The 113097-nt window shown below is 72.4% G+C and carries 111 protein-coding genes and 1 pseudogene (2 of these 112 only partly in view); 62 read left to right on the top strand and 50 right to left on the bottom strand.

Features of this window, described 5'->3' with window-relative positions; all coding sequences use genetic code 11:
• Positions 1 to 524: the 5' portion of an inositol monophosphatase family protein gene (locus tag QP090_RS18775; protein ID WP_285940278.1), read on the bottom strand. 322 nt of this gene lie to the left of the window's left edge; the window shows 524 of its 846 coding nt (coding positions 1-524); it begins with the start codon at positions 522 to 524; its stop codon lies off the left edge, out of view.
• A gap of 169 nt (positions 525 to 693) precedes the next feature.
• Complete coding sequence (locus QP090_RS18770; RefSeq protein ID WP_285940277.1) at positions 694 to 1590, bottom strand: helix-turn-helix transcriptional regulator; 897 nt, start codon at positions 1588 to 1590, stop codon at positions 694 to 696.
• 786 nt (positions 1591 to 2376) lie between these two features.
• On the opposite strand from QP090_RS18770, the gene QP090_RS18765 reads away from it, so the two are divergent.
• Both QP090_RS18765 and QP090_RS18760 read left to right on the top strand, forming a co-directional pair.
• The gene (locus QP090_RS18765; protein WP_285940276.1) at positions 2377 to 2922 is read left to right on the top strand and encodes a helix-turn-helix transcriptional regulator; all 546 of its coding nucleotides are present in this window, start codon (positions 2377 to 2379) and stop codon (positions 2920 to 2922) included.
• 435 nt (positions 2923 to 3357) lie between these two features.
• Positions 3358 to 4086, top strand: coding sequence for an aspartate/glutamate racemase family protein (locus QP090_RS18760; protein ID WP_285940275.1), 729 nt, complete (start codon positions 3358 to 3360; stop codon positions 4084 to 4086).
• A gap of 533 nt (positions 4087 to 4619) precedes the next feature.
• Here the strand turns inward: QP090_RS18760 and QP090_RS18755 are convergent.
• Positions 4620 to 5252, bottom strand: a complete 633-nt coding sequence (locus QP090_RS18755) for a TetR/AcrR family transcriptional regulator (protein WP_285940274.1) — start codon at positions 5250 to 5252, stop codon at positions 4620 to 4622.
• Positions 5253 to 5535: 283 nt separating this feature from the next.
• Between QP090_RS18755 and QP090_RS18750 the strand changes: the two genes are divergently transcribed.
• Together QP090_RS18750 and QP090_RS18745 are read left to right on the top strand one after the other, a co-directional pair.
• Positions 5536 to 6933 (top strand): MFS transporter, encoded by a 1398-nt coding sequence (locus QP090_RS18750; RefSeq protein ID WP_285940273.1) that lies wholly within the window; start codon positions 5536 to 5538, stop codon positions 6931 to 6933.
• A complete protein-coding gene (locus QP090_RS18745; RefSeq protein WP_285940272.1) occupies positions 6930 to 8147 on the top strand; it encodes an FAD-dependent monooxygenase in 1218 nt (405 codons plus the stop codon). The genes QP090_RS18750 and QP090_RS18745 overlap by 4 nt, the downstream gene beginning before the upstream one ends.
• A gap of 190 nt (positions 8148 to 8337) precedes the next feature.
• Here the strand turns inward: QP090_RS18745 and QP090_RS18740 are convergent, their stop codons facing one another.
• The 7 genes from QP090_RS18740 to QP090_RS18710 all read right to left on the bottom strand — a co-directional run bounded on the left by QP090_RS18740 (position 8338) and on the right by QP090_RS18710 (position 15776).
• Positions 8338 to 8757 carry a cell division protein SepF gene (locus QP090_RS18740; RefSeq protein WP_285940271.1) on the bottom strand — a complete coding sequence of 140 codons (420 nt, stop codon included), beginning with the start codon at positions 8755 to 8757 and terminating at the stop codon, positions 8338 to 8340.
• Between the two features lie 1288 nt (positions 8758 to 10045).
• Entirely contained in the window at positions 10046 to 11326 is a 1281-nt protein-coding gene (locus QP090_RS18735) for a cytochrome P450 family protein (protein ID WP_285940270.1), read from the bottom strand.
• A 65-nt stretch (positions 11327 to 11391) separates the two neighbouring features.
• Positions 11392 to 12729, bottom strand: a complete 1338-nt coding sequence (locus tag QP090_RS18730) for a cytochrome P450 family protein (RefSeq protein ID WP_285940269.1) — start codon at positions 12727 to 12729, stop codon at positions 11392 to 11394.
• A complete protein-coding gene (locus tag QP090_RS18725; protein WP_285940268.1) occupies positions 12726 to 13400 on the bottom strand; it encodes a GTP-binding protein in 675 nt (224 codons plus the stop codon). Before QP090_RS18725 ends, QP090_RS18730 begins: the two co-directional genes overlap by 4 nt.
• Complete coding sequence (locus QP090_RS18720) at positions 13381 to 13746, bottom strand: DUF742 domain-containing protein (protein WP_285940267.1); 366 nt, start codon at positions 13744 to 13746, stop codon at positions 13381 to 13383. The genes QP090_RS18725 and QP090_RS18720 overlap by 20 nt, the downstream gene beginning before the upstream one ends.
• Positions 13747 to 14184: a roadblock/LC7 domain-containing protein gene (locus tag QP090_RS18715; protein WP_285940266.1), complete on the bottom strand. Its 438-nt coding sequence runs from the start codon at positions 14182 to 14184 to the stop codon at positions 13747 to 13749. It lies immediately after the preceding gene.
• Entirely contained in the window at positions 14181 to 15776 is a 1596-nt protein-coding gene (locus tag QP090_RS18710) for a sensor histidine kinase (RefSeq protein ID WP_285940265.1), read from the bottom strand. Before QP090_RS18710 ends, QP090_RS18715 begins: the two co-directional genes overlap by 4 nt.
• A 199-nt stretch (positions 15777 to 15975) precedes the next feature.
• Here QP090_RS18710 and QP090_RS37545 point away from each other — a divergent pair, with 199 nt between their 5' ends.
• Both QP090_RS37545 and QP090_RS18705 read left to right on the top strand, forming a co-directional pair.
• Positions 15976 to 16383, top strand: coding sequence for a short-chain fatty acyl-CoA regulator family protein (locus QP090_RS37545; RefSeq protein WP_349666501.1), 408 nt, complete (start codon positions 15976 to 15978; stop codon positions 16381 to 16383).
• Positions 16364 to 17320 carry an alpha/beta hydrolase gene (locus QP090_RS18705; protein ID WP_285940264.1) on the top strand — a complete coding sequence of 319 codons (957 nt, stop codon included), beginning with the start codon at positions 16364 to 16366 and terminating at the stop codon, positions 17318 to 17320. The genes QP090_RS37545 and QP090_RS18705 overlap by 20 nt, the downstream gene beginning before the upstream one ends.
• Before the next feature lie 75 nt (positions 17321 to 17395).
• Here QP090_RS18705 and QP090_RS18700 read toward each other — a convergent pair whose 3' ends face one another.
• From QP090_RS18700 to QP090_RS18580, 25 genes are all read right to left on the bottom strand, one after another.
• Positions 17396 to 17839: a hypothetical protein gene (locus QP090_RS18700; RefSeq protein ID WP_285940263.1), complete on the bottom strand. Its 444-nt coding sequence runs from the start codon at positions 17837 to 17839 to the stop codon at positions 17396 to 17398.
• 40 nt (positions 17840 to 17879) lie between these two features.
• Positions 17880 to 18317, bottom strand: coding sequence for a COG4315 family predicted lipoprotein (locus tag QP090_RS18695; protein ID WP_285940262.1), 438 nt, complete (start codon positions 18315 to 18317; stop codon positions 17880 to 17882).
• A gap of 34 nt (positions 18318 to 18351) precedes the next feature.
• Positions 18352 to 18855 (bottom strand): COG4315 family predicted lipoprotein, encoded by a 504-nt coding sequence (locus QP090_RS18690; protein WP_285940261.1) that lies wholly within the window; start codon positions 18853 to 18855, stop codon positions 18352 to 18354.
• 372 nt (positions 18856 to 19227) lie between these two features.
• Positions 19228 to 20118, bottom strand: coding sequence for a TIGR03621 family F420-dependent LLM class oxidoreductase (locus QP090_RS18685; RefSeq protein WP_285940260.1), 891 nt, complete (start codon positions 20116 to 20118; stop codon positions 19228 to 19230).
• A gap of 137 nt (positions 20119 to 20255) precedes the next feature.
• Positions 20256 to 20600, bottom strand: coding sequence for a hypothetical protein (locus QP090_RS18680; RefSeq protein WP_285940259.1), 345 nt, complete (start codon positions 20598 to 20600; stop codon positions 20256 to 20258).
• The gene (locus QP090_RS18675) at positions 20597 to 21838 is read right to left on the bottom strand and encodes a metal-dependent hydrolase family protein (RefSeq protein ID WP_285940258.1); all 1242 of its coding nucleotides are present in this window, start codon (positions 21836 to 21838) and stop codon (positions 20597 to 20599) included. Before QP090_RS18675 ends, QP090_RS18680 begins: the two co-directional genes overlap by 4 nt.
• A gap of 31 nt (positions 21839 to 21869) precedes the next feature.
• Entirely contained in the window at positions 21870 to 23144 is a 1275-nt protein-coding gene (locus QP090_RS18670) for an MFS transporter (protein ID WP_285940257.1), read from the bottom strand.
• A gap of 62 nt (positions 23145 to 23206) precedes the next feature.
• Entirely contained in the window at positions 23207 to 24493 is a 1287-nt protein-coding gene (locus tag QP090_RS18665) for an ATP-grasp domain-containing protein (protein ID WP_285940256.1), read from the bottom strand.
• 217 nt (positions 24494 to 24710) lie between these two features.
• Positions 24711 to 26516 (bottom strand): ABC transporter substrate-binding protein, encoded by a 1806-nt coding sequence (locus tag QP090_RS18660; RefSeq protein WP_285940255.1) that lies wholly within the window; start codon positions 26514 to 26516, stop codon positions 24711 to 24713.
• The gene (locus tag QP090_RS18655; protein WP_285940254.1) at positions 26513 to 26848 is read right to left on the bottom strand and encodes an avidin-fold protein; all 336 of its coding nucleotides are present in this window, start codon (positions 26846 to 26848) and stop codon (positions 26513 to 26515) included. The genes QP090_RS18660 and QP090_RS18655 overlap by 4 nt, the downstream gene beginning before the upstream one ends.
• Positions 26845 to 27768: a dimethylargininase gene (gene ddaH / locus QP090_RS18650; RefSeq protein ID WP_349666500.1), complete on the bottom strand. Its 924-nt coding sequence runs from the start codon at positions 27766 to 27768 to the stop codon at positions 26845 to 26847. The genes QP090_RS18655 and ddaH overlap by 4 nt, the downstream gene beginning before the upstream one ends.
• 21 nt (positions 27769 to 27789) lie before the next feature.
• On the bottom strand, positions 27790 to 29034 hold the full coding sequence (locus tag QP090_RS18645; RefSeq protein WP_285940253.1) for an ATP-grasp domain-containing protein: 1245 nt from the start codon (positions 29032 to 29034) through the stop codon (positions 27790 to 27792).
• Positions 29035 to 29044: 10 nt separating this feature from the next.
• Positions 29045 to 30673 (bottom strand): class I tRNA ligase family protein, encoded by a 1629-nt coding sequence (locus QP090_RS18640; protein WP_285940252.1) that lies wholly within the window; start codon positions 30671 to 30673, stop codon positions 29045 to 29047.
• Positions 30670 to 31035 (bottom strand): cupin domain-containing protein, encoded by a 366-nt coding sequence (locus QP090_RS18635; RefSeq protein WP_285940251.1) that lies wholly within the window; start codon positions 31033 to 31035, stop codon positions 30670 to 30672. Before QP090_RS18635 ends, QP090_RS18640 begins: the two co-directional genes overlap by 4 nt.
• Positions 31036 to 31052: 17 nt before the next feature.
• Positions 31053 to 32363, bottom strand: coding sequence for a lysine N(6)-hydroxylase/L-ornithine N(5)-oxygenase family protein (locus QP090_RS18630; protein ID WP_285940250.1), 1311 nt, complete (start codon positions 32361 to 32363; stop codon positions 31053 to 31055).
• A 62-nt stretch (positions 32364 to 32425) separates the two neighbouring features.
• Complete coding sequence (locus QP090_RS18625; RefSeq protein WP_285940249.1) at positions 32426 to 32674, bottom strand: acyl carrier protein; 249 nt, start codon at positions 32672 to 32674, stop codon at positions 32426 to 32428.
• Positions 32675 to 34534, bottom strand: a complete 1860-nt coding sequence (locus QP090_RS18620) for an HAD-IIIC family phosphatase (RefSeq protein ID WP_285940248.1) — start codon at positions 34532 to 34534, stop codon at positions 32675 to 32677.
• Positions 34535 to 34566: 32 nt separating this feature from the next.
• Positions 34567 to 35505, bottom strand: coding sequence for a 3-oxoacyl-[acyl-carrier-protein] synthase III C-terminal domain-containing protein (locus QP090_RS18615; RefSeq protein WP_285940247.1), 939 nt, complete (start codon positions 35503 to 35505; stop codon positions 34567 to 34569).
• Between the two features lie 285 nt (positions 35506 to 35790).
• Positions 35791 to 36837, bottom strand: a complete 1047-nt coding sequence (locus tag QP090_RS18610; RefSeq protein ID WP_285940246.1) for an FAD-dependent oxidoreductase — start codon at positions 36835 to 36837, stop codon at positions 35791 to 35793.
• A gap of 15 nt (positions 36838 to 36852) precedes the next feature.
• Positions 36853 to 39342: an aminopeptidase N gene (pepN, locus tag QP090_RS18605; protein ID WP_285940245.1), complete on the bottom strand. Its 2490-nt coding sequence runs from the start codon at positions 39340 to 39342 to the stop codon at positions 36853 to 36855.
• Between the two features lie 150 nt (positions 39343 to 39492).
• Complete coding sequence (locus tag QP090_RS18600) at positions 39493 to 40482, bottom strand: ParB/RepB/Spo0J family partition protein (protein WP_285940244.1); 990 nt, start codon at positions 40480 to 40482, stop codon at positions 39493 to 39495.
• Positions 40483 to 40918: 436 nt separating this feature from the next.
• Positions 40919 to 42526 (bottom strand): amidase, encoded by a 1608-nt coding sequence (locus QP090_RS18595; RefSeq protein ID WP_285940243.1) that lies wholly within the window; start codon positions 42524 to 42526, stop codon positions 40919 to 40921.
• 58 nt (positions 42527 to 42584) lie between these two features.
• Positions 42585 to 42716, bottom strand: a complete 132-nt coding sequence (locus QP090_RS18590; protein WP_285940242.1) for a hypothetical protein — start codon at positions 42714 to 42716, stop codon at positions 42585 to 42587.
• On the bottom strand, positions 42703 to 43140 hold the full coding sequence (locus tag QP090_RS18585; protein ID WP_285940241.1) for a VOC family protein: 438 nt from the start codon (positions 43138 to 43140) through the stop codon (positions 42703 to 42705). Before QP090_RS18585 ends, QP090_RS18590 begins: the two co-directional genes overlap by 14 nt.
• Positions 43137 to 44456, bottom strand: coding sequence for an APC family permease (locus QP090_RS18580; RefSeq protein ID WP_285940240.1), 1320 nt, complete (start codon positions 44454 to 44456; stop codon positions 43137 to 43139). The genes QP090_RS18585 and QP090_RS18580 overlap by 4 nt, the downstream gene beginning before the upstream one ends.
• A 71-nt stretch (positions 44457 to 44527) precedes the next feature.
• Between QP090_RS18580 and QP090_RS18575 the strand changes: the two genes are divergently transcribed.
• Entirely contained in the window at positions 44528 to 45508 is a 981-nt protein-coding gene (locus tag QP090_RS18575) for a GlxA family transcriptional regulator (protein ID WP_285940239.1), read from the top strand.
• Positions 45509 to 45636: 128 nt separating this feature from the next.
• Here the strand turns inward: QP090_RS18575 and QP090_RS18570 are convergent.
• Positions 45637 to 46398, bottom strand: a pseudogene (locus QP090_RS18570) (amidohydrolase family protein); the annotation flags it as partial.
• Positions 46399 to 46631: 233 nt separating this feature from the next.
• On the opposite strand from QP090_RS18570, the gene QP090_RS18565 reads away from it, so the two are divergent.
• The 18 genes from QP090_RS18565 to QP090_RS18480 all read left to right on the top strand — a co-directional run bounded on the left by QP090_RS18565 (position 46632) and on the right by QP090_RS18480 (position 64586).
• Complete coding sequence (locus QP090_RS18565) at positions 46632 to 47699, top strand: class I SAM-dependent methyltransferase (protein ID WP_285940238.1); 1068 nt, start codon at positions 46632 to 46634, stop codon at positions 47697 to 47699.
• The gene (locus QP090_RS18560) at positions 47696 to 48136 is read left to right on the top strand and encodes a hypothetical protein (RefSeq protein WP_285940237.1); all 441 of its coding nucleotides are present in this window, start codon (positions 47696 to 47698) and stop codon (positions 48134 to 48136) included. The genes QP090_RS18565 and QP090_RS18560 overlap by 4 nt, the downstream gene beginning before the upstream one ends.
• Complete coding sequence (locus QP090_RS18555; protein WP_285940236.1) at positions 48133 to 48852, top strand: maleate cis-trans isomerase family protein; 720 nt, start codon at positions 48133 to 48135, stop codon at positions 48850 to 48852. The genes QP090_RS18560 and QP090_RS18555 overlap by 4 nt, the downstream gene beginning before the upstream one ends.
• Entirely contained in the window at positions 48849 to 50063 is a 1215-nt protein-coding gene (locus QP090_RS18550) for an FAD-dependent oxidoreductase (RefSeq protein ID WP_285940235.1), read from the top strand. The genes QP090_RS18555 and QP090_RS18550 overlap by 4 nt, the downstream gene beginning before the upstream one ends.
• A complete protein-coding gene (locus QP090_RS18545) occupies positions 50060 to 51481 on the top strand; it encodes an aldehyde dehydrogenase family protein (RefSeq protein ID WP_285940234.1) in 1422 nt (473 codons plus the stop codon). The genes QP090_RS18550 and QP090_RS18545 overlap by 4 nt, the downstream gene beginning before the upstream one ends.
• Before the next feature lies 1 nt (position 51482).
• Positions 51483 to 52964 carry an aldehyde dehydrogenase family protein gene (locus QP090_RS18540; protein WP_285940233.1) on the top strand — a complete coding sequence of 494 codons (1482 nt, stop codon included), beginning with the start codon at positions 51483 to 51485 and terminating at the stop codon, positions 52962 to 52964.
• Between the two features lie 4 nt (positions 52965 to 52968).
• Positions 52969 to 53796, top strand: a complete 828-nt coding sequence (locus QP090_RS18535; protein ID WP_285940232.1) for an IclR family transcriptional regulator — start codon at positions 52969 to 52971, stop codon at positions 53794 to 53796.
• Positions 53793 to 54581: a VOC family protein gene (locus QP090_RS18530; RefSeq protein WP_285940231.1), complete on the top strand. Its 789-nt coding sequence runs from the start codon at positions 53793 to 53795 to the stop codon at positions 54579 to 54581. The genes QP090_RS18535 and QP090_RS18530 overlap by 4 nt, the downstream gene beginning before the upstream one ends.
• A gap of 200 nt (positions 54582 to 54781) precedes the next feature.
• Positions 54782 to 56302, top strand: a complete 1521-nt coding sequence (locus QP090_RS18525; protein ID WP_285940230.1) for an ABC transporter substrate-binding protein — start codon at positions 54782 to 54784, stop codon at positions 56300 to 56302.
• Complete coding sequence (locus QP090_RS18520; RefSeq protein ID WP_285940229.1) at positions 56299 to 57306, top strand: ABC transporter permease; 1008 nt, start codon at positions 56299 to 56301, stop codon at positions 57304 to 57306. Before QP090_RS18525 ends, QP090_RS18520 begins: the two co-directional genes overlap by 4 nt.
• Positions 57303 to 58190, top strand: coding sequence for an ABC transporter permease (locus QP090_RS18515; protein ID WP_285940228.1), 888 nt, complete (start codon positions 57303 to 57305; stop codon positions 58188 to 58190). Before QP090_RS18520 ends, QP090_RS18515 begins: the two co-directional genes overlap by 4 nt.
• A 32-nt stretch (positions 58191 to 58222) precedes the next feature.
• Positions 58223 to 59173 (top strand): ABC transporter ATP-binding protein, encoded by a 951-nt coding sequence (locus QP090_RS18510; protein ID WP_285940227.1) that lies wholly within the window; start codon positions 58223 to 58225, stop codon positions 59171 to 59173.
• Complete coding sequence (locus QP090_RS18505) at positions 59166 to 60152, top strand: ABC transporter ATP-binding protein (protein ID WP_285940226.1); 987 nt, start codon at positions 59166 to 59168, stop codon at positions 60150 to 60152. The genes QP090_RS18510 and QP090_RS18505 overlap by 8 nt, the downstream gene beginning before the upstream one ends.
• Positions 60149 to 61156: a class I SAM-dependent methyltransferase gene (locus tag QP090_RS18500; protein ID WP_285940225.1), complete on the top strand. Its 1008-nt coding sequence runs from the start codon at positions 60149 to 60151 to the stop codon at positions 61154 to 61156. Before QP090_RS18505 ends, QP090_RS18500 begins: the two co-directional genes overlap by 4 nt.
• Entirely contained in the window at positions 61149 to 61526 is a 378-nt protein-coding gene (locus QP090_RS18495; protein WP_285940224.1) for a hypothetical protein, read from the top strand. Before QP090_RS18500 ends, QP090_RS18495 begins: the two co-directional genes overlap by 8 nt.
• 2 nt (positions 61527 to 61528) lie before the next feature.
• On the top strand, positions 61529 to 62377 hold the full coding sequence (locus QP090_RS18490) for a cupin domain-containing protein (RefSeq protein WP_285940223.1): 849 nt from the start codon (positions 61529 to 61531) through the stop codon (positions 62375 to 62377).
• Entirely contained in the window at positions 62377 to 63171 is a 795-nt protein-coding gene (locus QP090_RS18485) for an alpha/beta fold hydrolase (protein ID WP_285940222.1), read from the top strand. Before QP090_RS18490 ends, QP090_RS18485 begins: the two co-directional genes overlap by 1 nt.
• Positions 63168 to 64586, top strand: a complete 1419-nt coding sequence (locus tag QP090_RS18480; RefSeq protein ID WP_285940221.1) for an FAD-dependent oxidoreductase — start codon at positions 63168 to 63170, stop codon at positions 64584 to 64586. Before QP090_RS18485 ends, QP090_RS18480 begins: the two co-directional genes overlap by 4 nt.
• 100 nt (positions 64587 to 64686) lie before the next feature.
• Here the strand turns inward: QP090_RS18480 and QP090_RS18475 are convergent, their stop codons facing one another.
• Both QP090_RS18475 and QP090_RS18470 read right to left on the bottom strand, forming a co-directional pair.
• Positions 64687 to 65310, bottom strand: a complete 624-nt coding sequence (locus QP090_RS18475) for a 2'-5' RNA ligase family protein (protein WP_285940220.1) — start codon at positions 65308 to 65310, stop codon at positions 64687 to 64689.
• Complete coding sequence (locus tag QP090_RS18470) at positions 65307 to 65504, bottom strand: hypothetical protein (protein ID WP_285940219.1); 198 nt, start codon at positions 65502 to 65504, stop codon at positions 65307 to 65309. The genes QP090_RS18475 and QP090_RS18470 overlap by 4 nt, the downstream gene beginning before the upstream one ends.
• 37 nt (positions 65505 to 65541) lie before the next feature.
• Here QP090_RS18470 and QP090_RS18465 point away from each other — a divergent pair, with 37 nt between their 5' ends.
• The gene (locus QP090_RS18465; RefSeq protein ID WP_285940218.1) at positions 65542 to 66042 is read left to right on the top strand and encodes a MarR family winged helix-turn-helix transcriptional regulator; all 501 of its coding nucleotides are present in this window, start codon (positions 65542 to 65544) and stop codon (positions 66040 to 66042) included.
• A 25-nt stretch (positions 66043 to 66067) separates the two neighbouring features.
• Here QP090_RS18465 and QP090_RS18460 read toward each other — a convergent pair whose 3' ends face one another.
• Entirely contained in the window at positions 66068 to 66331 is a 264-nt protein-coding gene (locus QP090_RS18460; RefSeq protein ID WP_285940217.1) for a DUF6059 family protein, read from the bottom strand.
• A 176-nt stretch (positions 66332 to 66507) separates the two neighbouring features.
• Between QP090_RS18460 and QP090_RS18455 the strand changes: the two genes are divergently transcribed.
• Genes QP090_RS18455 through QP090_RS18440 form a run of 4 tightly spaced genes read left to right on the top strand, consistent with a single transcriptional unit; the run spans position 66508 to position 71763 of the window.
• Positions 66508 to 68205 (top strand): acetyl-CoA carboxylase carboxyltransferase subunit alpha, encoded by a 1698-nt coding sequence (locus tag QP090_RS18455; RefSeq protein WP_285940216.1) that lies wholly within the window; start codon positions 66508 to 66510, stop codon positions 68203 to 68205.
• On the top strand, positions 68198 to 68695 hold the full coding sequence (gene accB, locus QP090_RS18450) for an acetyl-CoA carboxylase biotin carboxyl carrier protein (protein ID WP_285940215.1): 498 nt from the start codon (positions 68198 to 68200) through the stop codon (positions 68693 to 68695). Before QP090_RS18455 ends, accB begins: the two co-directional genes overlap by 8 nt.
• 57 nt (positions 68696 to 68752) lie before the next feature.
• Positions 68753 to 70111, top strand: a complete 1359-nt coding sequence (locus QP090_RS18445; protein ID WP_285940214.1) for an acetyl-CoA carboxylase biotin carboxylase subunit — start codon at positions 68753 to 68755, stop codon at positions 70109 to 70111.
• Entirely contained in the window at positions 70108 to 71763 is a 1656-nt protein-coding gene (locus QP090_RS18440; protein WP_285940213.1) for an FAD-dependent monooxygenase, read from the top strand. The genes QP090_RS18445 and QP090_RS18440 overlap by 4 nt, the downstream gene beginning before the upstream one ends.
• 75 nt (positions 71764 to 71838) lie before the next feature.
• Here the strand turns inward: QP090_RS18440 and QP090_RS18435 are convergent, their stop codons facing one another.
• Together QP090_RS18435 and QP090_RS18430 are read right to left on the bottom strand one after the other, a co-directional pair.
• The gene (locus tag QP090_RS18435) at positions 71839 to 72204 is read right to left on the bottom strand and encodes an antibiotic biosynthesis monooxygenase family protein (RefSeq protein ID WP_285940212.1); all 366 of its coding nucleotides are present in this window, start codon (positions 72202 to 72204) and stop codon (positions 71839 to 71841) included.
• Between the two features lie 66 nt (positions 72205 to 72270).
• Positions 72271 to 72981, bottom strand: coding sequence for an N-acyl homoserine lactonase family protein (locus QP090_RS18430; protein ID WP_285940211.1), 711 nt, complete (start codon positions 72979 to 72981; stop codon positions 72271 to 72273).
• 691 nt (positions 72982 to 73672) lie between these two features.
• On the opposite strand from QP090_RS18430, the gene QP090_RS18425 reads away from it, so the two are divergent.
• The 3 genes from QP090_RS18425 to QP090_RS18415 all read left to right on the top strand — a co-directional run bounded on the left by QP090_RS18425 (position 73673) and on the right by QP090_RS18415 (position 76351).
• Positions 73673 to 75679, top strand: coding sequence for an AfsR/SARP family transcriptional regulator (locus QP090_RS18425; RefSeq protein WP_285940210.1), 2007 nt, complete (start codon positions 73673 to 73675; stop codon positions 75677 to 75679).
• Positions 75680 to 75771: 92 nt separating this feature from the next.
• Entirely contained in the window at positions 75772 to 76026 is a 255-nt protein-coding gene (locus QP090_RS18420) for an acyl carrier protein (RefSeq protein ID WP_285940209.1), read from the top strand.
• The gene (locus QP090_RS18415) at positions 75998 to 76351 is read left to right on the top strand and encodes an antibiotic biosynthesis monooxygenase family protein (protein WP_285940208.1); all 354 of its coding nucleotides are present in this window, start codon (positions 75998 to 76000) and stop codon (positions 76349 to 76351) included. Before QP090_RS18420 ends, QP090_RS18415 begins: the two co-directional genes overlap by 29 nt.
• Here QP090_RS18415 and QP090_RS18410 read toward each other — a convergent pair.
• Positions 76335 to 77372 (bottom strand): dTDP-glucose 4,6-dehydratase, encoded by a 1038-nt coding sequence (locus tag QP090_RS18410; protein WP_285940207.1) that lies wholly within the window; start codon positions 77370 to 77372, stop codon positions 76335 to 76337. The genes QP090_RS18415 and QP090_RS18410 overlap by 17 nt on opposite strands.
• A gap of 148 nt (positions 77373 to 77520) precedes the next feature.
• Here QP090_RS18410 and QP090_RS18405 point away from each other — a divergent pair, with 148 nt between their 5' ends.
• The 3 genes from QP090_RS18405 to QP090_RS18390 all read left to right on the top strand — a co-directional run bounded on the left by QP090_RS18405 (position 77521) and on the right by QP090_RS18390 (position 80680).
• The gene (locus QP090_RS18405) at positions 77521 to 78960 is read left to right on the top strand and encodes a multicopper oxidase family protein (RefSeq protein WP_285940206.1); all 1440 of its coding nucleotides are present in this window, start codon (positions 77521 to 77523) and stop codon (positions 78958 to 78960) included.
• A 168-nt stretch (positions 78961 to 79128) separates the two neighbouring features.
• A complete protein-coding gene (locus tag QP090_RS37670; protein WP_432763056.1) occupies positions 79129 to 80322 on the top strand; it encodes an SDR family oxidoreductase in 1194 nt (397 codons plus the stop codon).
• A gap of 1 nt (position 80323) precedes the next feature.
• On the top strand, positions 80324 to 80680 hold the full coding sequence (locus QP090_RS18390) for an antibiotic biosynthesis monooxygenase family protein (RefSeq protein ID WP_285940205.1): 357 nt from the start codon (positions 80324 to 80326) through the stop codon (positions 80678 to 80680).
• Here the strand turns inward: QP090_RS18390 and QP090_RS18385 are convergent.
• The gene (locus QP090_RS18385; protein WP_285940204.1) at positions 80677 to 81576 is read right to left on the bottom strand and encodes an NAD-dependent epimerase/dehydratase family protein; all 900 of its coding nucleotides are present in this window, start codon (positions 81574 to 81576) and stop codon (positions 80677 to 80679) included. The two genes, QP090_RS18390 and QP090_RS18385, sit on opposite strands and share 4 nt — an antisense overlap.
• 119 nt (positions 81577 to 81695) lie before the next feature.
• On the opposite strand from QP090_RS18385, the gene QP090_RS18380 reads away from it, so the two are divergent.
• Positions 81696 to 82754 carry an NAD-dependent epimerase/dehydratase family protein gene (locus QP090_RS18380; protein WP_285940203.1) on the top strand — a complete coding sequence of 353 codons (1059 nt, stop codon included), beginning with the start codon at positions 81696 to 81698 and terminating at the stop codon, positions 82752 to 82754.
• Between the two features lie 83 nt (positions 82755 to 82837).
• On the opposite strand, the gene QP090_RS18375 is transcribed toward QP090_RS18380, so the two are convergent.
• Positions 82838 to 83584: a class I SAM-dependent methyltransferase gene (locus QP090_RS18375; RefSeq protein WP_285940202.1), complete on the bottom strand. Its 747-nt coding sequence runs from the start codon at positions 83582 to 83584 to the stop codon at positions 82838 to 82840.
• Positions 83585 to 83817: 233 nt separating this feature from the next.
• Here QP090_RS18375 and QP090_RS18370 point away from each other — a divergent pair, with 233 nt between their 5' ends.
• Positions 83818 to 84336, top strand: coding sequence for a hypothetical protein (locus tag QP090_RS18370; protein WP_285940201.1), 519 nt, complete (start codon positions 83818 to 83820; stop codon positions 84334 to 84336).
• Here QP090_RS18370 and QP090_RS18365 read toward each other — a convergent pair.
• Entirely contained in the window at positions 84303 to 85157 is an 855-nt protein-coding gene (locus QP090_RS18365; RefSeq protein WP_285940200.1) for an SDR family NAD(P)-dependent oxidoreductase, read from the bottom strand. The two genes, QP090_RS18370 and QP090_RS18365, sit on opposite strands and share 34 nt — an antisense overlap.
• Positions 85158 to 85170: 13 nt before the next feature.
• Positions 85171 to 86379, bottom strand: a complete 1209-nt coding sequence (locus tag QP090_RS18360; RefSeq protein WP_285940199.1) for a cytochrome P450 — start codon at positions 86377 to 86379, stop codon at positions 85171 to 85173.
• 177 nt (positions 86380 to 86556) lie between these two features.
• Here QP090_RS18360 and QP090_RS18355 point away from each other — a divergent pair, with 177 nt between their 5' ends.
• From QP090_RS18355 to QP090_RS18340, 4 genes are read left to right on the top strand one after another with little or no spacing between them, the layout of a single operon-like run.
• Positions 86557 to 87012 carry an anthrone oxygenase family protein gene (locus tag QP090_RS18355; protein WP_285940198.1) on the top strand — a complete coding sequence of 152 codons (456 nt, stop codon included), beginning with the start codon at positions 86557 to 86559 and terminating at the stop codon, positions 87010 to 87012.
• 9 nt (positions 87013 to 87021) lie between these two features.
• Positions 87022 to 87759 carry an SDR family NAD(P)-dependent oxidoreductase gene (locus QP090_RS18350; protein ID WP_285940197.1) on the top strand — a complete coding sequence of 246 codons (738 nt, stop codon included), beginning with the start codon at positions 87022 to 87024 and terminating at the stop codon, positions 87757 to 87759.
• Positions 87760 to 87781: 22 nt separating this feature from the next.
• Positions 87782 to 88675 carry an NAD(P)-dependent oxidoreductase gene (locus QP090_RS18345; protein WP_285940196.1) on the top strand — a complete coding sequence of 298 codons (894 nt, stop codon included), beginning with the start codon at positions 87782 to 87784 and terminating at the stop codon, positions 88673 to 88675.
• 3 nt (positions 88676 to 88678) lie between these two features.
• Positions 88679 to 89797 (top strand): methyltransferase, encoded by a 1119-nt coding sequence (locus tag QP090_RS18340; protein ID WP_285940195.1) that lies wholly within the window; start codon positions 88679 to 88681, stop codon positions 89795 to 89797.
• Here QP090_RS18340 and QP090_RS18335 read toward each other — a convergent pair.
• The 3 genes from QP090_RS18335 to QP090_RS18325 form a co-directional block, all read right to left on the bottom strand.
• On the bottom strand, positions 89784 to 90956 hold the full coding sequence (locus QP090_RS18335) for a nucleotide disphospho-sugar-binding domain-containing protein (RefSeq protein WP_285940194.1): 1173 nt from the start codon (positions 90954 to 90956) through the stop codon (positions 89784 to 89786). The two genes, QP090_RS18340 and QP090_RS18335, sit on opposite strands and share 14 nt — an antisense overlap.
• A gap of 61 nt (positions 90957 to 91017) precedes the next feature.
• A complete protein-coding gene (locus QP090_RS18330; protein WP_285940193.1) occupies positions 91018 to 92592 on the bottom strand; it encodes an FAD-dependent monooxygenase in 1575 nt (524 codons plus the stop codon).
• Positions 92582 to 94009 carry a sialidase family protein gene (locus tag QP090_RS18325; protein ID WP_285940192.1) on the bottom strand — a complete coding sequence of 476 codons (1428 nt, stop codon included), beginning with the start codon at positions 94007 to 94009 and terminating at the stop codon, positions 92582 to 92584. Before QP090_RS18325 ends, QP090_RS18330 begins: the two co-directional genes overlap by 11 nt.
• 249 nt (positions 94010 to 94258) lie before the next feature.
• On the opposite strand from QP090_RS18325, the gene QP090_RS18320 reads away from it, so the two are divergent.
• The 16 genes from QP090_RS18320 to QP090_RS18245 all read left to right on the top strand — a co-directional run bounded on the left by QP090_RS18320 (position 94259) and on the right by QP090_RS18245 (position 108805).
• Complete coding sequence (locus QP090_RS18320) at positions 94259 to 95779, top strand: FAD-dependent monooxygenase (RefSeq protein WP_285940191.1); 1521 nt, start codon at positions 94259 to 94261, stop codon at positions 95777 to 95779.
• 8 nt (positions 95780 to 95787) lie between these two features.
• Positions 95788 to 96711, top strand: coding sequence for a hypothetical protein (locus tag QP090_RS18315; protein WP_285940190.1), 924 nt, complete (start codon positions 95788 to 95790; stop codon positions 96709 to 96711).
• Positions 96712 to 96801: 90 nt separating this feature from the next.
• Positions 96802 to 97830, top strand: coding sequence for a methyltransferase (locus tag QP090_RS18310; RefSeq protein ID WP_285940189.1), 1029 nt, complete (start codon positions 96802 to 96804; stop codon positions 97828 to 97830).
• Positions 97831 to 97963: 133 nt separating this feature from the next.
• The gene (locus tag QP090_RS18305) at positions 97964 to 98326 is read left to right on the top strand and encodes a hypothetical protein (protein ID WP_285940188.1); all 363 of its coding nucleotides are present in this window, start codon (positions 97964 to 97966) and stop codon (positions 98324 to 98326) included.
• Between the two features lie 166 nt (positions 98327 to 98492).
• Positions 98493 to 99557, top strand: a complete 1065-nt coding sequence (locus QP090_RS18300; RefSeq protein WP_285940187.1) for a glucose-1-phosphate thymidylyltransferase — start codon at positions 98493 to 98495, stop codon at positions 99555 to 99557.
• Positions 99558 to 99643: 86 nt separating this feature from the next.
• Positions 99644 to 100024, top strand: a complete 381-nt coding sequence (locus QP090_RS18295; RefSeq protein ID WP_285940186.1) for a SchA/CurD-like domain-containing protein — start codon at positions 99644 to 99646, stop codon at positions 100022 to 100024.
• A gap of 28 nt (positions 100025 to 100052) precedes the next feature.
• Complete coding sequence (locus QP090_RS18290; RefSeq protein ID WP_285940185.1) at positions 100053 to 100916, top strand: AfsR/SARP family transcriptional regulator; 864 nt, start codon at positions 100053 to 100055, stop codon at positions 100914 to 100916.
• A gap of 112 nt (positions 100917 to 101028) precedes the next feature.
• Complete coding sequence (locus QP090_RS18285) at positions 101029 to 101769, top strand: SDR family NAD(P)-dependent oxidoreductase (RefSeq protein WP_285940184.1); 741 nt, start codon at positions 101029 to 101031, stop codon at positions 101767 to 101769.
• Between the two features lie 3 nt (positions 101770 to 101772).
• Positions 101773 to 102072, top strand: a complete 300-nt coding sequence (locus QP090_RS18280) for an antibiotic biosynthesis monooxygenase family protein (protein ID WP_285940183.1) — start codon at positions 101773 to 101775, stop codon at positions 102070 to 102072.
• Between the two features lie 31 nt (positions 102073 to 102103).
• The gene (locus QP090_RS18275; RefSeq protein ID WP_285940182.1) at positions 102104 to 102412 is read left to right on the top strand and encodes an antibiotic biosynthesis monooxygenase family protein; all 309 of its coding nucleotides are present in this window, start codon (positions 102104 to 102106) and stop codon (positions 102410 to 102412) included.
• A gap of 5 nt (positions 102413 to 102417) precedes the next feature.
• Positions 102418 to 103602, top strand: coding sequence for an FAD-dependent oxidoreductase (locus QP090_RS18270; RefSeq protein ID WP_285940181.1), 1185 nt, complete (start codon positions 102418 to 102420; stop codon positions 103600 to 103602).
• Positions 103602 to 104072 carry an anthrone oxygenase family protein gene (locus QP090_RS18265; protein ID WP_285940180.1) on the top strand — a complete coding sequence of 157 codons (471 nt, stop codon included), beginning with the start codon at positions 103602 to 103604 and terminating at the stop codon, positions 104070 to 104072. The genes QP090_RS18270 and QP090_RS18265 overlap by 1 nt, the downstream gene beginning before the upstream one ends.
• Positions 104073 to 104221: 149 nt before the next feature.
• The gene (locus QP090_RS18260) at positions 104222 to 106318 is read left to right on the top strand and encodes an MMPL family transporter (RefSeq protein ID WP_285940179.1); all 2097 of its coding nucleotides are present in this window, start codon (positions 104222 to 104224) and stop codon (positions 106316 to 106318) included.
• Between the two features lie 5 nt (positions 106319 to 106323).
• Positions 106324 to 107172: a methyltransferase domain-containing protein gene (locus tag QP090_RS18255; RefSeq protein ID WP_285940178.1), complete on the top strand. Its 849-nt coding sequence runs from the start codon at positions 106324 to 106326 to the stop codon at positions 107170 to 107172.
• Positions 107173 to 107174: 2 nt separating this feature from the next.
• Positions 107175 to 108167 (top strand): hypothetical protein, encoded by a 993-nt coding sequence (locus QP090_RS18250; protein WP_285940177.1) that lies wholly within the window; start codon positions 107175 to 107177, stop codon positions 108165 to 108167.
• Entirely contained in the window at positions 108167 to 108805 is a 639-nt protein-coding gene (locus QP090_RS18245; protein ID WP_285940176.1) for a hemerythrin domain-containing protein, read from the top strand. Before QP090_RS18250 ends, QP090_RS18245 begins: the two co-directional genes overlap by 1 nt.
• 25 nt (positions 108806 to 108830) lie before the next feature.
• Here QP090_RS18245 and QP090_RS18240 read toward each other — a convergent pair whose 3' ends face one another.
• Positions 108831 to 109286 carry an ester cyclase gene (locus QP090_RS18240; protein ID WP_285940175.1) on the bottom strand — a complete coding sequence of 152 codons (456 nt, stop codon included), beginning with the start codon at positions 109284 to 109286 and terminating at the stop codon, positions 108831 to 108833.
• 180 nt (positions 109287 to 109466) lie between these two features.
• On the opposite strand from QP090_RS18240, the gene QP090_RS18235 reads away from it, so the two are divergent.
• The 4 genes from QP090_RS18235 to QP090_RS18220 all read left to right on the top strand — a co-directional run.
• Positions 109467 to 110417 (top strand): oxidoreductase, encoded by a 951-nt coding sequence (locus QP090_RS18235; RefSeq protein ID WP_285940174.1) that lies wholly within the window; start codon positions 109467 to 109469, stop codon positions 110415 to 110417.
• Between the two features lie 2 nt (positions 110418 to 110419).
• Positions 110420 to 111214 carry an SDR family NAD(P)-dependent oxidoreductase gene (locus tag QP090_RS18230; RefSeq protein ID WP_285940173.1) on the top strand — a complete coding sequence of 265 codons (795 nt, stop codon included), beginning with the start codon at positions 110420 to 110422 and terminating at the stop codon, positions 111212 to 111214.
• 16 nt (positions 111215 to 111230) lie between these two features.
• On the top strand, positions 111231 to 112904 hold the full coding sequence (locus tag QP090_RS18225) for an NAD(P)/FAD-dependent oxidoreductase (RefSeq protein WP_285940172.1): 1674 nt from the start codon (positions 111231 to 111233) through the stop codon (positions 112902 to 112904).
• 72 nt (positions 112905 to 112976) lie between these two features.
• Positions 112977 to 113097 carry the 5' portion of a cupin domain-containing protein gene (locus tag QP090_RS18220; RefSeq protein WP_285940171.1) on the top strand. 416 nt of this gene lie beyond the right edge of the window, so only the first 121 of its 537 coding nucleotides appear in the window; it begins with the start codon at positions 112977 to 112979; the stop codon falls past the right edge of the window.

The raw sequence follows: 113097 nt of genomic DNA, 5'->3' as shown, positions 1-113097 counted from the left end.
GCATTGGGGATGTCGGTGAGCACCATGGGCACGGGCCGGGCGGGAGGTGCGGGCGCCGGCACGCCGTTGAGTCGTACCCCCCGGCCGTCGGTGGTGTAGAGCTCATCGTGGATGGGGTCGTACACGCAGCCGCCGACGGGCTCGCCCCGCACGGTCATGCCGATCGAGCAGCAGAACAGAGGAATGCCGCGCGAGAAGTTGTGGGTGCCGTCGATCGGGTCCACGTACCAGCGGATCTCCCCGGTGCCGCTGGCCCCCTCCTCCTCGCCGACGATCACTGACGCGGGAAAGGCGGCGGTCAGTTCCTGCCGGATGAGGGCCTCGGCGTGGCCGTCCGCAGCCGTCACGACGTCGTGCTCATGCACGCCCGTTTTCTGGCGCGCGGCGATTCCTCGATGGAACTGGTCGGCGAGATAGCGTCCGGCCCGGATGGCGGAACGCGCGGCGACCTCGACCAGTTCGACGTTGTCGATGCCCCCGGTCTCCTCGGTAGCGTCGCCACCACGAGTTCGAGAAGTCTCCACGACTTGTCACCGGCCTCTCGGTGTCTTTGAGGTGATTCAGATCTGATCGCGCTGGTCATGGCCTGACCGCGGACCGCGCGCCGTGATCGGCAACAGGAGAGCTCCTGGTGGGCAAGGCTCGTGACGCCCGGCCACCAGGAGCTCCGATGCCGTTCTCCTGCGCTGCTGATCAGGCCATCTGGGATTCCCGGAGGTGATCGATGAGGCCGACCCTGATGGCGGTCACCACCGCCGCCGTGCGGTTCGGTGCGCCCAGCTTGAGCAGCACGCTGGTCACCAGGCGCTTCACGCCGTGGTCCGAGATCGCCAGCCGGCGGGCGATCTGCTTGTTGCTCAGCCCCTCGGCCAGCAGCGTCAGCGTCTCCTTCTCACGCGCGGTGAGCCTGACCAGACGCGGCAGCTCGGCGTGCACCGGGGAGTCGGCGCGGGCGAGCAGGTCCCTCGTCAGCCTGGCGGGCATGGGGATCTCTCCCTTGACCATGCGCGCGAGAGCGTCGCCCAAGGCGTCCACGGTGAGGTCCTGCTGGATGAGAAAGCCGTCCGCGGGCAGGGTGGCCGCCGAGGACCTGCCGACCTCGGTCTCGTCAAGTAACACGAGAGCCTTCGGGCAATGGCCGCCGGCCGGGTGCGGGATGTCGCGCAGCCAGGCCGCTCTGGCGCTGGTGGTGATGAGCACGTCCGCGCCCTCCGCGTGGAGTGGCGGACCAGCCTGCGACCCGCCATCGCAGCGGCGGACATCGCCGATCCCCGTGATCTGCCCGAGCGCGTCCCGCAGTCCCCGTGCGAGCACCTCGTTCCCGACGTCCAAGGCCACTTTCAGGTCCTTGATTCCCACCCGCCCTTCGATCCCCATCGGCCCTTCGATCCCCGTCGGCCCTGATGACGACATGCTCATCTTCGGTACCCCCGTTGACTTGCACTCTCTGACAGAGATCATCACATAGGCGAGAGAGCCCACCGGCAAGACGGATGTCGCTTTTTCGACATCGGTATTGTCGACGAGGTGATCTACCTCTGCAATTTCTGTTGGAAAGGTATGGATATCGCTGTGTTTGAATTGTTCCAACTTGGCCGATATTGGCCATTCTGGGCGTGCCCGCTTTTGGTCGACGTAAGATCACGATCACGGATGCCGCCCATCCGTGAGGGGAATCCAAGGCGCATGCTCACGGCAACGTCGCCGCAGAGGGCATGGGTGGACGTGCGCGCGCGGCTTTGGCCGGCACCTGTCACCACGGATCCCGGCAGCCTGCGCCATACGCCGGTCCCGGACCCGCAGCGTCCGCGAGTGCCTGCAGTGCGACCTTTACGACGGCGTTGAAGGAGTTTCGCCGTCCTCCCCGGGATTCCACCCCCACAGTTGCAACGGCACGTGAGCACGACCCATGAACATCCTGGGCACCCGCAGCTGCCTCGGTGAGGCCCGTACGGGACCCGACCTGATCGACGGGTGACTCCGCGACGCCGGGCAGTCGCCCGACCTCGGGGTGTCCCAGCGGATCGATGACATGGGCATGCCGGTCTGCTCGGGCCCATGCACAAGTGAGCCGATGGATCGCCGGTCAATTACCCTGCGACACCGGCATTGATCGCAGAGCGACTTATTCGCGCTGGGTCCTTGTGTCATTCTTGCTGATGACATTCCGGGGAGAGTGCCTCGCCCGGGATGCCGGCCGGCGACGAACGCATCGATTAGCAATCGATAGCAATCGATAAAAATCTTTGCGAGACTCGCCATATGGATCATTGTGAGACTCACCATATGGCTCACCCCAGAGGCGTCGTCGAGCTGCCCTCGCCTGACCGGCCAGGTGCCGATGAGCCTTGTGCGCCCGACCACCGCCTTCTGGCCGTGGCCGTCGCCGCCATCGCGCGCGAAGAGCTTCTCATCCTGCTTCCGCCGGGCATTGGCGACTGGGCTGGGACGGGAGCGGCGATCAGGCCAGGCGCACGGCGCGGGTTGCGGATGGTCGTCAGTAGCATCGAGCAGGCACGCACCGCAACGAGCACCCTTCCTCCAGCTTGTAGCGGAGAAGTCCGCATCCACCCTGAACTCAGAACTTATCTGCTGCTGGCCGACCGGGAGATGGCCGTTCTCATCGGCGAGCGGAATTCTTTTAAGGTATTGGAAGCCCGTCCGCAGGTAAGAAGGCTCGTGGCCATGTTCGAGCGATACTGGGGGCATGGTCGGTCAGTGGACGGCGCCTCCGACGCTGTCCACGTTCTGCAGAAGGAGATCCTCGGCAGGCTGGCGGCGGGCTTGACCGACCAGGCCGTCGCCAAGGAGCTGGGGATTTCGCCGCGCACGGTCCAGCGTCACGTGAAGAAGGCCATGGAGGAGCTCGGCGCCCGGAGCCGCTTCGAACTTGGGGTGCGGCTCGCTTTGGCGAACCGGTGAAGCGTGTGGGCATCTCGTCCCACCGCTGCTCACCGCTCACCAGGACGCGGCGCCCTGCCATCCTGGTGCCGTTCGGGTGGCGTCCGTCCGCTCGCGATGACCTACGGCCCCTTGCAGGGCTCGCCCCCGGAGAAGAGACCGAGCGCTACCTCCCGATCGGCCGGCGGTGGGTCCGACCGGTGTGCGGCAGCCGAGTCGACGCCGTCGCCGAGCCTGCGGGCCCGCTCGAAGATCTGGTCCGATTCCATCCGTACGGGGTGTGCGAACTGACCAGCCTTCCTTACTTCGGGTCATCCGCACAGACATGCCCGCATTTGCCCGCCTGTGCGGCTAGCGTGGTCTGTCTCATGATCTGGTCCGGGCCCCATTGGGCCGTTAAAGAATGCGGCAGCGAAAGGCGGCGCGATGACGCGGCGGATTCTGCATGTTCTGCCCGTGGCGGTTCCGGCGGAAGGACTGGCCGCGTTCGCCGACCAGCTCCCGGAGGAGGTCATCGACCCGGGGGTGGAGGTGGAGTTCGCCGCTCCGACCCAAGGAGCGGCGAACATGATCGACAGCGCCTATGAGCGCACGATCTGCGACGTTGCGGTGCTGGCGGTCGGTGCCCGCGCCGCCGACCGCGGCTTCGCGGCCGTGGTGGTCAATTCAATGTCCGACAGCGGCCTGTCCGCGCTGCGCTCGCGCTTGACCATCCCTGTCGTCGGGGCCTGCCAGGCGTCCATGGCGGTCGCGGGCCTGCTCGGTCACCGGATCGGGGTCGTGACCATGTGGCCGCAGTGGCATGCCCTGTACCCGGCCGGGGCCGCCGCCAGCGGTCTCGCTGACCGGCTGGTGAGCATCCGCGATATCGGAACCCGCCCCGACGCCGAAGCGCTGCTGACCGGACGCGAAGACACTCTCTTCCCGCAACTGCTCGCCGCGTGCCGCGCCGCGATCGACCAGGACGGCGCTCAGGTCCTGATCCTTGGTTCCACCACCATGCACGAGTCGCACCGCTACCTCAGTGCTCGACTGGAGGTGCCGCTCATCAACCCGGGCGTCGTCGCGCACCAGACCGCACAGCAACTCCTGCGCGCGGGCCTCACCCACTCGCGGCCTGCCTACCCGTCACCCGCACGTCCCGCCGACGACCTCCTGGACGCGTTCATCAAGCGGATCGAGTGATTCTCAGCCCCGAACTGGCCGGTTCGTACACTAATGCCTTATGTGTACGAGGATGGTGCTCCGAGCCGCTGCGCCTCGGGCACTGGGACGAAGTGGTTGCGGCGAAACCACCCGATCTGCCTCTCCGCCCCGCCCTTCTGACCGGGGGAGCCCTTTTCCGCCCCGTCCTCCCGCCGAAGCGAGAGGACGGGGCGTCCGTGCCGGACGGGCTTCCCCACCCGCCGAGCCGAGCGCGAGCAACACGGGTACGCGGCGGTCACCGGCGTCACCGAGACCACTACGGCCATCGCGCTGGTGTTCTCGTCCAGGACGATCCCGGCGGTGGTGGCCGGCCACATCAGCGCACTGCCGACGCGCGAGACGTGGGTCCGGATCAGGCTCGTCACGTGTCCTTCACCCGGACCTCCGGGTGGGAGCGGGCCGGGAGCAGTCCCTGCGCGGGCTCGACGTGCTCACCGGTGCTGCCCTGCGCACGCGCGAAGGGGAAAGAAGCGTGGGCTGACGGCGCACTGTTCTTTCGTGCTGCCCCAGCCCTACGTGGTTCGGTAGGCCCGGAGAAAGGTCCGCACTCCCTCGACGACGAGTGGCCGGACGCGGGTGTCCTCCGCGGCATTCGCGGAACCGAGCCTGTCCAGCGCGACGCCGAAGGTCAGCGCGAGGAACTGGTCGGCCGCGAGTCGGGCGTCGGGGACCTCGAGCAGCCCGGCCGCGGCGAAGGCGGCGAATCGCTCGGCGAGTGCCTCGTCGGGGGTGTCGGCCATGGAGTTGTAGCCCCGGTGCGGCAGGTGGCCGGATTCCGCCCGGACCAGTCGTTGCAGCGTTGCGTACTCCGCCGAGCCGAGCATGTCGGTCGCGATGCGCATCGAGAACGTGACCAGGGCGTCCTCGAGGTCGGCGTCCTCGGTGAGGTCGGTGAGGGTGTCGTCGAGGGTGTGCCGGATCGTGGTGATCAGTGACTGGCCGACGGCGTCGACGACTGCCTGCAGCAGTGTCTGCTTGTCGCCGAAGTAGTCGTAGACCGTCCGCTTGGACACCTCGGCCCGGGCGGCGACCGCGTCGACGCTGGACCGGTCGAAGCCGTCGGCGAGGAACAACTCCCGGGCCGCCGAGAGGATGGCGGCCCGCTTCCGCGTGGACCCCTGACGCAGTGTCTTCGTGGTCGGCATGGGCACATCCTAGCCGTTCTACACTGTACGGTGTAGTGTAATATCGTCCTCGGCGCGTGCCGCACTCGTTCACACGTTCCGCCCGGCCGAGCCGTGCATGCGCCACCTCGGGCCCCGCTTCCGCGGGTTCACCCCGCCGGACGACCTCGGACCTGTCCACAAAACACCCTGCACACTGCGCCCCACGTGAATGGCCGCTATGTCCACGCCGGGCCCGGCAAGGCGGCAGCGCTACGCGTACGGCCGACCCCTTGCTCGCCCGGCAATGACGGAAAGGACGTCCATGACCGCAACTCTGGCTCCCCCGGTCCACATCGGGAAGCCCGCTGTCGGGGCCCTCGGCATGCTGGCAGTCGCCACCGGCGCCTTGGAGTCGGTGGTGACGCCGACGCTCCCGCTCCTGCAACGCGAGCTGGATATGAGTCCGGCCGAAGGGGCGCTACTCAGCATCATGCTCCTCATCACCGGCGCGCTCGTCACACCGGTCGCAGGCAAGTTCGGCGACCGCTACGGCGGAAAAAGAGTCCTGATCCGGCTGATGGCGGTGGTCTCGGCAGGCGGCCTGGTGTCCGCGCTGGCGCCGAACCTGCCCGTGCTGCTGCTCGGCCAGGTACTGCAGGGGGCGATGGTGGGCGCGCTGCCCCTGTCGTTCATCCTGGTGCGCGAACACCTCCCCGCGGGAGAGGCGAAGGTGGCCATCGGGGTGGTCAGCGGGTTGTTCGTGGGAGGCGGGATGGCGGGAACGCTGTCGGCCGGGCCCGTGGCGGAAGGGCTGTCCCGGCACTGGATGTTCGCGCTGCCGACGATCGCGGTCATCGGGGCCACCATGCTCGTGAACAGGCTGATGCCGCATGATCCGCCGGGTCGGTCCGACGACGCCGCGGTCGACTGGCCCGGCCTGGTTCTTCTGAGCGGGACGCTGGTCACGCTCATGCTCGTGCTCGCGCTGGCGCCCGACATCGGCTCGCAGCCACTCGTGCTCGGCGCCCTCATCGTGGTTCTGGCCGCCTTCGTGGCCGGATGGATGGCCGTCGAGCGCCGTGCGGCCTCGCCAATGGTCGATCTGCGCATGCTGGCACGGCCTGCGGTGTGGAAGTCGTGTGTGCTGACGTTCGTGATCTGCGTCGGTACCTCGGTGGCGGTCTATCTCGTCCCGCAGCTGTTCGCGGTGTCCGCCGGCGAGTACGGCTTCGGGGCCAGCGCCACCGAGATCGGCTTCTTCCTGCTGCCCGGCGCCGTGGCCGCGTCGCTGGCCGGGCCGATCAGCGGGATCGGGGCGCGGCGTTTCGGCTCGCGTGCCGTGGTCACCGCCGGCGTCGTCATCATGGCCGCCGCCCTGATCACCCTGGCGGCCGTGCACACCGAGGTCTGGCACCTCGTCATCGGCAAGATGATGATCGCGCTTGCCAACGGCCTGTGCGTTACGGCGATGGTGACCAGCACCGCCACATCCGTCGATCACAGTGACACCGGCATCGCCACCAGCCTGGTCCTGGTGACCCGCGTGATCGGCTTCGCCGTGGGTGTGCAGGTCAGTGGTGCGATCCTCACCGCCGGAACCCCTTCCGGGTCGGATGTCCCGGCCGAATCGGCCTTTGTCACCGGCTTCGTCATAGCCGGCGCCGTCACGGCGCTGTCCCTGCTTGTCGCCCGCACCATGAGCAAAGGAGTCCAGGAATGACCCGGACTGATCTGAGGGGTATCCGTACGACGCCGAGGCGCAAGGTCCTGATATCCGGGGCCAGCGTCGCAGGGCCCGCCCTCGCGTTCTGGCTGAACCGCTACGGATTCGCGGTCACGGTGGTCGAGAAGGCGGCCGCACTGCGTGGCGGTGGTTACCCCATCGACGTGCGCGGCACCGCACTCGAGGTCGTCCGGAGGATGGGAATCCTGCCGCGACTGCAGGACGCGCACATCGACCTGCGCCGGCTGACCTTCCTCGACGGGGACGGCAGCGAGGTGGCCTCGGTCGACCCGCACACCGTCACCGGCGGTGTCGCGGGACGGGACCTGGAGGTGCGGCGCGGAGATCTGACCGGCGCTCTCTACACGGCCGTCCGTGACGACGTGGAGTTCTTGTTCAACGACTCCATCGACAGCCTCGACCAGTCAGGCCACGGGGTCGACGTCACCTTCCGCGGGGGCGGCAGGCGTACGTTCGACATGGTGTTCGGTGCGGACGGTCTGCACTCATGTACCCGCGAGTTCCTGTTCGGCCCCGAAGAGCAGTTCCACCGGTACCTCGGCTACTGCTTCGCCGGGTTCACCATGCGCAACACCTTCGGGCTCTTCCGCGAGACCACGATGTGGAACACCCCGGGCAGGGCCGCGGCACTCTACGCCGTGGGGGACAACGACGACGTGCACGCCTTCCTGAACTTCGCCTGCCCGGAACCGCCGTTCGACGCGTTCCGGAACCCGGAAGCCCAACGGGACCTGGTCGCCGCGGTCTTCGCCGACGCGGGATGGGAGGTCCCGGGCATGCTTGCCGCCATGCGCGACGCGGATGACCTGTTCTTCGACGGTGTCAGCCAGATCCGCATGCCCCGCTGGTCCAGCGGCAGGGTCGCGCTGGTGGGCGACGCCGCGTACGCGCCCTCGTTCCTTACCGGACAGGGCTCCAGCCTCGCGCTCGTCGGCGCGTACATGCTCGCCGGTTCCCTGGCCGACCGGGACCACGCCGCGGGCTTCGCCGACTACGAACACAACACCCGTGCGTTCGTGACCGTGAACCAGGATCAGGTCGGCGAGGGCGATGCCACACTCTTCCCGACCACCGCTCGAGCGCTGGAGCAGCGCAACGACATGCTGCGCGATCTCAGCGCCATGCCCTCCGCGGAGGGACGGCCGGCCCATTCGGCCCTCACCCTGCCCGAGTTCATGCCCATGACGTGATTGAGGGGCCCTGTGTTTCCGGACAGCGTCCTGATGGGTGACCTACGCGGTCTGCTGCCGACTCAGGTACTCGGTGTGGACCTCCAGAGGGCTCCGGTAGCGCCGGATCAGGACATGCCAAGGGCCCCGGAGTCCATCTGTCCATTCCGGGCGGTGGACGGCTGGGCGGGTGTTGCCCGGCCCCGGACCGTCACTCCTGGTTGAAGAATCCTTCGTCGGAGATGCTGCTCTGCGCCGTCAGGATGGTCGTGTCGTCGGGCAGTATCAGAAAGACGCGGCGCGACAGGCGTTCGATGTCGCCGCGTCGGCCCAGAATGAGTCCGGATGCGAAATCCACGATCCGCCGCGCCGCGGCATCGTCCATGTCGTCCAGATTGAAGATGACGGGAATGTTCTGCCGGTAGTACTTGCCGATGGTCGCGGCGTCCCGGAAGTTCCGGGGGCGAACCATGGCGATCTGGAATCCTTCGCCCATGGCGACCTGACCGTTGGGATTGTCCACGTCGTCAGGCCCCACGTCCACATCATCGGGGATGTGCTGCTCGCTGATCGGTGTCTCATCCTCATGTTCGACGAGGCCGAGCCAGGTGGCCGCCTTGCGGATTGCCATGCAGACCTCCGTCGAGGGGGGTGAGCCCTGTGTCGACCGCCGCGGGACACGGAAGGCCGAGACGGTGACGAAACGATGGTATGAGATTGTTGGACAATGCTAGGACTCGATTGATCATCTCCGACCTCCGACACGCCGGGCTCGGGACGGAACCTGGCCACCTCCCGCCATGACGCGGCCTCGGGTGGCCGGCCTTCGCTCCGCCGGTGCCCAGCTCAAGGGCTGGTGGGGGCGTGCCGGCGCCCGGTCTGGCGCGCGTTCTGGGGCCTCGTTCGGCCAGGACGGGGGCGTCCAGAATTCCGGCCGACGGCGGTCGTCCTGCCTTTCGATATTCTCGCGCGCTGTGCGACACTCGGTTCATCGCCATTCAAACTCCTTGTTGAAGTCGCACTTTCTGGCGAGCATTTCTGAACTTCCTGCACTTCTTGCGGTCTTCGGTGTCATGGCCGGACGTTTCCGTGCACGAGTCCGGAGACCGGCGTGAGAGGGGACCGGAGGACCGGATTTGATCATTCCAAACCTGGTTGACCCACGGTCGTACGCGGCCCACGACATGACGGCCGTCTGGGAGTGGAGCCGTCGGCCTGATCACGACGGTTACCGACGACATCACGCCGACGCAGCGGCCCGGGGCGTGCGTGAGATCGCAGTTCTGCCCGATCGGCCAGACCGTCCCCCCTCGGCTACGGGGGCAAGGCCGAGATCGTGCTCGGCCGTGAGGCGCGCCCCGGCGAGCGGTTCCGGGTGCTTGACCCGATCAACGCGCCCGGCGAGCCGCCGCACTGCGTGAAGTACGCGGGGAGGACCGCCGACCAGGTTCGAACCCCCATCCACGTTCCGCGGCTTCCCGGTCGCGGGACGGCGGGGCCGTGCCAGAACTCGGAGAACCCGCATGAAACACCGCGTCCTTCTCCCCGGTCAACCGCTGTCCCTAGCGGCTGCGGCGGCTCGTCCGGCAAGGACGACGGGATCGCCAGCTTGGGCGGGCCGAGCGCGTCGAAGCCCCCCGGGCGGCCGGCGGCACCGGCGGCACGGCGCCCGGCTCAGACGGGTGCGTGCCTGCGGGAACACGGCGTGAACATGCCCGACCCCGGCGCGTCCGAGCTGCTCTACGCGGGGCGTCCGCGTCCCGAACGCCGCGAACGCGCCGCCGAGGCCCTCCGCCGGGTGGAGCTGGCGCACCGGCTCACCTACTACCCGCACCAGTTCGCCGGCGGGGAACGGCAGACGGGTGAAGCCGCGTCGGCCTCAGCGACGCGCCCAGGGCGGGGGTCGGACTACCGGAGCATCACGTGGGCTCTCCCAGGTGCGTCGGCAGTACGGCGGCGGAGTTGGTGAAGATGCTGGCCATGGGCGGCAGCTGATCGGCGGGGACGGCGAGTCGGAGGTTGGGGTGCCGGTCGAACAGCAGCGGCACGGCGGTGAGGGTTTCCAGGTGGGCCAGGGCCGAGCCGGGGCAGGTGTGCGGGCCGCCGCCGAACGCCAGGTCGCCTTGCTGGAGACGGGCTGGGTCGAACAGGTGGGCGTCGTCGCCGTGGTGGATGGGGTCGCGGCCGACGGCGGTGTAGGGCGCCAGGATCGCCTCACCGGCGCCGATGATGACGTTGGTGCCGGGGATCGGCAGGTCGGCCGAGGGGTAGCGGCCGATGAAGTTGCCGATCGGCGGGTCCCACCGCAGGATCTCCGCGATCACCGTTGGCCAGGTCAGGGAGCCGTGCTGGACCTGGTGGAGTTGATCGGGGTGGGCGAGCAGGGCGCGGATGGTGTTGGTGGTCAGCGAGATGGTGGTCTCGTGCCCGGCGGTCGCCATCACCCACAGCGTGCCGGCGAGTTCGCTGTCGGTCATCACGGTGCGGCCCTGCTCGCGGTCGGTGATGAGGGCGCTGGTGAGGTCGTCGCCGCGGTCGCGGGTGCGCAGCTCGATGAGCTCGTTCAGGAAGCCGGGGATCGCCTCCTGCGCCCGAGTCACCTGGTCGCCGGTGGTATCGGTGCGGAAGATCGTGTCGACCAGGTGCCGCATCCGGGGTCGGTCGGCGGCGGGGACGCCCAGCAGTTCGCAGATCACCCGCAGCGGCAGTTGCGAGGTGTAGTGGGCCCGTAGATCCACTACACCGCGGGAGTCGGTGTGCCGGGGCAGTTCGTCGAGCAGGGCGGTGGCGATGCCGGTGATGCGGGGCGCCAGGAGTTCGGTGCGGCGGCGGGTCATGTGGGAGGCGATCGGGCGGCGCAGCCGCTGGTGGTCCTCACCGTCGGCGGTGACCAGGTTGTCGACCATGACCATCCCGATGATCGGGTTGTCCGGAGCCAGCCGGCCTTCTCGGACCGCCGACCAGTTCCGGTAGTTCTTGCTGACCGGCGCGTCGGTGACCAGCCAGCGCACCAGTTCGTGGGTGGTGAGCGCCCAGGCCGGCAGGCCTCCGGGCAACAGCACGCGGACCACGCCGCCGGTGGCTCGGCCGGCGTCGCGCAGCGCGGCGGCCTCACCGTGGTGGTCTTTCCCGAGCGGGTTCAGGCGGATCAGGGGGATGTCGTCGTGGGGGCCGGGCTGTGCGGTGGGGGCGGTGGTCATGGCGGTCTCCGTTGCGCGGTGGGGGAGGCGGGCATGGGACGGCGGACGGTGCTGGGACGGGCGGTTCAGAGGCGGGCGTGACGTCCGGGCGGTGCGGGGGCGACCGGAGTGGGAGCGGCGGTGAAGGTCACGGGGAGCCGGGTGGGGATGGCGGTCCAGGGGCTTGGCAGCGCGGTGATGGCGCCAGGGGGGCAGGCCAGTTCCATGTCGGGGAGCAGGTGCTGGGCGGTGGCGATGGCGGTGCGGGCGATGGTGCGGGCCGGGTCGCGGGCCGGGCAGGCGTGCGGTCCGGCCGACCAGGCCAAGTTCGCCCGATTGTCGTTGGTCCACCACAGGTCGTCGTGGACGCGGGGATCGCGGGCGGCGCCGCCCAGGCCCAGGATCAGTGCGTCTCCCCGGGCGATGACGCGGCCGCTCAGCTTGGTGTCGGCCAGGGCGTACCGGGCGGGCATGTTGATCATCGGTGGGAGCACGGCCAGGACCTCGTCCAGGGCGTTGTCGATCGGGAGCTGCCCGCCCCTGACCTGGCCGGCGAACCGCGGGTCGCTCAGCAGCATCCGCAGCGTCTGGGAGATCCAGGAGATGGAGGTGTGCTTGCCCGCCGACACCAGCACCACGATCGTCTGCACGACCTCGCTGTCGGTGTGCAGGTCGGGGTGGTCGATCAGGAAACTGGTCAGGTCGTCGCGGCGGTGGGTGAGGCGTGAGCCGAACAGCGCGCCCAGGACGGCCTCGAACCGGGCGTTGCCCTCCTGGGCGCGCGGGCCGGAGCTGAACAGCAGATGCATGGCGGCCAGCAGCTCGCGGGCTTGCTCGGGGTCCAGGCCGATGAGCTCGCCGATGGACAGCGCCGGGATCGCCGCGGCGTAGTCGGCGACCAGGTCGGCGTGCCCCTGGACGGCGAAACCTGCGATCAGGTCGGTGCACAGCCGCTCGACGGTGTGCCGGAGCCGCCGGTGGTCGATGCTCGCGATCGCGTCCTGAAGGGGGCGGCGCAGCCGCCGGTGCTCGCCGCCGTCGAACCCGATGACGTTGTCGCGGGGGAACATCATCGGGCCCAGCGGTGAGTCCGCGGGGACGCTGCCGTCCTGGTAGGCGCGCCAGTTGCGGGCGTCGCGGGAGAACCGCTCCTCGTCTTTGGTGATGGTCAGCAGCTCGCGGTAGCCCATCACCAGCCACGCCGGCACGCCCGGCTCCAGCTCGACCGGGGCCAGGGGGCCGTGCTCGCGCCACAGCCCGGGCAGCACCGTGGTGGGGTCGGCGGTGACGGCCGCCAGCGGCACCGCCCGCCCGCGTCCCGCCGCGGCCGGTCCCGCCTGCGCGGTGGGGGACGTGCCGGGCGTGGTGGCCGCCGATCCGGCCGGGCGTGCTGGGCGGCCCGGCGGGGGCGTCGGCGCGTTCATGGCAGCTGGGACCTTCCGGGAGCGGTGAGCGAGGTAGGAGAGGTGGCGCGCGCGAGCGCGTGGCGGATCAGGACTTTCAGGGCGTTGATCGTCGAGGCGCGGTCGCGGGCATCGCAGTAGACCAGCGGGGTCTCCGGCAGCAGGTCGAGGGCTGCCCGCAACGCCTCCGGCGGGTGATCGGGGCTGTCGGGGAACTGGTTGACCGCGACCGCGAACGGCTCCAGGCCGTGCTCTTCGAGCTGGCCCAGGACTTCGAAACTGTCGGTCAGCCGGCGGGCGTCGACCAGCACCAGGACCCCGGCCACGCCCTGGGCCAGGCCCGCCCACATGTCCCAGAACCGGCGCTGGCCGGGGGTGCCGAACAGATACAGCACCAGCTGGTCGTTCAGGGTGATGCGGCCGAAGTCCAACGCGACCGTGGTGGTGGTCTTGTGGTCCAGCCCGGCCAGATCGTCGACGCCGGTGCTGGCCTCGGACATGGTCTCTTCGGTGTGGAGGGCGCGGATCTCGCTGACCGCGCCCACCAGGGTGGTTTTGCCGGTGCCGAAAGCGCCCACCACCAAGATCTTCGCGATCCGGTCGACGGTCGCCGACAGATACTCCACCCGGCCTGGGCCCGGGCCCGTTCCGGCCGGGTCGGGGTCGCCGGGGTCAGACTCGTTCAAGGCCATCGAGAACTTCCTGGAGCAGGGTGGGATTGATCTCAGCGAACTGACTGGCGGCATGCTGATGCAAGTGGTCGGAGGTGATGAGGTCCTCGGCCAGCACCATCACCACGCTGACGGGCAGGCCCAGGTACGCGGCCGATTCGGCGATCGTCAAGATCCCGCCGCGGTGCAGCCGGAGCAGCGCGCGCGTCTGCGGCGCCGCGTCGGCGCGCAGCGGCGGCCCGTCGGGCGTCGCCCGCAGCAGCGTGTCGACCGTCAGCCCATGCCGGGTGGCGGCACGGCCGCCGGTGAGCACATACGGCCGCACCGGGCTGGCGCCCGACCCGTGCCGCTCACCGGCCGTCGTCATCTAACCCCGCCCGCCGCTGCGGGGTTCCGCTCCGGAGCTGAAACGCGTCCCGGCGGCGGTGGCGCGTTCGGGGGTGGCCAGCTTTCCCGGGCTGAGGCTGGCGACCATCGCCTGCATCTCCTGACCGACGACCGCCAGGTTGCTGTCGGCGGCTGCGAGCACGGTCAAGCACGTCCCCTCGGCGACACCCCGCACCAACAGCACACCCCCCTCGAACACGGAGTTCACCTGGTGGACCGCCTTGCCGCCAGCGCCGTGCTCACCGGCCACGCTGCGGGCGATCGACAGCATGCTGGTGCACGCCGCCGCCAGCCGCTCCGCCTCGTCGCGTTCCAGCGAGTTCGTCCAGGCCGAGATGAGCCCGTCGGTCGAGCTCAGCACGGCATGAGTGATGCCGGCCACCTTCTCCAGAGGTTCCAGGACCCAGTGGGTGGTCATGCCTCTCCAAACTCCGATGAACGGTCGAGGGGATCACCGGACGGATCGCCGCCCGGAGGGGTGTCGGATCGTGGCCGGGCGCCGGGACCGGCCGGCGGCACCCCGGGAATCTGGCCCATCAGCGCGGCCAGTTTGGCACCGGCCTCCTGCGGGGTCTCGTCCGACGCCTGCACTCCGGGCAGCGCGGGCCTCGCACCGGCGCCGGACGCCGGATGGGCCGCGGCGCCGCGGCGGGAGACCCGCTGCGGAAGCCCGCCGGTGTCACCTGCGCCGCCGGCGGGCCGCGCTGCGGGTGCAGGACCCGCCGCCGGGACGCTCAGGGAGGTGTTCTGCGGGGTGCTTGCGGATCCGGCCGGGCGACTGCCGGTGGTGTGGGCGGGCCCGTCCTGGGGTGCTGCCACCAGCATCCGGTCCGGCATCCACACCACGGCGCGCAGACCGCCGTAGGGGGAGTCCTCCAGTGTGATCTGAAGGCCGAGCCGGGCGGCGAATCGGCCGACCACCGGCAGCCCCAGCTGCGGGACCTCTCCCAGCTCGGCCAGGTCCGGTACCGACTCGCCGGCCACCATGGCGCGGGCCCGCGACCTGCGGGGCTCCTCCAGCCCGGCTCCGTGGTCGTCGATGCGGATGCTGGCGCCGTTGGCCGCGGCCACCACCCGCACCTCCACCGGCGTCTGGCTCGGGGACATCCCGGCCGCGTTGGCCAGCAGCTCGGCCACCGCATGCACGACGCCCTCCAGCGCCGACGCCGACACCGCGATGTCAGGATCGCCCTCCAGGCTGACCCGCCGGTAGTCGCCGATGCGGCCGGCCGCAGCCTGCACCACGGCCGCCAGCCGCACCGGCTGCGGCCACTGCTGGCCCTCCCACGATCCGCACAGCACCGGCACCCGCTGAGCCATCCGCGCCCCCTGCGCGGCCAGATGATCGAGATTCTGGGCCGCGACGCTGACCTCGGGCTGGCCGCGGTGGTCCTCGGCCAGCCTCTCGGCCGCGCTTTGCACCTGGTGCATCGCCGCCTGCAACCGCCGCGCCGTCGTCACCAGAACCTGCGCCTGGGACTCCTCCCGCCCGGCCCACTCCCGCCGTGCGGCCGTCGCCCGCTGCACCGCGTCCCCGCACGCCTTGATCAGGTCGGGCCCCAACGCGTGCTCGGCCTGCGCGGGAAGGGCCGGGATCGCCCGTCCCTCCAGCGCCGCGGGCATCTGCACCTCGGCCAGGTGCTTCAGCACAGACACCGTCAGCTCGAGCTGCTGCCGCTGGCCGGCGTCGTGGCCCTGCCACGTGTGGTGGTGTTCTTCGGCCCGCTGGGTGACCGCGGCCAGCTCCTGCCGGACCTGGCCAAGGTGCCGGCCTGCCGCCTCCTGGTCAGCTGCATAGCGGCGCGTCAACTCCCACATCGCCGTGGCCGCCGACACCGCGAGTGCGACGGTCACCAGCCACGCCGCCCACCACACCGGTCCGCCGCGCATCGCCAGCGGCGCTGCCAGCACCAGCAGCACCAGCACGCACGCCGCCGCGCGGACCGCGGCCTGCAGGCTCGTGGTGGCGAGGGTTTTGGCCAACGGGGACGCCGATGAGGAAGGGCTCATGCGATCCCGCCCGACCTCGCCGCCTCACACCTCGACCGGAGCCAGGCCCGCCGGCATGAACTCCGGTCCCCCAAGGGGTGGTGCGGCTGTGACGCCTCAGCGCTGGGCGGAGCGGGCGGATCGGTCCGGTTCACCGGGGTGACTCCTCATTGGTGGCGGTGGTGCGGGAGGTGTTCATGGTCAGTCTGCCGCTGGGGCCGTGGCGGCGCAGGGGTTACGGTCGATCCAACCGAATAGCAGGCATTTCGCTGGATTGTGGTCACCGGGGCATGCCGATCTAACGGGGTCGCCCCTGCGGGAGGCGGTCCCGGTCCTCACCGTTTCGGCCGAGTGGCACCCCGGCCGGATCCTCACCCAGATCGCCGAAATACCCGACGGCCGCCGCTACTTCTGGGGCGCCCGCACCGTCCACCGCCCGGCCGCCCGGCCGCCCGCCCAGGCCGGGCCTCAGGTCTGTGAACGCACCGACTGCGCCCAGCGCGCCTTCCCCGGCAGAACGCGCCATGCCCATCGACGAGCACACCACCTCACCCGTCCCGCACCCCCTGACCCGGTGAACTCACGATTGTTCATGGAACAATGGTCGAATGACCCCGCAGTTGAATGATCTGCTGATGGACACGGCTTTGGTGGAATTCGTCGAGGAGGCTCGTGCCTCTATCGGGCCGACATGGCGTGAGCTGGGGCCTTACGCGGTGCGTGAACTCCAGCAGGAGAGGATTGCGCGCAGACCGCCCGGCCTGCCGGGGGTCGCAGTGGCGGACATGTCGATAGCGGACGGCTTGGCCGTCCGGCTCTATCTGCCGGAGTCGGCAACGGGTATGGCCTTGCTGGTCTATTTGCATGGGGGAATGTGGACGATCGGCAACCTGGATTCTCATGATCGCCTGTGCCGCCGCCTTGTTCGGGAGGTCGGGGTGGCGGTCCTGGCGGTCCACTATCGGCGAGCTCCCGAATGTCCATGGCCTGCCGCGGTGGACGACGCGGTCGCGGCCGTCCAATGGGCGCAGACCCGGGTGGCCGAGCTGACCCGGGGCGGAGTACTCATGGTCGCCGGGGACAGCGCGGGCGGCCACCTCGCGACGCTGGCCTGTCTGCGCTTGCGGGACGCAGGAGGACCGCTGCCCGCGGCTCAGATTCTCGTCTGCCCTAATACTGATCTGACCCTCTCTCTGCCGAGTGCGCAGGAGAAAAGGACCGGCTGGGGGCTGACCACCGACGATATCGCGTGGGGCGCCGAACTGTGGATGCCTGACCCGCGGCTTCGCGCGGACCCGCGGGTGAGTCCGTTGTTCGAGCCCGATCTGAGCGGACTTCCCCCGGCCCTGATCGTCACCGCCGAGCACGACCCTCTTCGCGACGAGGGCGAGGCCTATGCGCACCGTCTCATGGACGCGGGCGTCCCGACCCTGCTGCGCCGCGAGGCCAAGATGATCCATGGCTTTCTCACCCTCGACACGCTTTCTCCCGCCGCGGACGCGGCGGGAGAAAGGCTCTTCGGCGATATATCCCAGATGAACATCAGGCCGGATAGCGCCATGTGAGGAGTGCCGTGGACGGTCTTGTATTGGTGGACCTCCAATTTTTGGAACTCCTCCACGCAGTGGATGACCATCGCCCTAGAGGCTGGTTCTATAGGTCGGACGCGTCCGCAGCCGGCGCATTTCGAGTGCCAGAAAGCCGGCGAGCACGACCACGGCACCGGACTCCAAGCCGAGCGCGAGCATGACGGTGGTCCGGTAGCCGTACTCGTGGAACCCGAACAGCGTGCCCTGCTCACTGATCAGAAGTCCGATGATGGTGCCCAACGCGAAGATGATCGCCCCGAGCGCCACGAGCGCCTGCGGCGCGCGACCGGCGATCGGCACGGAACCGATGCCAGGCAGGGAACTCAGCGGGCTGGCCAGGACGAGCCCCAGCACCACCGCGCCGGCGAAATTGATCGCGAACAGCACACCGATGACCGGGACAACGCGATAGTGGTCGGCGAAGTACTCGTACAGATGGACCGCGCCGATGCCGAACAGCAATAGCACGCCCAGATAGCGCAGCAGAAATCGCATGGCGGTCAATCGCCCTGGACACCGGAGTCGCCGCCTGCTCTCATCCCGCGACCTGCTCGCCTTGGGGTGAGATGGCGTACCATCCGGCGCCGAACTGGGTGAGGCCCTGGCCGCGGGTGTCGCCGCGTCCGGTATCGGCTTGGTAGTAGTACAAGGGGTGGCCCGCGTAGACGAGCTGGCGAGGCCCGTCAGAGCGGGCGATCGTGGTGATCTCGGCCGTCTGGGCCCCGCCGGCCGCACGTGGCGGGCCCTGGGTGGTGGCCGGCGGCCAAATGCTCGCGCATGCCCCTGAACAGGCCGATTGGTTCGGTGGGTCGGCGACGAACAGGTACAGCGTGCGTCCCGTCTCGTTCACCAGGACCTGCCCGAGTGGCGGCGCTTGGTCCGAGCGGATCTGCATCCGGCCGGGATTCTGTGAATTGGTCGCGGTCGCGCAACCGGCGACCGCCAACGCCGCCACAGGGACGCCGAAGACCATCCGGCGGAACCGCGCCGTCCGAGGAAGGCGCGTATCAGTAGCCACCACCGCCGCCGCCCTGTTGCTGTTGTGTCACCGGAGCACCGGACGAGGACAGCACGTACCACTTGGCGCCGAACTGGTTGAGACCTTGCCCCTTGGCGCTGCCGCTGCTGCTTCCGTCGGGCGCGTAATAGTAGAGAGGATGACCGCTATAAGTGACCTCTGTCGTGCCGTCACTCCGCTTGGTGGTGCCCAGTTTCGACGCGTCCGCCCCCGAACCGGGCTGGGGCTTCCCGTTGGTGGTGACCGGCGGCCACACGGTCGCGCACGCCCCGGAGCAGGACGACGTGTTTCCCTTGTCCTTCTGGAACAGGTACACGGTCCGGCCCTCGCCGTCGACCAGGATCTGCCCCAGTGGCCCCACGTTCGCCGTCTTGATCGTTTCAGCGGACGCGCCGCCGCTGGTGGGGGCGGCCGGGGACTTGGGCGCCATCTTCTGGCTGGACGAATCGTACGAACTGCCGCCGCACCCGGCGACCGTGACCACGGCCGCCACGGAGACCGCCAGCGGTCCCGTGATCGCCGTTATCCGCGATCGACGGCCCCGCCGGGGCACGAGAGCCGGATCAGGCGATCGCATCGTGTTGGACGGATGCCCCTGAGACATGCGTGCCTCCCCTCTGAGCGCGATACCGGTCGGCCGGTATCCTTCCTGACGCCGCATACCCGGGCGGCCGGGCGGTGAACTGTCCCATCCAAGCCGTGAACCGCTCTTTCCCAAACCGTCAGTTGCCCATGGCTGTCCGCGGACGGACGGCGAAGCGGGAGCCGATGGGTAGAGGCCCTGGCGTTGTCACGCCAGAGCCTCTCGCCTTTTCGGCGGCCCATCGTGGGGACGATCCGGCCGAGAGGGCCGAATCGCGGTCGGTCATTCCAGCTGTCGTACGCGCTCGATGATCGGGCCGAACAATTCCATGTGCGGTCGCCGGACGGTGATGTACGAGAAGCCGTAACGCTCCCGGCCCTCGATGAGCTGACGCGCGATCTCCTCCTCGGTGCCGAGCAGCATGAACGGCGTTTCCAACGCGTGCTGGGCGTCTTGGACGAGGAAGTGCGGATCTCGTGCGGCCGCGATGCGTTCGGCGGCAGCATGGCGGTCGTCGGTCACCTCGACGTGGAGGATGAAGCTGTTCGTCTCGATCTCGTCGGCCCGGGAACCGGCCCTGGCGCGCAGGAACTCCACGCCCTTGTCCGCCTCCGCCGGGGTGACGAATCGGAGTGTGCCTGGGGGTTCACCGGGGACCTGGTATCGGCCGCCGAAACTGGCGATGTCGGCGTGCTCGGCGGCGATGCCGAGTGCGCGGTCGCTGCTTCCCCCGACCATGAGCGGCGGGAGGCCGAGTCCGTGCTCGGTGGACAGGAGCTTCTCGACCTCGTCGATCGTCGCGTTCAGCCGATCCATCCGTTCCTGGAACGGGTGCCACGGAATCCGCGCTGCGTCGTACTGTGCTTTGACGATGCCCGACCCGATCCCGAGTTCCAGCCGCCCCTCACTCAGCCGCACTGCCGTCGCGACCTCGCGGGCGAGAATCGAGGGGTTCCAGTAGCCGATATTGAGCACGTGGGTGCCGACCCGTAGCCGCTCCGAGGCATACGCCGCCGCCACGAGCACGGAGAACGGCGAGGAACGCTCGGGGCCGAGGTGGTCGACCGCGAGGACGACGTCATAGCCCCAAGCCTCCGCGGTGCCGCAGATCTGGGCGAGTTCGCGCTGGGACCCGGGCGAGTCCACGGTGAACCCGAAACGAAAGTTTCGCATGTTTTTCTCCCCTGTAGCGGAGACGGTGCAGAGTTATCTGAAGCATGATTCGCGCTCGTGGCCTGCCGGATATTCGCTCACCCGGCGTCGAAGGTGAAGAACGAGGTGCACATTCGCGACGGCAGTACGAGGTTCCGTCACGGGGCGGTGAGGGCCTCGGCGGCCTCCCGCGGGACGCGGATCACGGCGGTCCGATGGTCCGCCATCATCGCGGTGACGGGGCCTTCGTACTGGTTGAGCCATTCGGGCGTCGTGTAGAGCGATTGGCCGCGTTCGACCCTGTCCTCCTCGGATTCGAAGGCGCGCACAAGGTAGTAGGTGTCGTCGTCGTTGAGCGCCGGGCCGTGCGCGAGGACGTCGATGCCGCACTTGCGCATCAACGGGATCGTGCCGTCGCGGCTGACCCGGTGGAACTCGTCCCGGGTCCCGGGCGCGGTGGTGAACAGGCGGACTTCGAGCAGCACGGTGTCGCTCACGTTCATCCCTCCAGGTTCTTGACCCGGCGACCGGCCTTCCAGACGCCGGTGATGTGCTCTGGCTGCGCGAGCGCCGAGATGTCGGCCAGGGGGTCCACGTCCAGAGTGAGGATGTCGGCGTCGTACCCCTCGGCGAGGACGCCCGACCTGGGCGCCTGCGGGCCGAGGGTGGTGGGGCCGAGCGCCGTGGCGGCCTCGATGGCCTCCAGCGGGTCGAATCCCAGCTTGACCAGGAGCTCCAGCTCCCGGCCGTTCTTGCCCCAGGAGTCGGGCATGTCGGTACCGCTCATCGCGACGTCGGTGCCCGCCGCGATGGTGACGCCCGCCTCCCGGGCCAGGATGATCGCCTCGCCGTGCCGGTCCACCGTCGCCTGGAGCTTCTTCAGCGCGTAGTCGGGCAGCATGTGGCCCTGGTCCAGCAGCTCGGCGAAGATCGTGCGGGTGGGGACCAGGATCGCCCCGGACTCCCGCATGGCGACCGCGGCCTCCTCGTCCAGGAACGAGCCGTGCTCGATCGTCTTGGCCCCCGCCTCCAGCGCGGCCATGATGCCCGGCTTGCCGTGGCAGTGGGCGGCGACGACCCGGTCGGCCATGCCGGCGACCTCGACGATCGCGCGCAGTTCGGCGTTGGTGAACTGCTGGTGGATCGGGTGGTCCACATCCGACAGCACGCCGCCCGAGGCGCAGACCTTGATGAGCTTGGCGTTGCGCCGCAACTGCTCGCGGGCCGCCCGCGCGCATTCGGAGGGCCCGTCGCACAGCCGGAACTCGCCGCCCATGTGGCCGAAGTCGACGACCCAGGAGCGCGGCAGGCCGTGCAGGTCGGCGTGGCCGCCGGTGGTGGACAGCGTGGTCCCGGCGGCGTAGATGTTCGGTCCCTCGACGCTGCCCTCCTCGATGGCCTGGACGAAGTGGATGCCCAGTCCGCCGGTCTCCCGGACCGAGGTGAAGCCCGCGTCGAGCGCGCGGCGCAGGTCGGTGGTGATGCGCGCGGCGCGCAGCGCGATCGGCTCCTGGGGGAGGAAGGTGAAGTCGGTCGAGCGCAGGCCCATGAAGTGGCCGTGCGCGTCCCACATGCCGGGCATGACCGCGCGGGCGCGGACCACGGTGGCGTCGGGGGAGGCGGGGGCGTCCGCGGCGGGACCGGCGTAGGCGATCCGGTCGTCCTCCACGATCACCGCCCCGTTCGCGACCGGCCGGCCGGTCCCAGGGATCAACTGCTCGGCTTCGATGCGTTGCTTCATGGTGATGGTCCCAATCTGTCGAGGGATGGATTCAGCTCTCCCCGGCCACCAGTTCCGGCTCGGGTGCGGCGTTCCCGCGCGTGACCGCCTCCGGGCGGATCGCCAGGACGCCGAACAGCGCGGCGAGCAGCCCGGCGACCGCGAACAGCGGCCACACCCCGTGCCCGATCCGGACGAACAGCAGGCCGCCGATCACCGGACCGAGCGCGGTGCCGAGCGCGTGCATGAACTGGAAGCCGCCGATGTAGCGGCTGCGCAGCGAGTCCGGCCCGGCGAGCGCCGGGTAGGCGAACACCGCCGGACCGCCGATGATCTCGCCGAGCGTCCACAGCAGCGTCGCGCCGATGATCACTACCGCGCCCATCGGCAGTCCGTAGGCGGCGACCCCGAGGCCGACCAGGGTGAACGCCAGGCCCACCGTGAGCTTGAACGGCCAGCGCTGGGAGAACTTGGTCAGCGGCAACTCGAAGGCGATCACGATGAAACCGTTCAGCGAGACCGCCAGCGTGTACCAGAACATGCTGATGCCCGCGGCCTTGACGTCCAGCGGCAGGGTGGACAGGTACTGCACGTAGACGATGGCGTTGAGCAGAACGGCGGTCAGGAAGAGCAGGTAGCGCCGGTCGCGCAGCATCGCCGGGTAGCCGCCGCCGCTGTCCGGCCCCCCGGCCCCGCCGCCGGGCCCGGTGGCCGCGGCCTTGCGCCCGCCGGGGATCGCGACGACCGCCACCGCGGCGTACACCATCGCGATCAGGCCCTCACCCCAGAACAGCAGGGTGTAGCTGTGGTCGCCGAGGTTGTACAGCCCGAAGCCGAGCAGCGGCGCGACCATCGCACCCATGTTCAGCCCGAACCGGTACATCCCGAAGATCATCACCTGCCGGTCCTCGGGGATCAGCTCCGACATCAGCGTCGCCGACGCGGGCCGGTAGAGCTGGGCCGCCAGGCTCACCACCAGGATCGCGGCGAGCAGCAGCGAGTAGTCGGGCAGGTACAGCAACGCGGCGGTCAGCACCGCGGTCGCTCCCATACTCAGCACGGTGGCGTTGCGCGCCCCCAGCCGGTCGGCCACGCTCCCGCCGAGCAGCACCCCGGCCACGCCGCCGACGCCGTAGACGCCGAGCGCGAACGCCGCCTGCTCCCTGGAGTATCCGCGCGCGGTCAGGAACAGCACGATGAAGATGTTGAGGAAGCCGCCGAGCCGGCTCAGGAACACACCGATCAGGATCGCCTTCGCCGCGAGCGGCGCGTCGCGGAACGTCGACCAGACGCCGGGGTCGGGAGTCGGCATGTTCTCGGTCGCCATAAGCCTTCACATCACTCTCGGGTCGTGACTTGCGGGTGGCGGCGTCCCGGCCGGCGGCGCGGTCAGCCCGGTTCGTAGGCGAGTGCGGACTCCGCGCTCGCCAAGGCGGCGCGGCAGGTATCGACGGAGTCCCCGGCAGTGATCGCGAACGCGATCCGCCCCCAGACCGTCCCCTTGGGCGGTGGGGAGACCACCGTCCCGGGCACGGCCACCGTCACCGCGCGCTCGATCTCGGCGGGGAGCCGGGACTCGTCGAAGCCGATCGAGGCGAGTTCGGTGTCGTCCCGTTCGACATAGAAGAAGCGGATGCCGGACGTCCTGGCGCGGTCGGGCTCCAGGTCCGGCGGCAGCCCGCAGGCGGCCGCGGCGGCGGCGAGCCCCGGGTCCACCCCGGTCGCGAGCAGGCCCAGATAGGGGATCATGTCTCCGCCCAGGCGGCCGTTCACCTCGATCACCTGCGGCCCGGAGTCGGTCAGCATGAACTCGGCGTGTGTCCAGCCGTCGGCGAAGCCCAGGGCGGTGTGCGTGTCCTGGACGACCCGCAGCAGTGCGGGGTCCTCGAGCAGCGGGTCGGCGGCGTCCACGAAGTGGCCGACCTCCTCGGCGTACGGCGGGTAGCCGACGACCTTGCGGGCGATGAACAGCGGCGCGACCACTCCGTCGCGCACCACGGAGTCGACGCTGATCTCCTCGCCGGTGACGCAGTGCTCGACCAGGATCGGTTCGTCCCCGGCGTACTCGACCGGATCGGGGGGCTCGGTGTCGCGGGTGAAGGCGAAGTTGGCGCGCAGGCCGGCGGGGCCCTCCACCCGTACGACGCCCAGGCTCGCACCCAGCCCGCGGGGCTTGAGGATCGCCGGGTAGCCGACCGTGTCGGCGGCGGCGAGTGCCTGCTCCAGGGTGGAGACCGGGACCGAACGCGGTTGCGGCACGCCCGCCGCGTCGAGCGCGGCCCGGGTCTGCGCCTTGTCGCGCAGCCGCCAGATCACCTTCGGGTCGCCGTTGCGCAGGCCCAGCGCCTCGGCGATGTGGGAGGTCGCCAGGATCCGCCCCTCATCCCAGCAGAGCACGCCGTCGACGGGGTCGTGCGCGTCCAGCTTGCGTGCCTGCTCGGCCATGGCCGGGCCGTCGAGCGTGCTGGGAACCACCGTCCAGCCGGACAGGTAGTCGGTCTCCCATGTCGGTTCGGAGGTGTGGAAGAGGTGGATGCGGAATCGGGTGCTGATCGAGTGCAGCAGGTACTCCCGGTAGGTGCGCATGCCCGTGGCGACCACCAGGAGCAGCGGGCGGTCGTCGCCGGTCTGGAGCGGGCCGGCAGGGGTGCGGCCGGGGGGTCGTCGGGTCGTCATGTCATGGCCTCTCTTCTGCCCCGTCCGCCGGGCCGGGGCGGTGCCACGGTGCCAACGTACAAAGCCAAGATCTTTGATCGGTGGGATCGTCGGGAATTCACTGCACTCCGGGCGGGAATTCACCGGCAGGCGCAGTCATTCGGGGGTCCTCGCGAGGACGGGGTGGGGTCCGGGGGGCCGGCGTCCGGGCGTCCGGCCCCCCGGGCCTGGCGCGTCGCTAGTCGCGGTCGCGGTAGTACCACTTCTCCGGGTTGATCATCCCGAACGGGTTGACCGGCCCGAACCCGCCGAGATCGCGGGACGCCTCGAACAGCCGGATCGGGAAGTTCGGGGTGAAGATGACCGGGACCTGCTCGGCGATGTAGTCCTGGTACTCGTACAGCGCCTCGAGGTCGTCGGTGGTGACCGACTTCTCGATCAGTTCGTCGGTGGTCGGGTCGGAGTAGAAGCCGAAGTTGCCGCCCGCCTTGGTCCGGAACAGGATCTCGCCGGTGGGGTAGTGGTAGGCCCAGCCCCCGTTCCAGCAGGTCAGCTCCCAGGTGCAGGGGGTGTCCGGGCCGGGCTCGCACGGCCCGTCCTCGGCGACCAGGATCGACCCGTACACCTCCTCCATCCGCAGTTCGATGCCCGCCGCGGCGGCGTGCTCCTTGTACCGCCGCATGAGCCGGGTGAGCGCGGGCCGCCCCTCGACGTAGCGCATCTTGAGGCTGAGCTCGGTGCCCGCCGGGATGCCCTCGCCCGCCTGCCCGGGGCCGGTGCCCGGGTTCACGCAGACGGCGGGGGTCCGGCTGGTGTCCCAGCCGTTGGCCTCCAGCAGTTCGCGGGCCTTCTCGACGTCGAACGGCAGCGGCCAGGCGCCCTCGCGCTGCCGCGGGGAGACCAGGTCGGTGGGCGGGACCATCGGCACCGGGCCGTTCTGCCGGTAGGCGTAGCCCTGGTAGATGTCGGTGACGGCGGTGTCCTGGTCGAGGGTGCGCTGCAGCGCCTGCCGGAAGTAGGTCTGCTTGAAGATCTTTCCGGCCACGGTCGGATTGTTGTAGTTCAGGCAGAAGTACCGGATGCAGAACGCCGCCTGCGGCACCAGGTCGTAGTCGTCCCCGAGCGGGTTGGCCCCGCCCCTGGTGGGGTCGGTGGTGGATTCGGCGGCGAAGCTCAGCGGCAGGTACCCGACCTGGATCGAGCCCTCGCCGCGCGGCCCCGCCCGGAGCATCTCGTACTGCTGCTCGTCGGACTGCGTCGGCACCTGCCGGAACTCGTCCAGGTACGGCTTGTCGGGACCGGAGTAGTGCTCGTTCGGCACGAACGTCACCATGCCCTCGAGCGTGTAGCTCTTCAGCCGCCACGGGCCGCTGACCACGCTCCAGATCGGGCTGCCGGCCCAGCGGGTGCGGTGCTCGTTGCCCTCCTCGACCATGTCGCCCTGTTCGGCGATCAGGTACGCGTACACCGCCTCCACGTCGGCCGGGTCGCCGGAGGCGTTCGCGGGTCCCTCGGCCGTGCGGTCCCACGCCTTCGGCAGCGGCGTGATGGTGCTGAGCTGGTTCATCAGCACCCACTTCTTGGAGTACGGCTTGTCGAAGGTGAAGTAGACGGTGTCGTCGGCGAGCTTGCCGTAGGAGGTGCAGTTGTCGGGGAAGTAGCCCGGCACGTACTCGCCGTACCGGGAGCCCTTGACCTTCATGAGGTTGACCCAGAACAGCACGTTGTCGGCGCACAGGGTCTCGCCGTTGGACCACTTCCACGGCCTGATCCGGACGGTGACCGTCCGTCCGTCGGCGCTCCACCGAGGCGGTTCGCCGATGCTCTGCTCGTAGTCGACGTCGGGTGTGCCGCGGCTGCCGAAGTAGTACAGCGGCCGGTACATCAGCATCTGGAACTCGTAGATGTTGCGGGTGCCCATCCGTTCCGCGGGGGTGAACGGGAAGATCACCGCGGGCGGGAAGCCCGGCGCGCACGCCCAGGTCACCACACCGCCCCTGCGCGGCCGTCCGGTGGCCCGGCCGACCTCGGCGGACGCCGTCATCGCTCCTCCTTGATCTCGGTGAGGCGGGACACCCCGCGGGCCGAGTGCCGGCCGAACCGCTCCCATTCCTCGCGCAGGTCGATGCCGCCGTCGGGGCGGACCGTCGGGACGCTGCGGCAGAACCCGGAGATCACCTCGCCGTCGTCCAAGACCATGCAGTAGGCGAACTCCAGGCGCCCGTCGGGGGAGCACCGGCCGGTCAGCGAGCCGCGCCGGGCCCGGCCGCCGCCGAACTCGCCCCACAGCAGGTCGCCGTCCTGGTGGTAGTGCGCGACGCGGTCGTGCGCGTCGTGTTCGACGGGCCGGAACCGTCGTCCGTCGTAGCCGATCACCGCGCCGCACCTCCCGTGCGGCTCCCGCCGCCCTCGCGGGCCTCCACCGGACCGCGGATCTCCAACGTGCAGCACTTGGTGCTGCCGCCCGACTTCAGCAGCTCGCCCAGGTCCACCCCGATCGGGACGAAGCCCCGCTCCGAGAGCCGTTCGATCAGATGAGCGGCCTGCTCGGGCAGCAGCACGTGGCGGCCGTCGGAGACGGCGTTCAGGCCGAAGACCTCGGCGTCGGAATCGTTGGCGAGGATCGCGTCCGGGTACAGCTCGGCCAGCAGCGCCCGGCTCTCCGGCCCGAACGCCGCCGGGTAGTACATGATCTCTTCGTGGTCCAGCACCGCCAGCGCGGTGTCCAGGTGGTAGAAGCGCGGGTCGACCAGGGTCAGCGGCACCACCGGCAGGCCGAGCACGCGCGCGGCCTCGTCGTGCGCGCGCCGGTCGGTGCGGAAGCCGTGGCCCGCCAGGACGCGGTCGCCGGTGACCAGCAGGTCGCCCTCGCCCTCGTTGACGTGCCGTGTCTCGTGGACGGGGTAGCCGTGTTCGCGGAACCAGCCGGCGTAGGCGGCCCCCTCGGCGGCCCGCTCGCCGTGCCGGAAGCGCGCGGCGAGCACCCGCCCGTTCACGACCGTCGCGCCGTTGGCGGCGAACACCATGTCGGGCAGGCCGGGCACCGGGTCGATGAGCTCCACCTGGTGGCCCAGCCCGAGGTAGAGGTTGCGCAGCCGGTCCCACTGCGTGAAGGCCAGCCCGGTGTCGACCGGCTTGCCGGGTTCCATCCAGGGGTTGATCGAGTAGGTGACGTCGAAGTACGTCGGCGGGCACATCAGGTAGCGGCGCGGCGCGGCGGTGCGCCTGGGCCGGGGATCGGCGACGGGGCGGCGGTCGGTTCCCGCCGTCCGGATCGCGTCGGTCCTGTTCGGCACGTGGTCCTCTCCTTCGCCGGGTCAGCCCCGGAACGTGACCTTGATCTTGTCGGCCAGCTCGTTCATCAGGCTGAACGCGTCGTCCTGGGACTCACCGGTGGTGCCGAGGAAGCCCAGGATCGTGTTGCCGTTGGGCGGGCGGCGGATGTGGTCGCCGGGCCGCGCGGTGATCTTCAGCAGGAAGGCCCGTTCGCAGTCGGCGACCTCCGGCGGCACCTCCACCCGTTCCACCACGCCCTCGTCGCTGATCAGGCACATGGCGGTGACGTGCGTGCCGGTCGGCCGGAAGTGGCGCACGTCCGGCCGCACCCCGCGGCCGATGTCGACCACCGCCTTGATCGGGTCGTGGTCGGCGGTGATCCGCGCGATCGCGTCCAGCCCGCCGCCGCCGACCCGGGAGGCGATCTCCAGCAGGTACGGCTCGCCCTGGTGGAACCGAACCTCGGCGTGCATCACGCTGCGCCGCAGTCCCATGGCGTGCGCTCCCGCCCGCACCACCGCGTGCACCCGGGCGACGTCCTCGGGGGACAGCGAGGTGGGGGCGTGGTGGACGTCGTCGTCGAAGGTCCCGCCCTCCTGGGTGATCCGGTCCACCACCGAGCCGAGGTAGACCTCCTCGTCCCAGGCGACCGCCTCCATCAGGTACTCGCGGCCGGACAGGAACGACTCCACCAGCAGCCCGTTCGGCCCCAGGTCCACGCCGTCGGCCTCGGAATTCACCCAGAACAGGTTCTCGATCCCGGCCGCGGCCTGGTCGTAGCGCTCGGCCATCTCCTCCGCGGAGTCCACCCGGAACACCAGGTGGCTGCCCGCGCCGAGGGTCGGCTTGAGGATGACGGGGTAGCCGAAGTCGGCGCCGGCCCGCAGCGCCTCGGCCCGGTCCCGCACCAGGCGGTACGACGGGATGGGCGCGCCCGCCCGCTCGTACGCCTGCCGCATCAGGTACTTGTTGCGGCTGCACACCGCCGCCTCCACCCCGATGCCGGGCAGGCCGAGCGCCTCGGCCACCGCGGCGACGGTGATCACCGCGGACTCGGAGAAGGTGATCACACCGTCGAACCGCTCCTCGGCGTGCCAGCCGCGGGCCGTCTCCACGATGTCGTCGATCTTCTTGGACCCGACCAGCCGGTAGTGGTCGGCCGGCCAGAAGTCCTCGGTGCCCTCCCCGTTGAGCACGTACAGGTCCACGCCGAGGTCCTGCACCTGCTGGTAGCGCGAGTGGTAGTAGTCCAGGTACTGGCTGGTCTCGATGGTCAGCAGCCTCATCGCATTCCTCCTAGACCCCCACCGGGGTCCGTCCGGCGGCGCCGGCCGGGTCCCCGTCCGGGACGGCGATCTCCGGCAGCCGCGGCAGTGTGAACGGGACGATCTCCGCCGGTGGTTCGGCGGTCAGGCCCAGGTCGACCCCGGCCGCCGTGGCCTCGGCCGCCGCGTCGATGAGGATCGGCGCGGCGTGGGCCAGCAGCGTGCGGGCCTCCACCAGCAGGTCGCCGGGCGGGACCGCGCCGGAGTCCGCCGCCGCGACGAGCCGGCCCAGGTGGGCCAGGACCGTCTCGGCGGCCTGGGCCGCGCTGAACGACCGCAGCTCGTAGCAGACCCGGAACCGTCCGGCCATGGTGGCGGCGCGGCTCCGCGCGGGCGCCGAGACCGGGACGGGCCCGGGGCGGACGCCGGCCTGCGCGTCGTGCAGCGCGTCCGCCAGGCGGTTCCACGGTTCGACCAGGCGGCGCCCGGTCACCGCGCGCAGTGCCGCCACGCCGAAGTCGGTCCGCTGGAACTCCGGCGCCGTCAGCGACAGGTAGAACCGGACCAGGTCCCGGGGGACCTCGGCCAGCAGGTCCGCCACCCAGATCAGGTGTCCCCGGCTGGTGGAGAACTTCTCGCCGTGCAGATCGTAGAACTCGTTGACGACGTTGCTCTCCGGGGTGATGTACCGGTCGCCGTGCGCCATCAGCATCACCAGGTCCAGCAGGCCCCAGTGGTAGACGTTGTCGAAGCCGTGGAAGTAGACCAGCTCCGCTCCGTGCTCGGCCCGCCAGTGCTCGTCGACCGCCGCGGTCGCCGCGCCGCGCCGGGCCGCCGACCACCAGGTGCCGTAGATCACCGCGGGCATCGCCTCGACCCACGGGTACAGGACCTGCCCGGGCGTCTCGGGAAAGGGGACGGCGATGCCCCACGTCCCGGGCACGGTGATCGGGATGTCCGGCAGCGGCCCGGCGAGCAGTTCGCGGACGAGCCGCATGGCACGGGGCCGCCAGTGCCCCTCCCGCTCGGCGTAGTAGGCGGTGAGCCGGTCCCGGTACTCCTCGGCGGGCAGCGTCAGGATCTCGACGTCGCGGTAGGAGACCGGTTCGTCGGGGTCCATCGTCGCGCGGGGCCCGACGAGCTCGTCGTAGTTGTTGGGATGCCCGCAGCTCTCGCAGACGCCGCCCGCGCTGCCGGTCAGGCAGGACGGGCAGGATCCCTGCATAAGCCCGTCGTAGAGGTAGGTGCCGGAGCGTTCGGCGTACGGCAGCCGGACGGTCCGGCGGCGCAGCCGGCCGGCCGCGTGCAGCGCGGTGAAGAACTCCAGCACCGTCTCGCGGTAGCGCCCGTCGATCGGGGGCAGGCCCTCCATCGACAGGCCCATCGCGGTCAGCGTCCGCTGGACGCGCGTGGTGGACTCGGCCACCAGCCGCTCCGGGGCGACGCCCTGGCGGTGCGCGGTGGTCGGGACGTAGGTCTGACTGTCGTCGGTGACGGTCGTGTAGATCACCGGCCGTCCGGTCGCGGCGACGTACCGGCTGTAGACGTCCCCGGCCAGGTAGGGCCCGGCCATGTGACCGACGTGCAGGTCACCGTTGGACGTGGGGGTGGCGGCGACCACGATGGCCGGTCGCCCGCCGTCGTGCGGCGCGCCGCTCATGTCCGCTCTCCGTGCCGGACGGTGAACCGCTCGGTCATCTCCACGTCCCACCAGATGGCGTACATCTCGAACGGCTCGTCGCCGTCGTTGACGACCTGGTGGCGGACGTCCGGGCGGAAGTGCACGACATCGCCCGCGCGGAACGGCTCGCGCCGCCCCTCGCTGAGCAGTTCGGCCTGCCCGGTCACCGCCACCCAGATCTCGTACTCGTGGTGGCCGTGCGCGCCCGACTCCGCGCCGGGCGGCACCACGCACCAGGAGCCCTCGAACGGGGCGTTCAGACCGGGCCACGGCAGCAGGCGCTTGGCGCGCAGGCCGTTGTCCGGCTTCAGGTCGGCGCGGTCGAGCCAGTGGATTTCCATGGTCGTCCTCTCGTCGGTCACCGGCCGTTGAGCGCCAGCGCGGGCGCGCCGCTCGTCTCGGCGGCCTCGGCCTGCCGGTGCGCCAGCAGGTCGGTCACGATCTCCTGGGAACGTGCGGCCAGCACGCTCAGCAGCGAGTCGGCGATGCCGTGAGTGGCCTCGTTCACGCCCTGGAGGTAGCAGCCGGCGGTGTAGCCGGGTGGCAGGTTCATCCGGTAGTTGCGGTCCACCGTGGCGCCGCCCATTCCGGCGGCCTCCGCCAGGTCGCGCGCCAGGCGCGGCATGGTGCGGACGAAGCCGGTGCCGAGCAGCACCAGGTCGCAGCGGAACGTGCTGGTCCGCTGGGACTTGCGGTCCAGCAGGGTGAGCACGACCTCCTCGCCGTCCATCCGGGCGTCCACGATGTCGGTCATGGTGATCATGTGCAGTCGCTCGTCGCCGGCCAGCCGCTGCTGGTACATCTCGCGGTAGAGGGTGTCGAGCATCCCCGGCGCGAGCCCGGCGTAGTTGGTGCGGTGCATCTCCCGGAGCAGTTGCTCGCGGGCCTCCGGCAGCGAGGCGTGGAACTCGTCCACGAACGAGGGGTAGAACAGCTCGTTGGTGAACCTGCTGGTCTCGTAGGCGTTCAGCCCGATGGCGCGCATCACCATCGTGACCTGGGCGCCGGGCAGGTCGCGGTGCGCCGCCCAGAACATCTCCGCCGCGCTCTGCGCCGCGCCGACCACGACCACGCGCCGGGTGGCGTCGCGGTCCAGTTCCGCCATCCGCGTGACGAACTCGGTGCTGTGCACGACGCGGTCCCGGGGGAGCGTGGCGATCTCGTCGGGGATGTGCGGGTCGCGTCCCATGCCGATGACCAGGTCCCGGCAGACGATCTCGCCGCCGTCCGCGGTGCGCACCGACCAGCGCCGCACCGTGCCGTCCTCGTCGGTGACCGGTGTGATCGACGCGCACCGGCGGCCGTGCTCGATGCCGACCCGGCGCAGCGACCCCGCCACCCAGCGCAGGTAGTTGGAGATCTCCACCCGGTACGGCGTGAAGCTGCCCAGGTTGGCGAACTCGTCCAGCCGGCCGTTGGAGTGCAGGTAGTTGATGAAGGAGTACTCGCTGCGCGGGTTCCGCAGGGTGACCAGGTCCTTGATGAACGAGACCTGGCTCTGCGTCCAGGGCAGCAGCATTCCGCGCTGCCAGACGATGTCATCGTGCTGCTCGATGAGCAGGGCGGAGCCGGCCAGGTCGTCCCCGGCCATCTCCTCCAGCGCGACGGCCAGGGCGAGGTTGGCCGGTCCGGCCCCGATGCCCAGCAACTCGACTTCCTGTCGTTCCATGGCGTCCTCCTTGACTCGTGTGGCGGGCCGTCGGCCCGCCGGGCTCACCGGATCCGGTGCGGTCACCGCGCCCCCGCCTCGACGGCCACCAGGTCGGCCATCTGGCCGATGGTGCGGGCGGTGTGGAATCGGCGCAGGTCGAGCGAGATGCCGAACCGGCTCTCCAGTTGGGCGAGCGCCTCCAGCGAGGCGGTGCTGTCCCAGTCACGGGCGGCCAGCGGCTCTTCTTTTCCGACCGTTCCGGGTGGTTCTCCGAGAACTTCCTCGATGATCGCGGTCACGGTCTTTTCGATGACGTCCTTGTCGTCCATTCAGGTGGTGCTCCTTTCACGCAGAGAAATCCAGGACGGGGCGATTCCGGTCGCCGATTCCAGGTCGCGGACAAAGCAGTCGTCGCCGGATCCGGGAGTGAATCCGGCGCGGGTCCAGAAGTCGGCCGCCACGCCGTTCCTGGCCGACCGGACGTAGCGGCCCTCCAGCCGGGCGGCGCCCGCCGACCGGGCGCGTTCGGCCAGCCAGCCGACGGTCGCCAGTTCCACGCCGCGGCCGAGCACCCGGCAACTGAGCACCAGGTTCAGCACCCGCCACACCTCCGGGCCGCACTCGACCCAGACGGCGCCGACGATGCCCTCGTCGCCGAACCGGTCCGCCACCGCGACCGAGGCGACCAGGTGCCCGGCGTCGTCGTTCATCCGGGTGGTGGCCGCCGCGTCGAACCGCAGGCCGGTCATGTTGAACTGGTTGGTGCGCGCGGCGAGCTGGGCGATCCGGCCGGTGGTGAAGTCGGTCGCGGTCGCGATCTCCATCTCGATGCCGAGGGCCCGGAGGAACTCCTCGGACGACCCGAACCCTTCGGAGAAGTCGCTGCGCATCGCGCGCGTCCGGTACAGGTCGGGGCGTGCGCGGTCGGTGTCGGTCAGCGCCATCACGTCGAACCAGCCGCCGCGCACCAGGGCCCCGGGCAGGTGCGCCGGATCGCCCGCGGCCGAGACGACCGCCACCTGCGGCAGCGCGTCGCCGACCTGGGCGCGTTCGAAGCCCGAGTCGTCCATGAAGACGAGCGAGTCCACCGACAGGCCCAGCGCCTCGGCCGCCTTGACGAGGTTGTCGGACTTGGCCGACCAGTTCACGGCGCGGACCGAGAACGCCTCGTCGCGCAGCACCATCTCCGGGTGGTCGGCCAGCGCCCGCTCCACCGGCTCGGCGTCGTTCTTGCTGGCCAGCACCAGGACGACGCCCTGTTCGCGCAGCCGTCGCGCGGTGCGCTGAAGGTCCTGGTAGGCGTTGCCGGGATACAGGCCGCCGAGCTGGACGCCGTGCGCGCCGACCTCGCCCAGCACGCCGCCCCACAGGGTGTCGTCCAGGTCGAGGGCCAGGACCTTGCGGGACAGTCCCGCTCTGGCCTGGGCGACGCGGCGTACCTCGCCCGCCAGCAGCAGGAGGGCGCCGTCGGTGTAGGGCAGGTCGCCAAAGCGGTGCAGCCGGGCGTCCCGTGCCGCGACCGGCGCGTCGGCCAGCACGCCGACCAGGTCGATCACCGCGATCTGCGGGTGGCGGGCCGCCAGGTCGAGCAGGTCCGCGTTGATCCGGTGCCAGAGCCGGGCGAGCCGGGCCCGGCCGGACACGCTGACGAAGGTGTCGCGCACCTCTGCCGGGAGCGGCACGGTGTGCAGCACCAGCGTCGCGTCGGTGCGCTCGGTGGCCGAGACCGCCAGTCCGCGGAGCTCTTTCAGCCGGCTCTCGACGTGCTGTTCCAGTGCCGCGGGGGCGGCAGGGCTCCAGTCGGCCGGCAGGAAGAAGGAGGCGTCGACGAGCGTCGCCAGCAGGTCGGGTTCGTCGGTGTCGTCCGCTGCGAGGAAGGCACCGGTCGCCAGCTCCATCTCGAACGCGCCGTAGCCGCCCTTGTCGATGACCGGCCGGAAGCCCGCCCCGACCAGGTTCGCGCGGAGCAGGTGCTCGAACGAGCCGATGGTGCAGGCGGCCTGGATCCGGACGCGGAGGCCGCGCAGGGGTCCGTCGGCGCTCAGCCGGGCCAGGATCCGGCCGGCGCTCCGCGCCGCCGCCGAGTCGGTCAGCTCCAGCAGCCCGCGCCGCGTCGCCGGGTCCGGAATCTCGCCGTCGCGCACGGCCGTTCGCAGTCGGCCCAGCAGTTGGGCGGTCGGCTCTGTCATGGGTCGGTTCCCTCCGTTCGGGTGGGAGCGGCTCAGGCGCGGACCAGGGAGCAGTACCAGCGCATGCCGATGGAGATCCCGGTGAGCGCGACCAGGTCGCCGGGCTCGACCGCGCCCGCCTCGAGGAGCTCGCCGAGCGCGGTGAGCTGGTCGGCGGCGCCCATGTGCCCGTGCCTCCGGGCGATCTCCTGGTTGGTCCGTGACAGCGGCAGGTTCAGGAGGGGGGCCACGTCGGCGATGCCGTCCGGGTCGTTGATGTAGATGTAGTGCGTCACCTCGTCCCGGCTGACCCCGGCGCGGCGGCACGCCCCGTCGATCACGGCGATGGAACGGTCGATGGCCTGCCCGCCGAACTCGCGCAGCCGCTGCGGGTCCTTCTGGAAGTGCGCCTGCACCCGCTCGTGCCCGGGCGGCGCGGTGGCGGCGGACCAGCCCTCCGGCGGGACCGGCTCCACCGCACCGCCGTAGTCGGTGCGGAACCAGTCGCACAGGTCGGAGTCGATGAGCTGCTCGGTCGCCAGCCAGCGATTGCGCTCGTGGCCGCGGCGCAGCACCGCGGCCACCGCGCCGTCGCTGTGCACGGCGTTGTTGACCGTCATCCGGTTGCGGTGGAACTCGCTGACCCGATTGACCGCCGTGAACAGCACCGTCTGGATCTCCGGCTGGGTCGCCAGCACCCCGGCGACCAGCGCCAGCCCGGTGACCCCGGAGGCGCAGCCCTCGTTGAGCAGCAGGGTCTGGGTGTCGCGCATCTTCAGCGCGCGCGCCAGCGCGGTCGAGGAGTCCCAGTGCGGATAGTCGGGCATCTCCGAGTGCGCCAGCACCAGCAGGTCCACGTCGGAGACGGCGAGGCCGTCGCGGTCCAGCGCGTCCCTGGCGGCGGCCGCGGCCAGGTCGACGGCGGTCACGCCGTCGGCGGCACGGTGGAAGGTTCGGTACCCCCACCGCCCGATCCGTTCCGGGTCGGGCACGTACGCCGGCGCCGCCTTCTCGACATCCTCGTCCGCACCGAAGGCGTATCCGAAGCCAGTTATCCCAAGCGTTACCGGGGGAGCCGCCATCATCATTCCTCTCTGCGGATCTCGCTATTTCGGGTCACTTCTCGTGACCTGAAGAATCGTCGCCCGAGAGTGGGGGTACTGGCAATGGATAACGGCGTCGTCCAGGCATTCAATTTGAGCTGGGAAAATAGTTGAACACGCGATACGGCCTTCTGGAAAATTTCCAGAAGGCCGTATCGCGTGTTCAGACCGGATTTATCCGAGCAGTGACCGGGCCGCGCGGCGGCTCGCCGCGAACACCGCCTTGGCGGCTCCTCCGCTGCCGCCGGTGAAGGTGAACAGCCCGCCGCCTCCGCCTTCGACGGGCCGCAGCTCCAGCCCCGGCGGGTCCCGGTAGCAGTCGAAGGAGGCCACGGTGCGTTCCGCCGCGAAGGCGACACCGAAGATCCGGCCGGCCAGGGCGACGACCTCGTCCGCGAGCGCCCGGTCGGGCTCGACCGCGTCCGGGGCCAGGTCCCAGCGGTCGGACGGAAGTCCCAGCAGGAACCGGCCCGGACCGTGCGGGCGACCGTAGAGTCCGCTGTTCTCTTCGACGAACGCGCGCACCCCGTCCAGCGGACCCCGGCACAGCGTGTACTGGATCTGCCTGACGCGCAGCCGGTCGGACGGAAGGCCGCTGTCGCAGAGAAGGCACGGCGTCCAGGCCCCGGCCGCCACCACCACCGCCTCATAGTGGCGCACGCCGTCCCGGAGCCGCACGGCCGGATCGCCCGTCACCCCGGTCACCCGGTCGGGGTGGATCTGCACACCGGAGTCGGCGAGCCGGCCGAGCGCGGCGGTGCGCAGCGCGTCGGGCGAGATGTACCCGGCGCTGTGTTCCACGATGCCGGTCACGCCGGGAGGCAGACCGCCGAGGCGGTGGTCGCGCGCCAGCCGGTCCGCGCCGACCCGTTCCGCCGAGCCGGGCAGGACCTCCTCGACCACCGCCAGCGATCTGGTCACCTCGGTTCGCGGCTCGGTGACGTAGACCGCTCCGCTCTCCCGGAACCGCGACCACTCCCGCAGCCGCCGGCTGCCCCTCAGCTCGGCGAGGCTCTCGGCGGCCAGCGCCGCCGCCCCCGGATCGCGTTCGAAGGCCCGCACCATGCCGCCCGACGCCGCCGAGGCGTCCCGTTGTCCGGCGTCGCCGCGTCCGGGGTCCCCGCCGGTGAACAGCTCCAGCTTCAGGGGGCGGTGCAGCTGGCTGAGCCGCAGGGCGAGCAGCGCCCCCGCCAGGCCACCCCCGACGATCGCAATGCGCACGGTGTCCTCCCGACCTCAGGCGCGGACCGCGGTGCGCGCCTCGACCACGCGACGCAGATCGCCCGTGTGGTCGCCCGCGCGGCGGGCCAGGGTCGGCGGCAGGTCCTCGCGCGCGAGCATGGCGCGGGCCAGCTCGAGCGTCTCCGGCTCGGCTGCGAGGCGCGGGTAGAACGACCGCAGCAGCAGGTCGAGCACCAGGTCGCCGTGGAGCTTGGCCACCGCCGGCATCTCGGTGAAGAACCGCTCGACGAACGGCGCGGTCAGCTCCGTCTGCTCCGGCTGCCAGAATCCCTCGGCCAGCGCCCACAACCGGTAGTTGGACAGTCCGCTGTCGGTGGTGATCGCGGTCCAGGCCGCCTCCTTGGCGGTCCGGTCGGGGCGGGCGGCGAGGCATCTCGCCGCGGCCTGCTCGGCGTGCGCGCCCGGCTCGGCGTCGTACGCCGCGTCGATCTCGGCCTCCGCCAGACCGCCGAGGACGGCGAGCCGGTACCGGACCCGCCAGGCCAGGTCCGTGTCGAGGGTCAGCCCCTCGGGGACGCCGGTCCCGTTCAGCCAACCGCGCAGCTCGGAGATGTCGGCGGTGAAGTCGACCACGGCGCGGAACAGGGTGATCTGACGTTCGTCGCCCGGCGCGGTGGAGCCCAGGCGGGCGCGCAGCGCGGCGGCCACCCGCGCCATCGCCGGCTCCCGGCCGGAGGGCGGCAGGAAGCGGTCGGCCACGTCGATGCGCGCCTGCTCCAGCACCTCGGCGAGGATCGACAGCTCGGGCTCGACCGCGACCATCCCGCACACCAGGTCCAGGTGCTCGGCGGCGGGAACAGAGCCGTCGTGCACCCCGAGCAGCAGCGCGCACCACACCATCGCCCGATTGATCGGCTTCAGCGTGGGCAGCAGCGCCGGCAGCGCCGCGCGCGAGGCGGGGTCGAAACGCACCTTGGCGTAGGCGAGGTCGCCGTCGTTGAGCAACACCAGCTTCGGCATGGGAAGCCCCACCAGCGCGGGCAGATCGGTGCGGGCGCCGGCGACGATGACGCGGTGGACGTCGCGGCGGTCGCCGTCGTAGTAGAGCCCGACGTCCATCGTGTGGGTCCGCAGGATCGGATGGGAGTCGGGCGCGGTCTGCCGCACCCACGCCTCGGTGATCCGCCCGTCGCGGACGGTCAGCTCGGGGATGAGCGTGTTGACGTTGGCGGTCCGCATCCAGGTCTCGGCCCAGCCGGTCATGTCCGTGCCGGCGGCCTCGCTCAGCGCCGCGATGAAGTCGGTGAACGTCGCGCTGCCGAACGTGTGCCGCGAGAAGTAGATGCGCAGGCCAGCGCGCAGCGCGTCGTCACCGACATGCGCGGCGAGCTGCCGCAGCACCGCGTGCCCCTTGAAGTAGGAGATGCGGTCCAGCTCCAGCTGGACCGTCCGCACGTCCGCTCCCTCCAGGCAGACGGGGTGCGTCGAGGGGCGCTGGTCGGGCACGTACGCCTGGCCCTTGCGGCGGGCGGCGAAGGTGACCGGCGGCCCGGGGAACCGGGTGGCCTCACTGGTCAGCCGGTGCGCCATGTAGTCGGCGAGCGACTGCCCCAGCCACAGGTCGTCCCACCAGCGGTTGGTGACCAGCCCCGCCAGCCACATCAGCGAGATCCCGTGCGCGAGCACGACCGCGCGCGTCTCCCGTTCGCTCTCCGGCACGGCGGAGCTGAACAGGTACTGCTCGCGCAGCAGCACGCAGCCGGGGTGGTCCAGCGAGAGCACACTGAACTCCGGGACGAACGCCTGGTCCAGCTTCCCGAAGGGGTAGCCGATCCCGAACATGTCCGCGCACGCGTCGAGGATCTGCCCGGTGATCTCGAAGACCTCGTCCGCGTCGGCGGCGAGCGCCTCGCGCTGGGACGCCCGGCAGTGGAAGCCGAGCTCGACCTCGCCGTGCCGGGTGTGGAAAGAGGCGTACGGGCCGGCGGCGAGCGCGGTGAGGTAGGTCGCCTGCGCGGGCGACGGGCCGAGCCGCCACCGGCCGGGCGTCTCCTGGGTGGCCGGGGTGTTGCCGAGCACCGTCCAGCCCTCGGGGACGGTCAGCACGAAGGTGTAGCCGGCCTTCAGGTCGGGCTGGTCGAAACAGGCGAAGACCTTGGGCGCGTGGTCGACGTACACGAATGAATAGACGTAGATGCTGCCGTCGGCCGGGTCCTCGAAGCGGTGCAGGCCCTCGCATTGCGTGGAATAGGCCATGTCGGCCACGACGACGAGTTCATTCTCTGCTGCCAGGTCGCGCAGTGGCAACCGGCCGTCGACCAGATCTCCCGGCGCGATCTCCTTACCATTCAGCAGGGCCGAATGGAGGGCTGCGGGGGCTATCTCGATGAATGTTTCGGTTCCCTCGCGTGTCGCTGTGAATGTCACCGTAGTGCATGATCGGAAGGTTTCCGCACCGGACGTCAGGTCTAGTTCGACGTGATAATCGCTAACAGCCAGAAGCGAGCTGCGACTGGCCGCCTCCGCGCGAGTGAGACTGGGCATGAGATTCCTTTCGAATGCGCTGAAAGAATCGTCGGCCACGATCGCGAAAAAGGTCAAGACGCCCGGGGCCCCTACCGGACCTGCGTCCCGTCGGTCTGTGCGTGCGGGGCTCTGCTCGGCGCCGCACCCGCCGACCTGGCGTGCCACCCGTCAGGCCGACCGTGACCGCCGGCGCTCCAGCTCCCGCGCGACCTCCTTCCAGTTCTCCGCGCATCCCTTGGCCAGTGCGGCGATCTCGTCGGCCCAGTGGGCGGGCACCGACGCCAGGAACTCGCGCCATTCCTCCCCGTAGACCACCCGGGTGTCCAGCCATCGCAGGAACGTGAGGCCCGACTGGGCGTACCTCACCGCCGGGTCCTGCCGGAGTTTCTGCCGGAGGACCGGCCACTGGCCGAGGGCGGCCTCCCTCGATGCCGCCGAGAGCGGCGTGGTGCGCGGCGCCCTGGTGGCGCGTTGCCTCGGCGGCAGTAGGTCCTGCCCCTGTTTGAGTCGTTCCCGCACGTCACGGGCGGTCGCCACGGAGATCCCGGCCTCCCTGGCGACCTCCCGGAGGGGGGTGTCCGGGCGTTCTCGGACGATCTCTCCCGCGCGCAGCCGTCCGGCTGCGCCGTCGACCGGGCGCAGCCGTCCGTCCCGGCCCACCCGCGTGTTCGACTGCGACGCGGTCTCAGTCGAACGGCGCCGCAGGGCGGCGACCCTGCGGGTCGAGGATCCGGCGGCCATCGCCACCGCGCGGTCGGACCAGTCGGGATGCGCCTCCAGAATGCGCAGCGCCGCGGCCATCCGGTCGGCGGCGGTCAGCGGCAGGCCGTGCGCGATGTTCTCCCGCACCGCCAGCAGGAAGGCCATGTGCTCCGAGCCGTCGAAGAAGTGCGCCTCGATGGTGGTGCGGCCGCGCAGCCGCGCCGCGTGCAGCCGGTGCATGCCGTCGATGATCCGCATCGTGGGGCGGTGGACGAGGATGGGCGGCAGTGGCGTGGCCACTTCGGCCAGGGTGCGCGCGTGATCGAGATCCTCGCCGGTCAGCCGCGGCGAGTCGGCCGGTCGCAGGTCTTCGATACGGACGAGATGGACGGTCTTGTCATAGAACGCTGGCGCTGTTTCCTCGGTCTGCGGGTCCCTTCCCAGATCCTCTTTCATTTCCCCCCCGGTGCCCTGTTCAGATTGTTTTCTCGATTCTTCGTAGAATCGATTACCGCACTCTCGAATGAACGATTTCCGGCCATCTCTTCCGGCATCTCATCGCTCCATTGCCTGGAATCTCAGAGAAGGACACGGCGTCCGCACAGGGCCCACGCCCCTGAAGTGTCGCCCGTGTCACACTTACACAGCCGATAAGTCAGCACAAGTCTCCTGTCCCGTGTTGACTCACCACTAATTTCGCAATCACTTGATCACGGAACGTTTGATGCGACTGGCAGAAAATGACGAAAATGAGCGACGAGGCCGGTGTCGGGAATTTCAGAGCGCTGTATTCGGTGGCCCAAAATGCAGCAAGGGCGTGTCCGAATATGGACGCGCCCTTCGCCGCCGGTCCGATGACCAGCGGGGCCTTGCCGGCAAGGTCAGGAAGGCGTCAGCTCACGGGGCGCTCGCACACCGAGGCCAGGTCCGCCGGCTCGGACGCGGCGGCCCTGGACAGCGGCCCGCGCAGCCGTTCGTAGGCGTGGCCGACGCGCAGCACCGCTTCGTCGTCGTACGGGCGGCCCACCAGCATCAGGCCGACCGGCAGCCCTTCGGAGAATGCGCACGGGATGCTCAGCGCGGGATTGCCCGTCATGCTGAACGGAGCGGTGTTGTGGAGATTACCCAACATCCGGTCGACGATCTGGGTCGCCGAACCGTCGGTGTGGCGGGACACCGCCTTCATGCCGACCGTGGGCAGCGCCAGGACGTCGAAGCGTTCGAGGACCGAGGTGTACTGGCGGCGCAGCTCGCGTGCGAGATTCTGCGCCTTCGCGTAGTAGCGGTGACCGTGCCGTTGCGACATGTACGTGCCGAGCAGGGCGGTGAACACCAGGGCGGGGGAGAGCGCCTGCGGGTTCTCCAGCCGCCCCCGCCGGTGCCGCTCCATCATGTCGAGATCGACGTGGCCGTCCCAGTTCGTCGTGGTGGTGTCGCCGCGCATCGCCAGGTCGGTCGCACCCTGGACGGCGATGGCGTTCCAGATCGCCAGGCCGTCCCGATGCATCGGCACCGAGACCTCCTCGACGCGCGCGCCGCCTGCCGCGAGCGAGTCCACCGCGTCGAGGGCGGCCGCGTCGACGTCCGGTTCGGAGACCCCGGGTATGCCGAAGCCTTCGCGCAGCACCGCCACGCGGACGCCGCCGAGGTCGCCGTCCAGGAACCCGCGGAAGGAGCCCACCCCGAGATCGATCCGCTGGCGCGAGTCCAGACCGTCCCCTCCGGCCGTCACCTCCAGAAGCAGCGCGCAGTCGGCCACGGTCGCCGCCATCGGCCCGACGTGGTCCAGGGTCCGTTCGACCGGGACGATCCCGGTGTAGGGCACCAGGGCGAAGGTGGGCTTGAGTCCGACGCAACCGCTCCACGCCGCCGGGACGCGGATCGAGCCGCCGTGGTCGGTGCCGAGCGTCAGGTCGGCCTGACCGGCGGCGATCACCACCGCGTTCCCGCCGGAGGTCCCTCCGGGCAGGCGGTCGGGGGCGTAGGGGTTGCGCGGCTCGGGCGCGGCGGTGCCGGTGCCGAACGCGGCGGTCTTGCCGACGATCTCCGCGCCCGCGTCCAGCAGGCGGGTGACGACGGTCGCGTCCGCACGCGGCACGAAGCTCTCCGGCAGCGGGGCCCCGGGCCGCATCGGTAACCCGGCGACGGCGATGTTGTCCTTCACCGCGACCCGCCGGCCGGCCAGCGGCCCGTCCGACGCTCCCCGGATCGAGCAGCGCCAGGCCCAGCCGTGGCACGGATCCTCGTCCGTCCGGGGCGCCCGTCCAAGGTCGCGCAACCTGCCCGGGAACGCCGGCGACACCGGGTTCAGCTCGTCCAGGCGCGCGTAGGCCGACATGCCCCGGGCGACCAGGGCCGTGTACTCGGCGAGCTGCTCCGCGGTGAGGGACAGCCCGAGGCCACCCGCGATCTTCGCCAGTTCCTCCGGCGTGGGCGGCTCCCCGGAACCGGGGGTGCCCTCTGGGCGGTCGCCGAGAAAGCGCTCGTCGAAGGTGTTCACGAGTTCTCCAATGGCCCGGGGGAACGGACGGGGTCCGGCTGCGCGGCCGGACGGCCTGTCATCGATCGCGTCCGGCGAGATGGGCCTCGGCGCCGTGGCGGGGCAGGTGGAATCCCGCCGGCCGGACCGGGTGCTCGGAGGTGCGCGGCAGGGGCGGCGCCGCCTGCCGGACGTCGTCAAGCGCGACCATCGACGTCTCCGTCCTGGTACTGCACGAGCTCCACCAGCAGACCGGCCGGACGCCGCGCGTACAGGAACGCCACGCGCATGCCGGGCCGCGCGCCCGAGCAGGCGACGTGGTCGACGGCGGTGAAGCCGTGCCCGCGCAGCCGGTCCAGCTCCGCTTCCAGGTCGTCCACGCCGAACGCCACGTGGTACAGCCCGGGGCCGTGCTGCTCCAGCCGCCCGGCGACCGAGGAATCGCTCCGAGACGCCGACACCAGCTCCACGGCGGGTTGTCCGATCCCGTCGGAGTAGTGCCAGAACTCGCACGCGACCCCGTAGTCGTCGGCGGTCCCGCGGTCCGACACCGTCATTCCGAGAGCCGTCAGGAAGGGCGCGACCCCCTCGGGGTCATCGGTCGCCATGCCGATGTGGTCGATGCCGAGGATCACCTGTGGCTCCGATCGTAGGGACGGCGCTCGGGAGGGCCGGGAAGGGGTGTCGCCGTGGCGCGTCGCCGCAGGCTCAGATAGGCCAGCGCGGCGCCCGTCACCATCAGCGGCCAGATCAGGTAGGGGCCGGACATCAGCAGCAGCACCGCCACCGCGCCGAACGCGATCAGCGCCGCGGTCCGTCCGGGACTGCGACGCGGCAGCAGGCGGATGGCCGCGGCCACGCCCACCGCGTACACCGTGACGAACGAGCCGGCGGTGAGCTGCACCAGCGGTCCGGTGCCGAGACCCGCGACCGCGACGATCCCCAGCGCCAGGAACGACATCGTGGAGTTGGCCAGCAGGCTCCGCCTGGGCACCTCACCGGCGACGCTGCCGCGCGCGAGCACCTTCGGAAAGGCCCCGTCGCGCCCGAGGGCCGCGCCCAGCTTGGCTCCCGCGGCGTAGTAGGCGTTCATCGCGCCCAGGGTGAGCAGCAGTGCGGCGGCGGCGGCGAGCCAGCGGGAGCCGCCGCCCATCCCGCGCGCCATCAGCTCCCCGAGCGGGGCCTCGGTGTCGGCCGCGCCCGTGCCGAGCACCGCGATCGTCGCGAACGCCACCAGCAGGTACAGCAGCCCGACCAAGGCGACCGCTGAACCGGTGGCGCGCGGCAGGTCACGCCCCGGGCGGCGGAACTCGGCGGCCAGGTGGGTGATCGCCTCCCAGCCCGCGAAGCTCCATACCAGCAGGGACGCGGCGGACCCGACCGCCGCCCAGCCGTGCGGGGCGAACGGGGTGAGGTTGTCCCAGCGCGCCTCGGGCAGCGACAGCCCGACCGACACCAGCAGCAGCGTGACCAGCAGCGCGGCCAGCCCGAGTTGAAACCGTCCCGAGACATGGAGGCCGACCGTGTTGGCCGCGGTCACCACCGCCATGAGCGCTACGGCGGTGCCGAGCACCGCGGCGGTTCCGCCGCCGACCGCGGCCTCCACGTACGCGCCGCCGAACAGCGCCGCGGCGGCTGCGCCCGGCGGCACCGCGAAGTAGAAGCACCAGCCGACCACGGCGGCGGCCCGTTCGCCGAACGCCAACCGCGCGTACGTGGACACCCCTCCGGCGTCCGGATGCCGTGCGCCGAGTGCGGCGAAGGTCGCCGCCAGTGGAACCGACAGCGCCACGAGCGCGAGCCAGGCCACCAGTGACGCCGGTCCGGCCGCCTCGGCCGCCAGGGCAGGCAGCGCGATCACACCGGTCCCGAGCACGGCGCCCACGTACATCGCGGTGCCCTGACCGAGGGTGAGCCGGCCCGTGGGCGCACTGGACTCCGTTGTCGTCACGGCACCCAGCGTCCGGCAGGCCCGGCCGAACCACCAGCGACAGAACAGCCGACATGCGCTAAATTCCTGCCATGGGCGGACACCTCGTCGGGTTGGCGGTGACGGTCGGCACCCCGGTCTTCGAGCTGGCCGTCCCCTTCGAGGTCTTCGGCACCGACCGCAGCGACATCGTCGACCCGTGGTACCGGTTCCAGGTGTGCACCGCCGAGCCGGGCCCGCTCCCGTCCACCCAGGGCATGAGCCTGAACGCGGCGCACAGCTTCGACGATCTGCTGGACGCCGACACCGTCATCGTGGCCGCGCTGGCCCGCCCGGTCCAGCTGGATCCGCCGCAGAGCCTGGTGAAGGTCGTACGGGAGGTGCACCGGCGCGGCGGCCGGATCGTGTCGCTGTGCACCGGCGCGTACGTGCTCGCCGCCGCGGGACTGCTGGACGGCCGCACCGCGACGACGCACTGGATGAACTCCAGCGACTTCGCCCACCGCTTCCCCGAGGTGGATCTCGACCCGGTCCCGCTGTACATCGACCACGGCGACGTCATCACCACGGCCGGCTCGGGAGCGGCCATCGACACGTGCCTCCACCTGCTGCGCCAGGACCACGGAGCGGCCGTCGCCAACGAGGTCGCCCGCCGTATGGTCGTCCCCCCGCACCGCGAGGGAGGCCACCCCCAGTGCACAAGACCCGTCGTCACTCACGAGCCGACCGACGACCTGGCGCCGGTACTCCAATGGGCGCGCGAACGCCTGAACCAGCCGCTCAGTGTCCCCGAACTGGCCCGCCTGGCCCAGATGGGCGAACGCACCTTCGCCCGCCGCTTCCGCGAAACACTGGGCATCACGCCGCTCCAGTGGCTGCTGCAACAGCGCATCCGCCTGGCCCAGGAACTCCTGGAGACCTCCGACAGGCCGGTCGAGCAGATCGCCCGGGACACCGGCTTCGGCACCGCGGCCAACCTCCGCTACCACTTCGGCCGAACGACGGGCATGTCTCCCCAGTCGTACCGCCACATCTTCCGCTTCCGCTCAGCCGCCGCAGTCAACGTCCGCTGAACCGGCCCGCGCGGCCTCGGCCCCGTCGCTTCCGCGCGACGTCGAGGCCGACGAGGCCGCGGTCTTCGGCGTCGCCCAGGAGGGTGCCGAGCAGGGACCGGGCGTCGGCGGCGGTGCGCCCGTCGCGGCTATCGCCGGGGGATCACCGCTTCGGAGATGTCCGCCACCGGCAGGCCGTAGGCGCGGCGGGCATTGTCGTAGAAGAAGCGGTGGGCGTCGGCGGCGCCGGCCGTCGAGGCCACCAGCTCACGCACGGTGCCGAGCAGTCCCTCGTGGCTGACCGTTATCGCGTCCATCGGCATGTTGGAGCCGAATACCAGTCGCTCCCAGCCCCACGCGTCGACGGCGAGTTCCAGCCACGGCCGGACCGCATCAGCGGTGATCTCGGTCAGGAGCATGCCGAGGCCAGAGAACTTGCACGTCCAGCCGGTGGCGGCAGCCGCCTTCCGCATCGCGCCCGCCCAGCGGGCCCGTCCGTCCTGGCCGGCGTCTTCGGGGGAACCGAGGTGCTCGAGCACGACGGTCAGGTCCGGGAACGCCTCGAGGGCCCGCACCCATGCCGGCAGCGACGCCGGACCGGCGACGAGGTCGAAGACCAGTCCCCTTCGGTCGAGCCATGACAGGATCGCGTCGCCGGCGGCCGATCCGGGCTCGAGTCCGCCGAAGACGCGGACGCCGCGGAACCGGGGGTCCTCCGCTTGCAGGTCGAGGTGGGCGAGCAGGTCGGCGACCGGCAGGCGGGGGTCGACGGATCTCAATGCATCGTCAGGCTGCCGCTGACGCTCAGCGTCTGTCCGGTGACATAACCGGAGGCGGGGCTGCCGAGCCACGCAACGGTCGAGGCCACCTACCCGTTGGAGCGCTGCAAGACGAGTGTGTCGCGCTCTACCTTCACGGACTGCGCCCGTAGCCGACCGAGCCCGGTGAGGCGCCGGTGGAGGCGGCGGACGCCGGCCCGAGCGCGACCGCGATGGTCAGCGCGCCTCGCCCGTAGGTGCCGCTTTCGCCAAGAATGTGCAGGTGGGGGATGTACAGGGCGGCATGCCTGTTGTTAAGGTCACACTTCACATCAGCGGAACGAGTGTTCCGCTGGGCGGATCGCCTCGGGTGAAGGGATTGGTCCATGCGTTCAGGGTCAGGTCCGGGGGAGGCGGCCCCGCGCGGGCGACTCGGCACGATGACGGCGATGCCGGTGTTCGACGACGAGAGCCACCTCGACTTCGTCGAGGGACTGCGTCGCTTCACCCTGAGGGAGATCAATCCTGTGGCGGCCGAAGCGGTCCGGGAACGCGTCGCCGAACGGCGTCCGGAGAGTCTGGAGGACCTGCGGGCCGCCGCCGAGTCCGTGCCGCTGGTGGGGCTGCGGAACCGGTTGCTGCGCTCCACCCAGGACATGAACTGGGCACGGGTGGCGGCCGGCTACGAACGGCTGCGCCCGGCGCTGGAGGCGGAGCTGGACGACGCCGCCGGACGCGGCCCCGGACGCATCGAACTCGCCGAGGACTGGGAGCACCCGGCCTACTCCGCCGACGTCCACTTCCACCGCCAGCCCGGCGGTTACCACGATGAGTCGCTCGCCGGATACGTCTACCACTACGGCACGAAGGTCTTCCACCTCGGGACCAACGACCGCGACGAGAGCAAGATCGCCCGCGCCCGCGAGGTCCCCGCGCCCGCCGACGGCTCGGTCACGCGCGTCCTGGACATCGCCTGCTCCGTCGGCGCGATGACCGTGGCGTTCAAGGACCGCTGGCCGGACGCGGAGGTGTGGGGGATCGACTCCGCCGCGCCGCTGCTGCGGTACGCGCACGCGCGCGCCGTCCGGCTCGGCGCCGACGTCGTCTTCGCCCAGCGGCTGGCCGAGGACCTGCTCTTCCCTGACGGCACCTTCGACGTCGCCTACCTCGGCACGATCCTGCACGAGGTCCCTTGGGACGTCGCGCTGCGCGCGGTCGCCGAGGCGCGGCGGGTGCTGCGGCCCGGCGGGGTCCTCGTCGTCCACGAGATGCGCCAGCCCGACGACCCGCCCGAGCCGTGGGCGACCTACGACCGCGACTTCGACACCCGCTTCAACGGCGAGCCGTTCGCGTTCCGGTTCGTGCACGGCGGGATCGGCGCCGAACTGGAGCGGCTGTTCTCCTCGGTGGAGTTCACCAACGGCCGGACCGCGACCTGGGTGTGCGCGGCATGACCGAGGACACCGGGAACTGGCGGGTGGACGGCCCGCAGCCCCTCGGCGCCTTCGTCGGCGAGGGCGTCAACGACCAGCTCATGCAGATCAGCGTCCAGCTCGCCGCCGAGCTGTGGGTGACGCGGCGCCGCCTGGCCGCGCTGGAGTCCCAGCTCGTGGCCGGAGGCCTGGTCGTGTCGCCGGACGCGATCGAGCCGGACGCCGCCGGCGGAGCCGGCGAAGGCAGTGCGGTCGGCGGAGCCGGCGAAGGCAGTGCGGTCGGCGGAGCCGGCGAAGGCAGTGCGGTCGGCGGAGCCGGCGAAGGCAGTGCGGTCGGCGGAGCCGGCAAAGGCAGTGCCGCCGGCGGAGCCGGCGGGAGTAGTGCGGTCGGCGGGACCGGCGACCGGGCGGAGCGGGACGCTTACGTCCGGCGCGTCTTCGGCGGGCTGATCGCGTGACGGTCAGGGTCGGGGTCGTGGTGCCGTCCGCGAACCCCACCGTCGAACCCGAGACCCGGCGGCTGCTGCCACTGGGCGTCGTCCCGTACGTGGCGCGGATGGCGGCGCCGCCCGGCCTGGATCTGCACGCCCGCCTCGACTGGTACCGCGACAACGCGGGCGAGGCGATCGCGTCCCTGACCGGGTTGGACCTGGCGGCCGTGCTCGTCGCCTGCACCGGTGCGACCTACCCGCTCGGCCCGGACGGCGACCGGGAGTGGTCGGCCGGGCTCGCGCGGCGGTTCGGCGTCCCCGTCGTCACCTCGGCGGGCGGGCTGGCCGGCGCGCTGCGCGCCGCCGCCGCCGACCGCGTGTCGGTCGTGTCGCCCTACCCGTCCTGGCTCACCGAGCAGTGCGCCGGGTTCTGGCGCGCCGCCGGGATGCGTGTGGACGTGCACGACGTCCAGGGCGGACGCCCCATCTACGCCACCGGTGACGGTGACGTCCGCGACGCGGTGCGGGCCGCGCTGCGCTCCGGCGCCCCCGGGCACGCCGTCGTGGTGGCGGGCACCGGCGCCGCCAGCCTCGACGTGCTCGACGAGCTGACCCCGGCCCGCTCGCTGCTGCTGTCGTCCAATCTCGCCGGGACGTGGGCGCTGCTGCACGCGGCGGACGCGTCGTCGACGCTCGCGGCCGCGACCGGAGCGCTGGCCCGGCTGATCCAGGAGACCCGATGACCGAGCCCGTGATCGTCGTCGGCGCGGGGCCGGTCGGCCTGGCCGCCGCACTCGCCCTGGCCGCCGAGCGGGTGCCCGCCGTCGTGCTGGAGGCCGAGCGGGCCGGGGTCCGCAAGGAGTGGCGCGGCTCGACGCTGCACCCGCCGACGCTGGCGCTGCTCGACCGGATCGGCGCCGCCTCCGACGCCGTCGCCCACGGCGTCCGCGTGGACCGGCTTCAGTTCCGCGACCTGCAACTGCCCGACCGCGCGACCTTCTCCTACGGAGTGCTGGAGGGCCGGACGCCGTTCCCGTTCCGCGTCCAGTACGAGCAGTACAAGTTGCTGCGGCTGCTGCGCGAGCTGGCCGAGGCGTCCCCGGACGTGGACCTGCGTCAGGAGCACCGCGTCACCGGGCTGACCGGCGCGGACGAGGGCGCGGCGGCAGCGGTCGTGACGCTGGCCGATGGCACGCGCCTGACCGCGCCGTACGTCGTCGCCGCCGACGGGGCGCACAGCGTGCTGCGCAAGCTCGCCGGGATCGGCTTCCCCGGCGACACCTACCCGTCGCAGAGCCTGGTCGCCGCCACGCCGTTCCCCTTCGAGACCGTCGTGGACGACCTCGGTCCCGTCTCCTATTGGAGCGGTCCCAACGGACGGCTGTCCCTCATCCGCACCCCGGACGTGTGGCGCGTCGCGGTCAGTACCACCGCCGGTGTCACCGCGTCCGCCGACGGGACCGGCGGGCCGCACCCGGAACTGGCCGCCGCCCTCGACCTGCTCGTCGGGGACCGGAGCTGGGCCGGCAGCCCGCTCCAGCAGCACCAGCTCTACCGCAGCCACCAGCGGGTGGCCGACCGGTTCCGGGCCGGACGCCTGCTGCTGGCGGGCGACGCCGCCCACCTGTCCAGCACGACCGGTGGGATGGGGCTGAACTCGGGCGTCCACGACGCGTTCGATCTCGCCGCCCGGCTCGGCCCCGCGCTGCGGGCGGGCGGCGACGGCGACGGCGACGCCGAGGCGGACGCGTACGCGTCCGCTCGCCGGGACGCCGCCGTCCGCATCGTCCAGCCCGCGACCCGGACCGTCCGGGCGGGGGTCGACGCGACCGGCCGGGACGCCCGCCTCGCCCGGCTCCGGGACCTGGCCGCGACCGCCGCCGACCCGGTGGCGGGCACCCGCCACCTGAGCGCCCTGAGCATGCTCGACGCAGTCGAAGGAGTGAGCCGTTGACCGCCGTCCTGTCGCCCATCACGGGCGAGGTGATCGAGGACGTCCCCGCGACGACTCCGCGCGGCCTGGACGCCGTCCTGCGCGCCGCCGAGGACGCCGCGCCGCGCTGGCGGGCCGTCCCGGCGTCCGAACGGGGCCGCCTGCTGGTGGAGATCGGCCGCCGGATGCGGGCGCGCGCCGCCGGGATCGCCGACCTGGAGACGCTGAACACCGGCAAGCTGCCCGCCGACACCCGCCGCGAGGCCGACCGCGCCGCCGCCTGCTTCGAGTACTACGGCGGCTGGGCGGACAAGGCGCACGGCACGGTGGTGCCGGTCCCGGGCCCGTTCCACACCTACACGACGCGCGAGCCGTACGGGGTCGTCGCGGGCGTCATCCCGTGGAACGTCCCGTACTTCTTCGCCGCGAAGAAGATCGCGCCCGCGCTCGCGTTCGGCAACGTCGTCGTCCTCAAACCGGCCGCCGAGACCCCGCTCACCGCCCTGCTGCTCGGCCGGATCGTCGCCGAGGTCCTCGCCGAGGCCGGGCATCCGGAGGGCGTCGCGCAGGTCGTGCACGGCGACGGCGACCTCGGCCGCGCGCTCGTCGAGGACCCCCGCGTCAAGCTCGTGGTGTTCACCGGCTCGGACGCCACCGGCGCCCGCGTCGGCGCCGCCGCGGCGGCGCACTTCGCCCCGTCCGCGCTGGAGCTGGGCGGCAAGTCCCCGCAGCTGGTGTTCGCCGACGCCGACCTGGACGCCGCGGCGGCCGGGATCGTGGAGGGCTTCACCGGATCGTGCGGGCAGATGTGCATCGCCGGATCGCGCCTGTACGTGCAGCGCGAGGTGTACCCGGACGTCCTGGAGCGCGTCGCGCGGCGCGTCGGGGACCTGCGCGTCGGAGACCCGCGCGAGCCCGGCACCCAGGTCGGGCCGCAGGTCACCGCCGTCCAGGCCGCCAAGACGCGGGCCTTCGTCAGCGAGGGCGCCGCCCGGGGCGCGCACATCGTCGCGCAGGCCGGGACGCCCGCCGGGGCCGGGCTGGCGGGCGGCAACTGGGTCGCGCCGACGGTCTTCAGCGGTGTCGCCGCCGGAGACCCGCTGCTCACCGAGGAGGTCTTCGGGCCGGTGCTGTGCGCCGCGCCGTTCGACGACGAGGGCGACGCCGTCCGCCTCGCCCACGCCACCCGGTTCGGGCTCGGCGCGGGCGTGTGGACCGGCGACCCGGGACGCGCCCACCGCCTCGCCGACGCCCTCCGCGTCGGGACGGTCTGGGTGAACACCTACCGCGTCCTGTCCGACCTCGTGCCGTTCGGCGGGGTCGGCGCGTCCGGCTACGGGCGCGAGGGCGGCACCGACGCCGTCCACCTCTACACCTGGACCAAGAGCGTGTGGTTCTCCACCGCGCCCGGCGTCCCCGACGGTTACCGGAAGGACTGACATGCGTCCCGCACTCGCGCCCGAGACCGCGCACCGCGACGGCGTCTTCCTGGACGGACGCCTCGTCCCGGCCCGGTCCCGAGCGGTCCTCGAGGTCGTCTCGCCGTCCGACCGGACGGTCATCGGCAGCGTTCCGGACGGGTCCGCCGCCGACGTGGACGCGGCCGTCGCGTCCGCCCGCGCCGCCTTCCAGGACCCGCGCGGCTGGCGCGCCTGGGAGCCCGCCGACCGCGCCGCCGCGCTCGAGCGGCTCGCCGACCTGCTCCAAGAGCGCGACGCCGAGATGACCGTCCTGCTCGCCCACGAGATCGGGCGGCCGGTCGGCGGCCCGCCCGCCCGCGCGAACCGCGCCTCGGAGCTACTGCGCTACTACGCGGGGATCGCCCGCGCGCTCGTCGTGGACGAGCTGCGCCCGGTGCCGGAACGGCGGGGTCCGGGCAGCGTCCGGCGCTCGATCGTGCGCCGGGGCCCGCGCGGGGTGACGGCGGCGATCGTGCCCTACAACGGGACGCTTCCGATGGGCATGTACAAGATCGGCCCGACCCTCGCGCTGGGCGGTACGGTGGTGCTGAAACCGCCCCCCCAGGCACCGCTGGAGGCCTTCCTGTTCGCCGAGTGCGCCGTCGCGGCCGGCCTTCCACCGGGCGTCGTCAACGTGGTCACCGGCGGCCGGGAGACCGGTGCGGCCCTCGTCGGCCATCCGGGCGTCGACATCGTCGGCTTCACCGGTTCGTCGGAGGCGGGACGGCACATCGCCGCCCGCTGCGCCGCCTCGCTCACGCCCGTGGTCCTCGAACTCGGCGGCAAGTCCGCCGCCGTCCTGCTGGACGACGCCGACCTGGACCGCTTCACCGCCGCGCTGCCGTTCCTCGCCTACACCTTCAGCGGGCAGAACTGCTTCATCCAGAGCCGCATCATCGTCCCGCGCGCCCTGCTCGCGGAGGTCGCCGACCGCGTCGCCGCGGTGTCGGCGGCGCTGCCCGTCGGCGACCCGTTCGACCCGGCGACGCGGCTCGGCCCGCTCATCTCGGCCGCGCACCGCGACCGCGTCGAGGGGCTGATCGCGGCGGGCCGGGCCGAGGGCGCCCGGCTGGTGTCGGGCGGCGGGCGCCCGCCCGGCCTGGACGCCGGGTTCTACCTGACGCCCGCCGTGTTCACCGACGCGCGCAGCGACATGCGGATCTGCCAGGAGGAGGTCTTCGGACCCGTCGTGACGCTCATCCCGGCGTCGGGCGAGGACGAGGCCGTCGCGATCGCCAACGACACCGACTTCGGCCTGGCCGGGTCGGTGTGGAGCGCCGACGAGTCCCGCGCCCTCGCGGTGGCTGCGCGCCTGGACACCGGGACGGTCGGCGTCAACGGGTTCGGCTTCAACACGGCCGCGCCGTTCGCGGGGCGCCGGTCGAGCGGGCTCGGCACCGAACTCGGACCCGAGGGCTTCGAGGCGTATGTCCAATACCAGAGCTTCCATCTGGTCGGCTGAGGGGATGTCCACTGTGAGCGTCAAGGGCGGCGCCGACGGCGTCGAACCGGTCAAGGGGCAGACGGTCACGGGAGTCGACCGGGTCCTCGACATCCTCATCCACCTCGGCGAGGCGGGGCGGCCCACGCTCGGCGTCACCGAGATCGCCGAAGGGCTCGGGCTGTCCAAGGCGGTCGTCCACCGCAGCCTGACGAGCTGCCGCGCCAAGGGCTTCATCACGTTCCATCCCTCGACCCGCCGCTACAGCCTCGGCCCCCGCATCGTCAGCCTCGCGCTCGGCTACCTCGACCGCATCGACATCCGCGCTGAGGCGCGGCCGGTCCTCACCCGGCTGTCGCGGGAGACCGACGAGACGGCCACGCTGTCCACCCGCTCGGGCTGGAACCGCGTCTACGTCGACCAGGTCACCCCCGACCGCGACGTGAAGATGATGGTGCAGCTCGGCGCGGCGTTCCCGCTGCACGCGGGCGCGTCGTCCAAGGCGTTCCTGGCGTTCCTGGACCCCGCCGAACGCGAGCAGTACCTGACCTCGCAGCCCATGAGCAGGCTGACGGGCAAGACCATCACCCGGCGCCCCACCCTGCGCGACGAGCTGGCGCACATCGCCGAGGTCGGCTATGCGATCTCCTACGGTGAGCGCGATCCGAGCGCGGGCTCGGTGGCCGCGCCGGTGTTCGGCCCCACCGGGACGCCGCTCGCCGTGATCTCGATCGCCGGACCGCTGGAACGGTTCCGCGGTGAGGCCGACCGCCTGGTGGACCTGCTGCAGAAGGCCGCCGCCGGACTGACCGCGCAGGTCGGCGGGCAGGCCGGCGGCGCGCGGCCGCAATGATCGCGTCAGTCACCGTCGTCACCGCCGATCTGGACGCCGCCGTCGCGGTGTACCGGGACGGGGTCGGGCTGGAGCCGGGTGCGGAGCACCGGGTGTCCGGCGCGCCGCTGCCCGAGCTGGACGGGCGCCGCTCGGTCGTGCTGTCCGGCACCGGCACCGGCGGCGCGGTCCACGTCGTGGAGCTTCCGGGGGCGCGGGCGCCCGAGCCGCTCACCACGCTCGGCTGGGCCGCCGCCGAGATCCTCGTGGCCGACGCCGACGAGGCGACCGCGCGGGCCCGCGCCGCCGGGCTGCGCGTGCTGGCCGAGCCGCGTCCGGTCGGGGCCGGGGGAGGGCTGCGGGCCGTCCAGGTCGCGGGCCCGGCCGGGGAGGCGCTCTACCTGACGCAGGTGGACCGCGCCCCGGAGGGGTTCACGCTGCCGAGCCCCTGCGGGCCGGTGGGCCCGGTGTTCATCGCCGTGCTGGCGTCGGAAGACCTGGAGGAGTCGCGTGCGGCGCTGGAAGGCCGCCTGCCCGCACGGCGGGTGACGGACCATCCGCTGCCGGTGCGGGCGTTGAACGCGCAGCTCGGCCGCCCTGAGGGGACGCTGCACCGCGTCAGCACGCTCCAGCTTCCAGGGTGCTGCGCCGTGGAGGTGGACCAGTACCCCGCGGGCGACCCGGCCGTTCGGGTCCGGAGGTCCCCATGGGACGGCGGGATCGTCGCCGTCACGCTACGCGGGGACGGGCCCGGCGGAATATGGACCGTTCCCGGTGCCGGCGGCGCGCTGGTGGCGTCCGGCTGATCCGCCCGTGCCGCCCGCGCGCGCGGGCGGTTCGGCTTGATCATCCAAAAAGAGGCCAATCTGGCCTGTTACCTGCACGTTTCTTCTTCTTTGAACTCTTGACACTGTGGCGTACCTCATTCTACCGTTCCACTGAGCGAGTTAATCGTTCCGCCCAGTGGAACAAAATGGAGGGCTGGCTTGTGCGTAGAAGCATTGCAGTGCAGGGCGGAATGGTCCTCGTCCTGGGAATTGCGCTCAGCGCGTGCGGTGGCGGCGGCGGTACCAAGGCCGCCGGTGAGCAGACGCTCAAGGTTGGTGTCGACTCACTCCCCGCCTCCCAGGGGAACCCGTTCAACTCGGCGGTCTCCCCGGGGGTCTACACCTACGCCGCGATCTACGATCCGCTGACGTTCGTGGACGCGACGGGCCAGGTGAAGCCGTGGCTGGCGACCGAGTGGAAGAACACCTCCGACACCACGTGGAATTTCACGATCCGTGACGGTGTCACGTTCTCCAACGGCGAGACGCTGACCGCCCAGGGCGTCGCGGACGTCGCGAACTACCTGAAGCAGAACCCCGAGGTCAAGCAGTCGGTCGTCGCCAACGACCTGGCGACGATCAAGTCCGCGAAGGCGCTGGACGGGAAGACGGTGGAGTTCACGACGTCCGTCAAGGACCCGGTGCTGCCCAACAAGCTGACCGAATTGCTGATCCCGGCGCCGAAGGCCCTCGCCGAGGGAGGCGTGAAGGGCATCGCCGCCAAGCCGGTCGGCACGGGGCCGTTCCAGGTCGAGAACTGGGGCGGCAACAAGATCACCTTTACCGCGTTCGAGAAGTCCTGGCGCGCGCCGAAGGCGGGCGGCCTGGAGATCCAGGCGATGCAGGACCCGGCCTCACGGCTCCAGGCCCTCCAGTCCGGCCAGGTGGACCTCATCACCGGCGTCTCGCCCGACCAGGTCGACCAGATGAAGGGCGCGACCCAGGCCGAGGTCAGCCTCGGCAACCAGGTCATGTCGCTGGCGTTCCGCACCGTCAAGGGCAAGGACCCGGTCGACTCGCCGCTCACCGACAAGAAGGTCCGGCAGGCCCTCAACTACGCGGTGAACAAGCAGGGGATCGCCGACAACCTGCTGCTCGGCAAGGCCGAGCCCGTCGGCCAGGGCCCGACCGAGAAGGTCGTCGGCCACAACCCGGACGTGCAGGCGTACCCCTACGACCCGGCCAAGGCCAAGGCGCTGCTGGCCGAGGCGGGCCACCCGAACGGCTTCGCGATGAGCGCCGACGTCGTCGTCGGGTCCTTCCCCGCCGACGCGGACATCTACCAGGCCGTCAAGCAGGACCTCGCCAAGGTCGGCGTCAACCTCACGCTCAACCAGATGACCTTCCCCAACTGGATGCAGCGGTACACGGGCAACTCCTGGAAGACCGAGGCGTTCGGCCTCTCCTGGAACGCGCTGCCCACCATGGACCCGACCCGGGCCATGACCAACTTCACCTGCCTGCGCGCGGCGACGTTCTTCTGCGACAAGCCGACCGCCGACCACCTGTCCGCCGCGCTCACCAACATGGACGCCGACAAGCGCGCGGCGCAGCTCCGCAAGGTCGTCGCCGAGATGCACGAGAACCCGCCCGCCCTGTACCTGGTGCACCAGATCACGATCGTCGGCAAGTCCGCCGGCCTCGAGGGCGCCAAGGACGACAACCGGTTCTTCCGCTACGACCAGATGGTCAAGAAGTGACGGACACCGCATCCGCTCCGGCGGTCACGGGCACCCCCGTGGCCGCCGGGCGGCCGGCCCGCCCGCCGGGACGCGCCGGCCGGCTGGCCCGCATGCTCGCCTCCCGGCTGTCCCAGCTCGTCCTGCTGCTGTTCGCGGTGTCCACGCTGCTGTTCTTCCTGCTGCGGCTCACCGGCGACCCGGCGACGACACTCGCGGGCCAGGACGCCACCCCCGACCAGGTGGAGGCCGTCCGCGAGCAGTACGGCCTGGACGCTCCGCTCGCCAAGCAGTACGCGACGTTCATCCTCCGGGCCGCCCAGCTCGACTTCGGCACCTCCGTCCAGTCCGGCGCGAACGCGCTCACCGAGGTGCTGGACCGGCTGCCCGCCACGCTCCAGCTCGCACTGCTGGCCGTGCTGCTCAACATGCTGGTCGCGATCCCGTTCGGCGCGTGGATCGGATCGCGCTCCGACGGCCGCGCCCAGTCGATCGCCTCCGGGGTCGTCTTCGTCGGCCAGGGCATGCCCGGCTACGTCATCGGGCTCGTGCTCATCCAGGTCTTCGCCGTCCAGCTCGGGCTGCTGCCGAGCATCGGCAACGCCTCGGCCTCGGCGGCGATCCTGCCCGCGGTGTCGCTCGCGGCGTTCCTCGTCCCGCGGCTGACCCGCGTCGTGTCGGCCAACGTCGCCGAGACCATGGACGAGGACTTCGTCCGGACGGCCCGCGCCGCCGGGGCGTCCCGGCACACCGTCATTCTGCGGCACGTGCTGCCGAACGCCCTGCTCGGCGCCGCCGCCCTCGTCGGCACCCAGCTCGCGATCCTGGTCTCCGGCGCGCTGATCATCGAGGTCATCTTCGCGTGGCCCGGCCTCGGCGCCCTGATGATCAACTCGGTGCAGCAGCTCGACTTCCCGATCGTGCAGGCCGCCGTGTTTACGATCGCGGGCCTGGTGTTCCTGACGAACATGGCCACCGACGCCCTGCTCGGCATCCTCGACCCCCGCCTGCGGAGGCAGCGATGACAGCGGTCCGAGAAGAGGCCCCGCGCGGGCTCGTGCGGCGGCGCCTGGTCCCACGGCGGCCGGGGGTGGAGTCGGCGCGGCTGATCGCGGGCCTCGCCATCGCGGCCGTGCTCGTCGGCGGGACGATCGTCGCGCTGCTGTTCGGCAACATCACCGGCGTCGCCACCAGCGTCGAGGCGCGGCTGCTGTCCCCCGGCGAGGCCGGGCACCTGCTCGGCACCGACGGCGTCGGCCGCGACCTGGTGACCTGGACGATCGCCGGGTTCGGCTGGACGGCCTCGGTCGCCGCCACCGGCGCGTGCATCGTCACCGTCATCGGCCTGACGCTCGGCGTTCTCGCCGGGTCGACCACCGGCTACGCCCAGGCCGCGATCTCCCGCGTCATCGACGTGTGCCTGTCGCTGCCCTACCTCGTCATCGCCGTCGCGCTGATGGCGGCGGTCGGCCGCGGGTTCCTGCCGCTGTCGATCACTCTCGGCGTGGTGAGCTGGCCCGTCTTCGCCCGGGTGGTCTACGCCGAGACGCGCGGCCTGATGCAGCGCGAGTACGTGCGGGCGGCCAGGCTCCTCGGCGTGACCCGGCCCCGCATCCTGCTCGCCCACGTCCTGCCCGGCCTGCGGCACACGATCATGGTGATGTGGGCGTTCGTGTTCGCCGACCTGCTGGTCGCCGAGAGCGGGCTGTCCTTCCTCGGCATCGGCTCGCCGCTCGGCTCGCCCTCGCTCGGCAACATGCTGGCCGAGGGCCGCCAGCACCTGGTCGGGTCGCCGCTGCTGGTGCTCGTGCCCGCCGCCGTCATCGTGCTGGCCGTGACCGCCGCCAACCTCATCGGCGACGGCATGGCCGCCCGCAGCCGGGCCCGCCTGAAGTCGGTGCGCCCGTGACCGCCGCGCCCGTCGAACCCAGGGAGCAGACGATGGACGAAGCCGTCCTCGACGTCGACGGCCTCTCGGTCGTCCACGGCGGCGACACCCGGATCGTGCAGGACGTGTCGTTCCGCCTCGGACGCGGCGAGATCCTCGGACTCGTCGGCGAGTCCGGGTCGGGCAAGTCCCTCACGGCGCTCAGCCTGATGGGGCTGCTGCCGCCGGGCCTGTCGCGGACCGGCACCGTCCGGCTGCGCGGGGAGGACCTCACCGGACACTCCGAGAAGCAGATGGAGCGCGTCCGCGGCGCGCAGATCGGGATGGTGTTCCAGGACCCCATGACCGGGCTGAACCCGGTGCGCCGGATCGGGTCGGTGCTGGTGGAGACGGTCCGGCGGCACCAGGACGTGTCCCGCGCCGCCGCCCGCGAGAAGGCCGTCGAGGCGCTCGCCGCGGTCGGCGTCCCCTCGCCGGGCGACCGCGTCCGGGCCTACCCGCACCAGCTCTCGGGCGGGCTGCGGCAGCGCGTGATGATCGCGCTGGCGCTGATCAACGAGCCGTCGGTCATCCTCGCCGACGAGCCGACCACCGCGCTCGACACGACCATCCAGGCGCAGATCACGCAGCTCATGCGGGACCAGATCCAGGCGCGCGGCGCGTCGATGGTCCTGATCACGCACGATCTCGGCGTCGCCGCCGAACTGTGCGACCGCGTCGCGGTCATGTACAGCGGCGGCGTCGTGGAGGAGGGCCCGACCCGCGAGCTGCTGCGCAACCCGCGGCACCCCTACACCGCGGCGCTGCTGGCGGCGGCGCCGAACTTCGACCGGTCGCGGACGCTCGCCGCGATCCCCGGTGCCCCGCCGTCGCCGTTCGCCCGCCCGGACGGCTGCCCCTTCCACCCGCGGTGCGACCGCGCGCAGGACGCGTGCTCCACGAAGGAGCCCGTCCTGACCGTGTCCGGTTCCGCCCGCCTGGCCTGCTGGAACCCTCATGACTGACACGCAGCGGCCCATCATGGAGATGAGCGGCGTCTCCGTCCGGTTCCCGGTCGGCGGGCGGACGCTCACCGCCGTCGACGACGTCTCGCTGGCGCTGTACCGCGGGCAGACGCTCGCGCTCGTCGGCGAGTCCGGATCGGGCAAGTCCACGGCCGCGACCGCGCTGATGCGCGCCACGACCCCGCAGGCCGGCCGCATCACCTTCGACGGCCGCGACATCACCCGGCTGCCCGAGCGGCGGCTGCGCCCGCTGCGCCGGCACTTCCAGATGATCCTCCAGGACCCGTACGCCAGCCTGGACCCGCGCATGACCGTCGCCCGCATCGTGGCCGAGCCGCTGCACGCCCACGGCTTCGGGACGCGGGAGCAGATCGGCGCCCGCGTCGCGGAGGTCCTCGCCCAGGTCGGGCTCCCCGCGTCGGCCGCGGGCCGCTACCCGGCGCAGTTCTCCGGCGGGCAGCGGCAGCGGATCTCGATCGCCCGCGCGCTGGCCGCCCGGCCCTCGGTGCTCGTCGCGGACGAGCCCGTCTCCGCCCTCGACGTGTCCATCCAGGCGCAGATCGTCAACCTCCTCGGCGAGGTGCAGAGGACCGACGACCTGGCGTTCCTGCTGATCGCGCACGACCTGTCGCTCGTCCACCACATCTCCGACCGCGTCGTCGTGCTGTACCTCGGGCGGGTGCTGGAGGAGGGGCCGACCACGTCGGTCGTCGCGTCGCCGCAGCACCCGTACACGGCGGCGCTGCTGTCGGCGACGCCGACGACCGAGGAGCGGCCGCGGGAGCGGATCGTGCTCTCGGGCGACCCGCCGTCGCCGATCGACCGGCCGCCCGGCTGCGTCTTCCACACCCGGTGCCCGGTCGCGCGCGCGGTGTGCGCGACCGACGTGCCGCCGCTGACGGTGGCCGGGGACCGCTCGGTGGCCTGCTTCTTCCCCGGCGAGGTGGATTCCGGACTCGGCCTTACGGAGGTTCGATGAACGCCGTCACACGCCAGGCGCGGGTGGACTTCGCGCTCGCGCTGCGCCAGCAGTGGGCGCGGTCGCTGTACCCGACGCTCGTCGGCCAGGCGGGCCCGGATCCGGACCGCGCGGCCGTCCACGCGGCGCCGGTGTACCCGTGGTTCGCATGGCTCGAGCGATCCGCGCAGAAGATGCTGTGGCGGGCGGTGGCGGGCGCGGTCGACGCCGAGGACCTGCCCGCGTCCGCGCCCGGCCTGGAGCTGGACCCCGGTCTGGAACTGCCCGCCTGGTACACCGGCGTGGACATTCACCTCCAGCCCGGCGGCGTGTGGAGCACCGACCACGCGGCCCTGGTGTACGAGGCGGGTGCCAAGCTCGTCATGCTGGGCGACAACGACGACTTCGCGTTCCACACCCTGTTCACCGACACCGCCGTCCCCGACCGGCCGTACCGGCGCATCGTCGACCTCGGCTGCGGGTTCGGCAAGAGCACCCGCCCGTTCAAGCGGCGCTGGCCGGACGCCGAGGTGATCGGCGTCGACCTGTCCGCGCCGGTGCTGCGGCTGGCCGCGCACCGCACGGCGGAGACCGGCATCCGGTACGTCCAGGCCGACGCCGCCGCCACCGGGCTGCCCGCGGGCTCGGCGGACCTGGTCACCGCGACGATGCTCGTCCACGAGCTGCCGCCGCCGGTGCTCGCCGACCTGCTCGCCGACGCCGCGCGCGTCCTCGCGCCGGGCGGGCTGCTGCGGATCCTGGACTTCCACCCGACCGGCGACCCCGTCCGCGACCTCGCGCTGGTCGAGCACGGTGACCGCAACAACGAGCCGTACCTGCCGATGCTGTTCGGCACCGACGTCCTCGCCCGGTGCGCGGAGGCCGGGCTCGCCGACGCGCGCTGGGTCGCGTTCGACGAGCGCGGCGCCGGACGGCTGGAGACGACGCGATGGCCCGACCGAGCCGAATGGCACTTCCCCTGGGCCGTCCTGGAAGCACGCAAGCCGGAGGACGCTCATGTCTGAACCCCTGCCCCCCGCGCCCGAACTCCGCGCCCTCGGCGCCGCCCAGGTGGACCAGCTCGCGGCCATGGTGTTCGAGCTGGCCGGCCAGCTGCACGAGGAGCGCGCGCGGGTGCGCGAGCTCGAGCGGCGGCTGGCGATGCCGTCCGGCACCGACCTGTCCGACGACCTGAACCGGTCGATCGCGCGGCTGCTCGCCGTCGCCGCCGAACGCGACGACGCCCGCGCGCCGCTCATCCCGACGGAGTCGGCCGGGGGGATGCGGGGGGTCGTCCCCCCTCGGGATTCACGGTTTCCGACGGAGTCGGCCGGGGGGATGCGGGGGGTCGTCCCCCCTCGGGAAGTACTGCCGGCCGACGAGACGAGGAGCTGACCATGGGACGCCCGTTCATCGAGTTCATCCAGTCGCAGGCCGTGCCGTGGCAGGACGGCCTGTACGGCCGCGACGGCTCGAAGGTGGACAGCAAGCCGCTCAGCCTGGACGAGGGGACCGGTGCGTCCAGCCTTCTCGTCCGCTACCCGGCCGGGTACACCCGCGGGGAGGGCGTCCACCACCTGGACGTGGACGAGGAGTTTCTCGTCCTGCACGGGTCGCTGACCGTCTCCGGCGTCGAGTACGGCAGGTACTCCTACGGGCACTTCCCCGCCGGGACGGCCACGTCCGGGGTCGCGTCGCGGACGGGCGCCGTGGTGCTCACGTTCTTCTCCGGCGAGCCGCGGCTCCGCGACGGCGAGGCCCCGGCCGGAATGCTCGACGAGCGCCGCCTCGTCACCAAGGTCGACGGGTTCGCCGGGGAGTGGGGCGGCAACTTCCACCCGACGTTCCCGCCCGGCGCCGGACGCAAGTTCCTGCGCCGCGACCCGGTCGACGGCGAGGAGACGTGGCTACTCGGCACGATGCCGCTGCGGTCGGGCCGCAAGCCGGAGAAGCACCCGGTCGTGGAGGAGATGTACCTGCTGGCCGGAGAGCTGGCCGGGCCGCTCGGCCTGATGCGCGCGGGCTGCTACTTCTGGCGTCCGCCGGAGGAGTGGCACGGTCCGTTCGGCTCGCCCACCGGCAACCTCATGCTGTTCCGCACCAAGGGCGGCCCGCTCAGCACCGTCTACACCGAGCACGACGTCGACTTCACCTGGACGCCCGAGCACCGGCCGATCCTGCCGCCCGACCTGGCGGTGCACGGCGCCGAGCCTCTCCCGGACCAGCCCGGCTGCCTCTGCTTCTGATGGGCGACCCGAGGGTGGAACGCCGGCTCGTCCGCACGCCGGAGGGGTACGTCCACCTGCGCGCGACGCCCGGCGACGGCCCGGACCTGCTGCTGCTGCACCAGGTGCCCGCGTCCGGGCGGATGTGGCTGCCGGTGATGCGGGAGCTGGCGCCGCTGCCGTGCGTCGCGCCGGACATGCTGAACCTCGGCGAGTCCGACGCCACGTCGCGGACGCTGAGCCTCGCCGAACACGCCGGCCTGCTGTGGGACGCCGTCCAGGAGGTGCGTCCCGGGCCGAAGGCCGTCGTCGGACACCACACCGGCGCGGCGCTGGCGGCGGTCATGGCCGCCGAGCACCCCGACGACGTCGTCGGGCTCGGGCTCGTCGGATACCCCGCCTACTCCGACTGGCGGACGAAGCTGGCCAAGTACGAGCGGCTGAATCCGGTCGCCGCCACGCCCGAAGGCGTCGCGGACGTGTGGCGGTTCATGGCGCGCGCGTTCGCCGACGGCGCCGACCCCGACCTGGTGTTCGAGGCGTTCGCGGACCGCGTCCGGGCCGGGCGCGTCTGGTACGAGGGCTACGTCGCGCTGTGGAACGCCGACCTGGGCGCCGTCCTCGCCGGGGCGCGGTCCCCGGGGCGTCCCACGGTCGTCGTCGCGCCCGACCGCGACGCCCTGTCGGGGCTGGCCGGTGAGGTCGGGGACGTCCTCGGCGCGCCCGTCACCCGCATCCCCGGCGGCACGTTCGTGCTCACCGAAGACCCGGCGGCGCTCGCGGCCGTCCTGGACGACCTGTGGAGGAACCTGTGACACCGACGTCGATCATCGTCGGCGCGGGCGCGGCCGGCATGATGGCCGCGCTCACCGCCGCCGGGCGGGGTGTGCCGGTCCTCGTCCTGGACGCCGCCGGCACGGTGGGCGGGTCGCTGAATATCTCGTCCGGGCAGCTCAGCGCGGCCGGGACGGTGCTCCAGCGGCGGCGCGGCATCACCGACTCGCCGGACGCGCACTACGCCGACGTCATGCGCATCAGCCGGAACACCGCAGACCCGGCGCTCGTGCGGCTCGCCGTCGACAACGCCGCCCGGACGCTGGACTGGCTGACCGAGAACGGCATGGAGTTCCTGCCGGAGCACCCCGTCGAGGGGTTCGCGCATGAGCCGTACACGGCGGCGCGCTACTACTGGGGACCCGACTTCGGCCGCTCCATCCTGCGGGTGCTGCGGCAGGCGTTCGACGCGCAGGTCGCCACGGGCCGCATCACGTTGTCGCTGAACACCACGCTCACCGGGCTGGTCCTGTCCGGCCGCCGCGTGACGGCCGTGACGGCGCGGACCCCCGGCGGCGTGCGCACGTACCCGGCGACGTCGGTGCTGCTGGCGACCGGCGGCTACAACGCCAACCCCGAGCTGTTCCGCGAGCTGAGCGGACACCCGGCCTACGGCGGCAACTCCTACCCGCACAACACCGGCGGCGGGCTCGAGGCGGCCCGCCGGGCAGGGGCGGCGCTGCGCGGCCACGAGAACTACCTCAGCTCCTTCGGCGTGGTCATGGATCGCCCCGGGCTCGGCGCGAAGATGGAGTTCCGCCACGTCCACCACCCGCAGGACCGCGCGCCCTGGGAGATCTACGTCAACACCGAGGGCCGCCGGTTCGTGGCCGAGGACGAGCCGAGCGTCGACGCCCGCGAGCACGCCCTGCTGGAGCAGCCCGAACTGCGCCGCTACGTCGTGTTCGACCTGCGGGTCCTGCGCGAGTCCACACCGATGATCACCGGCCGGACCAACGACGGGCTGCGGGACCTGTTCGACGTCCACCCGATGTTCACCAGCGCCCGCACGCTGGAGGGCCTCGCCGCGAGGACGGGGCTCCCGGTCGGCGCCCTCGCCGCGACCGTCACCGAGTACAACACCGCGCTCGGCTCCGGGCCCGACCCGTTCGGGCGGCGGCACCGGCCCGTCCCGCTGGTGGAGGGGCCGTTCTACGCGATCCGCGTCCAGGGTGCGTCGGTGACCAGCACCGTCGGCCTCGCCGTCGGCACCGACCTGCGCGTGCGGGACACCACAGGTGAGCCGTTCGCGAACCTCAGCGCCGCAGGCGAGCTGCTGGGCTCCGGGCAGCTCATGGGGAAGTCGTTCTGCGGCGGGATGATGGCGACCCCCGCGATGACCTTCGGGCTGCTGTACGGCCGGGCGCTGGCGGCCGAGGCCGGCGGACGCAGGTAGCCGGGGATTCAGCAAGAAGATCGGCGAGTAGCCCAGAGACGAGACTGGCGCCCCGCCCTCACACGGAGGGTGCGGAGCGCCGGTGCATCGCCTTTGAACTCTACGTGCCCAGGGCGATGGCCATCGGGCGATCCCAGCTATACAACCTGCCCGTGCGCTGCTGCTCGACGAGATGCACCTCGCCCACCTTGAAGGGGTGGAGTCCCGGTCGGTCCTCCAAGGCGTCGATGATCGGGCCTGCCGGGCCGGTGCCGTGGCTGTAGGCGACGGACACGTGTGGCGTCCAGTCCGGCTCGTCGGCGAGCTGGTGCGCGCGCACCGTCTCGGCAACGGACTCGCGGATGGCCAGTCGGACGGGATCCAGCGCGCGGGCCGGCCGGACGCTCAGCATCACCGCCTCGCTGTGGAACCACAGCTTCCCGATCTCCACCTCGATCGGATCCAGCATGGCCAACCGGCCGGCCACAGCGGTCGTCATGGCGTCGACCTCGGCAGGCGAGATCTCATCGCAGAATCCGGTGACCTGGGTGGTCATGTGCAGCCATTCCGGGGGCACGAAGTCAAGCCCTTCGAGCCCGGCGAGCTTGTCCTGATACTGCCGGACGAGATCCCGCACGGCCGGCTGGGAGTCGAGGAGAATATGCCAGACCAGGAGGCGGCGGCCGGGCCGTACTCCGGGACGCCACCACCAATGGTCGGACATGTGTTCGGGGAGTGGGCTCACGGGACCTCCGGGGTGGCGAGGGGCTTGTGCTCCAGCGATCCGGCCTGGAACACCCGGATCTTCTCACGCAGCTCGGTCGCGCTCCAATCTCCCTTGCACCGGCTGTGGGGGCACACCGTCTCCTCGCCGCCGGCGATCGGCGTGCCGGCGGTCGCGTCGTGCAGTACGGCGAGTGCGACCCGACCGGCCGCCATGACCTGGCATCAAGTAATAAACATGTAGACTGTAAGCATGGCTAATCAAGCGGATGCCCCTCCACCCACGGGCTACCTGCTCTGGCACGTGTCCCTGCGCTGGCGCGTCGCCATGGACCGCACCCTGGCGCCGCTCGGGCTCACGCACGCCCAGTACGCCGTCGTGGCGTCCCTGCACGCCATGGTCACGGGTGGCGTCCGGCCCAGCCAGCGGCAGCTTGCCGAGTACAGCGGGCTGGAGCCCATGTACATCTCCCGGCTGGTCCGCGCGCTGGAGCGTGCCGGGCTGGTGGAGCGCACCGACAACCCGGACGACCCCCGGGCCGTGCAGCTCGCGCTCACCCCGCGCGGCTCGGAGGTCGTGATGGACGCCGTCCCCGAGGTGCGCGAGCTGGAGGAGCGCTACCTGGAGCCGCTGGGCGGCCGTGACTCCGCGCGGAACGTCGAGCTGAGGCGCGCGTTGCAGACGCTGCTCGCGCATGCCGACACCCTGGGCGGGACCCCCGCGCCGGCCGCGTTCGGCCGGGCCGACGGCTGACGGCGGCACCGCGGACGGGCCCGGGTCACCGGCCCAGGTCGTCGAGCTGGGCCCACAGCCCGGACGCCTCCTCGCCGAGCGGCTCCCCGGGCACCAGGCGCTCGGGATGGGCCGGCGGCGGGAGCGAGGGAGTGGACGGCCCGTCCCCGGAGCGGGCCCCGGCGTCGGCCTCGTACTCCGCGATGTACCGCATGTACTGGCTCGGGGTCATCCCGAGCGTCCCGAGACCGGCGTGACCCAGCCCGATCAAGACGTAGCGCAGCACCCGGCGGAGCAGGCCCGATCCCATCACATCCTCCCATCCTGCGCGCCGCGCACCGTCGCGGGAGCACGGACGGAGTGTGCGGAACGCCGCTCAAGGGGCGGTGGAAGACCGGTGGGCGGATGCCGCGCCGCCGCCCGCGCGGCATCGCACGTCCAGTCGTCTTCCAGTGACCGTTGAGCCCCCCGGGCGACTCTGCCCAGGTGAGTACGCAGACGATGCCGACAGACGCGGTGCGGTGGTACGGCTGCCCCGCGTGCCGCGAGCTGACGTACGGCAAACGTTTCGACCGTTCCCTCCGTGTCTGTCCTGGTTGTGGGGCGCACTCCCGGCTCACCGCGCGCCGGCGCATCGCCCAGCTCCTCGACGAGGGGTCGGTGATCGACCTCGACGACGTCACGGTGGTCGAGGACCCCCTCGGCTTCGCCGACTCGCGACCCTATCCGGAGCGGATGGCGCAGGCGCGTGCGGACACCGGGGAGCGGGAGGCCGTCACCTGCGTGACCGGGACGCTGCGGGGACATCCGGTGGTGGCGGCCGTCATGGACTTCCGGTTCATGGGCGGCAGCCTGGGCGTGGGCGTCGGCGAACACCTGGTGCGGGCCGCACGGGTCTCCCTGCGGACCCGCGCGCCGTTCCTGCTGGTGACCGCCTCCGGCGGGGCCCGGATGCAGGAGGGCGCCTTCTCCCTGATGCAGATGGTCAAGACCAGCCAGGCGCTCGCCGAGCTGGACGAGGCGGGCGTGCTGACCATCTCGGTCATCACCGACCCCACCTACGGCGGGGTGGCGGCGTCGTTCGCCACGCTGCCGGACGTGATCTTCGCCGAGCCGGGCGCCCGGATCGGGTTCGCCGGGCCGCGGGTGATCCAGCAGACCATCCGGCAGGCGCTCCCGGACGGCTTCCAGACCGCGGAGTTCATGCTGGAGCGGGGCTTCGTGGACGCCGTCGTCCCGCGTGCGGCGCTGCGTCCCGCGCTGGGGTGCCTGCTCGCCGTCCGGCTCGGGGCCGCGCCCGCCGCGCCGCCGCCGGCCCAGCGGGCCCGGGGGGCCCGGGGGGCCCGGCTGGTCCGCGACCCGGGGGAGCTGCCCGCGCGGGACGCGTGGGAGGTCGTCGGACTGGCGCGGCACCAGCGGCGCCCGACGACCGTCGACTACATCCGCCAGCTCCTCGACGACTTCCAGGAGCTGCGCGGCGATCGGGTGTCGGGCGACTGCCCCGCGATCGTGGGCGGGACCGGGCGGCTGGACGGCCGTCCCGTCATGGTCATCGGCCACCAGAAGGGTCGCGGCACCGCCGACCGCATCGCGCACAACTTCGGCATGGCCTCGCCCGCCGGATACCGCAAGGCGGGACGGCTGATGCGGCTGGCGGCCAAACTCCGGCTGCCGATCGTCACGCTGGTGGACACGCCGGGCGCCCACCCGGGCGTCGAGGCCGAGGAGCGCGGGCAGGCGTGGGCCATCGCCGAGAACATCCGGCTGATGAGCGGCCTGCCGGTGCCGATCGTCTCGGCGGTCGTCGGTGAGGGCGGCAGCGGCGGGGCGCTGGCGCTGGCCGTGGCCGACCGGGTGCTGGCGTTCGCCGGCGCCGTCTACTCGGTGATCAGCCCGGAGGGATGCGCCGCCATCCTCTGGAAGGACCGGGAACTGGCGCCGCTGGCCGCCTCGACGCTGCGGCTGGACGCCCGTGACCTGCTGCGGCAGGGGATCGTGGACGCCGTCGTGCCCGAACCGGACGGCGGGGCGCACGAGGACCCGGTGGCCGCCGGCGAACTGCTGCGCGGTGCGCTCACCGCGACGCTGGACGAACTTGCCGACATGGCCCCGGCCGACCTGGTGCGGCACCGCCGCGCCCGGTTCGGTGCGTTCGGGGTGGAGGAGCGAGGTGCACATGACTGAGGACCCGACCGGCGGTGCTGCGGGCACCCTCGATGACCTGTGCCGGCGGGCCGCCGAGCTGATCGCCGCCACCGGCGGGCGGCTGAAGCGCGTGCGGGTCCGCGCGGGCGACATGAGCATCGAGGTGGAATGGCCGGACCCGGCCGCCGCGGGCGCGGGCCGCCCCGTGCCCGCCGAGACCGCCGCCACGGCCGCCGTCCCCGCGGACGAGCAGACCGGACACGACGAGCCCGCCGGACACGACGACGGCTCCTTCGACGTCGAGGCGCCGCTGGTGGGCACCTTCTACCGCGCGTCCGGCCCCGGGGCACGGCCTTTCGTGGAGGTCGGAGACGAGGTGGAGGCGGGCGGGCAGGTCGCCATCGTCGAGGCGATGAAGCTGATGAACGCCGTCACGGCCGAACGCGCGGGCCGCGTCGTCGAGGTGCTGGTGTCCGACGCCCAGCCCGTCGAGTACGGCCAGCCCCTGTTCGTGCTCGCCCCGGTCTGAACCCGCCGCGCGCGGCAGCCCAGCCCGTCACGGGCACTCCGCCACTGAGGAGCCTTCATGTTCTCTACCGTCCTGATCGCCAACCGGGGGGAGATCGCGCTTCGTGTGGCGCGTACCTGCCGGGAGCTGGGCATCCGCGTCGTCGCCGTGTACTCCGACGCCGACCGCGACTCCGCGGTGACGCGGCTCGCCGACGAGTGCGTCCGCATCGGCCCGGCCGCACCCCGCCGCAGCTACCTCAACCCCGCCGCCATCGTCACCGCGGCCCTTCAGGCGGGCGCCGACGCGGTGCACCCCGGCTACGGCTTCCTGTCCGAGGACCCCGACTTCGCCGAGATCTGCGCGGCCGAGGGGCTCACGTTCGTCGGCCCGTCCCCGCCGGTGCTGAGCCGGCTCGGCGACAAGGCCCGCGCCCGGGAGATCGCCCGGCAGGCCGGGCTGCCGGTGCTACGGGGCAGCCCCGAGCCGCTGGAGACGGTGGAGCAGGCGAAGGCCGTCGCGGGGTCCATCGGCTACCCGGTCATCATCAAGGCGGTGGCGGGCGGCGGCGGCCGAGGCATGACGGTGGTGCGCGACCCCCGCGAGCTGCCGCGCGCCTACGTCGAGGCGCGCTCCGGCGCGCAGGTGGCCTTCGGCGACTCGCGCCTGTACGCCGAACGGTACCTCGACCACGCCCGGCACATCGAGGTGCAGGTCCTCGGTGACGGCGAGGGCGGCGTCGTCCATCTGGGGGAGCGGGACTGCTCGGTGCAGCGGCGGCGGCAGAAGCTGGTCGAGGAGACTCCCGCGTCCGGCCTGCCCCGTGAGCTGGCCGACCGGATCTGCGCGGCCGCCGTGCACCTGGCCCGCGAGCTGCGCTACGCGGGCGCCGGGACCTGCGAGTTCCTCGTCGACGGGGACGGCGGCTTCTACCTGATGGAGGTCAACTGCCGGATCCAGGTCGAGCACCCGGTGACCGAGCTGGTGAGCGGCGTCGACCTGGTCCGCGAGCAACTCCGGGTCGCCGCGGGCGACGGCCTGTCGGTCCGGCAGAGTGACATCGCCCTGCGCGGGGTGGCCATCGAGACGCGGGTCAACGCCGAGGACCCCGTGCGCGGCTTCCTGCCCACGCCCGGCGTCCTGGACGAGTTCGCGCCCCCGGCCGGCCCGTTCGTCCGGGTGGACACCCACGCCTACCCCGGGATGCGCGTCACCGCCGACTACGACCCGCTGCTCGCCAAGGTGGCGGTGTGGGCGCCCGACCGCAGGCAGGCGATCGAACGCGCCGACCGGGCGCTCAGCGAGTTCCACGTGGCGGGCAAGGGCGTGCGCACGACGCGCGACTTCCTGCGCGGCGTCCTGGGGAACTCCACGTTCCGGGCAGGCAAGCACACCACCGCACTGGTCGACGAGATGAACGCCGGAGGTGACCGGTGAACGCCGCCGCGGACACGCCGGTCGTCATCGTGGGCGGCAGCCTGGTCGGGCTCGCCACCGCGCTCTTCCTCGGCAGGCACGGCGTCCCGTCCATGGTCGTCGAGCGGAACGAGGGCCTGTCGCCCCATCCCCGCGCACGCGGGGTCAACGCCCGCGCCATGGAGCTGTTCCGCTGGGCGGGCATCGAGGACGATCTGCGCTCCATGCCGTCCGCGATGGCCCTCGCGGGAAACAGCGGCATCATCGCGGCCGAGAGCCTCGCCGGGAAGGAGATGGGCGCGCTCAAGGAGGGCTACCACCGCGACACCGGCGCCGACGATGACGACGACGGCTGGCTCGGCGCGACCGGCTGGTGCCTGTGCCACCAGCACGAGGTCGAGCCGCTGCTGCGCGAGCACGCCGCACGGCACGGAGCCGACCTGCGTTTCGGCACCGAGATGACGGGCTTCGACCAGGACGCGGGCGGTGTGACCGTCCGGCTGCGCGACGCCGCCGGCGTGGAGCGCTCCGTCCGCGCCGGCTACCTGGTCGGCGCGGACGGGGCGGGCAGCCTGGTGCGCCGTCTGCTGGACATCGGGGTGGACGGCCCCGGCACGCTGGCCCATTTCCTCAACGTCCGGTTCCGGGCCGACCTGACCGGGCCGTTGCGCGGCCGCCGCTTCGTGATGTGCTACACGATCAGCGGGTCGTCGCGCAGCGGGCTGCTGCCGGTGAACAACGCCGACGAGTGGCTGCTGCACGTGCCGTACGACCCGGACCGCGCGGCCGAGTTCACTCCCGAGCACTGCGCCGGACTGGTGCGGACCGCCGCCGGGGTGGAGGGGCTGGACGTGACGGTGGAGGACGTGGCCTCCTGGGAGTCGGCCGGCCGGGTCGCCCGCTCCTTCGCCGCCGGGCGGGTCTTCCTGGCCGGCGACGCGGCGCACGTGATGCCGCCGACCGGCGCCTACGGGTCCAACACCGGCGTCCAGGAGGCGCACAACCTGGCGTGGAAGCTGGCGGCAGTGCTGCGCGGGCAGGCCGGTCCAGGGCTGCTGGACACCTACGAGGAGGAGCGCCGCCCCGTCGCCGAGGCCACCGTGGAGCAGGCGGTCCTGCGCTCCAAGGACCGCCCGCGGATGGCCGGCGGCCCCCGGCCGGCCCCGGACCCGCGGATCCAGGCCGACCCCGTCGTCACGTTCGGCCAGGTCTACCGGTCGGCCGCGGTGGATCCGGACGGCACCGGCGGCGACCCGCTCTGGGAGCCCGAACCCGCCGGACGGCCCGGCACCCGCGCCCCGCACGTCATCGTCAAGCGGGACGGGAGGCTCGTCTCCACGCTCGACCTCTACGGCGACGCGTTCGTGCTCCTCATCGGCCCGGAGGGCGCCGCCGGCGCGGACGCCGACGCTGTGACGCGGGCCGCCGGGGAGTCCGGGATCGCCGTCGAGACCTTCGTCATCGGCCGGGACGTCCACAGCGCCGCGGTCGACCTCTGCGGCGCGCACGGCCTGACGCCCGCGGGCGCCGTGCTCGTGCGCCCGGACGGGTTCGTCGCGTGGCGGAACGCGGGCCCGCTGGGAACGGCCGACGACATCGGCGGACTGTTCGACCGGCTGCTGTGCCGGTCCGCGGGTTCACCCGCCGGCGTCACGGGCCGGCCCGGCGGCTGAGGGCGGGGCGAACGACGGCCGCGTGGCCTCCGGAACGCCGGAGGCCACGCGGCCGTTCGCCGCGTTTCGCGGCGGTCAGGTCAGCGGCTCCCGCGCCGTGCCGTCCGCCGTGCCGCCCGCCGCCTCGTACCAGGCGTCGTAGACCTTGTAGACCTCGTAGTGGCCGGCCGGCCGCGTCCGGTCCAGGAAGGCCCGCAGTGGCGACGGGTGCCCGGCGGCGCGCAGGGACCGCTCCCAGTCGTGGTAGGAGGACAGGTCGCGCCATGCCATCAGCAGCGCGTAACGGCCGTCCGTCTCCTGGACCGCCAGCAGTTCGTGGCCGATCAGCCCCGGTGTGCCCTTCAACGTGCGGCCGGCCTGCTCGTAGGCGGCCGTGACCGCGCCAGTGGGGCCGCGGGGGTCACGGTAGTGGACGACGACCCGGACAGGACTCTCGGACACTGGTACTCCTCGGCGCGTGATCGGTACGGACGGTCGGGCGGCGGCGGAGCGGGGGCCGGGAACCGGTCAGTCGTAGTAGGCGGGGGCGGGCCGCAGGTCGGTGAGGTTGGACGGCTCGTGGCCGCAGACGATGAGCGCGTTCTCGGCACGGGCCAGGTCGACGAGCTTCCTGGTGGACGCGCGGACCTCCGCCTCGTCCATGTCGAAGGGGAAGACCGGCCTCTTGTCCGGGTCGAGCGCGACGGTCATCGGGATCGCGTCGGCGGCGAGCAGCATGGGCCCGGTGCGGGGGAGCCGGACCAGCACCGACTGATGCCCGGGCACGTGCCCGCCGGACTCGATCAGCTCGATGCCGGGCAGCAGTTCGGTGTCGCCGTCGACCAGGCGGAGCCGGGTGTCCGGCCGGTCCCAGCGGTCCCGGGTGGACGCGCACCGCGCGCCGGCCTCCGAGGTCGCCCACGCGTGGTGGCGCCGCTGGACGACGAACTCGGCGTCGCCGAACACGTCGTGGTTGCCCGCGTGGTCGGGGTCCAGGTGGGTGCAGACCACCAGATCGACGTCGCCGGGACCGACGCCCAGCCGGCGCAGCAGGCTCGGCACGTCCTCGCCCGGTTCCAGTTCCACGCGCTCGTCCGGGTCGGTGCGGTGCGCGCCCGCGCGGTCGCGCGGCGGGCCGGAGTCGATGAGCACCGTGGCGTCCCCGGTCGTGATCAAATACGCCGGCACCGGGGCGCCGATAGGCCGGATCCGGCCGCTGAAGAGCAGTTGAAGTCTCATTCCCCACTCCGGAGTCTGCGAGCGGTCTCCCATTGGCCGGGGACCGGGTGGCCAGCGTAGGAGCCCCGGATCGAATGCTGGTCGATCGAGTGGTCGCAGCCCGTAATCCTTAGCTGGCGTAATTTTTGAATCTTTTTTTAATGGGCCCGTCACATGGACGCAACTCGGGATTTTTTCGCACGCTGGATGACCATGGGAAATCGCGTTCTGCGGTCAGGCGTGTACGCATCACGCGGCGCTGGGAACGGAGGGAATACCTGCTGCCAAATATCGGTGCCCAGATGCCAGGTGGCGGGGGTCCGAACCGTGTGCGAGTGGTCTTCGAGCGGGCCCCGAGCGCCCCGGGTGCACTGTGATGCGGTCTTCGTTCGCAAAGGCCGGAGTTACCGCATATTGGGCGTCCAGATCCCCCGAACAACGTGTCCGATACGGCGAGTGGGCGCGCGGTGCGGCCGGCGGGGCGGTCGGGCGGAAAATTGTATAGAGGGTGATGCGGAATTTCAAGAGGCGCGTCCGGCCGGCGGTGATCGCGCCGCGGACGGCTATTGCTTGAGTGTCCGATTCGGCTGAGAATTCGCAGGTGATTATTCGTATGGGGCCGCAGTTCATCGAGATGTGATGTGACGACAGAACACGGGGAAGATGCATGTATTTCCGAATTCTGGGTCCACTGTGGGTAGCCAATGGGGGGATGGAACTCACCCCCACCGCGCCGAAGGTTCGGCAGGTGCTCGCCTTCCTGCTCGTCCGGTGCGGAAAGCTCGTGCAGGTCGGCGAGCTCATCGACGAACTCTGGGGGGACGAGCCGCCGGCCAGCGCCATGACGACCCTTCAGACCTACATCTACAAACTCCGCAAGGACGTGTTGGATCGATGTACCTCGGCCACGCTGCACACCAGGGTCTCCGGGTATCTGCTGGACGTCTCGGCGGAACGCGGTGACCTGCTGAGGTTCGAACGGCTGGCGCACGAGGGCCGCACGGCCCTCGACGAGGGCGACGCCGCCCGCGCCGCGGACCGGCTCTGCGAGGCACTGGCGCTGTGGCGCGGGCCCGCGCTGGCCGACGTGTCGGCGGGCGAGATCCTGTCCGCGCACGTGACCCGGGTGGAGGAGGAGCGGCTGCGCACCCTGGAACTGCGCATCACCGCCGACCTGGAACTGGGCCGCCACCGCCAGCTGATCAGTGAGCTGAAGATGCTGGTGTCGGAGCATCCGCTCAACGAGCGGTTCCATTCCCATCTCATGGTGGCGCTGCACCGCTCCGGCCGCCGCTACGAGGCCCTGGAGGTCTATCAGGGACTGCGCCGCATGCTGATCGACGAGCTCGGCATGGAGCCGTCCGCGGCCGTGCAGCAGCTCCACCTGAACCTGCTCAGCTCCGATGCCGAGTCGCGCGAGGGCGCCCCCGCCCCTGCCGTGCGAGGCCGTTTCGAGACCCTCCTGGTGCCCGCGCAGCTCCCCCCGGACACATCTGACTTTGTGGGCAGGGAGGAGATCCTGCGGGACGTGCGCCGCCACCTGGTGCGTCCCCGGGGCGAGAACACGGCCGCGCGGGCGGTGTCGATCTCCGGCATGCCGGGGGTCGGGAAGAGCGCTCTCGCGCTGCGGGCCGGGCACGCCGACCGGGTGGAGTTCCCCGACGGCCAGCTCTACGCGGACCTGCGGGGCGCGACCGAACGGCCGACCGACCCGCATCAGATCCTCGAGGGCTTCGCGCGGGCGATCGGGGTGCCGGCCGCGGAGATCCCCGACAGCCTCCAGGAGCGCAGCAAGCTGTTCCGCACCTGGAGTATGGGACGGCGGGTGCTGGTGGTGCTGGACGACGCGCACTCGGTGTCGCAGGTCGCCCCGCTGCTGCCGGCGTCCCCGAACTGCGCGGTCATCATCACCACCCAGCGGGGCCTGTACAGCCTGCCAGGGGTACGGCACGTCGAGCTGGAGGTGATGACGGTCCACAGCGCGATGGCGCTGATCGAGGCGGTGAGCGGGCGCCGGTTCACCGCGGACGAGCTGGGCGCGACCGAGCGCCTCGCCCGGCTGGCCGGGCGGCTTCCGCTCGCACTGCGGGCGGTGGGATCCCGGCTGGCGGCCATGCAGACCTGGCCGGTGGAGAAGCTGGCCGCGCAGATCGAGGGCCTGCCGCGCCGGCTCGACCCGCTGTCGTTCGCCGAGCTGGACGTGCGGGCCCGGCTGGCGGCCGGCTACCGGCGGCTGGCCCCCGGCGACCGCAGCGCGCTGCGCCTGATCAGCCTGCTGCCGCCGCCGGACTTCACCGCCACCACCGCGGCCCGGCTGATCGGCAGCGGCACCGACGCGGTGGAGGCCCAGCTGATCCGGCTGGCGGGCTACCACCTGCTGTCGGTCAGCCAGGGCGGCGGCGGCGAGATCCGCTACCGGCTGCACGAGCTGGTGCGGATGTTCGCCCGCGAGCGCCTCGATGAGGAACTGCTGAATCCGGTGCGGGACCGGCCGGAGCCGAGCACCGTGGCGGCCCACGACCACGCCCCCGCGGTGCGCGACGGCGTCCGCCCGGGACGCGAGAACGGCCATCCGCTGCGGGAGAGCGGCGGTGAGCGCCCGGACCGCGGGTACGAGCACCTCGAGTCGCAGGTGGTCCGCGCGACGGCGCCACCGGAGCCGCCGGCCAGGCGGGCGCGTCCGGTGAACGGCGTGGTGAAGGCGCTCGGCAGTGGGTGAGCGCGGGCCGCGCCCGGGATTCCATCCCGGGTCCAGCGGAGTTCAAGCCGCTGCCGCGACAGTGGGGCCACATCCCCACGAAAGGAGAGACGATGGCGCTGTTTACGGTGAACGACGTCCGGCGCATCCTCCGGGACTGCGCGGGCGAGCCGGACTCCATCAGCCTGGACTCGGAGATCGGCGCGGTGACCTTCGACGAGATGGGCTACGACTCGCTGGCCCGTCTGGAGCTGGCGGCGCGGATCCAGCAGGAGTTCCTGGTGGCCATCCCCGACGAGAAGGTCGACGAACTGGGCACGCCCGATGACGTGGTCGGCTATGTCACTCCGCGCATCGCCGCCGCGTGAGGGACGGCCCGGGGACGTGGTCGGGCGGGTGCGCGTGCTGGTCTACGCGAGCGCGCCCGGCGACGACCCCCGGGCGGTCGAGGACGCCTACCACACCGTCAGCGGCGCCCTGGCGGGCACGCCGGGCCTGCTCGGCAACGCGCTGCTGCGGTCGGTGCACGAGCCCGGAGCCTTCGTGGTGATGAGCGAGTGGGCCGATCTGGACGCGTTCCGGGAGTGGGAGGAGGGCGCCGGGCACCGCGGCGCCACTGCCCCGCTCCGCCCCCTCCAGGACGGCCGGGGCCGCGGCCCGTTCGGGATCTACGAGGTCACCGCCGCCTACTGATCGGCACCCGGTCGCGCCGCCGCCACGGCTCCTCGGCGATGCGGCGGTGCGCGAGCAGCGGCTCCCACCAGGCCCGGTTGCCGCGGTACCAGCGGATGGTCTCGCGGACGCCGCGCTCGAACGCGACCTCCGGCGCCCAGCCGAGCGTCCGCCGGATCATGGTGGAGTCGAGCAGGTGGCGGGGGTCGTGCCCGGGACGGTCGGACACCGGCGTCTTGAGCGTCCCGGGCAGGCCCAGTTCGTCCAGCACCAGGTCGGCGAGCTCCTCGATGGTGGCCTCCGCGCCGCTGCCCACGTGGTACGTCTCGCCGGCGGTGCCGCGGGCGAGGATGAGGTCGATCGCCCGGCAGTGGTCGGTCACCGAGATCCATTCCCGCTTGCCGCCGCTCGAGGCGTACATCGGCAGCGGCAGCCCGGCCAGCGCGTTCGTGACGAACAGCGGCAGGACCTTCTCCGGGAACTGGTAGGGGCCGTGGTTGCCGGCGCAGTTGGAGATCGTCGCCGCGAGGCCGAAGGCGTGCTGGTAGCAGCGCACCGCGTGGTCGGCGCCCGCCTTGCTGGCGCTGTAGGGCGTGCGCGGCAGGTAAGGGCTGGACTCGGTGAACGAATCGGCCGAGTCCTGCGCGAGACCGCCGTAGACCTCGCACGTGGACACCTGGTGGAACCGGCCCACCCCGGCCCGCCGGCACGCCTCCAGCAGCGCCTGCGTCCCGAGGACGTTGGTGCGGAAGAACCGGGCCGGCTCAAGGACGGCCAGGCTGTTGGGCGTCTCGGCGGCGAAGTTCACCACCGCGTCCACGGCGTGCGCGCGCAGGACCCTGGTCATCTCCTCCTTGTCGGCGATGTCGCGCTGGACGAACACGATCTCGGCGCGGACCTCGTCGAGGTTGCGCACGTTCCCGGTGTGGGTCAGGGCGTCGATCGCGACGACCCCGTCCTCCGGATGGACCGAGCGCCAGTAGCGCACGAAGTTGCCGCCGATGAACCCGGCGGCGCCCGTCACGGCGATGGTGCGTGCCATCTGTCCCCCTTCGCTCGCCTCTCCCCGGAGCGTCGCCGTACGCGCGCGACGGTTGCTCGATTCCCGAGCGAGATGGGCCCTCCAGCGGCTCTTGAGAACACCGCGCGACGGTAGCCGCGCCCGATCACCCGTGCGGAAGGACGGCCAGATGCTGAGCAGACGCGGAGTCATCAGGATGGGGGCGGTCGCCGCCGGGGCGGCGGCGGTGCCGGGGACGGCGGCGACCCTCGGGCGGCGGGGCCGCGCGTGGGCGGACGTCGCGGTGCCCCCGCCGTTCTCGGTGCCGCTGGGCCTGCCCGAGGTGGCGGTCCCGGTGCGCCGGACGGCGACCACCGACTACTACGCCATGACGATCCGGGACTCCACTGCGGAGATCCTGCCCGGCGTCGGCACCCCGGTCATGGGGTACGACGGGCGGTTCCCCGGCCCGACCGTCCACGCCGAGGCGGGGCGCCGGGTGATCGTCCGGCAGACGAACGCCATGATGCACGAGACCGTGGTGCACCTGCACGGCGGTCTCGTCGCGCCCGGCCAGGACGGGCATCCGGCCGACGCCATCGCCCCCGGCGCGGACCGGCGGTACGTCTACGAGAACCGGCAGCCCTCGGCGACGCTGTGGTACCACGACCACAGCCACCACATGGAGGCCGAGATGGTCTTCCGCGGGCTGGCCGGGTTCTACCTCGTCAGGGACCCCGGGGAACGTCGCCTGGGCCTGCCGTCGGGCCGGTACGACGTCCCGCTCATGCTGCGCGACGCGCGCTTCGACGAGCAGGGCCGGCTCGTCTTCGAGATGGACGACTTCCGTTACCGCAACACCCTGCTGGTCAACGGCCGGCCCCAGCCGTACATGAGGGTGGACGCGCGCAAGTACCGGCTGCGCCTGCTCAACGGCTCCAACGAGCGGTACTTCACGCTGCGGCTCGGCGAGGGCGACGGCGACGCGATGACGGTCATCGCGTCCGACGGCGGCCTGCTGCCCGCCCCGCTCGCCGCCACCAGCGTGACGCTGTCGCCCGCGGAGCGCGTGGACGTGGTCGTGGACTTCTCCCGGTACCGGCCCGGCACGCGGCTCGTGTTGCACAACACCGAAGGGACGTCAGAGGAGACCACGGACGTCATGCGGTTCGACGTCGGGCGCCGCGTCCCCGACCCCAGCCGGGTGCCGGGACGGCTCGGCCGCGCCGCCGACCTCGGCGCGGCCACCCTCACCCGCGACGTCAACCTGAACCTCGACCTGTCCACCGGCCGGTTCGTCATCGACGGCAAGACGTTCGACATGGATCGCGTCGACATGAGGATCAAGCGCGGGGAGACCGAGATCTGGCGTGTGCACAACCGCGACGTCCAGCCGTCGGTGCCGCACAACTTTCACCTGCACGGCACCCACTTCCAGGTTCTGGACCGCAACGGCCGGCCGGTCACCGGGCACGAGACGGGCCGCAAGGACACCGTCGCCGTGCCGGTCGGCGGCGACGTCCGCATCAAGGTCCGCTACGACCGGGACCTCGGCCGCTACCTGTACCACTGCCATCTCCTGGACCACTCGTCCATGGGGATGATGGCGCAGGCCGAGATCGTCGCATGACTCCACAGGTCACCACCGGCGCTCAAGAGGCGCTCTAGCCCGGCGCGAAACCGTTCAGATGGACGGCCGCGCCCTGCGGCCCGTATCCCCACGCGACCGTGCGGCGTCCGTGAGCCGCCGCGCAGTCCGCCCCCACCCGACCGGCGACGTCCAGGAGGAACCGACATCATGGCGGGACACACCGACAACTCGATCGTCATCAACGCGCCGATGGACCTGCTCTGGGACATGACCAACGACGTCGAGTCCTGGCCCGGCCTGTTCAGCGAGTACGGCTCCGCCGAGATCCTGGAGCGGGACGGCGACACCGTCCGGTTCCGGCTCGCGCTGCACCCGGACGAGAACGGCACGGTCTGGAGCTGGGTGTCCGAGCGCACCCCGGACCCGGCCACCCGCACCGTGCGGGCCCACCGCGTGGAGACCGGCGTCTTCCAGTACATGAACCTGCACTGGGAGTACGAGCAGGTCGACGGCGGCGTGCGGATGCGCTGGACGCAGGACTTCGCGATGAAGCCGGACGCGCCGCTGGACGACGCCGGCATGACCGCGCGCCTCAACCGCAACACCGCGGTCCAGATGGAGCGCATCAAGCGGATCGTCGAGGAGGCCGCGGAGCGCGCCGCCGGCGGCGTCCGCTTCGACCACACCGGCCGCCGCGTGCTGGTCACTGGCGGGACCCGCGGCATCGGCCGGGCGATCACGCTGGCGTTCGCCCGCGCCGGCGCCACCGTTCTGACCTGCCACCGGCAGGACGGTCCGGCCGTGGACAGCCTGGTCAAGGAGCTGGCCGAGACTCCCGGGGAGCACCGGGTCGTCAAGGCCGACATCGGTGTCGAGGCCGACATCGAACGGCTGATCGGCGAGTGCCGCACCCACCTCGGCTCGCTCGACGTGGTGGTCAACAACGCCGGCACGATCAGCCACGTGCCGTTCGAGAAGCTGGACGCGGCCGAGTGGCGGCGCGTCCTGGACGTCAACCTGACCGGCGCCTACCTGGTCGCCCAGAAGGCCCTGCCGCTGCTGACGCCCGGCGCCTCGGTCATCAACGTCGGCTCGCGGGTGGCCACGGTCGGCATCCCGCTGCGCGCCCACTACACCGCGTCCAAGGCGGGCCTCACCGGCCTGACCCGGTCGCTGTGCAAGGAGCTCGGCCCGCTGGGCTACCGGGTCAACCTCGTGGCGCCCGGCCCGGTGGAGACCGAGGAGGCCGTCCCGCCCGAGGTCCGCGAGCGGTACCGCAAGCTCATCGCGCTCGGCCGGCTGGGGCGTCCCGCCGACGTCGCCGGCGCGGTGCTCTTCCTGGCGAGCGACCTCGGCTCGTGGATCAGCGGGGAGACCCTCAACGTCGATGGAGGAATCTGACATGGCCGCGACTTCCGGCATCTTCCGCGTCATGCTGCGGATGAGCATCCACCCGGGCAAAGAGCGGGAGTTCGAGGAGACCTGGTACAAGGTCGGGCACGCGATCACCGAGCACCCCGCCAACCTGCGCCAGTGGCTGTCGCGCTGCGACGACGAGGACGGCGCGTACTACGTCGTCAGCGACTGGGTGAGCGAACCGGGCTTCCGCGAGTTCGAGCGCAGCCCCGAGCATCTGGACCACCGCACCCGGCTGCACCCGTTCCGGGCGTCGGCGTCGATGGTCACCATGCACGTCGTCTACGAGATGACCGGCCGGGCCCTGGCCGGCGGGACACCGGCGCCGTCGGCCTCGCGCTAGCGGTCCGGTCCGGTGGGCGCCGTCGCCGCGGTGAGCCGGAGCCAGGTGTGCAGCAGCCCGTCCGGCAGCGAGGTCCGCGGCCGCCAGCCGAGGACCTCGTGCGCGCGGTGCACGTCGAACCATACGTCGCGGCGGTCGAACCCGCGGGCGGGCAGCCGCTCCACATGCGGCTCCCGCCCGAGCGCCGCGGCGACGCGCCGGGTCAGCTCGTCGAGCGAGACCGGCACGCCGGAACCGATGTTGAACGCCTCCGGCCCGCCCGCCTCGGGCACCCGGTGGACGAGGTGACGGGCGTGCAGGAGGGCCTCGACGACGTCGTCCACGAACACGTAGTCGCGGCGTGCCTCCGGCGGCCCGTAGAGCCGCAGCGGCCGCCCGGCCGCCGCGGCCTCCAGCCAGTGCCCGACGACCCCCTGCATGCTTCCGGTCCGCTGGCCGGGGCCGTAGGCGTTGGCGATCCGCAGCACGATCGGGCGCACCGCGTCGCGCGCGCCGAAGAGCGCCCGTTCGAGCTCCACCTTGGCCCGGCCGTACGCGGAGGCCGGGCCGAGCGGGTCGGTCTCCCGGTACGGCGGGGCCGCCCGCGGGGCGTACACCGCGCCGGCGCTGCTGGTCAGGATGAGCGCCGGACGGTCCCCGGTGCGGCGCAGGGCCGACAGCAGCCCGGTGAAGGCGGCGTGGTCGGCGGCGACGCGCTCGGGGTGCCGCTCGGCCAGGGCCGGGTTGATGGTGCTGGCCAGATAGAAGATCACCCGGGCGGCGCGCAGGGCGGGCGCGGGACGGCCGCCCGTCACCGCCGGGTTCGCGCGGGTGAGGGGCGCCGTGGGGACGCCCGCCATCGTCAGGGCCTCGGTGAGGCGGGCGCCGATGAAGCCGCCCGCTCCGACCACGGCCACCGGCTGCGGTTCCGTGTTCGCGTTCCTGTGAGCAACCACGTCCCGAACGGTCCCAGCGGCGGCTCGACGGCCGCTGTGACCTGGATCGAGGCGCCCGAACGAGGAAGAGGGTGAGTGTGATGCACGTTCTGGTCACCGGCGGAGCCGGGTTCATCGGATCCCGGGTGGCGGCCGCACTGCTGGCCGCGGGCCACCGGGTGCGCGTCCTGGACGCGCTGCTGCCCGAACTGCACTTCGCCGAGCCGCGGCTGCCCGGCGGCGTGGAGTTCGTGCGCGGCGACCTGCGCGATGAGGACGCCGTGCGGCGGGCGCTGCGCGGTGTGGACGCGGTCAGCCACCACGCCGCCATGGTGGGGCGCGGGCGGGAGATCCTGGACGCCCGCCGGTACGCCGACTGCAACGACCTCGGCACCGCGACGCTGCTCGTGGGGATGGTCGAGGCGGGCGTGGAGCGGCTGGCGTACGCCGGCTCGGTGGTGGTCTACGGGGAGGGCCGGTACCGCTGCCCGGACCACGGCCTGGTCCGTCCCGGGCGCCGGACGGTGCCGGACCTGGACGCCGGGCGGTTCGAGCCGCGCTGCGCCGAGTGCGGGCACGAGCTGGCCGCCGAGGCGATCGAGGAGGACGACCCGCTCGCCCCCGCGTACAACATCTACGCGGTCACCAAGCTGGCGCAGGAGAACCTGGTGGCCGCCTGGGCGACCGACACCGGCGGGAGCGCCGCCGCGCTGCGCTACCACAGCGTCTACGGGTCCGGGATGCTCGGCAGCTCCTACACCGGCGTGGCGGGCACCTTCCACCACGCCGTGGTGGAGGGGCGCCCGCCCCGGGTCTTCGAGGACGGGCTGCCCCGCCGCGACTTCGTGCATGTGGCCGACGTGGCGGAGGCCAACGTCGCCGCGCTCCGGCGCGGTGTGCCGGGGTTCCGCGCCTACAACGTCGGCAGCGGGACCCCGCACACCATCCACGACGTCGCCCGCGCCCTGGCCGCCGCGGCCGGCGGGCCCCCGCCCGTCGTGACCGGCGAGTACCGGGTGGCGGACGTGCGGCACATCTTCGCCTCACCGGCCCGGATCATGAGCGAGCTGGGCTGGCGGCCCCGCGTCGGCCTGGAGGCGGGCCTGCGCGAGTTCGCCGCCGACCGCATGCGCGGCGGGGTGGCCCCGGCCGCGACCTGAAACGGGACCCGGGCCGGGGCCTGAGCCCCGACCCGGGCGGCGATCTGAGCCGCGCCCCGGGCGGGGCCCGGGCCGCGGCCGGCTCACCGGTCGGACCGGCGGCAGACGAAGGCCACGAAGAAGCGGGTCGTGTGGACGTCCACGACCTCGTCGAAGACCTCGTGCAGGAGGGGCTCCACCGCCGCCCCGGTCAGTAGCTGCGTCCGGTACGACGCCCAGCGGACACGGCCGCCCGTCGCGCGCATCACGGCCGCGTTGGCCAGGAACAGTGCGGAGCGGCCGAGGTGCTTGCCCGCCCCGTAACGGCCGCGCTGGTAGTCGTGGTAGTTGTCGATGGTCCAGAGGTTGCCGATGAAGGTGCCGCCGGGCTCCACGAACGTCTTCAGCCGTTCCAGGACCTTCCGCACCTGCCCCATGTGGTGGATCGCGTCCACGCAGAGGACCAGCGGCGCGGGCCCGACGCCGTCGAGGGCCCAGAAGTCCCCCTGGCGCAGCGTGAGCCCGGGATGGCCGACCCGGTCGCCCGTGATCTTCAGAGCCTGCTCGGAGATGTCGTTGGCGAGGATCTCCTTCGCCGGTGTGAGGTCGGCGGCCATCGCGGTGAACTCGCCGGTCCCGCAGGCGAACTCCAGCACCCGGGCGGCGTCCCGGCCGTGCTCCTCGATGTACTCGGCGATCTTCTTCTTCTGCGCCCGGAAGTCGTCGCCCAGGACGGGACGGCTCTCCACCTCCTCGCGGTCCCAGAACCGCCTGGCCCAGTAGTCCCGCCCCTCGGGAGCGTGTTCGCCGATCAGCCGGTGACCGGCGCTGACGAAGGTCTCAGCTAGCATGAGCGGCCCTTTCGAAGACGGCGTCGTCACCTCGCCCACGTCCCGCATGCCGCGTGTCGAGGCCAGGGCCGAAGCTTTCGGCATGGCGGTCGAGGTGCCCTGGAAGCCCGATGGACCGGGCGTCGAGCGGGCCTGGATCCGCGGGTGCGAGCCTCCTGCGCGAACCGTTCCCGACGGCGCCGACACGGCGGCCCAGCGCAGCCGCGGCGGGCCGGCGACGAGAGGAGTTGTCCGTGAGCGAAGGCATGGGGCGCCGTGAACTGATCGGGAAGGGCGGCGCGCTGGTGCCCGCGGCGGGCGCGGCGGCGCTGCTGGCCGCGGCGCTGACGCCGGAGCCGGCGTCGGCCGACACCCCGGCGCGTGCCGGCATCCCGCTGCCGGGCACGTGGGCGATCACCGTGACCATCACCGACCTGCCCGGCGTCCCGCCCGAGCCCGGCCTGTTCGCGTTCGGCCGGGACGGCCTGCTCACCGGCACCGGCGGCGCTTCGAAGGTCGTCGGCTTCGGCACCTGGAAGGCCACCGGCGCCACCACGTTCGCGGTGGACTACCGGCACTTCGTCATCTCCGACGACGGCGTGGTGACCGGGACGGTGCGCGTCGAGCAGACCGGCAGGCTGGCGTCGCCGGACAGGCTGACGATGACCGGCAAGGCGGCACAGGTCGACAACGACGGGAACGTGGTGGTCACGCTCACGGCGACGTCGGCGGGCGAGCGCTACGGCTTCGGCCCGGCCGGCCTCGGCGGCTGAGCGTCCGGCGCCGCGCCCGCCCCGGGGCCGCCGGCCAGCCGGCGGCCCCAGCGGCGGTAGTAGCGCGCCCGCACCAGCCGCCGCGGCAGCATCCGCGACATGGCGACCCGCCACCGGTAGTCCAGCCCGGGAACGCAGACCGGGTGCCCGGCGGCGACGGCGGCCAGCGCGTCGCGCGCCACGTCGTCCACGTCGAGCAGCCTGCCGAGCCGTCCCGACTCGCGATGCCCGGCGGAGCGGTGCAGCCGCGTCCCGCCGGTCGACCCGGGGCACAGCGCGGTGACGTGCACGCCGTCCCAGCAGACCTCGCCGTGCAGGCTCTCGCTGAACGAGGTCGCGAACGCCTTGGCCGCCGCGTACGGGGCGCCGCCGGGCGCGGGCAGGAAGCCCATCACCGACGAGACGTTGACGACGCCGCCGTGGCCGCGTTCGAGCATCCCGGGCAGCGCGGCCCGGGTCAGCCGGACCAGCGCGCCGGTGTTCAGGGCCAGGCCGTGCGCCAGCTCGGCGGGATCCCGGCGGGCGAGCGGGCCGATGCCGCCCAGCACCCCGGCCCCGTTGACCAGCAGGTCGACCGGCCGGTCCGGGTCGGCCACCCGCGCGGCGACCCGGTCCAGCCCGGCCGGGTCGGCCAGGTCCGCGGGCAGCGGCTCCACGTCGGCTCCGTGGTCGCGCTCCAGCTCGGCGGCCAGCGCGGCCAGCCGCGTCCCGTCGCGTGCGACCAGGACCAGCGCGCTTCCGCCGGCGGCCAGGCGGCGCGCGAACGCCGCGCCGATGCCGCCCGACGCGCCGGTCACCACGGCGTTGCGGTACTGCGTCATGTCCGCTCCTTCGTCACCAGGCGACCGGCAGGGCCAGCGGGCCCCGGATCATGCCGCCGGTCCGCCACTCCGGCCGGCGTCCGGGCTCGGCGTACCGCAGCCCGGGAAACCGTTCCAGCAGGGTGCTCAGCGCGACCGCCAGTTCCGCCCGCGCCAGCGCGGCGCCCAGGCAGCGGTGGACGCCGTGCCCGAACGCCAGGTGCGGGTTGGGGGCGCGGCGCAGGTCGAGCCGGTCGGGGTCGGTGAACACGGCGGTGTCCCGGTTCGCCGAGGTGATCGCCGGGAGCACCGCCTCGCCGGCGCGGATCCGCGTCCCGCCGAGTTCGAGGTCGCGGGTGGCGACGCGGATCGTCCCGCCGCCGGCGGAGACCGCGACGTAGCGCAGCAGCTCCTCGGCCGCCGCCGGCATCAGCCCCGGGTCGCCGCGCAGCCCGGCGAGCTGCGCGGGATGGTCGAGCAGCGTCTGGACCGACCCCGCGATCAGGCCGGCCGCCGTCTGGTACCCGGCGACGAGCAGGGTGACACCGAGAGCGACGAGCTCCCGCTCGGTGAGCCGGTCCTCGTCCCGCGCGGTCACCAGGGAGCTGAGCAGGTCGTCGCCGGGGTCGGTGCGGCGGGCCGCGACCAGGGCGGCGAAGTACGCGCGCAGCCGCTCGGCGGCGCGCAGCACGGTCCCGGGGTCGGTGCCGGTGGTGCCCAGGTAGTCGTCGGCCCACCCGCGGAACCGGTCGTGGTCGGGTTCCGGGACGCCCAGCAGCGCGCTGATCACCCTGATCGGCAGCGGCCCGGCGAAGCCCGCCACCAGGTCGGCCGGGGGGCCGGCGGCGGCCATGGCGTCCGCCAGCTCCTCGGCGATCGCGCGGATCCGCGGCCGGAACCGCCGCATCCGGTGCGCGGTGAACTCCCCGGCGATCAGCCGCCGCAACCGGGTGTGCTCCGGCGGGTCCATCGTGGTGATCGAGCCGGCCTCCAGCGCGATGCCGCGCACCCGCGGCGCGCCCTCGCGGGCGGCGGCGGCCCGGCTCAGCCGCGCGTCCGCCAGCAGCCGATGGTTGTCGGCGTAGCTGCTGGCCAGCCAGGCCGGCCGCCCGTCGGGCAGCCGGACGCGCGCGACGGGCCGGTGTTCCCGCAGCCGCGCGTACTCCCGCGCCGGATCGGGGCCCGGGGGCACCCGCGGCGGGAAACGCAGTTCCTCCTCGTCGGCCATGTCCGCGTCGGCCATGTCAGCTCCCTGGCTCGGTTGCTACCGGGACCGGCATCGTCGGCCTCCCGGTTCGAGGGCCGCTCGACGCCGGCCCGCGCACCGGCCTCGATCACGGCTCGAGGAGGACGCCCGAAGGTGGCCGTGTGCGGACGCCGCCGGCGCCCGCCGCAAGCGAGCCGACCGGAGGGAGCACCCGTGCTGGACAACGCGCTCGGTGTCGTAGCGCTCTCGGGAAGCGGCATCACCGCGGGTGTGCTGCTCGCCGTGGCCGTCAGCGTCGTTCCCACGCTGCGGGCGGTGCCCCCGCCCCTCTACGTGCGCATCCACCAGCTGCTCGGACGCAACTGGGACCCCACCATGCCGGTGATCGTGCTGACCTCGGCGGTGACGAGCCTCGTGCTGGCCCTGATCGCCGACAGCGGCGCGGCGCGGGTGCTGTTCCTGGCCGGCACGGTGCTGCTGGTCGCGGTCTCGGGCGTCTCCCATCTGCTGAACGTCCCGCTGAATCGCCAGGTCAAGAGCCTGGACCCGGACGCGCCCCTGCCGGAGGACTGGCGGGACCCGCGCGCCGAGTGGCGGCGCTGGCACCTGCTGCGCACCGTCCTGGCGATCGCGGCCGTGCTGGTGAACGCGACGGCCGCGGTGATCTGAGGAGAGACCGTGAACACAGGACTGCGAGACAGACGGACCCTGGTGACCGGCGGCACCCGCGGGGTGGGACGCGAGGTCGCCCTGGCGGTAGCGCGGGCGGGCGGACGCGTCGTCGCCGGTTACCACCGGGACGAGACCGCGGCCAAGGAGCTGGCGGCCGAACTGGAGGGCATCGGCGGCGGGCACCGCGTCGTGCGCGCCGACGTGACCACCGAGGCCGGCGCCGGGCTGCTGGCCGCCCGGTGCCGCGACACCCTCGGCGGCCTGGACGTGCTCGTCAACAACCTGGGCGTGGACGCTTCCGCCGAGCTGGCCGAGCTCGGGCACAGCGAGTGGGGACGGGTGCTCGACGCCAACCTCACCTCGATGTACCTGGTCACCCGGGCCGCGCTGGGGCTGCTGGCGGACGGCGCGTCGATCGTCAACGTCGGCAGCTCGCTGGCGCAGCGCGGCGCCCCCGGCCGCGCGCACTACGCCGCGTCCAAGGCGGGCGTGCTCGGGCTGAGCAGCTCGCTGAGCAAGGAACTGGGGCCGCGCGGCATCCGCGTCAACACGGTGCTGCCCGGCTTCGTCGACAAGCGGGACGGCGGCGGGCCGCCGCCCCAGATCCGGGAACGGCTCGCCGGGATGACCGCGCTCCGCAGGCTGGCCCGCCCCGAGGACGTCGCCGGCGTCGTGCTGTTCCTGGCGGGCGACCTGTCAAGGGCCGTGACCGGGGCGGTCATCCCGGCCGACTGCGGTGTCTGACCATGCCGGACAAGGAGATCTCATGAGCGACGACGACGGCGGCGGGCGGATCCTCGGATTCCTCGGGCTGGGCGTGATGGGCACGGGAATGGCCACCCGCCTGGTCGAGGCGGGCTACGGGGTGCGCGTCTACAACCGGACGGCGGCCAAGGCGGCACCGGTGGTCGAGGCGGGGGCACGGGCGGCGGAGACGGCCGTCGAGGCGGTGGACGGGGCCGGTGTGGTGGTCGTCAGCCTCGCCGACGAGCCCGCGGTCGAGAAGGTGCTCTTCGGCGACGCGGCGCCCGGACTCGCCGAGGGCGCCCTCGTCATCGACACCTCCACGGTCTCGCCGGACTTCGCCCGCGAGGCCGCGCGCCGGCTGGCCGCCCTGGGCGTCCGCCGCGTCGAGGCGTGCGTCTTCGGCAACCCGCTCCAGGCCCGGTCCGGGGAGCTGCGCGTGCTGACCGCAGGGGACCGGGCGGACGTGGACGCGGCGCGCGACGTGCTGGAGGCGGTCGGCAAGGACATCCGGCACTTCGGGCCGCCCGGCTCGGCCGCCACGATGAAGCTCGTCCTCAACATGCTCATCGGGACGGAGATCGCCGCCCTGGCCGAGGCCGCCGAGCTGGGCCGCGGCGCCGGGCTGGACCGCGACGCCGTCCTGGACTGCGTGGCCTCCAGCGGGGTCGCGTCCATGGTGATGGCGTTCCGTGCGGCGATCATGCGGGAGCGCCGGTACGAACCCGCCGCCTTCCGCACCAGCCTGATGGCCAAGGACCTGCGGCACGCCGTCGAGCTGGCCGGCGCCGCCGGCGGCGGGCTGCCGCTGGCCGAGCGGGCGCTGGAGATCGTGACGCGGGCCGTCGACCGCGGCGACGGCGATAAGGACCTGGCCGTTCTCGCCGAGCACGCACACAACTCACGACAGGGGTGACGCATGACCGACACCAGCACCGCGGTGCCGCCGCGGGACGAGGACGACCGCGCCGGCCGCGCCGACCATGCCGACCATGCCGACCGCGACGCCTTCGACGTCCTGGCCGCGCTTCCCGCCCGGCACCGGCTGATGATGCTGACGATGGGCCGGGTCGTCGCGCCGGTGGTCTGGGCGCTCACCGAGCTGGGCGTCCCCGACCGGCTCGCGGACGGCCCGCTCCCGGTCGGCGAGCTGGCCCGGGGCACCGGAACCCACGAGCCCACCCTGCTGCGGCTGCTGCGCAGCGCGGCGTCCTTCGGGGTGTTCGCCGAGGAGCCCGACGGCCGGTTCCGGCTGACCCCGATGTCGCGGTTCCTGCGCGCCGACGCCGAGCAGAGCGTCCGCGACCTGGTGCTGATGAACGGCACCGAGCTGTTCTGGCGGCCCTACGAGGCCATCCTGCACACCGCGCGCACCGGCCGGCCCGCGTTCGACCACGTCTTCGGGACGTCCCTCTTCGAGTACCTGGAGGACCGGCCCGACCTGGCCGGCCTCTTCCACCGCGCGATGACCGCGGCCAGCCGGCGGGGCTCGGCCGCGGTCGCCGCGGTCCTCGACCTGCCCCCGGGGGCCCGGGTCGCCGACGTCGGCGGCGGCCAGGGCTACCTGCTGGCCGAGGTGCTGCGCCGGCACCCCGGCTGCCGGGGGCTGCTCTTCGACCGTCCGGCGGCCGTCGAGGACGCCCGTGACTTCCTGGCCGGACGGGATCTGGCCGACCGCACCGAGTGCGTCGCCGGCGACTTCTTCACCGAGGTCCCCGGCGGCTGCGACGCCTACCTGCTCAAGCACGTGCTGCACGACTGGGACGACGACGACGCCGTCCGCATCCTGCGCAGCGTGCGGCGGGCCGCCGGCGACGACGGCCGGGTGCACGTGATCGAGATGGTCACCGGGGAGCTCAACACGCTGGACGTCGTGCGGCTGCTGGACATCGACATGCTCGTCTCCGCCGGCGGCCGGGAGCGTTCGGCCGGGGAGTACCAGCGGCTCGCCGCCGCGGCGGGCCTGCGGCTCACCGGGCGGCGCGCCGCCGCCGGAACGACCGTCCTGGAGTTCCGCGCCGAGGTCAGCGCGGGCTGAGGTCCCGACCCCGCCGCCCCCGGTCGCCGAGCGCCTCCATCGCCTCGACCAGGGCGGCGGGGGCGGGCAGCCCGGCCACCTCGTCCCCGATCGCCCGCGCCGCCCGCGCGTAGCCGGTGCCCTCCAGCAGGGCGCCGGCTTCCGCGCGGACGCGGTCGACGGTGGTCTCGGCCAGCGGCAGGGAGCGCCCCGCGCCGCTCGCGGCGACCTGCCGCGCGTTGACCGGCTCGTCGGCGAACGAGGGCACGACCAGCTGCGGCACCCCCAGCACCGCGGCGGTGATCGTGGTGCCGGCGCCGCCCTGGTGCACGATCGCGTCGCAGGCGGGCAGCGACAGGTTGAGCGGCACCGACTCCAGCACCGGCGTGCCGGCCGGCAGCTCGCCGATCAGGTGCCGGTGGCCCGCGCCGATCGCGACCAGGATGTCGACGTCCAGGTCGCAGAGCGCCTCGACCGCGCAGCGCACCGGGTCCAGGTGACCGGTCTGCTTGACGAACGTCGTCCCCCACGTCACGCACACGCGCGGCTTCCCGCGCGGACCGGCGGGCAGGTCCGGGACGATGCCCGAGCCGTTGAACGGCACGTACCGCATCATCGTGCGGTTGGGCGCCTCGGCCAGCTGTAGGCGGGGCGGGCACACGTCGAGGGTGACCGTGCCCAGATGGTCGGCGTCCGGTACGCCGTGCCGTTCCAGCAGAGGGGCCAGCGCGGGCGACTCGATGTCCCAGCGCTCGCAGGTGTAGTCGGTGCCCCACAGGTGGCGCACCAGCGGCAGGCCGAGGACCTCCGCCGCCACCAGCCCGGCGTAGGCGCGCGGCTCGTACACGACGACGTCGGGCCGCCAGCGCCGCGCGAACCCGATGACATCGCCGGCCATCGCCTCGGCCACGGCCGCGAACATCCGCATACCGCGGGCGGACCGTGCCTCCTCGCTGCTGCGCCAGCCCGGGTCGGTCTCGCCGTCCTGGTACCAGACCGCACTGAGGTCGACGTCGACGCCCGCCTTCACCGCCGGCAGCCCGGTGCCCCGCACCGCGTTCAGGTAGGAGGGCTGGGAGGCGACGGCGACCTCGTGGCCCGCGGCGCGTAGCGCCCAGGCCAGCGGGACCATCGGGAAGAAGTGGGAGGGGGCGGGGAAGGTGGTGAAGAGAACGCGCATGACGGATTCCTTGCTCTCGGCTGGAGGGCCTCACGGCGTGGCACGCCGTGGACGTGCGGGCTCAGGAGCCGACGTGGAAGAGGTCGGCGAGCGCGCCCGCGGCCAGGTCCGCCGCTTCCGCGGTGGGACGGCCCGGACTGCGCCAGGAGACGAACCCGTCGGGCCGGACGAGAACGGCCCCGTCCGGGGGCATCTGGTGGCCTTCGCCCCACACGTCACCGGGATCGTGCAGGTCGTCGCCGAACCGGCGGACGTCCAGGGGAACGCCGAGCCGGTCCGCCGCCGTGCGCGCGCTCGCGGACCACACGCCGCCCTCGGGTCCCGCGACGAGCACGGGACGGCCGCGGTAGAGGTCGAGTGTGGAGATCCTCCGGCCGTCCCGCCGGATCCACGCGTGCGGGGCACGGGTGCCGACCTGCCCGGTCAGCCGCTCGGGCGGGAACGCCTCCGGGCCGGCGGCGTCGCCGCCGTACCGGTAGCCGAAGACGGCCGCGTAGTAGGGGGCGGCGACCTCGCCCGTGCCGAGCACGTCGCGTCCGGTCCGGTCCCGCATCTGGAGCAGGGCCTGGCGCAGGGTGAAGGCGGCCACCGGCCTGCGCTCGGCTTCGTAGCCGTCCAGGATCCCGGGACCGGCGTGCCCGTTCAGCACGGCGGCCAGCTTCCAGGCAAGGTTGTGGGCGTCCTGGATGCCCGTGCCGGAGCCGAGCGCCCCCACCGGCGGCATCGCGTGCGCGGCGTCGCCGGCCAGGAACACCCGCCCGTCGCGGAACCGCTCGGCGACGACGGCGCCGATCCGGTAGTGCAGAAGCCGCGTGCCGTCCTGGAGCTGCGGGACGATGCGCGGCTCCAGGTTCGGGTCGCCCACCGCCTTGCGGATCATGTCGGCCGCCTCGGCCACGTCCACGCGGGTGACCGGGACGCTGAACACCCACCGGCCGGCGCCGTCGTGCGGGACGATCACCGTGCCGGGCACCGGCCGGTCCACGTGGCACACCGCGATGCGGCGGTCGCCCACGTGCCGCGACAGGTCCGCCTCGAACGCCAGCGTCACGGTGTCGCCGAGCGTGCCCGGTCCCTCGCCCGGGATGCCCAGCCGCTCGCGCACCGGGCTGTCGGCGCCGTCCGCGGCGATCAGGTATTCGGCCGCCACGGTGCGCTCGGCGCCGGTGTCCTGGTCCACGACCAGCGCGCGCACGCCGCCCGCGTCCTGCTCGAAGGACGTCAGCGCCGTGCCGAGGCACAGCCGCGCGCTGAGCCCGGCGGCGCGCTCGCGCAACAGCGCCTCCAGCCGGTCCTGGTCGACCGGAACCCACGGGCACGGGCTGAACTCGGCGGGGTCCTCCGCGGGCTCGCCGCCCAGCCTGCCGCGCTCCGGGCCGGCGAGGGTCTCCGCCGTGATCATCAGCGCGCCGGTGTTGACGTTGCGCCGGTCCAGCACGTCCGCGGCGAGGCCCGCCTGGCGGAACAGCTCCTGGGTGCGCGGGTTGACGGTGCGGGCCCGGGGATGCACCAGGATGCCGCGGTGCCGCTCGACCACGGTGACCGGGACGCCGAGCCGGCGCAGGAACACCGCCGCGGACAGGCCCGTCAGCCCGCCCCCGACGACCAGCACGGGAACGGTCTCGTCAGCGGACATGGCACCTCCCGGAGCACGTCTGGACCTCGCCGACGTACACGTCCTGCGGATCGCCGGCCCGCTCGCCGCTCATCACGAACGCCGACACGAACCCGCGCGGCGTGTGCGCCAGCCCGGTGTAGCTCCCGAGGAACGGGCCGTCGAACCAGCGGAACGCCTTGTCCAGGTCGAACGGCCCGCCCAGCCGCCGTTCCCGGAAGCCCTCGCCGCGGACGCAGCCGGGCCCGCCGCAGGTCGCCATCCAGTGGGTGGTGGAGGCGCCCGCCGCGGCCGTGTCGTCGCGCAGGTCGTAGTAGGTGATGGCGAGGGTGCCGTCCGGGGCGGCGTCGATCTGCGGGGTGAACGCCTGCCCGGTGCCGCCGGGCGGCGAGTCGGGCGTGCCGTTCACCCGCCGCGGGCGCGCCCAGGTCCGCCCGCCGTCGGACGAGGCGGTCAGCGCGACCGCGCTGCGGCTCCCGCTGAGCCGCGCGTCGTTCCACACCATGTACACGCGGCCCCTGGCGTCCACGGTCACGTCGGGGACCAGCGAGGCGCCGACGATCGGCGTGGTCGTCCCGGGCAGCACCGGGACGCCGAGGTCGGTCGCCGCGATCGTCGAGGGCGCCGACCAGGTCGTGCCGCCGTCGGTGGAGCGCATGACGCGCAGCAGTTCGGGCCCGTCCCCGGCGGCGGCGGTCGCGGCCGACGCCCCGCCGGGCGCGAACGGGCCCTCGTGGAACAGGTCGAGCAGGGTGCCGTCCGGCAGCACGACGATCTGGTTGCCGATCGTCCCGTCGCCCGCGGGCGGCCGGTGGATCGCGCGGGCGGGCTCCCACGTCCGGCCGCCGTCGGACGTGCGGCTGAACAGCAGCTCGTGCGTCTGGTCCGTGGTGTTGTGGCGGTTCCACACCAGGTATGCCCGGCGCGGGTGGCGGGGGTCGACGGTGAGCGCCGGCTTGTCGTGGAAGTACCCGGCCATCGGGTCGGCGTCGACCTCCACCGGGGCGTTCCAGCTCTGCCCGCCGTCGCCGGAGGTGAGGACGGCGACGCCGGTGGTCAGCGGGGCGAGCCCGGCGGCCATCACGGCCGCGTAGAGCCGCCCGTCCGGGCCGAAGGTCAGCCAGGGGTTGGCGATGCGGCCGTACGGGCCGCCCGAGCAGAGTGTGATGGGCGGTGACACCTGACGCCACGACCGGCCGCCGTCGGCGGTCACCGTCGTCACCATGCCGCGTGCGCTGCCGTACGCCCACCGGTCCTGCTGCCAGCCGACGACCCGGCGGCGCGGGTCGGCGGGGTCGATCGCCAGCGTCGGCTCGGCCTCGACGCCCACCGTGTAGGTGTCGCCGGGGAACGTGTCCGCCGTGCACGAGGCGAAGGGGCTGGCCCCTGAGACCCGGGCGGGCGGCGCCGGGGCGGACGCCGATGCCGGGGCCGTCACCGCCGGTGCGCCCAGGAGCGGAACCGCCAGGAGCGCGGCGGACAGGGGTCGGAATCTGTGTCGCATCATCGGGGACCTCGCGTCGTCGTGACCCGGCAGGGCTCGGGACCGTCGCCGTCCGGCGGCGGAAGGTCAGGCCGACGGTAGGGGGCCCGGCTGGAAGATCACTCGAATCCGCGGCGGTGCCGCGCGGCGTGGCACCGCGCCGATTCGAGCGTCCGACGACCCGCCGGTTTCACAATCCGTCCCATGAGCGGCCTGATGGAGACCGAGGTACTGATCGTGGGGGCGGGGCCGGTGGGCCTCACCGTGGCGGTGGAGCTGGCCCGGCGCGGTGTGCCCTGCCGGGTGGTGGAGGAACGCTCCGCCCCCCGCGAGAGCACCCGCGGTTGCACCGTGTACCAGCGCACCCTGGAGGTCTTCGACGCCATGGGCCTGCCGGTGGACGACTACGTCGCCGAGGGGGCCCGGATGGCGCACCGCGTCTACCACCTCTTCGGCGAGCGGATCGGCACGGTCGACATGGCCGAGCCGGGCAGCGCCCGTCCCTACCCGCTGGTCGTCGGGCAGAACGTCACCGAGCGGTATCTGGAGCGGCGGCTGGCGGACCTGGGCGTGCTGGTGCAGCGCGGCACGTCCGCCGGCGCGGTGACCCAGGAGAACGACGGCGTCACCGTCACCCTGCACCACGAGGGGGGACGGCGGTCGGTCATCCGGGCGGCCTGGCTGGTGGCCGCGCAGGGGGCGGCCAGCGGCGTCCGCGACTCGCTCGGCGTGGCGTGGCGGGAGTGGCGCCGGTTCACCGGCCTGCAGATGCTTCAGATCGACGCGCGGGTGCGGCTGCCGTTCGGCCTGGCGCCGGACGAGGCGCACCTGTTCTTCGGCGCCGGCGGGCACGTGGGCTGCGTGCCGCTGCCGGACGGGCGGCATCGGGTGTTCGTCGTCCGGCGAAGTGCCGGGGGGCCCGACGAGCGCGGCGATCCCCGGCCCGCCGAGATCGCCGCGGCCATGGAGCGGCTCTGCGGTGTCGGCGAGGTCGGTCTGAGCGAGGGGAGCTTCGCCTGGCGGGTGCGGTTGCAGAACCGGTTCGCCGAGCGGATGCGCGTCGGGCGGGTGCTGCTGGCGGGCGATTCGGCGCGGGTGTTCGCCCCGGTGCACGCGCAGGGCATGAACACCGGCGTCCAGGACGCCTTCAACCTGGGCTGGAAGCTGGCGGCCGTGGCCGGGGAGGGCGCCCCCGAGGCGCTGCTGGACAGCTACGAGGCCGAGCGGCGTCCCGTCGCCGAGGAGCTGCTGGCGCGTACCGAGCGCTCCCTGGACTTCGGCGTCCAGGAGTCGCCCGGCCGCGACCCCCTGCTCGCCGCGATCGCGGTGAACCGCCCGAAGCGCACCCAACTCGCCATCGACTACCCGGATTCCCCGCTCACCCGCGACCTGCTCGGCGAGGCGGCCGGCTCCCGCGCGGGCCGGCGGGCCCCGGGCCGGTGGGACGGCCGCTGGACGCTGCTCGTGCTCCCCGGCCCGCGCCCGGACCGGTGGGGGATCGGCCGGCTCATGACCGGCCTGGACTCGCGGGTGGACGTCATCGTCGACGTCGACGGTGAGGCGTCGTCGGCGATGAACGCGGCGCCGGACGCCCCCGCCATCCATCTCATCCGGCCCGACGGTCACATCGGCCTGCGCGGCGGCCTCGAACACGGCCCGCAGGTGGCCGCCTACCTCGACACCGTTCTCGGCCCCGTCCCGCCCCGAACTCGATCCACGGCCTAGGAGATCGCATGCCGGCCTTGAGAACCCTGAAGGTCCTGACCGCCGCGCTCGTCGCCCCGCTGCTGGCGGCGCAGGCGGGCGCGCCCGCCGCCCGCGCGAGCACCGCCGCGGTCCCGTCCCGCCCGCAGGCCGTGCCGGTCGAGGTGACCGGTGACGGGTTCTGCGCCCCGGGCCCGGACCCGCGCCCGGCGGGCCCGATCACCTTCGGGGTGAGCACGCCCGACGCGGCGGGGCGCTGGTGGGCGGTGATGCGGCTGCGCGGCGCGGCGACCATGGACCGGGTCCGGCAGGAGTTCGCCGACAGCTACTCGCCGGACCCGGCCGTGGCGGTCCCCGCGCTGCGCGCCATCTACCGCGACGTCGACTTCCGAGGCGGCGCCTCCGTCACCCCGGACGCGCCGGTGTCGGTCACCTCCGCCTTCGAGCCGGGCACGTACTACATGTCGGACACGGCGCTGGAGGGTGCGACGGACGGCTGCGGCACCGGCCGCACCCACCTACAGCGCTTCCACGTCGCCGGACGGCCGCGGTCCACGCCGCCCCCCAGGACCGGCACCGAGATCCAGGCGCGGACGACCGCCGGCGGCGGGCAGCGCTTCGACATGCCCCGGTCCTGGCCGTCGCGGGCGTCCGTCCTAGTGCGCAACCGGGCGGAGCAGCCCCACGAGGTCATCATCGTCGGCGTGGCCCCGGGCACTGGGGACGCGGACGTCGCCCGGTATTTCGACGCCGTCCAGAATGGCGACACCAGCGTGCCCAGTCCGTTCGGGGCGACCGTCGGCGGGATGCTCGCCATTTCCCCGGGCCGCACCGCCGCATTCCGCATCGACCTGCGCCCGGGGCGCTACTGCGTGCTGTCCTTCGTGCGCAATCCACGGACCGGGGTGAAAAGCGCCTTTGAAGGAATGTTCGCGACCGTCACGGTCCGCTGAGAAATTCTCCGCGGCCGGTCGAGCACGGCTCGAGCGGCCGCATGGACGATCGACCCGGCCCGTTCCGAAACGTAGCCGAAAGGTGGTTCCATGTCCCTCGATCACGCCTCCGAACAGGTGCAGCGGCTCAGCCGGATCGTCTTCCGCCCGTGGGAGCCGCAGATCATCTCCACGTTCGTTCGGTTCGAAATGGCCGACCGGCTCGCCCAGGGCCGCAGAACGGTCGGAGAACTCGCCGGCGAACTCGGCGCGCACCACGACTCGCTCGGTCGGTACCTGCGTTCCTGCGTCGTCCTGGAACTGCTCGAAACCGATGACGGCGACACGTTCGGAATCACCGAACTCGGCCGCCTCCTATGCTCACACGAGGCCGGAATGCGCAATATCGTGATGATGAACTTCACCTCCGGCATCTGGAACCGGGCCGGCCGGCTGCACGAAACCATCATGACCGGGAGGACCGTCCCGGACGACCAGGGCGAGGACCTCTACGACTACTACCGGCACAACCCGCGCGAGCGCGCCTGGCACGCGGCCGCCATGGCCGACCTGGCCGGCGACGCGGGCGCCGCGATCGCCGAGCACCACGACCTCGGCGGCGTGTCCACGGTCGTGGACGTCGGCGGCAGCCTCGGCGTGCTGCTGTCGCGGCTGCTGGCGGGGGCGCCGGACGTCACCGGCACGGTGTTCGACCTGCCCGGCATCGTGGAGAGCGGCCGCGAGTGGGCCGCGGGCACGGCGGTGGCGGACCGGCTGTCGTTCGTCGGCGGCAGCTTCTTCGAGGACGTCCCGCCCCTGGCCGACCTCTACCTGCTCAAGCAGGTGCTCTGCGACTGGGGCGACGAGGACTCGGCGCGGATCCTCGACTCCATCCACCGCGGCGCCCCGTCGGGCAGCCGGCTGGTGGTGATCGAGTGGATGCGCCCGGACGGGAACGAGCCGTCGGAGTACGACAGCATGAGCCTCGGCCTGCAGACCGTCACCGGTGGCCGGGTCCGGACCGAGAGCGAGTTCGTCGGGCTGCTGGAGGGGGCCGGGTTCAAGTTCGAGTCGACCCTCACCGTGCCGAGCACGCTGCTGCCGCGGCCGTGGCACCTGATCCAGGCGGTCCGCCCCTAGCGCGTCCCGGTCCGCCTTTCCGATGCCGGCCGCGACTTGACCGGAACCGGTGTCACCAGTTCCATGGGGAACGACGCGGAATTCTCTCCGAGATTTCCGGACCCATGGGACAGAGGCCAAGGAGAATCCTTCGATGTCCGATTCGAAACGACCGTCCTGGGCCGCCTCCGGAGTCGTGGACGCCCCTCCCAAGGAGGTGTGGAAGGCCCTCGTCGGCTTCCTCAAGGACTCCGGTATGGGCGAGGTGACGGTGAACGAGGCGGAACGGCGCGTCTCCCTCCAGGGCGACTGGTGGTACCGGGGCGAGCACATCGTCAAGGAACACGACGGCGGCAGCCTGATCCAATACCAGGTGTACAACATCGCCTCCGGGGCGACGCGCTGGATGGTGCCGCTGGTGGCGCCGTCCAACGGCAAACTGCGCGACGGCTTCCAGGAACTGCTCCGCGGTCTCGGGCAGAGCCTTCGTGCCGGGGCGCGCTACCGCGGCAAGTAGCCGCACCCCGGATCGGTACCGGGTCAGATAACGGCCAGGCGATATCTGGCGTCAGCCAATTGCCGTGCGGCCCGAATACGAATGATCCTCGACCTCCCCTTGAGCGAGTGGCCAGCGCCGCCGTCCACGATGGCGGCATTCCACTCGACAGCGGGGAGGTCGGCTCATGAAGGCGCTCGTGCTGTGCGGCGGGCATGGGACGCGGCTGCGGCCCATCACGCACACCTCGGCCAAGCAACTGGTCCCCATCGCCAACAAGCCCGTCCTGTTCTACGGCCTGGAGGCGCTGCGCGAAGCGGGCATCGAGGACGTCGGCGTCGTCGTCGGCGACACCGCCGGCGAGGTGTGCCGCGCGGTCGGCGACGGCTCGCGGTTCGGCCTGCGGGTCACCTACATCCGGCAGGAGGCGCCGCTGGGCCTCGCGCATGCCGTGCTCATCGCCCGGGAGTACCTCGGCGACGACGACTTCGTCCTGTACCTCGGCGACAACTTCCTCCTCGACGGGCTGACCGGCGTCATCGAGGAGTTCCGCCGCACCCGGCCGGACGCGCGGCTGCTGCTCACCCCGGTCGCCGATCCCGGCTCCTTCGGCGTGGCGGAACTGGACGGCGACGGCCGGCTGCTCGGCGTCGAGGAGAAGCCGGAACGGCCGCGCAGCGACCTGGCCATCATGGGGGTGTACCTGTTCACCCCCGTCGTGCACGAGGCGGTGCGCTCGATCAAGCCGGACCCGCGCGGTGAACTGGAGATCACCACCGCGATCCGGTGGCTGCTGGAGCGGGGGACCCGGGTGACCTCCCACATCGTCCACGGCTACTGGAAGGACACCGGGCGGGTCGAGGACATGCTGGAGTGCAACCGGCTCGTCCTGGAGTCCCTGGAACCGCGGGTCGAGGGCGAAGTGGACGCGGCCACCGAGATCACCGGCCGCGTCGTCATCGAGGCGGGCGCCCAGGTCGCCGGTTCGCGGCTGGTCGGCCCGCTGATCGTGGGAGCCGGCGCGGTCGTCTCCGGCAGCTACCTCGGCCCCTTCACCTCCATCGGGCCCGGCTGCGTGATCCGCGACACCGAGGTGGAGTTCTCCATCGTCATGGAGCGTTCGTCGGTGCTCGGCGTGCCGCGGATGCGCGACTCCCTCCTCGGCAAGGACGTCGTCATCACCCCCGCCGCCGAGCAGCCCCGCGCCCACCGGTTCGTCGTCGGCGACCACAGCCGGGTCCGCCTGGGATGACCCCGCCGCCGACCGCCGGTCCAGCGAGCCTCAAGCGGCCGCGTGTCCGATGGCGGCACGTTCCCTCTCTGCCTTGGAGGTCCACCATGCCGTACGCGGCGATCACCTACCGGGTCAAGCCGGGATGCGAGGACGAGCTGGCGGAGGTCTTCGCCGGCTTCAAGCGGGTCGACACCCCGGACATGCGCGACGAGAACGGGGAGACGGCCGGCCGGCTGCTCGGCACCGCGGTCTTCGTGAAGGACGAGTTCATGGTCCGCTTCATCCACTACGAGGGCGACTTCATCGCCATCGCCCGGCACATGGCCCGCCAGCAGGGCGTGCACAACCTGGAGGAGAAGCTCGGCCCGTACCTGACGCACCGGCGGCCCGCCGCGTCCCCCGAGGAGTTCAAGGAGAACTTCCGCGAGGCGATGATGCGCTGCCTGTCCCAGCTCTCGGTGGACACGCACCCGGCGGGAAGCTGACGCGGCTCGTTGAGGGGAGCCGAGCGCGATGGACATCATGCCTGTGACGGCCGGTCCGGCGGGCGTGCCCGGCGCGCCGCCGGCCGACCCCGAGCCCGCGTCCGGAACACGTTTCACGGTGCTCGGGCCGCTGGAGATCCACGACGGGCTGCGGATCCGCACTCCCCGCGCGCACAAGCTGCGGGTGCTGTTGGCGCTGCTCCTGGTGCGGTGCAACACCGTCGTGTCGACGGACGCGCTGATATCCGAGCTGTGGGGCGACCGCCCGCCGCGCACGGCGCTCAAGGCGCTGCGGGTGTACGTCTCCCAGTTGCGCCGGACCCTGTCGGTGCTGCCTCCGCACGGCCGGCGCCCGGTCATCGTGACCCGTGATCCCGGCTACCGGCTGGAGATCGACGACGGGACGCTCGACCTCGTCCGGTTCGAGCGGCTCTGCGAGCTGGGGCGGATGGCCACCGACGAGGGCGACCTGGAGCGCGCGTTGCGGCACTACCGCGCGGCCACCGGGCTGTGGCGCGGGCCGGCGCTGGTCGACGTGCGCTCCTCGTCGGTGCTGGAGGGGGTGGCGCTGAGCCTGGAGGAGTCACGGATCTCCGCCCTGGAGCGCCGCATCCGGTTGCAGATCCGGCTGGGCGGGCACGTCGGGGTCATCGGGGACCTGCGCGCCCTGGCCACCGAGCATCCGCTGCACGAGCGCGTCCACGCGCAGCTGATGGTGGCGCTGTACCTGGCCGGGCGGAGGGCGGACGCCCTGGCGGCGTTCCGCGTCCTGCGCGAGGCGTGCGTCACCGACCTCGGCGTCGAGCCGAGCCACGACCTCCAGGTGCTGCACCGGTCGATCCTGGAGTCCGACGAGGCGTCCACGCCGCACTGGGAGACGTGGATCGCCTGACGGCGGGGTTTTCCCGAGACTGGCCGCTGCTTTATCCCCGGCTGAGACGCTCGACGTCGTGAGCCACTCACAGTCACCACCGGGGAGTGGAGCCGGACAAAGGAGCGGCACCATGGATTTCGGTCTCAAGGGACGGCACGCGGTGGTCACCGGGGGCACCCGGGGCATCGGCCGCGCGATCACCTGGGCCCTGCTGGAGCAGGGCGCCTCGGTCACCGCGTGCCACCGTCAGGAGAACGCGGAGGCGGCCGCCCTCCGCGCGGAGTTCGCCTCGCGCGGCGCGTCGGCGCGGCTGGTCCGCGCCGACGTGACCGCGGAGGCGGACGCGCGGCTGCTGCTCGACCGCGCCCGCGACGCGTTCGGTGCCGTGGACGTGCTGGTCAACAACGCCGGGATCATCAGCCATCTGCCGCTGGCGGAGATGGCCGAGGACGAATGGGCGCGCGTGGTCGACACCAACCTCGGCGGCACGTACCGGATGATCCGCGCGTCGCTGGACCGGCTCGCCCGGCCGGCGTCGATCGTCAACATCACCTCGGCCGTCGCCAAGCACGGGATGCCGAACGCGTCCCATTACGTGGCGTCCAAGGCCGGGATCATCGGACTGACCCGCGCGCTGTGCAAGGAACTCGGTCCCGAGGGGATCCGGGTCAACGCGATCACCTGCGGGATCGTCGACGACACGGGCCAGCAGAACCCGAACGGGGAGGAGGGCAGGCGGCGCTACGCCGCGATGACCGCCCTCGGCCGGCTCGGTGAACCGGCCGAGATCGCCGACGCCGTGCTGTTCCTGGCCGGCGACGCGGCCCGGTACGTCACCGGCGCCGTGCTGGACGTGGACGGCGGGATCTAGGAGGTGACGACGACCATGGTCCGTGCCGTGCTCACCATGCTCGTACGCGAGGGCTGCGAGGCCGCGTTCGAGGACATCTGGAGGCGCGCCATGAGGGACGCCCAGCCGCGCGGCAGCCTCGGGCAGGCGCTGACCTCCGACCCGGAGCTGCGCCGCAAGTACATCATCACCGGCGACTGGGAGAGCCGCGAGGCGCTGCGGGCGTTCGAGGGCAGCGCCGAGCGCCGCGGCATGTCCGCCGCCTTCGAGCCGCTCCGCGAGTCGGCCAGCAAGCAGGTCCTGGAGATCATCGCCCGCGTCTGACCGGGCCGCCCAGAGAGGAGACGTGACTGCCATGACCTTCCGCATCGTGGTGCGTGCCACCCCCCGGAAAGAGGACCAGGACAGGTTCGAGGCGGCCTACCGGCAGGTGACCGAGACCGTGCGCGGCACGCCCGGTCATCTGCGCGACGAGCTGCTGCGGGACACCGGGGACGGGCGGACCTACATCCTGCTGGCGGAATGGGAGAGCGAGCAGGCGTTCCGCGCCTGGGAGGACGACCCCGGGCACCTGCGGATGGCCGCGCCCATGCTGCCGTACTGGGGCGACGACGGGGTCGAGCGCCGCATCTTCGAGGTGCGCGCCCGGCTCGACAGCGTGTGAGCGTCATGGCGACGGTGCGCAAGGCCATCGTGGTGGGCGCGGGGATCGGCGGTCTGACCACCGCCATCGGCCTGCGCCGGGCGGGCGTCGACACCGTGGTGCTCGAACGTCGCTCGACTCCGGGGCGGCTGCTCACGGGGGGCGGCTTCATGCTGTGGCACAACGCGCTGCTCGCCCTGCGCGAGCTGAAGCTGGACGAGCGGGTGGCCGAGGCCGGCGTGGAGATCGTGTATCACGAGTTCCGGTCCGACCGGGGCCGGCGGCTGGCCCGCTGGGACATCGCCCCCGAGGCCGCGCGGTGCGGCGCCCCGGCGATCGGCCTGCGCAGGTCGGCCCTCAACACGGTGCTGATGGACGCGGCCGGCGACGACGTCCGGCTCGGGCAGCGCTGCACCGGCTTCGAGCAGGACCCCGACGGGGTGTCGGCGCGCCTCGCGGACGGCACCGAGTTGCGCGCCGACATCCTGATCGGCGCCGACGGCATCCGCTCGACGGTCCGTGACGCCCTGCGCAAGGGGCACGACCTTCCACCGCGGTACGCGGGGTACACCGCCTGGCAGGCGATCACCCGGCTTCCGGGCGAGGACGTGGTGCCCACCGGCACCTTCTTCAACCTGTGGGGACGGGGCGGGCTGCGCTTCCTGTACATGCGGCTCAATCCGGAGGAGGTGTACTGGGACGCGATCATCGCCGACAGCGTGGGCGCCTCGTTCGACATGCTGGACAAGGACCGTGGCGAGGTGATGGCCGAGACGTACCGGCACTGGCCGGACCCGGTGCCGCGCATCCTCGCGTCGACCGAGGAGGACGCGATCCTGCCGATCGAGGTCTTCGACCGCCCGCCGGACCGCAGCGCCGGCTGGGGGAAGGGCCGTGTCGTGCTGCTCGGCGACGCCGCCCACCCCATGACCCTCAACCTCAGCCAGGGCGCCGGGCAGGCCGTCGAGGACGGCGTCGCCCTCTCCAGGCTGCTGGGCGAGCATGACCGGGTGCCCGAGGCGATCTCCGCCTTCGAGGAGCTGCGCCACGCGCGCGTCGCCGGGATGACCGGCACGGCGTGGTCGATCGGCGCGATGGGGCGCTGGCGGAGCCGGCCGCTCTGCGCCGGCCGCGACCTGTTCATGCGGGCGTTCTTTGACGGCAAGGGCCGCCGGGAGAGCTACGCCCAGATGATGGACGTGCGGTTCTGATGGTCCCGGACGCCGTGGTCGACGTGCTCCTGGCGGCGTTCCTGCTGCTGTCGGGGGTGCTGGCGGGCGTGCTCTTCACCGTCGAGACGGCCATCGTGCCCGTGGTGGGGGTGCTTGCGGCCGAGCCCTACGTCCAGGTGCACCGGCTGCTGGACCGCCGGTTCGATCCGATGATGCCGCGGGTCAACAAGGTGTCCCTGGCCGTCTGCGCCGGGCTGGTGGTGGTCGCGGACGGCGTCTGGCCGCGGGTGGCCCTCGCCTGCGCGGGGCTGTGCATCGTCGGCGTCGCGGTGGTGTCGGAGGGCTGGAACGTGCGGATGAACCGGGTCATCGCCGGCTGGGATCCGGCCGCGCCGCCGGCGGACTGGCCGGGCGTGCGGACCCGGTGGGCGGTGGCCAACCGGGCGCGCACGCTGCTGGCGATCGCCGGGTTCGGCGCGGCGATCACGGGGGCGGCGCTGGTGTGGTGATCCGGCCGGAGGCGGGGCCGGTCCGGGCGGCGCCGCAGGTCGGCAGTAGTTTCCCGCCAGCTAGTGGACGCGCATTCCCTACATGTAGACAATAGCCATGTTTACTGTCAGCCCATCCGTCCGAGGACCGAGAAGCTGGAGGTTCGCTGATGTCGAGGTTGCTGGTGATGCCCGCCGGACGCCGGGCGAAATGGATCGTCCTGGTGGGCTGGTTGGTGATTCTCATGGCGTCCGGGTCGTTCGCCGGCAAGCTCTTCCAGGCGGCCGACAACGACCGGATCGGATATCTGCCGAAGAGCGCCGAGTCGACCGCCGTGCTCCAGGCACAGGCGGCCTTCCCGCAGGGCCAGGTCATCCCAGCGATGATCATCTATAAGCGGGACGGCGGGCTCACCGCCGCCGACAGGCAGCACGCCTCCACCGATGCGCAGCGGCTCACCAAGGAGTTCGCGCCGCACGCCACCCCGCAGCAGCCCCAGGTGTCCAAGGACGGCAGGGCCGTCATCTACACCGTCCCGCTCGCCGCCACCGGCGACGAGAAGGAGGGCGACGTCATCCTCGACGCCGTCGACGGCATGCGCGACCGGCTGGGCGAGGGCGGCGGCGGCCTGGACATCAAGGTGGCCGGGCCCGCCGGGCTCGGCGCCGACGAGTTCCTGATCTTCCGGGACATGGAGTTCACCCTGCTGCTCGTCCCGGTCCTGGTGGTGGCCGTCCTGCTGCTGCTCATCTACCGCAGCCCGGTGCTGTTCCTGGTGCCGCTCTTCAGCGTCTTCGCCGCCAACCAGCTCGGCAGTGCGGTCGTGTACGGGCTGATCAAGGGGCCGGGCCTGACGGTCAACTCGATGGCCACCAGCGTGCTGAGCATCCTGATCTACGGTGCGGGGACCGACTACGCGCTGCTGCTGATCGCCCGATACCGGGAGGAACTGGCACGGCATGAGGACCGGCACGAGGCCATGCAGGTGGCGCTCCGCCGCTCCGGGGGCGCCATCGTCGCCTCGGCCGGCACGGTCGGGCTGGGCCTGCTCTGCCTGGCCGTCGCCGACCTGAACTCCACCCGCACGCTCGCCCCGATCGGCGTCCTGGCCGTCGGCTCCGCGGTGCTGGCCATGATGACGCTGCTGCCCGCGCTGCTCGTCATCTTCGGCCGCTGGATCTTCTGGCCGCGCGTTCCGCACGCCGGGGACGCCCCGCACGCCTCCCGGCTGTGGACGCGGGCCGGCGTCCTGGTCGGCTCCCGTCCCCGCGCGGTGTGGACGGTGACGGCGCTGGCGCTCGCCGCGGGCCTGCTCGGGCTGCTGTCGTTCAACGTCCCGCAGCAGACGAGCTTCACCGAGAAGCCCGACGCGGTCAAGGGCCAGGAGCTCATCTCGGCCCACTTCGCCGCCGGCGCCGGCAACCCGGTCGACGTGATCGCCAACGCCGGGCAGGCCGCCGCGGTCAGGCAGGCCGCCCTCGCGGCGGGCGCGACCTCGGCACAGGAGTCCGGCCGGGCCGGCGGCACGGTGCAGATGCAGGTCACGGTGGCGGCCGAGCCGGAGAGCGGGGCCGAGCGCGATGCGGTGAAGCGGCTTCGCGACCGCCTGCACGCGGTCCCGGGCGCGGACGCCAAGGTGGGCGGGCCCGCCGCGATCGAGGTGGACATGATCAGCACCATCCAGCGCGACTCGCTGCTGACCATCCCGCTCGTGCTGGTGGTCGTCCTCGTGGTGCTGTGCCTGCTGCTGCGCGCGTTCACCCTGTCGGTGCTGCTGATCGCGACGGTGGTGCTGTCGTTCGGCGCCGCGATGGGCATCTCGACGGCGGTCTTCGAGCACGTCTTCAACTGGACCGGCCAGGACGCCCAGCTCCCGCAGATCGCCTTCGTCTTCCTCGTCGCGCTCGGCGTCGACTACAACATCTTCCTGATGAGCCGGGTCCGCGAGGAGGCCAAGCGGCACGGGACCAGGCAGGGCACCATCAACGGCCTGGTGTCCACCGGTGGCGTCATCACCTCCGCGGGCATCGTGCTGGCCGCCACCTTCAGCGTCCTGGTGACCCTGCCCGTCGTCGGCTTCGCCGAGCAGGGCTTCGTCATCGCGCTGGGCGTACTGATCGACACCTTCATCGTGCGGTCCCTGCTCGTGCCGGCGCTGACGCACGATCTCGGCGACCGGCTGTGGTGGCCGAGCAGCCTGGCCCGCGGGCCGGGCGAGCGGTCCCGCGAGGCCGGGCGTGAGCCGGTATCCGAACAGAGGGGTTGATGACGGTGACGAGCGAAGCGGCCGCCCGCGGACGTGAGCGGAGCGGCGAGCCCGCCTGGACGGGGGAGCCGGGGGACACCTCCACGCTGCTCGGCCGCCCGGCCGTGGGCTACCTGGACGCCGCCGCAGACACGCTGGCCACGGTCAAGCGCGAGATCCTGCGCCGGCTGGCGCCCGCGCCCGGCCAGCGGATCCTGGACGTCGGCTGCGGCAACGGCACCGACGTGCTGGAACTCGCCGGGCGGGTCGTCCCGTCCGGTGAGGCGGTCGGCGTCGACGTCAACGAGCGGGCGATCGAGGAGGCCCGGGCCCGCGGCACCGGAACCGGCGTGCCCGCCTCGTTCATGACCGCCGGTGCGTACGCGCTGCCGTTCCCCGACGGCCGGTTCGACGGCGTCCGCGCCGAGCGGGTGGTCCAGCACCTGGCCGACCCGGCGGGGGCGATCGCCGAGATGGCGCGGGTGACCAGGCCCGGCGGGCGCGTCCTGGTCGCCGATCCCGACCACGGCATGTGGGCCCCCGACCTGGACGACCGGGAGGCCGCCCGCACCGTGCTGACCTGGTGGTTCGACAACATCCGCAACCCGTGGATCGGCCGCCGGCTGTCCGGCCTGCTGCGCGCGGCCGGGCTGGTGGAGGTGCAGGCGCGGCTCATGCCCGTCGTGCTGGACGGGATCGCCGCCGCCGACGGGCTCACCGGCTTCAGCGACGCGGTCCGGCGGGCCGGGGAGCTGGGCGTGCTCGCGCCCGAGCGCGCCCGCGCCCTGACCGGGAACATCGTCGAGCGGGAGGCCGATGGCGGGTTCCTGATGTACGGCGCGATGATCCTGGCCGAGGGCCGGAAGGGGGGCTGACCATGCCGGACGCGGAAGGGGCCGGCCGCTACGCCGCCGCCGTCGACGACGCGCTCGACCGGCTCGTGGACGTCGGGTTCGAGTTCGGGCCCGACTTCGCCGTGCACGCCCCGATGACGGCCGAGACGCTGGTCACCCTGGACCGTCCGGACGAGGTGCCGTCCTGGATCGAGCTCAACCTCCGACGGCGCCGCTCCCACGACCCGCCCGCGCCGCTGGAGCCGATCCCCGACGACGACCCGGTGGCGCGGCGGGCCGCGCTGGGCGACTACCGCCGCGTCGCCGACTGGGTCGCCTACTTCGACCGCCGGCTCGCCGAGGGGCCGTGGCGGGACGTGGTCGTCGAGTGGTGGCCGGTGCTGCTGGACGGGGCGTTCGCCGCCTTCACCCACGGGCTGATCCGGACCGCGCACGCGGTGCGGATCCTGCGCACCGCGCCGAAGCCGAGCGGCCTCCAGCTCAACGAGCTGGCGCGCGGGCTGGCGTACTGGGCGGCGCGCTTCACGCCGGTCCGCGGGCCCGGCGGGGCCGGCGGGTCCGGGGAGGTCCCGGTCACCATGGCCGCGCGGGTTCCGGTCGCGCGGGTTCCGGCCGCGCTGAGCGAGCTGACCGTGGTGAACGCCGGCCTGTACGCCGGGCTCGCCCCCCGCCCGCCGGTCCCGGCCGTCCACACGGTCACCGCGCCGGCCGCCGTCCGCCTCGTCCTGCCGATCCTGCCGGAGGAGATGTGGCCCGCCGCCTACGCGACCGCCGAGACGCTGGCCGCGCAGGTGTGGGCGGTGTCGCGCGGCTTCGCCGGGAGGGGCGTGCCCCTCCCGGAGGGCGAGCCGCCCGGGGTGGACCTGCTGGTCGAGGAGGCCGTCGAGATCGGCGAGGAGCACGCGATCAAGCTCGCCGAGGCGTGCCGGCGCGAGTACGCGCTGCGTCCCGACCCGCGGTATCTCGCCGCGGCGCACACCCTGAACGTCAACTGCCGGCACGAGGGAGGACTCTGATGGCGGCCAGGCCCGACATGACGATGATGCTGGTGACCCACAAGGCGTTCCGCCGCGATCTGGGCTACCTGTCCGACGCCGCCGGGCGGCTGGACGCCGGCGACGCGCGCGGGCGGCAGGCTGTGGACGTGGGCTGGCGCACCCTGAAGGCGATGCTGATCAGCCACCATGAGGGCGAGGACCGGCATATGTGGCCGCGGATGCGGGCCGGCCTGCACGGACGCCCGGACGATCTCGCCGTCCTGGACGCGATGGAGGCCGAGCACGACCGGATCGACCCGCTCGTGGCGGCGGTGGACGACGCGCTGGCCAGGCCCGGCGAGGACGACGCGCGGCCGGCCGAGGCCGCCGAGGAGTTCCGCGCCGAACTGGACCGGCACCTCGAGCACGAGGAAGGGGACGCGCTGCCCCTGGTCGGGGCCGCGATGTCGCCCGGCGACTGGGAACGGTGCCTGGCCGAGATGCGCGGCGGCGGGCTGGCGGCGCTGCGCAGCGCGCCGGAGTTCTTCCCCTGGCTGATCGGGGAGGCCGCCACCGCCGACCGGGCGGCCGTGCTGAGCCGGGTTCCGCCGCCCGTGCGGCTGCTCTTCCAGAAGGTGTGGCTGCCCCGTTACACGAGGCAGCCACGCTGGCTGTGAGCCGGGTGCGCGTCCCGCCGGTCAGCTACCGGCCGGCGGGGCCGCCGCCGGGGGGACCGGGGATGACGCCCAGCTGCATCATCATGCCGAGGTCGTCGCGGACCGCCCAGTGCTCGGCGATCCTGTCGCCGGCGAACCGGATCATGTGCAGCTGCCGTACCTCCACCCGCTTGCCGGTGCCGGGCATCCCGGAGCCGGGCAGCGGCCCCTCGTGGGTGCCCTTCATCGTCAGCCGGAACGCCACGTAGTCGCCCTCGGCGATGACCTGCCCGATGTCGTAGTCCAGGTCGGGGAAGGCCCGGAGGGCCTGCTCGGCCACCGCGAGCACCCGCGCCGGCCCCCGCTCGGGTGCCCCGCTGTTGTCGGTGTAATCGGCGGTGTAGGTCTCGTTCGCCAGCTCCGGTCCGGCCTTTCCCCGGAGAATGTCGAGCGATTTTACAAGGATTTCCTTGTTTCTTTCCTCGCGACTTTGCGCTGCCACTGCTCCTCCATTCACGGAAGCTTTCTCCGACATTATCCAAAGAAAAGCTAAACGACTCTCCGGTTTATTGTCAAGGTGTCGGGAAGGCGGCCTTTCCCGCGCTTAGCCGCGAATTAACCGGGGCTCGCGACACTGGGACGCGCGGCCCGCACGGGGCCCGAGCGTCACAGGAGGGCGAGCATGGCCGAACGGTGGACCCCGGCCGACATCCCGGACCTGTCAGGGCGCACGGCGATCGTCACCGGCGCCAACAAGAACCTCGGCTTCCACACTGCGCTCGAACTGGCCCGGCACGGCGCGGACGTCACCCTGGCATGCCGCCGCCGGGAGCGCGGGGAACGGGCGCTGACCGAGCTGAGGCGGCGCGCACCGGACGCGTCCGTCCGGCTGGGACTGCTCGACCTGGCCGACCTGTCGTCGGTCGAGCGGTTCGCCAAGGAGTACGCGGCCGAGCACACCGGGCTGGACATTCTGATCAACAACGCCGGCGTGCTGGGCATCCCCAGGCTGCTCACCGCCGACGGCCACGAGATGCAGTTCGGCGTCAACTACCTCGGTCACTTCGCGCTGACCGGACGGCTGCTGCCGCTGCTCAAGGCGCGTCCCGGCGCCCGGGTGGTGAGCCTCGGCACCTGGATCGTGAAAATGATGGGGAGGATCGACCTGGACGATCTGCAGAGCGAGCGCGCGTACGACAAGTTCAACGCCTACAACCAGGCCAAGCTGGCCAATCTGGTGTTCACCCGGGAACTGGCCCGCCGGTACGCCGGCCACGGGCCGGCCGGCGTCGCCGCGCATCCCGGCTTCGCGGCCAGCGACCTCCAGTACACCGGCCCCCGGATGGAGGGCAGCCGGTTCCAGGAGGCGTTCTTCAAGATCCCCACCCGGCTGTTCGCCAAGCCGACGGCGGCTGGGGCCTGGCCGTCGCTCTACGCCGCGTGCGCGCCCGGAGTGGAGCCGGGCGGCTGCTACGCGCCCACCGGCCTCGGGGAGATCTGGGGTCCGATCGGACGGGTGAGGACGCCCGCCAAGATCGCAGATCCCGGGCTCGGGCCGCGGCTGTGGGACATCTCGGAACGGCTGGCCGGCGTGTCGTACGAGGCGCCGGTGCCCGAGACGAAGGAGGGCTGACCATGGCGGACAACGCACCGGCCGTGCCGGCGGCCGAGGACCTGCGGGGCCGGGTGGCGCTGGTCACCGGCGCGAGCAGCGGGATCGGCGCGGCCACGGCCCGCACCCTCGCCGCCCGCGGCGCGGCCGTCGCGGTCAACTACCACCGCGGCGAGACCCCGGCCAAGGAGGTGGTGGCGGCCATCGAGGCGGGCGGCGGCCGCGCGCTGGCCCTGCAAGCCGACGTGACCGACCGCGACCAGGTCCGGAAGCTGGTCGAGCGCGCGCAGACGGAGCTGGGCCCGGTCGACGTGCTGGTCGCCAACGCCACCGGCCTGTACGGGTTCGAGGTGAAGGTGGCCCCGTTCACCTCGACCTCGGTGGAGTACTGCGAGTGGATCGTGCAGCGGCAGCTCCGGGCCCTGCTCAACCCCGTCGACCTGGTGCTGCCCGGGATGCTCGACCGCGGCCACGGCGCGGTCGTGGCGGTCGGCGCGGCGCTGTCGCGCTCGCCCGCGCCCGGGTTCCTGCCGCTCAGCATGGCGAAGGCGGCGCTGGAGTCGGCGGTGAAGGTGATCGCCCAGGAGGCCGGCCCGTACGGCGTGCGGGTCAACGGGGTGGGACCGGGGCTGATCCTCACCCGGGTCGCCGACGGGCTGCCCGAGCAGGCGCTGCGTGCCAACGCGCAGCGCGCGGCCATGCGCCGCAACGGGGTACCGCAGGACGTCGCGGAGGTGATCGCGTTCCTGGCCACCGAACCCTCCGGCTACCTCACCGGAAGTTACCTGATCATCGACGGCGGCACCGCGATGGTGTGACCGGGAGGCGACGAACGTGACACGACAGGCGAAGGACCACCTCAAGGAGACCGAGTGCGATGTCCTGATCATCGGGTCGGGCATCGCCGGATCCATGCTCGGGGCCATCCTGGCGGGCAACGGCGCGAGCGTGGTGCTGGTGGACGGCGTCCAGCACCCGCGGTTCGCGGTCGGCGAGTCGACCATCCCGCACTACCTGGTGCGGCTCAACATGCTCGCGTCCCGCTACCGGATCCCCGAGATCACCACGCTGGAGAGCCTCAACGCGGTCGACAAGAAGATCGGCAGCACGTTCGGCATCAAACGGCACTTCGCTTTCGTGTCGCACCGGCCGGGCGAGGAGCCCGACCCGGGTGAGACGATCCTGGCCGGGGTGCCCAAGGTGCTGTACAAGGCCACCCACATCTTCCGGCAGGACAGCGACGCCTACATGTTCCACGTCGCGGTCAAGTACGGCTGCGAGCCGCGGCAGAACTGGCGGGTCGCCGACCTGGACCTGGCCGAGGACGCGGTGACCGTCACCGGGCAGAACGGTGAGCGCATCCGCGCCCGCTACCTGGTGGACGCCAGCGGCTTCCGCTCCCCGGTGGCCGACAAGCTCGACCTGCGCGAGAGCCCGACGCGACTGAAGACGCACACCCGCTCGATCTTCACGCACATGTCGAACGTGCCGCCGTTCGACCACATGGTGGACTGGCCGCGGGAGGACCGGCCGCCGCTGCGCTGGCACGAGGGCACCCTGCACCACACCTTCGAGGGCGGCTTCTTCTGGATCATCCCGTTCGACAACCACCGCAAGTCGACCAACCCGCTGTGCAGCGTGGGCCTCGTGCTGGACACCCGCGTCCATCCCAAGCCCGAGGACATGACGCCGGAGGAGGAGTTCTACTCCTACGTGGAGAGGTTCCCGGCGGTGGCACGGCACTTCCGGGGCGCGCGGCGGGTGCGCGAGTGGGTGTCCACCGGGCGGGTCCAGTACTCGTCCAAGAAGACCGTCGGGCACCGGTGGTGCATGATGTCGCACGCCGCCGGGTTCATCGACCCGCTCTTCTCCCGCGGCATGTCCAACACCGTCGAGGTCATCGACGCGGTGGCGTGGCGGGTCCTGGACTCGTTGAAGGACGACGACTTCTCCGAGGAGCGCTACGCCTTCGTGGAGCGGCTCCAGCAGGGCCTGCTGGACTACAACGACGACCTCTGCAACGTGTCCTTCCTGGCCTTCCCGCACTTCAAGCTGTGGGACGCCATCTTCCGGATCTGGGGCTTCTCGTCCAACTACGGCGCGATGCGGCTGAGCCGCGCGCAGCTCCAGTACAACCTGAGCGGCGACGACCAGATCTACAAGGACCTGGAGGAGGCGCCCAACGCCGGGTTCTGGTGGCCGGACAACGCCGAGACCAAGGCCATGTGGGACGTGATGGTGGAGACGGTCGAGAAGTTCGAGATCGGCGAGATCTCGGCGGACGACGCCGCCCACCGGATCCTGCGCTTGGTGCTGGAGTCGGACCTCCCGCCGGCCGCCTTCGGCTACAAGGACCCCGACAACCACAACCTGCACCCGACGACCCGGGACCTGGCCAAGTTCATGTACTGGGCGATCCGCAGCGGACCGCCCGGGGCCCGCGAGCTGGCGGCGGGCACCCTCCAGGCCATCGGCCGGGCCGCGCTCCACCGCAAGAAGATCGCCTGACCTCCGGGCCGCGCCGTCGCCGCGGCCCGGACCGATCGCCGGAAGCCGAACCATGACACGGAGGTGACGGTCATGACGCACACACCGGGAAAGCTCGTCTGGCGCGACGAGGTGCCACCGGTCCGGTGGCAGGGCGAGGAGGGCCGGTTCCTACTGCGTGCCGAGGACACGGGCGGCCTGTACTCGTTCTTCG

The organism is Actinomadura xylanilytica, assembly GCF_030283145.1.
In the GTDB taxonomy this organism is placed as follows: domain Bacteria; phylum Actinomycetota; class Actinomycetes; order Streptosporangiales; family Streptosporangiaceae; genus Spirillospora; species Spirillospora xylanilytica.
Note: the sequence above shows the minus strand (reverse complement) of the source record. Positions and strands in the feature narration are given on the sequence as shown.

Bases quoted from the DNA above. Each gene is read 5' to 3' on its own strand.
- QP090_RS18755 (WP_285940274.1), bottom strand. From the start codon at position 5,252: ATGCCGACCACGAAGACACTGCGTCAGGGGTCCACGCGGAAGCGGGCC.
- QP090_RS18750 (WP_285940273.1), top strand. From the start codon at position 5,536: ATGACCGCAACTCTGGCTCCCCCGGTCCACATCGGGAAGCCCGCTGTC.
- QP090_RS18745 (WP_285940272.1), top strand. From the start codon at position 6,930: ATGACCCGGACTGATCTGAGGGGTATCCGTACGACGCCGAGGCGCAAG.
- QP090_RS18740 (WP_285940271.1), bottom strand. From the start codon at position 8,757: ATGGCAATCCGCAAGGCGGCCACCTGGCTCGGCCTCGTCGAACATGAG.
- QP090_RS18735 (WP_285940270.1), bottom strand. From the start codon at position 11,326: ATGACCACCGCCCCCACCGCACAGCCCGGCCCCCACGACGACATCCCC.
- QP090_RS18730 (WP_285940269.1), bottom strand. From the start codon at position 12,729: ATGAACGCGCCGACGCCCCCGCCGGGCCGCCCAGCACGCCCGGCCGGA.
- QP090_RS18725 (WP_285940268.1), bottom strand. From the start codon at position 13,400: ATGGCCTTGAACGAGTCTGACCCCGGCGACCCCGACCCGGCCGGAACG.
- QP090_RS18720 (WP_285940267.1), bottom strand. From the start codon at position 13,746: ATGACGACGGCCGGTGAGCGGCACGGGTCGGGCGCCAGCCCGGTGCGG.
- QP090_RS18715 (WP_285940266.1), bottom strand. From the start codon at position 14,184: ATGACCACCCACTGGGTCCTGGAACCTCTGGAGAAGGTGGCCGGCATC.
- QP090_RS18710 (WP_285940265.1), bottom strand. From the start codon at position 15,776: ATGAGCCCTTCCTCATCGGCGTCCCCGTTGGCCAAAACCCTCGCCACC.
- QP090_RS18705 (WP_285940264.1), top strand. From the start codon at position 16,364: ATGACCCCGCAGTTGAATGATCTGCTGATGGACACGGCTTTGGTGGAA.
- QP090_RS18700 (WP_285940263.1), bottom strand. From the start codon at position 17,839: ATGCGATTTCTGCTGCGCTATCTGGGCGTGCTATTGCTGTTCGGCATC.
- QP090_RS18695 (WP_285940262.1), bottom strand. From the start codon at position 18,317: ATGGTCTTCGGCGTCCCTGTGGCGGCGTTGGCGGTCGCCGGTTGCGCG.
- QP090_RS18685 (WP_285940260.1), bottom strand. From the start codon at position 20,118: ATGCGAAACTTTCGTTTCGGGTTCACCGTGGACTCGCCCGGGTCCCAG.
- QP090_RS18680 (WP_285940259.1), bottom strand. From the start codon at position 20,600: ATGAACGTGAGCGACACCGTGCTGCTCGAAGTCCGCCTGTTCACCACC.
- QP090_RS18675 (WP_285940258.1), bottom strand. From the start codon at position 21,838: ATGAAGCAACGCATCGAAGCCGAGCAGTTGATCCCTGGGACCGGCCGG.
- QP090_RS18670 (WP_285940257.1), bottom strand. From the start codon at position 23,144: ATGGCGACCGAGAACATGCCGACTCCCGACCCCGGCGTCTGGTCGACG.
- QP090_RS18665 (WP_285940256.1), bottom strand. From the start codon at position 24,493: ATGACGACCCGACGACCCCCCGGCCGCACCCCTGCCGGCCCGCTCCAG.
- QP090_RS18660 (WP_285940255.1), bottom strand. From the start codon at position 26,516: ATGACGGCGTCCGCCGAGGTCGGCCGGGCCACCGGACGGCCGCGCAGG.
- QP090_RS18645 (WP_285940253.1), bottom strand. From the start codon at position 29,034: ATGAGGCTGCTGACCATCGAGACCAGCCAGTACCTGGACTACTACCAC.
- QP090_RS18640 (WP_285940252.1), bottom strand. From the start codon at position 30,673: ATGAGCGGCGCGCCGCACGACGGCGGGCGACCGGCCATCGTGGTCGCC.
- QP090_RS18635 (WP_285940251.1), bottom strand. From the start codon at position 31,035: ATGGAAATCCACTGGCTCGACCGCGCCGACCTGAAGCCGGACAACGGC.
- QP090_RS18630 (WP_285940250.1), bottom strand. From the start codon at position 32,363: ATGGAACGACAGGAAGTCGAGTTGCTGGGCATCGGGGCCGGACCGGCC.
- QP090_RS18625 (WP_285940249.1), bottom strand. From the start codon at position 32,674: ATGGACGACAAGGACGTCATCGAAAAGACCGTGACCGCGATCATCGAG.
- QP090_RS18620 (WP_285940248.1), bottom strand. From the start codon at position 34,534: ATGACAGAGCCGACCGCCCAACTGCTGGGCCGACTGCGAACGGCCGTG.
- pepN (WP_285940245.1), bottom strand. From the start codon at position 39,342: ATGCCCAGTCTCACTCGCGCGGAGGCGGCCAGTCGCAGCTCGCTTCTG.
- QP090_RS18600 (WP_285940244.1), bottom strand. From the start codon at position 40,482: ATGAAAGAGGATCTGGGAAGGGACCCGCAGACCGAGGAAACAGCGCCA.
- QP090_RS18590 (WP_285940242.1), bottom strand. From the start codon at position 42,716: ATGGTCGCGCTTGACGACGTCCGGCAGGCGGCGCCGCCCCTGCCGCGC.
- QP090_RS18575 (WP_285940239.1), top strand. From the start codon at position 44,528: ATGGGCGGACACCTCGTCGGGTTGGCGGTGACGGTCGGCACCCCGGTC.
- QP090_RS18565 (WP_285940238.1), top strand. From the start codon at position 46,632: ATGCGTTCAGGGTCAGGTCCGGGGGAGGCGGCCCCGCGCGGGCGACTC.
- QP090_RS18560 (WP_285940237.1), top strand. From the start codon at position 47,696: ATGACCGAGGACACCGGGAACTGGCGGGTGGACGGCCCGCAGCCCCTC.
- QP090_RS18550 (WP_285940235.1), top strand. From the start codon at position 48,849: ATGACCGAGCCCGTGATCGTCGTCGGCGCGGGGCCGGTCGGCCTGGCC.
- QP090_RS18540 (WP_285940233.1), top strand. From the start codon at position 51,483: ATGCGTCCCGCACTCGCGCCCGAGACCGCGCACCGCGACGGCGTCTTC.
- QP090_RS18535 (WP_285940232.1), top strand. From the start codon at position 52,969: ATGTCCACTGTGAGCGTCAAGGGCGGCGCCGACGGCGTCGAACCGGTC.
- QP090_RS18530 (WP_285940231.1), top strand. From the start codon at position 53,793: ATGATCGCGTCAGTCACCGTCGTCACCGCCGATCTGGACGCCGCCGTC.
- QP090_RS18515 (WP_285940228.1), top strand. From the start codon at position 57,303: ATGACAGCGGTCCGAGAAGAGGCCCCGCGCGGGCTCGTGCGGCGGCGC.
- QP090_RS18510 (WP_285940227.1), top strand. From the start codon at position 58,223: ATGGACGAAGCCGTCCTCGACGTCGACGGCCTCTCGGTCGTCCACGGC.
- QP090_RS18505 (WP_285940226.1), top strand. From the start codon at position 59,166: ATGACTGACACGCAGCGGCCCATCATGGAGATGAGCGGCGTCTCCGTC.
- QP090_RS18500 (WP_285940225.1), top strand. From the start codon at position 60,149: ATGAACGCCGTCACACGCCAGGCGCGGGTGGACTTCGCGCTCGCGCTG.
- QP090_RS18495 (WP_285940224.1), top strand. From the start codon at position 61,149: ATGTCTGAACCCCTGCCCCCCGCGCCCGAACTCCGCGCCCTCGGCGCC.
- QP090_RS18490 (WP_285940223.1), top strand. From the start codon at position 61,529: ATGGGACGCCCGTTCATCGAGTTCATCCAGTCGCAGGCCGTGCCGTGG.
- QP090_RS18485 (WP_285940222.1), top strand. From the start codon at position 62,377: ATGGGCGACCCGAGGGTGGAACGCCGGCTCGTCCGCACGCCGGAGGGG.
- QP090_RS18470 (WP_285940219.1), bottom strand. From the start codon at position 65,504: ATGGCGGCCGGTCGGGTCGCACTCGCCGTACTGCACGACGCGACCGCC.
- QP090_RS18465 (WP_285940218.1), top strand. From the start codon at position 65,542: ATGGCTAATCAAGCGGATGCCCCTCCACCCACGGGCTACCTGCTCTGG.
- QP090_RS18460 (WP_285940217.1), bottom strand. From the start codon at position 66,331: ATGGGATCGGGCCTGCTCCGCCGGGTGCTGCGCTACGTCTTGATCGGG.
- accB (WP_285940215.1), top strand. From the start codon at position 68,198: ATGACTGAGGACCCGACCGGCGGTGCTGCGGGCACCCTCGATGACCTG.
- QP090_RS18445 (WP_285940214.1), top strand. From the start codon at position 68,753: ATGTTCTCTACCGTCCTGATCGCCAACCGGGGGGAGATCGCGCTTCGT.
- QP090_RS18430 (WP_285940211.1), bottom strand. From the start codon at position 72,981: ATGAGACTTCAACTGCTCTTCAGCGGCCGGATCCGGCCTATCGGCGCC.
- QP090_RS18425 (WP_285940210.1), top strand. From the start codon at position 73,673: ATGGAACTCACCCCCACCGCGCCGAAGGTTCGGCAGGTGCTCGCCTTC.
- QP090_RS18420 (WP_285940209.1), top strand. From the start codon at position 75,772: ATGGCGCTGTTTACGGTGAACGACGTCCGGCGCATCCTCCGGGACTGC.
- QP090_RS18415 (WP_285940208.1), top strand. From the start codon at position 75,998: ATGTCACTCCGCGCATCGCCGCCGCGTGAGGGACGGCCCGGGGACGTG.
- QP090_RS18410 (WP_285940207.1), bottom strand. From the start codon at position 77,372: ATGGCACGCACCATCGCCGTGACGGGCGCCGCCGGGTTCATCGGCGGC.
- QP090_RS18405 (WP_285940206.1), top strand. From the start codon at position 77,521: ATGCTGAGCAGACGCGGAGTCATCAGGATGGGGGCGGTCGCCGCCGGG.
- QP090_RS37670 (WP_432763056.1), top strand. From the start codon at position 79,129: ATGGCGGGACACACCGACAACTCGATCGTCATCAACGCGCCGATGGAC.
- QP090_RS18390 (WP_285940205.1), top strand. From the start codon at position 80,324: ATGGCCGCGACTTCCGGCATCTTCCGCGTCATGCTGCGGATGAGCATC.
- QP090_RS18380 (WP_285940203.1), top strand. From the start codon at position 81,696: ATGCACGTTCTGGTCACCGGCGGAGCCGGGTTCATCGGATCCCGGGTG.
- QP090_RS18375 (WP_285940202.1), bottom strand. From the start codon at position 83,584: ATGCTAGCTGAGACCTTCGTCAGCGCCGGTCACCGGCTGATCGGCGAA.
- QP090_RS18365 (WP_285940200.1), bottom strand. From the start codon at position 85,157: ATGACGCAGTACCGCAACGCCGTGGTGACCGGCGCGTCGGGCGGCATC.
- QP090_RS18360 (WP_285940199.1), bottom strand. From the start codon at position 86,379: ATGGCCGACGCGGACATGGCCGACGAGGAGGAACTGCGTTTCCCGCCG.
- QP090_RS18345 (WP_285940196.1), top strand. From the start codon at position 87,782: ATGAGCGACGACGACGGCGGCGGGCGGATCCTCGGATTCCTCGGGCTG.
- QP090_RS18340 (WP_285940195.1), top strand. From the start codon at position 88,679: ATGACCGACACCAGCACCGCGGTGCCGCCGCGGGACGAGGACGACCGC.
- QP090_RS18335 (WP_285940194.1), bottom strand. From the start codon at position 90,956: ATGCGCGTTCTCTTCACCACCTTCCCCGCCCCCTCCCACTTCTTCCCG.
- QP090_RS18330 (WP_285940193.1), bottom strand. From the start codon at position 92,592: ATGTCCGCTGACGAGACCGTTCCCGTGCTGGTCGTCGGGGGCGGGCTG.
- QP090_RS18320 (WP_285940191.1), top strand. From the start codon at position 94,259: ATGAGCGGCCTGATGGAGACCGAGGTACTGATCGTGGGGGCGGGGCCG.
- QP090_RS18315 (WP_285940190.1), top strand. From the start codon at position 95,788: ATGCCGGCCTTGAGAACCCTGAAGGTCCTGACCGCCGCGCTCGTCGCC.
- QP090_RS18310 (WP_285940189.1), top strand. From the start codon at position 96,802: ATGTCCCTCGATCACGCCTCCGAACAGGTGCAGCGGCTCAGCCGGATC.
- QP090_RS18305 (WP_285940188.1), top strand. From the start codon at position 97,964: ATGTCCGATTCGAAACGACCGTCCTGGGCCGCCTCCGGAGTCGTGGAC.
- QP090_RS18300 (WP_285940187.1), top strand. From the start codon at position 98,493: ATGAAGGCGCTCGTGCTGTGCGGCGGGCATGGGACGCGGCTGCGGCCC.
- QP090_RS18295 (WP_285940186.1), top strand. From the start codon at position 99,644: ATGCCGTACGCGGCGATCACCTACCGGGTCAAGCCGGGATGCGAGGAC.
- QP090_RS18290 (WP_285940185.1), top strand. From the start codon at position 100,053: ATGGACATCATGCCTGTGACGGCCGGTCCGGCGGGCGTGCCCGGCGCG.
- QP090_RS18285 (WP_285940184.1), top strand. From the start codon at position 101,029: ATGGATTTCGGTCTCAAGGGACGGCACGCGGTGGTCACCGGGGGCACC.
- QP090_RS18275 (WP_285940182.1), top strand. From the start codon at position 102,104: ATGACCTTCCGCATCGTGGTGCGTGCCACCCCCCGGAAAGAGGACCAG.
- QP090_RS18270 (WP_285940181.1), top strand. From the start codon at position 102,418: ATGGCGACGGTGCGCAAGGCCATCGTGGTGGGCGCGGGGATCGGCGGT.
- QP090_RS18265 (WP_285940180.1), top strand. From the start codon at position 103,602: ATGGTCCCGGACGCCGTGGTCGACGTGCTCCTGGCGGCGTTCCTGCTG.
- QP090_RS18260 (WP_285940179.1), top strand. From the start codon at position 104,222: ATGTCGAGGTTGCTGGTGATGCCCGCCGGACGCCGGGCGAAATGGATC.
- QP090_RS18250 (WP_285940177.1), top strand. From the start codon at position 107,175: ATGCCGGACGCGGAAGGGGCCGGCCGCTACGCCGCCGCCGTCGACGAC.
- QP090_RS18245 (WP_285940176.1), top strand. From the start codon at position 108,167: ATGGCGGCCAGGCCCGACATGACGATGATGCTGGTGACCCACAAGGCG.
- QP090_RS18235 (WP_285940174.1), top strand. From the start codon at position 109,467: ATGGCCGAACGGTGGACCCCGGCCGACATCCCGGACCTGTCAGGGCGC.
- QP090_RS18230 (WP_285940173.1), top strand. From the start codon at position 110,420: ATGGCGGACAACGCACCGGCCGTGCCGGCGGCCGAGGACCTGCGGGGC.